The following is a 91683-nucleotide window of genomic DNA, read 5'->3' as shown; positions in this document are numbered from 1 at the left end:
ACAGTAGTTAAGCTCGTTTACGGTGACAATACTTGGCTGGCGACGGCCCGGGAAGATAACTCAACGCCTACATCTAAGCAGCAACGAAAGTTGCTGCTTTTTCTATACTACTGAGAGGAAAACGCCGATGTATCAGTATATTTTATTTGATTTAGACGGTACGCTCACTGATTCCCGCGAGGGTATCACCAAATCGGTGCAGTATGCGCTGGATAAAATGGGCATCCACGAGCCGGAGCTCAAGCCGCTGGAGCGCTTTATCGGTCCGCCACTGTACGACGAATTCCGCCGCAGCTACGGCTTCGATGACGCCGAGGCAAAGCAGGCAATCGAGTTCTACCGTGAGCGATTCGGTGTGATCGGCTGGAAGGAGAACATGCTCTACAATGGAATTCCGGAGTTGCTGAAGACCCTGACGGACGCCGGAAAGACTCTGTCTACCGCATCGTCCAAACCGGCGTTTTTCATTGATAAAATCGTCAAATACTTTGATATTGCGCAGTATTTCACCGTGGTTTCCGGTGCAACGCTGGATGGCACGATCGGCACAAAGGCACAGGTCACACAGCAGGCGCTCGACCGTTTGCAGGTGCAGGATCTGTCACAGGCTGTACTGGTCGGTGACCGCCTGCACGATGTGGAAGGTGCGAAGCAATGCGGTATTGACTGCATCGGCGTGACGTTCGGCTTTGGCGGCCGAGAGGAGCTGGAGGACGCAGGCGCGAAGCATGTAGTCGACCGCACGGAGGAACTGCTGCCGCTGCTGCTCTGAATTTCCATAAAAAGCTGTCTTTTGAGACAGCTTTTTTGCGTTTTCGGGCAGAGAAAACCGCGCAAAAATCTGCAAATTATGCAGGTTTTCTCTCCTATTATGGGGCACATTGTGCTATAATATAAACTGAATAAAAGTGCATTGAAAGGAGTTCTCTCCGTGGCAGATATTACCGTACAAAACCTGACCAAATATTATGGCGATCGCCTGATCCTGAAGGACATTTCCTTCGACATTCAGCCGGGCGAAAAGGTTGCTATTTTAGGCGCAAACGGCGCTGGAAAGACCACTTTACTCAATATTTTGACCGGTCGGCTGTCGTATGACGGCGGCCATGTTGCATTCGGACAGGGACGAACTGCTGGTGTCATCGACCAGATGCCGGACTTCCCGCCGGAATCCACCGTGGAGGACATCCTCCGGCTGGCATTCAAGGAATCCGATGAGGTCGCGGCGGCGATGGATGCGCTAACCGACAAAATGACCCGCAAGCCGGACGATGCCTCGCTGCTCAAACGCTACGCGCAGCTGGAAACCCGGCTGGAGATTCTCGGCGGCTACAACCGCGATTACGAGATCGACCGCGTGTGCAACGGCCTTGAGATCGCACAGGAGATGCGTTCGCAGCGGTTTGAGCTGCTCTCCGGCGGCGAAAAAACGCGCATCAACCTCGCGCGCATTATTCTGGAGCAGACCGATGTGCTGCTGCTGGATGAGCCGACCAACCACCTTGACATGGATGCGGTGGACTGGCTGGGCAATTACCTCGAGAATTACCGCGGTACGGTGCTCATTATCTCGCATGACCGCTGGTTCATCGACCAGTGCTGCGACCGCGTGATCGAGATTCACGACTGCACCTGCGATTTTTACAACGGCAATTACTCGTACTACGCGGTCGAGCGCGAACGCCGCCGTGAGGAACAGCTCAAGCACCACGAGCACGAGCTGGCTGAGAAAAAACGTCTGGAGGCGACCGCGCGCTCCATGCACGAGCACGGCACCGAGCATCTGGCGAAGCGTGCCGCTTCCATCGAGAAGCGCATTGCGCGCATGAAAGTCACTGACCGGCCCAAGACCGACAAGAAAATGACGGTCACGTTTGGCGACCCGAACTACGAAACCGAAGAAGTGCTCAAGGTCCGAGATATTACGAAAAGTTATGACAGCCGGGAGATATTACACAACGTATCGTTCAACATCCGCAACCGCGAGCGTGTCGCGCTGCTGGGCGCGAACGGCGCGGGCAAGACGACCATGCTCAAGATTCTGCTGGGCGAGGAAGTGCCGGACAGCGGCGTGATCCGCAAGGGTGTGGGCCTCAAACCGGCCTATCTGCCGCAGCAGGTGCATTTCGCCAACCCGCACCGCAACCTGATCGACACGCTCATCTATGACAAGAACGTGTCCATGCAGGTGGCGCGAAATCGCCTCGGTTCGTTCCAGTTTACCGGTGAAACCCAGCTGAAAACCGTGGATATGCTGTCCGGCGGTGAGAAAAGCCGCCTGCGGCTGTGTGAGCTGATGTACGATCCGCTCAATCTGCTCATCCTCGACGAGCCGACCAACCACCTTGACCTTGCCTCGCGCGAATGGATTGAGGAGGCGGTTGAGGCGTTCGACGGCACGCTGCTGTTTGTTTCGCATGACCGCTACTTCGTCGAGCGCTTTGCAACCCGCGTGCTCTACCTCGAAAACGGTTACCTGACCGACTTTATCGGCTCGTACAGTGCGTTCCTCGACTGGCGCGCCAAGGGCGGCGGCGCACTGCCGGAAGCGGCGCCCGCACCGGCGCCCAAAAAGAAAAAGGCCGCCGTCCCGACACTGGACGACGTACCCAAGCCGCCCGAAAAGCCCAAGCGCACCGGCGGCACAAAGAATCTGCAAAAGCTGCTGAACACGCTTGAGCGCGAGATTTCACAGCTGGAAACGCAGTCGTCCGACCTCGAACAGCAGATGGTGGACGCGGCATCGGATTCCGGCAAGCTGCTCGAACTGATGACCGAAAAGGAAGACTGTGACGAAAAACTCGCCGCAAAAATGGACGAATGGGAAGCCGTCGCGGCCGAACTGGAGGAACTGCAATGAAAGAAAAAAGGGTATGGATAGGGCTTGCGACGCTGTTTGCCATCATCGGCGCGCCGCAGCTGTTCTGGAAGCCGTCGCGGTTCGGCGGTATTTTCCTGTTAGCGCTTGCCATCGGCTGTATGGGGGAATGGCTGATGCTTTGCGGACGCGAAAAGCATAAGGCGTGCCGCATTTTGTCGCGCGTGGGACGCGTACTGTTTGCATTGTTCGTGCTGTCGTTTGCGGCGGTGCAGGTGTTTGTGATCGGCATAGCATTCGACGAGGATGACCCGTCAGCTGCGCCGCAGGCGGATTGCTATCTGGTGCTGGGTGCGCTCGTCAATCCGAACGGACAGCCGTCGGCGGCTCTGGCGGCACGATGCGATACGGCAATCGCGGTGCTGAACGTCAATCCGGGCAGCCAGGCCATCCTGTGCGGCGGTCAGGGCGGCGATGAGCCGTGTACCGAAGCTGCAGCCATGCGGGATTACATGATCTCGCACGGCGCAGACGCAGAACGGCTGATCCTGGAGGACAAGTCGAGCACGACCATCCAGAATATCGCCAACGCAAAAAAGCTGCTGCCCGAGGGCGCAGCTGTTGCCGTAATTACAAATGATTATCATCTTGCCCGTGCACGCCGCCTGCTGGCGCATGCCGGTCTGGGCGACGCAGGCGTTCCCGCGAAAACGCCGTATCCGGGGCAGTGGATGGCGGTAAGGTGCCGCGAATACTGCTCCATCATGGGCTTGATGTTCACCGGACGCTGGTAAACGCAATTTTGATGAATTTTCCGTGCTTCACACGATTTGGAGATAGAATATGTTTGAAAAACTGAAAGTCTTAGCGGCGCGGCTGGACGAGCTGGAAATGCGGCTTTCCGCGCCGGATTTATACGACGACCCCGACCGGGCGGCCAAGCTGCTGCGCGAGCGCAACGAGCTCGAGCCGATCGTCACCGCGTTCCGCGAATACGAGCAGGCACAGCGCACGCTCGCGGACGCGACCGAAATGCTGTCCGACCCGGACATGAAGGAGCTGGCGCAGGAGGAGCTGCAGCAGGCGAAAAGCGACATTGCCCGTATGGAGGACGAACTGAAAATCCTGCTGCTGCCCAAGGACCCGAACGACGAGAAGAATATCTACGTTGAGATTCGCGGCGGTGCAGGCGGCGAGGAAAGCGCGCTGTTTGCCGCTGACCTCTACCGCATGTATACGATGTACGCCGACAAGCGCGGCTGGCAGACCGAGGTCATGAACAAATCCGAGACCGAACTCGGCGGCTATAAGGAAATCGTGTTCCGCGTGGCAGGCGACAAGGTGTACTCGCGGCTCAAGTTCGAGAGCGGCGTACACCGCGTGCAGCGTGTGCCCGAGACCGAAAGTCAGGGCCGCGTTCACACCTCGACAACCACCGTGGCTGTCCTTCCCGAAGCGGAAGAACTCGACTTCTACATCGACCCGAAGGATTTACGCATCGACACGTTCCGCGCATCCGGTGCGGGCGGTCAGCACATCAATAAGACCTCATCGGCTATCCGTGTCACCCATATTCCGACAAATACGGTCGTAGAGTGCCAGGATGAGCGCAGCCAGCACAAAAACAAGGACAAGGCGCTGTCCGTTCTGCGTTCGCGGCTGTACGAGGCCGAGGTGGAAAAGCAGCGTGCGGCCATCGCCGCCGACCGAAAAAGCCAGGTCGGCACCGGCGACCGTTCGGAGCGCATCCGCACCTACAATTTCCCGGAGAATCGCGTGTCCGATCACCGCATCAAGCTGACCATCTACAAGCTGGATCAGTTCCTGAACGGCGATATGGACGAGATTTTAGACGCACTCATCGCGGCTGACACAGCGGAAAAGCTGAAAGAGCAGAGCGAAATGTAGCCTTAGAACTGGATTTCGTCATCCTCATTGTCCCAATCGTCCCACTTGTCCTCGGTCTGGCTCTCCAACTCAGCATTCAGATCGGACATATCGCCGAACTCTACGCGGCATATAATTTTCGTGCAGGTGGTGAACAGCACGCGGACGTAAAACCGCTTGGGCACGCGCTCGTAAATGCGCGATGCGCTTTCCGTGCCGCCGGCCTTGGTCTGCGGGCTGTTGGCAATGTAGCCGACCTTGCCGATGTACGGCAGAAACGCGCGGATGGCATCACTGTCATACGGGTTGCTCGGCTCCTTGATGCATCGGATAAGATTGCCGATCTTGAACGGTTCGAGGCCGTAATAGTGATTAAAGCCTGTTATCGTGACGAAAATGTTCTTGTTCTTTGCCATGCGAAGCACTCCTTTCTTTTATAATTGGAGTATAGCATGGTGAATGTACGATAAACCTCTCTTTGGTGGGAAACAAGGGTCACAGACCCTTATAATAAAAGGAGGATTTTCATGTTAAGAAGTGGTGTAATTTTACTTGTTCTGGGCATCGCCGTATTTCTTGCGGCGAGTGTGCAGCTGTTTCGCGGCGGGACGAAGAAAGTCCACTGGTGTATTTCGTGCGTGCTGGCAATCCTGCTCGTGGGGAGCGGGATTTGGAACGCAAACCGTTATTTTGACCTCGGTATCGGCGTGCCAAAGACGTTTTCTGCGGAAAACTGGGCGAAAACCGCACCGAGCCAGCGGCATTTCATGGTCAGCGACCTGCAGGACAGCATCGAACTTGTCGGCATGAGCGCAGACGAGGTGCGTGAGCTGCTCGGCACGCCGGACTATACAGACACCGATACCTGCCTTTCGTACCTCATTGCACAGCCGTTTGATGAGGTAACGCTCGACCTGACGCTGGAAAACGGCATCGTCACCAAAGTGGAAGAAAAAGACCATTGATATCATAAATGGAAGTGTAAACTGATGAAAACAACTCTTTTGACACCGGAAACCGACGAAAACGCGGTAAAAACCGCCGCAGAACTGATTCGAGCGGGCGAGGTCGTCGGCATGCCGACCGAAACCGTATACGGCCTTGCGGCGAATGCGCTGAACGGCGAGGCGGTAAAGAAAATTTTCCTTGCGAAAGGCCGTCCGCAGGATAACCCGCTGATCGTCCACATCGCGGATTTCGAGCAGATTTACGACCTGTGTCCGGCGGTTCCGCCGCAGGCAAAGCAGCTTGCCGAGGCGTTCTGGCCGGGTCCGCTGACCATGATCGTGCCCAAGGGCGACTGCATTCCGGACGAGGTTTCGTGCGGACTGGACACCGTGGGCATCCGCCTGCCGTCGCACCCGATGGCGCGTGCGCTGATTCGGGAGAGCGGCGTACCGCTGGCGGCTCCGTCCGCGAATACGTCCGGCAGACCGTCCACGACCACGGCGGCGCACGTCATGCATGATATGGACGGCAAGATTGCGGCTGTATTGGACGGCGGCGCGTGCGGCGTCGGCGTGGAGAGCACGGTAATCACACTCGCGCTCGAGCGTCCGCGTCTGCTGCGTCCGGGCGGCATCACGCTCGAACAGCTGCGCTCGGTGCTCGGCGAGGTGGATGTTGACCGCGCGCTGTACGAGAAGATCGGGGATGACGTGAAGGTGTCGGCGCCCGGCATGAAATACCGGCATTATGCGCCGAAAGCGCCCGTAACGGTCGTGCGCGGCGATCCGCAGGACACGGCAAAGTACATTGCAGCGCATATCGGGGACTCCACCGGCGTACTGTGCTTTGATGAGTACAAGAATATGTTCCCGAACTGCATCGTGGAGTGCTTCGGCTCGAGGGACGATCTCGGTGCACAGGCGCGCGAGGTATTCGACCGCCTGCGGGCGTTCGATGATACCAGCGTAACGCAGATTTGGGCGCAGTGCCCCTCAGATGAAGGTCTCGGTCTTGCAGTGGCGAACCGTATCAAGAAAGCGGCGGGGTTTTCGGTGGTGGAGGTTTAACATGGCTATTCCGAAATATGATGAAATGTATGCGGATTTTTTGCGTGTATTAGCAGATAATCGAATACATAGCCTATCTGATATACAGGATGCGATTGCTAAAAAACGTCATCTGACAGAGGATGAATTGGCGGAGAGGGCACCTAACAAACCGGGAACTGTGTTCAGCAATAGAGTAGCTTGGACAAAGGCATATCTGATGAAAGCAGAGTTGATTTGTTCTGCGAAGCGTGGTTATTGCCGAATCACAACAGATGGGCAAAAACTCCTTTCCAAACGCTTGAAAAAGATAGATAATACGGTTTTAAGCCGCTATAAAGGATTTACAGAATATCTGAATTCTGAAAAAGTTCAAGATGAAAATGTTGAATTACGTTGTGAAAGTCCCCAAAGCGACGTACAACCTTTGATAGATGAAGCACCGGATGAACTGATTACAAAAGCAGTTGATACACTAAACAAATCGCTGGCTGATGAATTGCTTCAAGAGATTATGGAACAAACGCCGGCATTTTTTGAATGGTTGGTGCCATACTTGTTGGGTAAAATGGGATATGGCGTTTCAGAACGAGATCTCAGCAAAATAAGCCATCAATCGCGTGATGGTGGCATAGATGGCGTGATTCGGCAAGATAAATTGGGCTTTAGTAAAATCTATATTCAAGCGAAAAGATGGGACCCGCAAGTGGTAGTAGGCCGCCCGGAACTGCAAAAATTTTATGGTGCCTTACCGAGCGGGACTGCACACGGATTGTTTATCACAACAGCACGGTTTTCGGATGATGCGAAAAAATATGCTGAAAATAGAGGAAACATTGTTTTGGTGGATGGGATACGCTTGGTCAATCTGATGATTGAACATAATGTTGGCGTTTCGGTTGAGACACAATATGTGATAAAAAAGATAGATTCGGACTTCTTTAAGGGAGAATAATCAGGAAGTGAAACTAATGAAAATCATCGGCTTGACCGGCGGCAGCGGCACCGGCAAAGGCACGGTTGCCGCGCGTATGCGCGCTCTCGGGGCAGGCTGGGTGGACGCGGATGCCGTCTACCGCACGCTCTGCGCGGAGAACCGCGAAATGCTGTCCGCGCTCGATACCGCCTTCGGCGGCGTAACCGACGCGAACGGCGTACTTGACCGTCCGAAACTCGCGAAAATCGTGTTTTCCGACCTTGCAAAGCTGCAGCAGCTCAACGAAATCACCACACCGTATATTCGCACGGCTTCGCTCGAGGCCATCCGCGCGCAGAGCGCGTGTCCAATCGTGCTGTACGATGCGCCGACCCTGTTTGAAGCCGGTGCGGATGACTTCTGCGACAAAATCATCGCTGTGCTCGCGCCGCACGACACGCGCGTTGCCCGTATCATCGAGCGGGACGGTCTGTCCGATGAAGCCGCACGCGCCCGCATCGATGCGCAGCCGAACGACGCGTTTTACCGCGAAAAATGCGATTTTATCATCGAAAACAACGGCGATCTCGATGCACTCTATCGGGACACCGATGCTTTATACAGTCAACTCATTAAGTGATTCGGATTAAAAAAGGAGAATGCAACATGACTTCCGAACAGCTTTTTTACGACAAAAAGACCGGCTTTGACCGTCTGACCGACGAGGACAAGCAGGGCATTCAGACCTACGCCGAGGGTTACAAAAAATTCCTCGACGAGAGCAAAACCGAGCGTGACGCTGTGCTGGAAATCGCCCGCATGGCTGAGAGCAAGGGCTTCCGTGCCTGGACGCGTGACGACACGCTTCGTCCGGGCGACAAGATCTACCGCATCAACCGCCACAAGGGCATCATGCTGGCTGTTATTGGTGAAAAGAGCCTCGCCGAGGGTGTGCGCCTGACCGCCGCGCACCTCGATGCACCGCGCGTTGACATCCGCACCGTGCCGCTGTACGAGGACAACGGCATGGCGTTCTTCAAGACCCACTACTACGGCGGCATCAAGAAGTACCAGTGGACGGCCATTCCGCTCGAGCTGCGCGGCGTTGTCTGCGTGTGCGAGAACGGCGAGGTCAAGCGCGTGCAGGTGCGCGTAGGCGACAAGCCGACCGACCCGAAGTTCGTTATCACCGACCTGCTCCCGCACCTTGCAACCGAGCAGATGACCCGCAAGGCGACTGAGGTCATCAAGGGCGAGGGTCTGAACATCCTCATCGGCTCGGTTCCGAGCGAAACCGTGGACGAAAAGTGCAGCGAGAAGATCAAACTCGCCATCATGGAGCACCTCAACCGCGAGTACGGCATGACCGAAGCGGATTTCCTGTCTGCAGAGCTGTGCTGCGTTCCGGCGTTTGACGCCTGCGACATCGGCTTTGACCGCTCGTTTGTCGGCGCGTACGGCCACGACGACCGCGTTTGCTCCTACCCGGCGGCAACCTCTCTGTTCGACCTGACCGAGACTCCGGCACATACCGGCGTCTGCCTGCTGGTGGACAAGGAGGAGATCGGCTCGGACGGCGTAACCGGCATGCAGTCCCGCGCGTTCGACACCTTTATGGCCGACCTCTGCCGCGCCCAGGACGTGCTGCTCGACGAGTGCTTTGAGAACTCGGTCTGCCTGTCTGCCGACGTTTGCAACGCCTTTGACCCCAACTATCCGGAGGTCTCCGAGAAGCGCAACGATGCGCGCGCAAACTGCGGCTTCGCGCTCGTCAAGTACACGGGCGCACGCGGCAAGTCCGGCACCTCGGATGCAACCGCTGAGCTGATGGCGCGCATCCGCTGCATCTTTGACAAGGCGGGCGTTATCTGGCAGACCGGTCAGCTTGGCAAGGTTGATCAGGGCGGCGGCGGCACGGTTGCCATGTACCTCGCAAACCGCAACATTGACACCGTAGACGCAGGCGTTCCGGTGCTCTCCATGCACGCACCGTTCGAGTGCATTGCCAAGCTGGATCTGTATATGGCATACAAGGGCTTTGGTGCGTTCTACCGCGATTAAACGAGATAAAACGGAGGTTTTACCATGCTGTTGATTCAAAACGGACGGGTTCTCGACCCGTATACGCAGATGGATGCGCTGTGTGATGTGCTGATCGGTGACGACGGCGTTATCGCGCAGGTGGCAGAGCACATCGACGCGCCCGCGGGCTGCACGGTGTATGACGCGAGCGGGCTGACGGTATCTCCCGGCTTTGTGGACGGCCATGTGCACTTCCGCGATCCGGGTCAGACCCAGAAAGAGGACGTGCTGACCGGTGCAGCGGCGGCAGCCGCGGGCGGCTATGCCACGGTAATCTGCATGGCGAACACCGTGCCGACCTGTGACACACCCGAGATCATCCGCTACGTTACCGACAAGGCGAAGGACTGTCCGGTGCAGGTTTTGCAGGCAGGCTCGGTCACCAAGGGCCTGAAAGGGCAGGAGCTGACCGACTTTGACGCACTGCTCGAAGCGGGCGCGCCGTGCCTGACCGATGACGGCATCAATCTGACGAGTGCGGCGCTGTGCCGCACCGCCATGGCGGAAGCCGCCAAGCGCGGCACGCTGCTCTCCTTCCACGAGGAGGAGCCGTCGCTCGTGCCGTCCCCGGGTGTGAACTACGGCTCGGCGGCCGCCAAGCATTTCGGCGTACCGGGCGCAATGGCGAGCGCGGAATCTGCAATGATCGGCCGTGACATTGCGCTGGCGCTCGATACCGGCGCACGGGTGCTGTTCCAGCACGTTTCGTCCGCGCAGTCTGTCGCGCTCATTCGGGCGGGCAAGGCGATGGGCGCGAAGATTTACGCCGAGGTCACGCCGCATCATCTGTCGCTGACCGAGGATGATGTGCCGGCACACGGCACTTATGCGCGCATGAATCCGCCGCTCCGCAAGGAGGCTGACCGTCAGGCGCTGATTGCGGCTCTGGCGGACGGCACCATCGACATGGTGGCAACCGACCATGCGCCGCACACCGCGGAGGAGAAGGCCCGCGAGTTCGCAAAGGCGCCGTCCGGCATCACCGGCCTGGAAACCGCATTCTCGGTGTGCAATACTTACCTCGTTCAGACCGGCAAGCTCACGCCGATGCAGCTTGTTGACCGCATGAGCAAGGCTCCTGCCGAGATTTACGGTCTGACCGACCGTGCTGTGCAGGCAGGCAATTTCGCCCGTCTGGTGCTGCTGGACTGGGATACCGAGAAGGTATACGAAACGTATAAATCCAAGGGAATCAACACGCCGTATACCGGTAAAAAACTCACCGGTTCGCCGAAGGCGATCGTTACCGGCACGAAAGTTACCGAATAAAGCCTGAAAAGGGACCCGAGAGGGTCCCTCGAGGCTGTCAAAAAACTATCGTTTTTCGAACAGCCTTTCGCTCGAAACCACGCTTTCGAGCGAATACTGAAGAAAAACCGCGCCCTGCGGGCACATTTTTTCTTCCCTTGTATAAATTCCGAGATACATGCTCCCGGAATTTATGAATTTGCTTCGCAAATTCTATTTTATGCGTGCTACCGCACGAAACGTAAAAATTAAAATAATACTTTTTTGACAGACTGAAGGGACCCGAGAGGGTCCCTCTTTGACATTCTGCGCGGAAGCAAAAAACTTGCGAAAAAATTTTGCAAAACCTATTGACAAATAAGCTGTATCCGCGCTATAATATACAAGCTGATTGCGATAAACCATCCAAACAGCGTGTGCCAGCATTTTATATTCCTCAATAGCTCAGTTGGTAGAGCATGCGGCTGTTAACCGCAGGGTCGTTGGTTCGAGTCCAACTTGAGGAGCCACTTTATAGGGGTATAGCTCAGCTGGTAGAGCATCGGTCTCCAAAACCGAGTGCCGTGGGTTCGATCCCTACTGCCCCTGCCAATGCTGCTATAGCTCAGTCGGTAGAGTGCATCCTTGGTAAGGATGAGGTCACCAGTTCAAATCTGGTTAGCAGCTCCATGAAGAACCGCTTTTAGGCGGTTCTTTTTTTATGAAATTTTTCAAATAAGGGAGAAAACAGGTATGAAGCTGCGAAACTCTTTGCTCCTGCTGTTGACGGCCACCATCTGGGGTGTGGCGTTCGTGGCGCAGAGCGTCGGCATGCAGTATGTCGGCCCGTTCACCTTTGTGTTCGCGCGCAACGTCATCGGCGGACTGGTCCTGCTGCCGGTCATCGCGGTGTTGGGCAAAAGCGGCGGCCCGCATCCGAAGCAAGCGCCCGAGGAGCACCGCAAAGCCCGCAAAACGCTCGTTATCGGCGGTATGTGCTGCGGCACGGCGCTGTGCGCGGGCAGCATCACCCAGCAGTTCGCGCTGCTGTATACGCCAGTCGGCAAGGCCGGATTCCTCACCGCGTGCTACATCCTGATCGTGCCGCTGCTCGGCCTGCTGTTCGGCCGCAGATGCGGTGTGAAGCATTGGTGCGGCGTTGCGCTGGCAATGGCCGGGCTGTACTTCCTGTGCATGACGGGCGGCAGCTTCGGCTTCGCGATGGGCGACCTCATCGGTCTGTCGTGTGCGCTGCTGTTCTCCATCCATATCACAGTCATCGACCATTTTTCACCGATGGTGGACGGCGTGAAGATGTCCTGCATCCAGTTTTTCTTCTGTGCGATCTTATCGGGCATCGGTATGCTGATCTTCGAGCAGCCGAGCTTCGCGAACATCCTTGCCGCGTGGAAGCCGATTCTGTACGCAGGCGCGATGTCGTCCGGCGTGGGCTATACCCTGCAGATTGTCGGTCAAAAGGGCATGAACCCGGCGGTAGCATCGCTTATCATGAGTCTGGAGTCGGTTATCTCGGTTATCGCAGGCTGGCTTATTCTCGGTCAGGCGCTGTCCGGCCGAGAGATTTTCGGCTGTGTGCTGATGTTTGGCGCTATCGTGCTGGCACAGCTGCCGGAACGGAAAAAACAGAGCGTATAATGCAAAAGACAGACGGAGAGACGGTTATTTACCGTCTCTGAGGCTGTCGAAAAACTAACGTTTTCCGAGCAGCCTCTCGCTCGAAACCACGCTTTCGAGCGAAACCGAAGAAAAACCGCGCCCTGACGGGCACATTTTTTCTTCCCTTGTATAAATTCCGAGATACACAAGGTGAATTGCCGCATAGCGGCAAGAGAGGGTGGCCTGGGCCATGCTCCCGGAATTTATGAATTTGCTTCGCAAATTCTATTTTATGCGTGCTGCCGCACGAAACGCAAAACGCCAATCTGACTTTTTGACAGACTGAGAGACGGTTATTTACCGTCTCTTTTTTGCATTTTCTGCTCGCCAATCATCGTATAGAGCGCTTCCAGCGCATCCGAAAGCGTGCCGACCTCATCAATCAGTCCGAGTGCGGCGGCCTGATTGCCGGAGATCACAGTGCCGACATCGGCGGTCAGCTGACCGGTTTCGCGCATAAGCTGCTGCAGACGCTCGGCGGTGATATGTGAGTGCGAAGTGATGAAATCCACGATGCGCTCCTGAATTTTCGCCAGATACTCGAACGCCTGCGGCACAGCAATGATCGTGCCGTTCATCCGCACCGGATGAATGGTCATGGCGGCGGAAACGGCGATAAAGCTCTTTTTGGCGGCAACGGCCAGCGGTACGCCGATCGAATGCCCGCCGCCGAGCACGAGTGACACGGTCGGCTTTTTCATGCCCGCAATCAGCTCAGCGATGGCAAGTCCGGCTTCCACATCGCCGCCTACCGTGTTGAGCAGCACGAGCAGACCGTCGATTTCGTCGGCCTGCTCCACTGCCGCAATCTGCGGGATGAGGTGCTCGTACTTGGTGGTTTTGTTCTGTGCGGGCAGTTCCATGTGGCCCTCGATCTGGCCGACAATGGTGATGCAGTGTATCGTTCCGCGCGCTGTTTTTGCCGTAATCGAGCCGGTTTCCGCGATGGCATTCTGCTCCGGCGCGGCAATGGACGGGGTTTCTTCGGACATAGATGATCCCTCCTGAAGTGGTGAATTTGCCCTGATCACAAGTTTTCCACAAGGTGCGGTGGATTATGCAGCGGAGGTTTTTCCACAGCCGATATTACAATGCGTAGTCGAAAAACCGAGATATACGGCGGCTTGCGAGGGTGTATACAAAAAGTTATCCACTTTATGCACAAGGTTATCCCCAGATACCCTGTGGAAAGTCCTGTGGATAAAGTGGATTACCAGTTTTTGTGACAGGTTTTTACAGCGGTATCCTGCGGAGCGGTCGCCGCTCTCTGATTTGCGCCAGACTATCTAACAAGGAAAAGATGGGCGTTCAAAAAGGAAGGGCATTCATCTAATCCGCGCACGGCGCGGAAACAAGGTTTAGCAGCCTACGGGCAAACCGCAGGTGTCCCTTCCTTTTTGTCCCCGCCGCGGACATGGCAATTCCCTGCTGAATTTCAGCGAAAAACACCATGCCTGGACAGGGTGAACCGCCTGCACGGTTCAAGTGCCCCGGTTGCTCAGCGCAAAATAATGGACAGCTGCCGCTGTTCGACAAACACCACTTGCCGTTCTACTCCAAATTTGTTACAATAGAAATACATATATGTACAGCTCGGCTGTGCATATGCTGCAAAATGACCAAAATTATGGAGTTGATATCAATGAGCAATCCTATCGTTACGATTGAAATGGAAAATGGCGGCGTAATCCGCGCAGAGCTGTACCCGAAAGTTGCACCGAACACGGTTCGCAACTTTGTTTCTCTGGTGCAGAAGGGCTTTTATGACGGCACGATCTTCCATCGTGTCATCCCGGGCTTTATGATTCAGGGCGGTGACCCGGAAGGCACCGGCATGGGCGGCCCGGGTTATGAGATCCGCGGCGAGTTTACCGCAAACGGCTTCCAGAATGACCTGAACCACACCCGCGGTGTTCTGTCTATGGCGCGTACCGCTGCACCGGACTCCGCAGGCAGCCAGTTCTTTATTATGACCGAGGACGCACCGCATCTGGACGGTCAGTATGCTTCCTTCGGCATGGTTATCGACGGCATGGACATTGTTGACGCCATCGTCAACACCAAGCGCGACTGGCACGACCGTCCGCGCGAGGAGCAGAAGATGAAGTCCGTTACCGTGGATACGCAGGGCGTAGAGTACGAGGCTCCGGAGACCCTGTAACAGAGGGAGAGGATCGGTATTGTACTATACCAATAAGGAGACTTTTGTCCTGTCTGCGGACGGCTGTATGGATACCGAACGCGGCGGACTGGAATCCATTCTGGCCGGCAACGACGAGGGCGCAAAAGGCTGCTGTTTTTCGGTTGCCATGTCATCGGACGGTATTGCTGTGCTTTCGTCGGACGGCTGTGTTGCCGCGCCCGACGGCACGAGGCTGCCCGTCCGCGATTACAGCTACGCGGAGCTGCATCAGGCGGCGCCGCAGCTGACGCCGGTTAGTCAGGCGATCGAGCTGGCACGCACCTGTCAGGGCAAGATTGCCATCACCGTGCACGATCAGACCATGCTGCGGCAGCTGCGTATGACGCTGCGGTATGCGGATTGTCTGGATGACACGATCATCATCGGTCTGGGGCTGGTGGAAGCGGCTCGTGTTGCGTCTGCCAACCCGGATTTACATATCATGGGTGAGCTGCCCAATCTGCCGAGCGAGGTTGACGCGCTGGTCAATGCCGCGCAGACAACCGGCCTGTTCGGTCTGCGGGCCGAGCCGAAGGATTTGTCCGAGCGGCTGGTTTCGGCGTGCCGACAGGCGGGGCTGTTCACCATGAGCCGGTGCACGGACGATCCCAATACGCTTGCGGAACTCATCCGCAAAGGCGTAAACTTTATCGAAACACGCCGGCCGGACATCACGGCGGCGCTGCTGCCTGCCGGTGAGGCTGAACCGCGCGGTATTCCGCTGAGATACTGATGAAATCCCGTAAAAGGACGCACATAGTGCGTCCTTTTAAAGTTAATTCGCGCGATAGCGCACATCAAATAGAATTTGCTGTGCAAATTCTAAAAATCCGGGGATATGTGCCACGCAGCGCGGTCGAGAAACCGCGCAAGGATAGCGTTCGGATTTTTGACTTATAGAGCGAGAAAATTTCGGCCGACAAGAGGAACGGTCTACGGTCCGTTCCTCTTGTCGGCAAAGCTGTAGTTTCGCGACAGCCTGAGGGCGGACCTTTGGTCCGTCCTTTTTCTATCCCTTTCTGCTTGAAATCCTGCAAAATTTGCGTAAATTTCAGTACCACACGCTGCTTGAATGTGCTATACTTAATATGTATAGGTGCCTGCACCTGTTAACCAATATTTGTATCATTTTAGGTAGGAGAGCTCCATGAGATCACTGCGAATTTTACCGGCGCTGCTGTTCCTTTTGCTGCTGGGCGGCTGTGTGTTTCCATCGGGCGATGAGCTGTTGTCCGCGCCCAAACCATCCAGCAATTACCAAAGTCTGCAGACTGAGCTGGAAAAGCAGCTGGCACAGGGCGTATCCTACGCCTCGCCGAGCGAGGGCGAAAACCGTTCGTCTATTCAGCTTGCCGATCTGGACAACGACGGCGTAGAGGAGGCCATCACGTTTTTCCGCGGCGCCACCTCGGCGACGAGCAACAAATTTACGGTAGCCGTTTACCGCAAGCAGGATGACAGCTACGTCTGCACCGGCACGATCGACGGCCGCGGAACGGCATTGCGTTCGGTCGAATTTCCGGTACTTGAGCCGAGCGGCAAGCGCGGCATGGTCCTCACCTGGCGCCTGCCGGGAGACGGAACAGGTGCGCTTACCATGTGCGATTTTGACGAAAACTGCACGCCGGATATCATTCTTGAAACCGAATATACCGCTATGGAGCTGACCGATCTGACCGGCAATGGCGCAAAGGATCTGCTGCTGATTACGAGCGACACCTCCGGCAAGCGCGTGGCACGCCTGTATCAGTATGACAACGGCTCCATGCTGCCGGCCGGTGAGACGGCGACCAGTCAGGGGACAGCTGCGGTTGAGCGCATGCAGTCCGGCCGTGTGCAGGACAGCAAGACCGCCGTGTTCGCTGAGGAAAAGGTGGCGAATGGCGCCGGTCTGACGACGGATATTTTCGTCTACTCGAACGACACGCTGCGCAATCTGGCACTGGACGGCGAGGATACCGCCAGCCACAGCACCTACCGTCCGGTGGCGGTCTACGCGAGCGACGTCAACGGCGACGGCATCACCGAGCTGCCGCGTGCAGTGCTGATGGCGGGCTATAAGGACACATCCTCGTCCGATGCGGTGTATATGCTCGACTGGTATGCCTACGGCATCGGCAAGGTTCCGACCAAGGTTGCAACCACTTATCAGAACATTTCGGATGCGTGGAGCCTGCTGATCGACCAGAAATGGCATGACCGCATCACCGCAATCAAGGCAAACGACGGCGGACTCAGCTATGTGGAATTTTTTGAGTACCGCAAGAACAAAATGTCCATCCCGCTGTTTAACATTTACTGCGCGACCGGCTCCAACCGTGAATACTACGCCGAGCGCACCGATTTGATCCAGCTGGGACAGACCACGCAGGCCATCTACTTTGCCAAGCTGACAAATGAAGGCGAGCAGAGCGAGCTGGCGCTGACCGGAGACGAGATCAAAGCCCGATTCTCGTTGGTCAACCAGGCGTGGAACAATTAAGAATCATCAAACGCCGCAGAAACGCGGCAGTTACCAATAAGCGCTAAAAGTACAGGAGGATATTACAATGAAGCGCAAAATTCTGGTTCTGGAAGATGAAGAAAATATCCGCTCCTTTCTGGTTCTCAACCTGAAACGCAGCGGTTACGAGGTAATAGAGGCCGAAACCGGCGAAATAGCACTGGAAAAGTACCATGAAAATCAGGATATCGCGGTTGCGGTGCTGGATGTTATGCTGCCCGGCATCGACGGCTACGAGGTCTGCCGCGCCATGCGCGGCGCGGGCTATCAGGCGGGCGTTATCATGCTGACCGCCCGCACGCAGGAAGCGGACAAGGTAACCGGCCTGATGAACGGTGCGGACGATTATGTCACCAAGCCGTTTTCGGTTATTGAACTGGCGGCTCGTGTGGACGCGCTGTACCGCCGCGTATCCGGTTCGCCGTTCTCCGAGGACGATGTGATCAAATCCGGTCCGTTCAAGCTGAATCTGCGTGCCCGCGAGGTGCTCAAGAACGGTGTGAAGATCGAGCTGACGCAGATCGAATACGGTCTGCTCAAGGCGTTCATGCAGAACATCGGCAAGGCGCTTTCGCGCGATGAGCTGCTTGAAATGGTCTGGGGACACCACTATGTGGGCGAGCTGAAGATTGTGGATGTGAATATCCGCCGTCTGCGGATTAAAATTGAGGATTCGCCGGCGGACCCGACCCATATTGTAACGGTCCGCGGCTACGGTTATATGTGGGAGGGCTGATATAGCCAATCGCCGCACCCGCGGCGAGGGGAACGGCGGCGGTTTCGCCGCGGAAACCCAAAGGGCAGACACCTGCGGTTTCTACCCTCTTGGGACTCCCGTTTCCCTTTGTTTCCTAATCTGGTGCAGACCAGAGACCGGCGACCGCTCCGAAATAGGGGAACGGCAGTCGGGTTACCGTTGCGTGTCTTTCGCAACCTTTTCGCAGTTCACAGACAGCATACTGCAACACAGGCGGTTAAATCAACGCAGGCGCGACACAAGGTGAATTGCCCGAAGGGCAAGAGAAGGTCCCCTGGGGGATAACAGTGTCGCGCAATTCGTTAGCACGTTATTATAGATAGCACCTGCGGAAGATGAACAGTACGCCCGTTCCCCTATAGTCTCAGTTATGAATTATCGCCGTGCCCTCTAAGGGAAAGAGGAAGATTCACAAGAAGGAGGAAACCGCAGGTTGTCTACCCTCTTATGCGTCCGCGCGGTGTCAGTGCACATTCTGTCGCTTGGTAAGCGGCATCAGAAAGGTCATTTTCTATGACAAATCGCAAGCAAAAACGCAAACCGGAACCGCCTCCGAAGTCGGAGACACCAAAGGTGCAGCACTCGCCGGGCGGCATCAAGGGCCGCTGGCTGGTGAACTCTTTGTCCTTCGTGCTCGTCATTCTGGCTGTTGTGGTCATTTTGATCTCTGTCGGCGTTTCAGGGTATTACTATGCTACCGTGCGCGACAACCTCGCGTCACGCGCGGCCACAACGTCGGACACGTTCCGCAAATACTTCACCGACACCTACGATCAGTTTTACACGCAGGCGGAGGCAACCGTCACCACATTTCAGGATCAGGACAAGTTTGAACAGCAGTTTTTGGACGCAAACGGCCGTATTCTGCTGTCCACCTCGGGCTTATCCGGCGGCGGCGTTGCTTCGACCGAGGATGCCTCGCAGGCGCTTTCCGGTCAGAAAACCGCAGTTTTCACCGGCAGAGACCCGCTTTCCGGCGAGCGCGTGATGAGTGTCACAGCGCCGCTGCTGAGTGCACGCGGCGATCTGGTCGGCGGCGTGCGGTATATCACCTCACTGCGTATCGTCGAACGGCAGATCTGGATAATCGTCGGCTGCTCTCTGCTGGCATGCCTGCTGTTCCTCATGCTGGTTGTGGCATCGAACAGTTATTTTATCCGGTCGATCGTCGATCCGGTGCTCAAAATCAACACCATCGCCAAGGAGATCGCGGCCGGACGCTACGGCGTGCGCCTGCAGAAGACTTACGATGACGAGATCGGTGAGCTGTGCGATACCATCAATTACATGTCGGACGAGATCAGCCGCGCCGAACGCATGAAAAACGATTTCATTTCTTCGGTTTCACACGAGCTGCGTACACCGCTGACCGCCATTGGCGGCTGGAGTGAGACGTTGCTGGCCGGCGGCGGCGAGGACCCGGAGGAGGTTATGCAGGGCCTGACGATCATCCAGAAGGAGGCGGGCCGCCTGACCCGCATGGTCGAGGAGCTGCTGGACTTTGCGCGCATCGAATCCGGCCGCATGAAGCTGGAAATCGAGACGTTTGATATGTCCATCGAGCTGTATGAAGCGGTTTATATGTATGAAAACCTGCTCAAAAAGAGCGGAATCCGCTTGCTGTACGACGAAGATGTGGATGCAAACTACTACATCAACGGCGATCGCCACCGCATGAAGCAGGTGTTTCTGAATATTCTGGACAACGCCGCGAAATACGGCGGCGACGGCAAGCAGATTGATATTGACCTTAAACGTGACGGCGGCAACATCGTCGCGTCTGTGCGCGACTACGGTCAGGGTATTCCCGAAGCGGAGCTGCCGTTCGTCAAGGAGAAATTCTACAAGGGGTCATCCAAGCAGCGAGGCAGCGGCATCGGCCTTGCCGTGACAGAGGAAATCGTTTCCATGCACGGCGGCACGCTGGATATTGCGTCCGAGGTCGGCAAGGGAACGACGGTTACCGTCACCATGCCGTCTGCCAAGTCCGAGGAGGCGCTCGGCATTACCGGTGCCATTCCGAAGGCATCTGAAACCCCGTTTACCGAAGGAGAGCATTCATGACAACGCAAAAGAAAACCACCATCGGTGGTCAGGCAATCATCGAGGGTATTGTAATGAAGGGACCTAAGAAGTCCTGCACGGTCGTGCGCAGGGCGAACGGCGAGCTTGTCAGCAAGACCGAACCGACGCCGAGCCGTGCCCCGATTTGGGAAAAGCCGATTTTCCGCGGCGCGTATACGCTGTTCACCGCTATGAAGGAGGGCATGCAGGCCATCAACTACTCCGCGTCCTTCTTTGAGGACGAGGAAGCCGATGTGCCGCCGTCCAGATTTGAACTCTGGCTGGAAAAGAAATTCGGCTCGGAGGGTCTGAACAAGGTTATCCTGAGCATTTCGACTGTCATCGGCATTGCCCTGCCGATCGGCCTGTTCATCCTGCTGCCGAGCTTTCTCGGCGGTTTTGTGCCGAAAACCTGGGGTGTGCTCGCGCGCAATGTACTCGAGGGCTGCGTGCGCGTCATTCTGTTCCTGCTGTTCATGTGGTCAGTGTCGCATATGAAGGACATCCGCCGCACGTTCGAGTACCACGGCGCAGAGCACAAGACCATTTTCTGTTACGAAGCAGGCGAAGAACTGACCGTTGAAAATGTCCGAAAACAGGGCAAATATCACCCGAGATGCGGTACCAGCTTCATGTTTGTGCTGATTATCATTGCGACCATCGTTTCATCGATCGTCTTTTCCATCATCGACATTACCAATCCGTTCGTGCGTATGCTCGCGCATTTGCTCCTGCTGCCGCTCGTTGTTGGCATAAGCTACGAGTTTAACCGCTATGCCGGCCGCTCGGAGAGCCTGCTCTCGCGTGCGCTGCGCTGGCCGGGACTGATGGTGCAGCACCTGACTGTATTCGAGCCGGACGATTCCATGATCGAGGTTGCGATCACTGCGATGAAGGCGGTCATTCCGGATGACGGCTCGGACGAGTGGTAAGCGCCATGCACTATTATTTTGCGCCGATGGAAGGCGTGACCGGTGCGGTCTATCGCCGGACGCACCACGAATTTTTCTCAGGTGTGGACAAGTATTTCATGCCGTTTATCACACCGACCACGAATGAAAAGCTGACGCCGCGGCAAAAGCGCGATGTCCTGCCGGAGTACAACGAGGGCGTGCCTGCGGTTCCGCAGCTGCTCACCAAGTCCGCCGCGGACTGCATCTGGGCGGTGAATGCACTGCATGACCTCGGGTATCCCGAGGTCAATCTCAACCTTGGCTGTCCGTCCGGCACGGTGACGGCCAAGGGAAAAGGAGCCGGTTTTCTCGCACATCCGGACGAGCTGGACCGGTTTTTTGACGAAGTTTTCGCAAAATGCGAGGGTATTTCGGTAAAAACGCGTCTCGGCGTGCATGAGGCAAGCGAGTTTGACAAGCTGCTCGAGATTTACAACCGCTATCCTATCACCGAGCTGACCATCCATCCGCGCGTACGGCAGGATTTCTACAAGGGAAAGGTGCGCGAGGAGGATTTCGCGGCGGCGCTGCCGCGCTGCAGCATGCCCGTATGCTACAACGGCGATCTCATCACCGAGCGGGACGTAAGCGCCGTCAGCGAACGCTATCCCGATTTACCGGCGGTGATGATCGGCCGTGCGCTGATCGCCGATCCGTCTCTCGTGGCGCGCATGACCGGCGGCAAGGCCGCAGACGCAAAAACGCTCGAGACCTTCCACGATACATTGTTCATGCGCTACTGCGAAGCCTTCAGCGACAGCCGGATTGCCATGCTGCGCATGAAGGAAATCTGGTTTTACCATCTGAATCTGTTTGAAAACAGCGAAAAACCGGGCAAAGCGATTAAAAAAGCCAAAAATGCCGCAGAATTTCAGTCGGCGGCCGCAGCCGTGTTCCGTAATTGCAGGGTGCGGGCGAACGCCGTGCCGCTGTGGTTCAAACCCGCGTAAATTTTAGGAGTTGACCCTGTGTGACCAAGACTATCAACGATGTTTACATGCAGCTTTTCCGCCGTTTGAAAGAGGGCGGCGACCCGATGCCGCAGCTGACCGCGCGGGAGATTACCGCCTACGCCTGCAAAGCAGACAAAAAGCAGACGGCCGGCTGGTCCCATTTCTACGTTGAGGATGCGACCGTGGATTACGCCGGTCTGCTGTGCGACCGCTGTCTGGACGGCGAACCGCTGGCGTACATTATCGGCGAATGGGATTTTTACGGCCTGACCTTCAAGGTGGATCGTTCGGTGCTCATTCCGCGCTCGGATACCGAGCGCCTGTGCGAGCTGGTCATTGAGCAGGCCAAAGAGCGGGTTTCACCTCGTATTCTCGATTTGTGTTGCGGCTCGGGCTGCATCGGCATTGCGGCGGCGCACACGGTCGAGGATGCCCGCGTGACCGCGATCGACCTGTCGGACGATGCGCTGCACATTACCCGCGAGAACGCCCGTGATCTGGGCGTGAGCAGCCGTTTGCTGACCATGAAAGCCGATGTTATGCACGCGCCTCCGCGCGGACTTGGGCAGTTTGATATTATCGTTTCCAATCCGCCGTACGTTACCGAGGACGAAATGCAGATGCTCGACCGCAGTGTAGCCGATTTTGAGCCGCATGAGGCGCTTTACGGCGGCGAGGACGGTCTGGATTTCTATCACGCCATCTGCGACAGCTGGGGTGAACTGCTGGTGCCGAACGGCAGGCTGCTGTTCGAGTGCGGCTGGCAGCAAGCCGATGACGTGGCCGGCATCATGCAGCGGCACGGCTACAAGGATGTCACTATCACTGAGGATTACAGCGGCGTGCCGCGCATCGTGTACGGCACGAATAACCGTCCGGATGTGGATTTGACGAGGGATGCGTAAATCGGGATTTGCGGGAGTGTCGCCGTTATGGTTAGAGAATTGCGGAAAGAAGATATAAATAAGGTTGCAGATATATGGTTGGACACCAATATAAAGGCACATTCCTTCATCCCTGCGCAATATTGGAAAAGTAATTTTGAATCGCGCGTTGTAAAATGAAGTTGCGCATTTAGTCAAATAAAAGGTCCACAGCGAGGGCCTCTGTGTTAGAATCAAATTCAACACAGAGGCCCTCGCTATGGACTATCCCAATCATATGTAAAGGAAAGTAGTAGATTAGCTATCAGCTGCGGGAGAACTTACGGAAGAATTCTTCCCAAATGCGGAACGACATTTCCGGCATAGTAGCATGCGGCATGTAGTCCACCTGCGTGAACTGCACGGGAGCCGTGCCCTCACGGTCGAAGTAATGATCTTTGAAGCGACCATTGACCGTGTTGGCGCACTGTGCCCAATCAGCAGGGATCATATCTGCCTTACCATTGCGTTTCAGCCACAGCTCGACGGTCAGACCGGTTTCGTTCTCGTGGGCGGGTTCACTCGGAATGAGCCATTCCTCATTCATGCCCCAGAACATCCAGATTGGAAGCTGTACGCCGTTTTCGGCGGCATACGGCAGGGAAGTCATTTTCTCATACGCACCGCCGAAGAATGCACCCGAGCAGGGGGCGACAGCGGCAAAGCGCTCGGTCAGTCCCAACGCCAGCATTTCGGTCATCAGCGAGCCCCACGAGTGACCGGTTGCGAACACGCGGTGCTCGTCCACCGGATACTCGGCAATCATCTTGTCCAGCAGGAACGAGAAGAATTTCAGTTCATCCGGGCGGTCGTCCTCAAGGAACACGTTCCATGCGTTGAGCGGCGCCCAGTCTGACATGAGACCCTGCTCAGGCATGTCAACCTTGGCATGCAGTGCGGACGGAAACACAACAATGAAACCATGTTTGTCCGCCACATCATACCAACCGCTGTTGCCGGCGTAGATTTCACCGGTACAGGTGTAGCCATGCATCGCGAGCACGAGCGGCACCTTCTTTTCGGGATTTTGCCGTACCGACTGCGGAATGTAAACATACCATTCGCGCATCCAGCCGTCAAATTCCTCGTAGTGGTACTCCATGCCGAGGTCGCGGACCGGATCCTTTGTCACGCGCAGTTCACCGCCGGGACTGCTCATCCAGCGGCGCTGACGATAGAGAAAGTCCTTCCAGATACGGCGCTGCAGGCGTTTGGCATACTGCTCGGATGCACCGGGAATACTGCTGTGGCAGACACGGTACGCTTCCTTCTCCTGATTAGGCGCGTAAGGTGTTTCCTTCACGCGGTAATACTCGTACTGATCGGGAGACAGCTGACGGCCTTCTTCGGCTTCACATGCATTGCGCCAGTAGGTGAGGATAGCGTCGCCGGTACCGGTAGATACGGTCGGATCGTCGATAATCCACGCGGGCATCGGGATATCCTGCTTGTGAATGTCCTTGCGATGTTCCGGATCCTCAAAGCCGTCCAGATTGAGGGCATACGCCTGTCCGCAGTCGGTCAGATACTGCTCGGAAACTGCCGAGCCGCCGACCGAAGCCACACCTGCGAAGAACGCCGGATCGTAAGCCGCCGCCATATTGGCGAGCACGCCGCCTTCCTTACAGCCAACCAGATAGAACTTGGATTCGTGGACACAGAACAGCTTGCGGTCTGCGGCGGCAAGGGCTGCTGCGTTGATATACGCAACATCGCCATCCGGTGTGCCGTAGGCTTCGTTCGTGTTCCATGTGCCGTTTTCCGGCTCAAGGAAGAACACGATCAGACGTTCCTTGCACTCCTCGGTGTCCGCGATCTCACACCAGCCGCTGTGCTCGAGCAGATCATCGGCGGTCTGGCCGTTTTCTCCCAGCACAAGAATACCGGCGGTGGATTCGCGGATATCATGCGGCACATAGGCCAGCATGCGGCGCTTTTTGCCCGCGTACTCTACCGGCAGCTCAAATGTGCCGGAGAACTTGGGGGCGTAGGGATTTTTCGGGTCGCATATGTCTAAAATTTTATGGGTATACATGTTGTTCACGCTTTCTGTTACGCCGTACGGCCGGTGAGATCCTTCATAATGCCGTCGTATTCCTTATCCAGATGGTAAACCAGCATAAGGATGATAACCAAGGCCCATGCGATCATGTTGCCGTAAATGTAAAGGTTCTTGACCATGCTTATTGCGGAGGGAATCTCCATTTCCAGACCGGTAAAGCCGGAAACCTCCATCAGCTGACCAACAAGCCAGCCTGCAACGCCGCCGCCGAACTTCTGGCCGACAGTGAATGCGGAGAAGATGAGGGCCTGTACACGGATACCGGTCTTCCAGTGACCGTACTCGATAACATCAGCCAGCATGGTGAAGATGCAGCCGTAGAACGGGGCTTCGCCGATACCGCGCATAACAGCAGCGGCCATAACCATGGTCATATTCTGCGGTGCAAACAGGACAACGACCTGACCGAGCACGCAGAGCACTGCGCCGAACAGAACCAGATTGCGCTTGCCGAACTTCTTGATGAACGGGGCAAGACAGATGATAGCAATAATCTTCGGAATGTTCTCGAAACTCTGCATAACGCCCATGACTTCGACGTTACCCAGCATATACTGTGCGTAGTAAGTAGCAACGGTGCCGTTTACGTTCTGGTACAGAGCAACGGCTATCATCGTGAGTGTAAGTACGATGAAATACTTGTTCTTCAGGGTAGCCTTCAGGCGCTGTGCGAACGGCATAGCCTCGGCTTCCTTGGCTGCATCAGTGTGGAAACGCTCCTGACAGCCCTTGTAGCAGAACAGCAGCATGAAGAAAGCAACGATGGAGTAAATCGCGCAGACCGTGATCCATGCCTTCTGACCGCCGCCGAGCATGTTGATGAACGGCAGGGTGAGTGCGGTAACGATCAGGTTACCGATCGGGGACATGGCCATGCGGAACAGATTGAGTTTAGCAAGGTCATCGTCATTGCGAGTCATCATCGGTGCCAGATTGGAATACGGCAGGTTGAGTGCGGTATATACGCCGGTGGTGCACAGGTTATAGGTGATGAATACATAGATCGCCTGCACCATCGTGCTTGAATGTGGCGGCACGCAGAACATCAGCACGGAGGCAATACCGTAAGGTGCGGCCATCCAGAGTATCCACGCACGAGCCTTGCCCTTCGGGGAGTTTACCTTGTCTACAATCTGGGCGATCAGCAGGTCGCTGATGCCGTCAAATACACGAGATGCTAACAGAATCGTTCCGACAAGTGCCGCAGACATGCCGATTACGTTCGTGTAGAAGTATACGATCAGACTGGAGGTGATTGCAAATACGACGTTGCAGGCGGTGTCGCCCATGCCGTATGCGATTTTTTCCATCAGACTGGTTTTGAATGAGGTGTCATTCATTGAAAGCTGTTTTTTCGTCATTTTCCTTACCACCTTTTTGTTCAGAATCGGCTGCGCAGCGTTTCTGTTTGGGATTTGACTATAGTATAGTACGAAAAGAACGAAGAAAATACGGGATATTCATTTTAGACATAGCAATATATTTTGTATTTACTCGGAGGAGAAACCGTGCTTTTGTCGCATAATATGAAATGACAGATAGAAAAAGGTCAAAAAACAGATATTTTAGAAAAGGTTTATGTAAAATTCATCTTTCTGATGCGGAAGAGCCGTGCCTCAAGCGGCTGCAGTGTTGTCTCGAGCCGCAGAGCGGTATCCACCTGTTCGGTGGTCAGTGTGCGGTGTGCGGAAGCGTGCTCGGCCAGATATTGCAGGAAGGCTCGGTCAGGGGACGGCGGTGCACCGGCGGCAAGCCACAGGTCGAACGAGGAACCCGAGGTGCGGGTGATTTCCTGCTGCTCAATCTGGTACAGACCGCGTCTGAGAGCGGGAAATGTGACCTGAAACCGCACGATCTTGCCGCTCTCGAATACCGAATAGGCGTCTTCCGGATGCTCTAGACGGCGGTAGCGATAGCGGTAAATGTTGTCGTAATGGGTGTAATTATATAGAATCAGCTGCCATTCCCGTTCGCTTTGGGTGAAATACCAGCCGTCACCGGAAGCAATGCAGCAGTTGCCGAGCTGTCCGAGCAGGCGCAGTGCCTCATAGCCGCTCTTCGGCACGCCGTTATAGGTGAACAGACCGTAGCCGCCGTGGTACATGGAATCGAAGTTCGCACGCTCGTCCATCAGATCGGAGATTGTCCAGTAGCCGAAGGCGGATACGGCATCCATATTTTCGCAGATGTTTTTGGTCAGCCAGACGGATTTGTAGCAGGTGTCGCTCGAAAGGTCGCGCTGCCATAGCGTGGAGTTCCATTCCTCGATGAAAATGTCCATGTCGGGCAATTCAAATTCGCGGCATATACCGTTCAGGTCATAGAGGAAGGTTTTAACGAAATTTGTATCCTTGGATAATACGGATGGGATAGACTGCTGACTGAGCGTATAGCTCATAAAATTTGCATCGGCGGACGAAGATTCATGCGGATAGCTTTGCACGGTCAGGAAATCCGGCAGACAGTCGTGGGCGGTGGCATACTGCAGAAAGACACGCATACCGCGCGGGTCCCATACCACACTGGACATGGCGCCCGGGCCGCCGAATTGCAGCCGTGTATCGACAGCTTTGACCGCATGGTACACGCAGTCATACAGTTCGAGATATTCATCCATGGTCATGCAGTCGAAGAACACATAGTTAATCTGAAAGGTAGAGAACTTCCACTGGGATACCTCGTCCCAGCCGTATCGGCAGATTGCATGCCGCAGAATAGCTTCAACCAGTGCGCCGAATGCTGTGCAGTCCGCACATGCAGCGGTGATCGAGCCGGTCTCGAAGATGCTGGTCTGTGCTTTCGCCAGTTCCCGGGGAATAAAGCTGAATTCCAGGAACGGGCGCAGCCCCTGCTCGAGCAGGAAGTCGATGACCATATCGAAGTAGGTGAAGCAGCACTTCACTTGGCCGTTTTCCATACCCTGATAGATGTGAAGCTCCTGATCGAGCATGCCGTGGAACCGCAGATAGCGGAAGCCGATCTCCTGCTGGATTTTGATAATCTGCTGTTGAATAGCGGCGGTCAGCAGATGCTTGGCGTATCCGGCGTTGAGCAGGGTTTTCCACGTATGACGAAGCCTGCGCGGCTGTACATTCTCATCAACCGTGATGTACCGCGTTTCGTGCGGCAGCTCGCGCTGCGGATCGGGCGGAACGGCAAACTGCAGCAGATAGGTAACGCCGTCCTGCAGTAAAGTTTCCTCGCCGGATGGGTCAGCGGCGGCTTTCTGGGTGGCATGCTGGCGGTATTGCCGCGGTGTCAGGCCGTGTTTCTGACGAAAATGTTCGATGAAAGCACTGGCGTTGTGAAATCCGCAGTCGTAGGCGATCTGAGTAATGGAGTGATCCGTGCTGCGCAGCTGCTTTTCGGCGTGTTCCAGACGCAGCCCCATGACATACTGGGAGTAGGTCATATCCAGATTCTGCTTGAGGAATCGGGACAGATAGCCTTCGGACAGAAACTCGCGTGCAGCAAGCTCGCGCAGGGAAATATCCTCATTCCAGTTGGAATGAATATGATCCATGATGCGCTTCATACGGCGCATGGTCTCCTCGCGCTTGGTATTGCTTTTTGGCACATCGGAAATGAGAAAATGCGCTGTCAGCAGATCAACGAGCTTGAGTACATTGGTGACAATACCGGAGGCGTTCTGCTCCGGGTTCTGAAAGAAATCCTGAAAAATCGTTGCAAATAATACGCGGATGGTCTGGTACTCCTGCTTTTCATTCTGGCTGGAGGCGTAGCAGAAGCAGACATTCTGTCTGCTCCAGTTGGCAAGCTGCAGCAGATTTTCGGGGATCTGCATGGCGATCATCTCGGCATTTTCCGAGCAGTTCACCTGATATAATTCAAACGGGTTGACAACCAGCAGCGCGCCTGCGGGCATGGAGTACTCGGCGGACTGGTATCGGATTGAGCTGTTTCCGTGCAGTCCGAAAAACAGCGTCAAACCGCTGCTGAACTCTGATCGGCAGATCTGGTCATGAAATGCCTGAAAGATAATCTGTTCCCGTTTGGTGCGCATGGCTGTTCCTGCTTTCTGTCGAATGTAGTGGTTTTATTGTAGCATACGGCTTCGGAAAAGTACAAGTGCGGCCTCGCGCGGAGCATAGAGACGGCACAAGTCTATTATAAAAAGCTGCCAATGAGGCAGCTGTCTATAAAGCAGGTTTTGAGAAACAAATACTATGGCAATTGCCGGACAAGGGTTGCTGACAAAAGGGATATGTACCGTAAGATATACTATCTAACAGATGGGGTGATTTTATATGCGAAAAGGAGCAGTATATAACTGCTCCTTTGAGGCTGTCGAAAAACCGCGTCCTCCGGACACATTTTTTCTTCCCTTGTATAAAAACCGAGGTACACAAGGTGAATTGCCGCATAGCGGCAAGAGAGGGTGGTCTGGACCACGCCCCCGGTTTTTATGAATTTGCTGCGCAAATTCTATTTTATGCGTGCTGTCGCACGAAGCACAAAATAGAAATCTGACTTTTTCGACAAGCTGAAAGGAGCAGTATATAACTGCTCCTTTTTCATGCCATCCGGCGTATTTGGTTTTACTTTTGAACGATTTTCTCGCACCAGCGCTGCATGATTGCGGCGATCTCGGCACGAGTTGCGGTGCCGGTCGGGGCAAGAAGGTTGCCGCTCTTGCCATTCAGCACGCCTGCGCCGACAGCCCACTGCAATGCGGGAATTGCGTACTCGCTTGCCTGCAGGATATCCGCGTAGCTGAGAATGTTGGTGTCCTCGCCTGCGCTTACGTCAATGCCCTTGCTCTGTGCGTAGCGGTACAGAATCGCTGCTGCCTGCTCGCGGGTGACGGCTGCATTCGGTCGGAACGTGCCGTCTGCGTAGCCGGTTACGACCTTGTTTGCCGCTGCCCAGCCGATCGCCTTGGCGTACCATGCGTCCGCCTTAACGTCGGAGAAGCTTGCCGAAGCGCTCTGCGGCTTGCCCTCCAGATTGAACAGAATCTGCACAAGCATACCGCGTGTCAGATTGCTGTTCGGTGCAAAGGAAGTGCCGGAAACGCCGTTCATTATGCTGTGCGTCAGCACATAGTCGATGGATACATGATACCACTTACCGGTGTCAACGTCCTTAAACGGTGCCGACGGACAATCCTTGCCGCCGTCACACGGCTTGGTTTCGCCGGACGCGGCAAACGCCACATTGACCTTGGAGGACGGCATCTTGAAAGCGTATTTGCCGCTGCCGAGGTCGGTCAACGCAACAGACTTGCCGTTCGCGTCCGTGACGGTCAGCGTACCCTCGCCGGACACCGTAAGCGTTACGGTGTCGCCTGCCGCCGCCTTAGTCTTATCCGCCTTGACGATGTTCGCCAGTGCAGATGGGATAACGATATCGTAGGTGGTCGGTGCAACGGCTCCGCCGCCGCCACCGGTGCCACCGCCGCCGCCGGAGGTACCGCCGGTGCTCTTAAAGCTTGCGCTGACGGAAACCGCTGCCGCATCGACCTTGTAAGTGCCGCCCGGCTGCTTGGTCGCGCCGGAAACGGTCAGCTTATCGAGCGTGTAGCCGGTTGCCGGATCTGCGGCAATGGTGAGTATATCGCCTGCCGCCAGCTTTGCGCCGTCTGTCAGAACGGTGTCGCCCAGCTTGACCGTCAGTGTGCCGTTTTGCGGTGCGGTAATGGTCAGAGGAACCATCGAATAGATGTCGGCCTTAAACGTAATAGTGCCGACAACCTTTTCCATGCGGATGCTCCAACTGCCGTCTGTCTGCAATGCGCAGCGCGTTACCGTAGCGCCTTGGAAATCCAGATTGCGGATCAGGTATCCCTCTGCGGGGCGCATTGCAAATTCGATCGTGCCGCCTTTGCGAATCTGACGTTCCGTGCCGTAATCATTGGGTGTTTTGGAACTCGTGCGGAAGGTATACTCTGTGTTGTCGGCAGGCAGATCAAACAACGTTACATTTTCAAAATCCACCTGCACCTTGCTGTTTTCGGTTGGAGTGAGCGTGAAAGTGTTGGAGAGCTCGTCTGCTGCCGTGTCGTTTACCGTCCACGCCTGAACCATCTTACCGGAATCCGGTGCGGCGGTCAGCGTCAGCGGAGCGCCCTTGGGTACCTGAATGCCGCCGGAGGCGTCAATGGTCGTGCCATCCGCGCGTTTAACGGTCAGCTTGCCGCCGTCACCGCAGACGGTCGTAAGCGTTACCATCTGGCTGACGCCGAATGCTGCGTCAATGGTGTGGTCCTTCGTCACGTTGTTCAGGTTGAATGTCAGTGCGTTGCCTTCTGCCTCGCCGTCCAGCATCCAGCCGGTCAGATACGCGCCGCTGCTCGGCTGCGCGGTGAGAACAACCGCCGCATGGTGCGGAACGGTCAGCGTGCCGCCGGTGATAGCAGCGTTTTCACCGTTTACCTTGGCGGAAACCGCGCCACTGCCGCTGATCTTGACGGTGACGGTGTGTGTCGGAATCGGAACAAAGCGGACATAAACCGAGGTGTTGCCGGTCAGCGGGTCAATGACATAGGTTGTGCTTTCCTCCGTACCGATGGCAGTGATGCCTGCTGCGTCTGCGTACCAGTTTTCGACCATATAGCCCGTATCGGGCACTGCCGTAAACGCAACGCGTGTGCCGGATTTTGCCTTGCCGTCTGCGTCCGGACCGGAAACCGTCAGCGTGCCGTTATCCGCGCCGCTGGTCGGGAGTACACCGTAGGTTACGGTGTACTCCGCATCCGCGATTTCGTAGCACGCCATGATTTCGGTGTCCTCGGTGACGGTCAGGGTGTAGTCCTTTGCATCGGTTTTGTGCATCGTGCCGTTTACCTTCCAGCCGATGAAAGTGTAGCCGCTTGCCGGTGCGGATGCGGTGAACTTGATTTCCGTATCACCCTTGACGGTGCTGCCGCTCGTCAGCGATTTATCATTCGTAATGCCGCCGCCGGTCTGCGCCGAGAAGGTCACTTCGTAGGATTTGCGCTCAAGCTTTACGCGGATATCCGCGCCTTGTGTTGCCGAAACGTCACAAGCGAGGCTGTTGCTGGTATACGGCTTGCCGTTTTGCTCGTAAACGGCGCCGTTCAGCGTCCAGCCTGCGATTTTGTAGCCGTCATCCAGATTTTTGACCGTTACGGTCAGCTTGCCCTCGGCGGTGACGTTGTTGCCGCTGGCAATGGCATTGGGTTGACTCATGCCGGCACGCAGGAAGGCGGCGGACAGGCTTGCACCATGACCGGTGTCGCTGTCTTCGGCAATGCCGAAGGTAACAGCACTGCTGATCTCGGTGAACTGTACCTTGACCTCGTGCGCGTTATCGCTATCCGTGATGTTGAGCGTCGGCGCGCCTGCCTGCTCCTTGCTGTCCAGATACCATCTCTGTACCTTGTAGCCCACAGCGGGAGATGCGGTAAAGGCAACAGTCGAGCCGCTGAGAACTTCATCTCCGCTCCGGAGCGCGGTATTCGCTTCGTAGCGGGTTGCAACTGCGGAAAGCGTACCGTTTTCGCCGGAATTGTCGTCCTCCGGTGTGGTATCCACAACCGAGAAGGTGATTTCTGCGGTCGGGATCTTCTCAAACGCAACGGAAACAGTCACATCCTCGGTGATTCCGTCGGCGTTCGGTGTATAGGTGTACGTCTGGTTATCCGAGTTTACAACCGCCGAACCGGAAACCGTGCTGCCGTTTACCATCCAGCTTGCAACGCGATAGCCGCTCTTCGGCTGCGCGGTGAAGGTCAGCGCGTCCTTGCTGCCACAGGGCAGATAGAAGCTGCTGTCGGTATGCGAGCCGCAGGTCAGCGTGCCGTTTTTACCTGCCGAAAGCATGATTTTCGGCTGCTGACGGAAGGTTACGACCAGAGCAGCGTTGCCGTTCAGCGAGGGGATTTGATAGGTACCGCTTGCAGTCGGCGTAACGGCGTTGCCGTTCAGCTTCCAGTCGGCAATCTCATAGCCGGTGTTCGCCTGGGCGGTGAACTGAATGGTCGAGCCTTGAAGCTGGCTTTCGCCGCTCGTCAGCGCACCTGCGCCCAGCTTGACCGCCGATACCGTACCTGCCGCACCGGTGATTGCGGAGCCGTCCGCCATCTTGCCCTGAAAGGCTACGGTATAGCGGTTGAGTGCGGTGCATTTTACAACGAAGGTGGTGTTCTGGCGCAGATCATGCAGCGCCATGACGCGGTTATCGGTGCTGAGCGTGCCTGCTGTGTCAGGTGTTGCCGTCCACGAATCCACCAGCAGACCGTCCGGCGGCGTTACGGTGATGACCGGATTTTCACCGGTGTGTGCCGTATAGGTGAATACACCGTTCATGCCGGTCAGCTCGGTGCCGCCGACCGAGACTTTTGCGCCGGTCAGCGGCTTGCCGTCATTGTCCACCGGCTTAATGGTCACAACCGGATGGCTGTTTTCGACAAAATATACGGTTACTGTCACATTCTCGGTGAATTTATCGAATGTATAAGTGCTGCCGGTGTAATTGTGCGTGCCGTCTGCGGTTTTGAGCGTTTCGCCGTTGACCTCCCAGCGATCGACCGCATAGCCGTCCTTGGGCTGCGCCGACACGCGGATAGTCTGACTGTAATTGACGTTTCCGCCCGAGGTAAACGCTCCGCCGAGTGCGCCGTCCGTCAGGTAGTTAGCAGAAACTGTACCCATGGTATCGTCATTCGATTGATAGGTAAACGTGCTGGCTCCGGCGGTAAATTCTACGGAAACATCGGTATCTGCGCTCAAATTGTTAATAGTATAGCTGATATTGTTGTAATATGTGCTGCCGCTGTCTGCAACGTAATCCGTGCCAACCTTCCATCGGCTGACGGTGTAGCCTGCCTTGGGCTGTGCGGTGAAGGTCACCTTGCTGCCTTTGGGCAGTCGGCTGCCGCTGGAAACCGGAAGCACTGCGCTCGCGGCATCCGCCTGATAGGTGATGGAAATCGTGCCGTTGGTATCGCTCTTGGCGTTTACGGTGTGGCTTTCGCCGGAAAGCGTGTAAACCGCGTTTTTCAGCAGGATATTGTACTTCTCCTGCAAGGATTGAATCTTCTGCGAATCCTTTAGCGCGATATAGATGGGGTATTTACCCGGAAGGGCTGCGGTGGTGCCTTCGGAGGTCAGCGTGTAGTCCGTACCCGCCGTTAGGGTGTCGTTGTCCCATGCCGCCAGACCGGAAACCTTTGCGGCGGCAGGCGTGCGGGTGTCGTTCAGCGCCTTGCTCGTGTCGGCAGCGGACAGCGTGAGCGTGCCCTTGCTTACGATAATAACCTTGGAATCGGTAAGATTCTGACGGGTTGCGGTAATGCGGTAGTTCGTCACCAGTTTGGGCGTAAATACGCCGTTTTCGAGGGTATAGTCTGTGGCGGATCCTGCCGAAACGTACTGGCCGCTTACCAGCTTTTCCACCGTATAGGTAGCTGCGACATTCTGCGAAGTGCCATTTTGACTGGTCAGCGTTGCGGCGAGATTTGCGCTCTCGCCGTAGATGACGTTCGCGGGTGCGGTCAGCGACAGCACCGAGCGGTTTTGCTTGTTCAGCACGAAATAGACATTCACGGACGCGATGCTCGGCGCGTAGACGTCATCGCCGGAGTACATGGCGGTGATGGTTGCCGCGCCTTCACCCTTGGGGGCAAATTTATCGAGAAGTGCGGTGAACTTGTCCTGGCTTTCGCTGACAGGTACGGTAAGGGTCTGTCCCTCAATGCCCGCACCGGAAATGATAAAGGTGACGGTGCCGGTCATGCCGGTCGGCTTGCTGCCGTTTTCCCATACCGAGGCGGTCAGCGGATATTGCTTACCGGTGATATTTTCGGTTTTCGTGTTCGTGCCGGTGGTTTCGGTCGCCTGATAGACCGGTGCCAGCGTGTTGACGTCCGTTCTGCCGACAAGAGTGCTCGCATAGCGCAGCGTAAACGGCAGGTAGGTCGTGCCGCTGTCCTTGGTGTACAGATATGCGATTTCGCCGTTTCCGTTCGCCTCGTAGAAGGTGTAGCCGGAATACGCGCTGTCGGTCGGCTGGAATTTGTGTACAGCGGTGTACGATACGCCATTATAGGGAATAGAGGTGCTGTCACTGACCGGATTGCCGAGCGCCAGCGTTTTCGTATCGGTTTTGCCGTCTGCGTCCGTTTCGGTGAGGATCGCCTGCGGTCCTTCGGATTGAATATCCAAAGCGCTGCCGATTTTGTCGGCGGAAAGCGCCGTGTCCTTATCCAGCAGACCATTGCTCAGCGTCGGCGCGGGACCTTTATAGGCGTAATACGCCGCACCGTCAAACCAGAAAAATTGGTTGCCGCCAGAGAGCAGGGAATAGGTCTTATCACCGCTCGTCAGCGTTACCGCCTTCTGACCGGTGACAGTGGTTCCCGCACTGGTCGTCAGCGTGCCGCCGGACAGCCAAACGGTGCCGTTCTTCGGTGTGATTTGAATGCTGGTCGGCACGCGAGAAACGTCCAGTGCTGCAGATTTGGTGTACAGCGAACGGTTTTTCACATACACGCGGCAGCGGTATGCATAGCCGTTCATCTCCTCTGCAGCGGTGATGGTGAGCGACGGGCCGTTCGCGCCGGAAACACCGGTGCTGTTTTTCAGTTCGCGCCACTGCGACTTGCTGTCGGTCGTTTTCACCTGCCACTGATAGCTGATCGGCTTGGCGCCGCTGTCATCGGTGTAGGTCGCGGCGGTGGTGAAGGTCGCAGTTTTACCTGCGGCGGTCGAGGCGTCCTTCGGGTGGGTGGTGATCTCAAAATTCGCCGTACCGTTCAGCGTAGTAGCGTAGGCGATTGGGCTGTCGATACTGCTGCCCTTGGTTGGACTGACCGCGCGTACGCTGAACCGGTAATCGGTGTTGGCATCGAGGTCGGTCACCTGATACTGTGTTACCGTATAGGGGACTGTTGCGATCTTGTTGTATTCGCCATGCTGGTCAATCATGCTGATCTCGTAATATGCTGCGCCGCCGCTGGATTCCCATTCCAAATCCACCGTGCTGGTGCTGACCTCGGTAACGGTCAGATTCTGGGGCATTCTGGGTGGCTGCGTGACGTTTATGACCTCGTAGCCGACGATCCAGACCGGTGTTCCGTCAAGCTGCGCATTGTTGACGATCAGCCTCCATTCGAAGCCGTACTGCGTTGCCTCAGCAGGCAGGGAATCGACCGTGCCGGAGAACGCCGTTCCTTCCGCGCTGGACTTGCTCCAGCCGCCGCCGGCACCGGTGCTGCCGGTCACGCCGACATAGCCCTTGTTGCCGAACAGTGCGCCGCCGCCGCCAACCTTGTAGTTCAGCTCCAGATTAAAGGCGTGGCTGTGTTCTTGGCCGGTCGTCTTGGTGATCTCCTGCGTGGTATCGGCAGTGGTGCTGCTTGCGCCCGTGTGCGCATAGGCACCGTTAAAGGTAAACTCGCGCGTACCGGCGGGTTGATTAGCATAGGTTTCCGGTTCACCGGGCGTGGAGTAAAGCAGATTGCCGGAAATCGGCTCCAGCCCCTTGGTTTCCGCGGCGATCTCGTCATAGCTTTCCACATCGAGCACCGCAACGGTTGGATCGAGCGCTGCGGGCAGGATGGTAGTGCTCCACTGCTTACTGTCCGGGTCGTACATCTCATAAATATAGTACTGATACGGTATGGTGTACACAACGGCCATATCGCCGCCGCCTGCCTGCGCGTTGTAGGTGACGGAGTGCTCGATTTCGGTCGATTCTGCGTAGTCATAGCTGTAGCTTGCGGACAGCTCAACCTCGTATTCGCCGCCGGCGAGCGCCTGTACCTCGAGCGAGTGATATACGCCGAGCGCCTGCGAAACGCTTGCGGTTTTGGTGTCGCCGGTGGATTTGCTTGTGCCGTAGGCGGTGCCGCCGTTGCCGATGTAGTCATACGTTTCGTTGAGGTCGGCAAAGTACGGGGAGGCCTGAAGCACGGCGTATACCTCGGGATTGGTGTATACCGTATAGTCGGCAACGTAGCGCATGGTGATCGAGTCGTTGCCGAAATCCGGCAGTGCCAGACTGACGAACGTGCCCGTATTGTCATTGCGGCGGCTGGATTCCGCGATAACGCCCTCCTGCGTGCTGTAGAATATGTGGTTTTTGGTGTCGTTGGACGCGCCGCTCTTTTCGCCGGTCAGATATGCCGCACCGAGGTCCATCCAGTAGTAATCATCGCTGCCGTTGACCGGCTCCTCGCGGTGTACGCCGGCAACATAAACGAAGGATTCGCGCCATTTGTTGTCCTGATTTACCGCACTTTTGCCGGATGGGTTACTATCCACTACGCCCGCCTGCACATCGCTGATCCAGACCTGTTCCTTGGCCTTGTTCTTGCCGTTGATGTTGACCTGCGAGGTGCACACGCTGACGGACGAAAGCTGGGTCGTGATACCGCCGGTGGTGTCAAAATCGTAGATTTCTCCGCCGAGCAGTACCTCATCGTTGCTGTTGTTTGCACCGATGCCCTCCATATCCGCGCAGCCGAGTGCGATAGGCGCATGGACCGGACGGTAATAGTCCTCATCCGGGTCATCAATGTAGCTTTGCGCGATTTTTTTGCCGCTGTCACCGAGTGCCTGTGTGCGGTACTCGGACAGCTTAAACTTTTTCGACTGCGGATCGTAGTAGGCAAAGCGGTACGCAGCGGTCGTATACGCGCCGGAGTCATGCGCGGAAGAGGCGTTATTGCTCTGATAACCCGCTGCGATGAGCACCGTACCGGTGATGCCGGTATCCGGCAGGGAGAACGTGCCGAACGCGCAGTTTGCGGATACCATCGCCTGCTCGCCATCGGCAAGCGATACGGTATCCAGACTGCTGACCGGCGTGAGCGTGCCGGATTCCTCGGTGAATACGGTCAGGTGCGCCGCCGAGGCCACATTGCTGTTGTCGGTCGGTGCGGATGCGGTAACGGCAATTTCCTCCTTGCCGTCGCGGTCGAGGTCGCCGCCGGCAAGCGTCACGACCGGGATTTTCTCGATCTGCCACTGCCACTGCGTTGCCTGCTGATACGAGGATGATTTACCGGCATTGATTTTTAACTCGTCAATGCGTTTCATGGAAGATTTCATGGAAGCGGTGTCGAATACGTCCACATAGGCGTAGCGCGTGCCGTTTTCGTCTTTCCAGCGTCCGGCGTAGACGAACAGCTCGTCCTTGCCGTCGCCGTTCACATCTGCTGCGGCAACGTCCATGATGGCGTCCATTTCCTGCACATAACGGCGGGTAAAGTACGCCATGCCGTCGCCGTAGGTCATTTCTGCGGTAGCGATCGGGGATAGCGTACCGGCAGGGGAACGCTTGCCGTTATCGTTTACCTTAAACAGCGCGAGTTCGAATTTACCGTCGTACTTTTTGCTGCCGATGGTGGTTTTTTCGCCGCGACCGTAAGCACGAAGCTCGGCAACGTAATTATCCTTGCCGTCGCCCTTGTTGAACGCGGTGCTGGTGGCATAAATGCCGGAAAAGCCGTTTGTGTTGTAATCGGTCACATTTGCGGAATTAGAGCTGAGCTTGCTGGCATAGGTGTTGCCCTTGTCAGAGGGCAGACCGTAGCCGTTGACGGCATAGCGGATATACGCGCCGGCCAGATTGCCCTTGACATCGCTTCCGCCGATTGCGGAATCGCGGTTGTTGGTCTCCATGCGGTCGAAGCCGTCCCGGATGAGGTAGCGGTTCGCCTGCGAACCGCTCGCCGCAACATAGACCTCGCTGGCGGTGAACGCCTGCGAAACGTGCTCCTTGCTGTACGGTGCTGTCAGAGACGCGCCCTTGTCCTCGGCATTGAGCGACAGACCGAGCGCCGCATAGGTGCTGCTGTCGATCTCGCGCTCCGGTATATTGGCTGCCGCTGCCTTTGGCAGTACGATCTGCGGCAGCATTGACAGCAGCAGCGCCGCTGTCAATGTCAAGCTGATCCCTCTTTTGTATTTCATTCTGATATGCCTCCTTTATTGTATTCCGGCTGCTGCCGCAGCAGGCGGATGAGCTCCTGTGTGATTTGATCGGGTGGGACGGTATCGGGCGGTCCCACGGGATAGAAGTGTACGCCGAGCCGCCGCGCTTCTGTGGAAAACTCGGGCCGGCGGCACAGCCACAGTATGCGCTCTCCGGGCAGACGGCTGCACAGAAAATCGCACGCGGTCAGTCCCGCCGCGCCTTGATAGCCGACTACCGCCAGCCGGATCGGCACGCCGTCCCGCAGGGCATAGGCAAGCCGAACGTCGCCGCGCCGGTCGGGTGCATCGGCAAAATACAGCACCGGACAGCCGCACGCCTGTTCTGCTGCGCGGAACTGCTCGCGGTTGATGCCGCAGCAGGCAATATTCATGCAGATTCCCTCCTTATGGTGTTGATCGCGCTGCGTAATGCCGCGGTGGAAGCATCGCGCAGCAGGAATGCCGTCACGCGATAGCGGAACGCGAACACCGCGTATTCCATCTCATCTGCGATCCAGAGGATCGGCAGCAGCGGCGCCCGCTGGCGCAACTCGCGTACCGCTGTCAGACCGTCCGGACCATCCAGTGCTACAACTGCCGCATCGTAGGCGGCGGCGCAGCCGGAGAGCGCGGAAAGCGCGTTGAATTCATCAACCGGCAAAGGCTCTTCGGGAATAGCAGCGCACAGCCGCGCCTCCCACAAGTCACCGTCCAGATATCGTGCCAGCAGTGCCAGATGCATATGTTCTCCTCCTCATCAGTACGCAAAATTTACTCACAAATCGCTCTTGTTCAATTATGCGGGATTGCCATAAAAAGACAGACTCCGTATCGAGTCTGGCTGATTATAGTAAACTACGCTGTCCAGCCCGCGGCAAGCGGTTTTACCGAATGGCTGCTTTTAGCGACCAAACGGTTGCTCGACCGCGTTGTTTTTGTGCTATAATGAAAATGGAATAGTTTATTCAGGAGGCGTTGTATGCTGCGTATCGCAATTATAGATGATCTGTCCGCCGACCGCGCGGTTCTGCGGGAGGCGCTCGAGCGGGAGCTTGCACCGCGCGGCGCTGCGTTCACCATCGAGGAGTTTGCCTCCGGCGAGGAATTTACCGCCGCGTTCGTGCCCAGACGGTATGACGCCGCATTTATTGATATTTACATGGGCGAGGTCAGCGGCATGGAGGTCGCGCGGCTGCTGTATCACCGCGACCCGGCTTGCCGGATCATTTTCCTTACCACCAGCCAGGAGTTTATGTTGGAAAGCTATGCGGTGCGCGCCACCTACTATTTGGTTAAGCCCTTTGCCGAGGAGCGCCTGCGGCAGGCGTTGGATTTCTGCTTTCCTGCGCCCGATCCGTCCGATCTTTTGACTGTACCCACCAAAAGCGGCGTGCAGATGCTTTCCCGGCGGGAGATTGTGTGCATCGAGTCGATCGCACGGCATGGCGTGGTGCGCCTGTGTGAGTACAGTATTGAGAGTGCAGCGACCTTTGCCGAACTGACCGCGCCGCTGGAGACGGACAACCGTTTTCTCGGCATCGGGCGCGGTATTTTAATCCAACTCGGGCATATAGCCGCGCAGGAGGGCAGTGATTTTATTATGGATAACGGACTTCGTCTGCCGATTGCGCGGCGCTGCCGCAGCGAGGTGCTGCGCAGCTTTCAGGCGTTTGCCCTGCGGGAAATGGAGAGGGGATTATGAGAGCATATGCGAAGCTGATTTTGCCGCTGCTGTGCGCGGCAGCGTGTACCGGCGCGGCATTGGCGTACGAACTGCCGGACCTGCCGGAGCACGGCGCGGAGCAGCCGCCTGCTGTTGCGGAAAATCAGCCTGCCGATACGGAAACCATCGAGGAAACGCTGGAAGTATCGGACGAAAATGAGGAAAACGGCGCGATTCAGCCGTCAGAACCCGATATGGACAGCGGCTTTTTGATCGAGCCGGAACCCGAACCGCCCGAATCCACGCCCGAACCGGAACCGAAAACCATCGTGCTGACGCGCTTCGACACACAGGTGAATGTTGACGTAGCCGCGATTGCCTGCGGAGATGCGAACGCGCTGCACGCCTTTTTCTGTGATGCGAGAGACGGCTTGTGCGGCTATGATGCGGATGGCACACCCTACGACTTTTTCACCGGAGCGTGGGAGCTGTCGGCGGTCGATTGGAATACGCCCGGCGTGTATGATGCTGTGGCGCCGCTGCTTTTGGTCGATGGGGAGGACAGAGCGTGCTTTTCGCTTGCCGAGGGCGTGGAAGCGCCGATGATTCGCTGTCGCGTGAGCGTACAGCAGACCGGAAAGCCGGAGATCGGTGAGTTTATCACGGCACGCGGTCAGATGATTTTTCCGTGGGTGCTGACCGAGGAGCAAAAGGCGCAGCGCGACCGGTTCACGGTATGGCTTAAGCGGGAAAACGGTGCATGGGAGGCGCTGACGCGCGGGATTTCGGTCGGGACGGACGCGCTGAAACTCTATCCGCAGACCTGCGGACTGATATCGGGAACGACCTGTGCATTGCAGGTGGAATATCCCGGAGGGCAGACCGGCATTCTGACCTTTACATACGACGTCGCTCCGCTCAAGCACGGCTACAGTGCGGGCAGCCGCGACGGCGGCGGTGAGGATACCTATCTGCCGGATATTATTCAGCCATCGCCCGGCGGCTCACATTCGGGCGGCTCGCACCATCGACCGAGTACCTCCGAACCGGCAGCGGACGAGCCGGAAACGCCGTCCGAAGATGCCGCTCAAGCACCCGAGCCTGACCTGCCTGCAGACGATGAATCGGAGACGCCCGCAGCACCGGAGAAGCCGGAAACGGCAGTCCCCACCGTTCCTTTCATTGCTGCGCCGTCAAGGCTTGAGGACGAGGCAACGATACCGACGCCGCCGGTGCTGCGCGGTCAGACCGAGAGCCGACAGCCGGTGCAGCGGCAACCCGCTGGCGCGCCGTCCGGCGAAGTCAAGCAGTCGGTTGCGGCGGAGCCGGCCGCGACTGTCCTTGAGCAGGACACCGCAGACGGTGCGGTGCTTTCCGGTACGCGCCTGCTGGCGCTGATCGAGCTGGACGAGCCGTTGACGCTGAATAAAAACGGTATTGCCTTTTCGCTTCCGGTCGATACGCTGCGGGCGCTGGAGCTGACCGATGCAGATACTCTTGCGGTTACGCTCACTCGATCGGCAGAGGGCAGAGCACAGGTGGAACTGCGGCTGAACGGAGAGAAGATCGACCTGCCGGACGGTATGACGCTGACGACCGATGAGGCAGAAGCACCTGCCGAACCGGAACAGAAGCTGCCGTTTGCGGCTGCAGGCGCGGCCGTGCTGGCGGCAGTTTTCGGTCTGATGTGGTGGAGGAAACACCTGTGAGCCGGTTCTTTCGCCGTTTGCTGACGGCTTTGCTGGTATTTGCGGCGGCATCTGCGTTCTGCCTGCTGTTGTACCACTATGACAACAAATATACGCAGTCTGCGCCGCAGGCAATCGCCGGAACGCTGTTCGTTTCTGAGGACGATTTGGCGGCGTATCCGGTGCGCAGCCTGTGGAACGGCTGGAATTTCTATCCCGATGTGCTGCTTTCCCCGAAAACCTGCGAAAACCGCGATAAAAGCACTGTTCGTTCAGTGCAGATTGGCGCATACAGCAATTTTGCTTTCGGCAGCACGGAACGGACGCCGCATGGCTGCGGCACCTATATGCTGACGCTGCTGCTGCCCGAAACGCCGCGGCGGTATTTGATCGAGCTGCCTGAGATCTTTTCCGCTTACCGGTTTTATATTGATGACGAGCTGGTGCTCTCCGCGGGCGAGACGAACGCCGAGCAGTACCGCTCGCGGCTGCAAAACCGTGCGGTCAGCTTTAAGGGCAGCGGCACGGTGCGCTTGCTGCTGGCGGTGCGAGATGAAAGCTGGATATACAGCGGTATGACCTATCCGCCGGCGTTCGGTACAGCGCTGGGCGTGAATACCCAGCGTGCGGTGCGCGTGTGCATCTCCGCCGCTATGCTGACACTTATGCTGCTGTTTGCGTCCTTTGCGCTGTGGCTGTGTCTCGGCTCCATGCGGTGCCCGCCCAATTCACGGCTGTTTCTGCTGCTGAGTCTGAGCGCGGCAGTGCTGCTGTCCGGTCCGGTCGTTCATGCGCTGAAGGCGCTGCCGGTGCAGCCTTGGTACACCATCGAGCTGGTCAGCGGCTACCTGACCACGCTGCTGATCGTTCTGCTGCATGGACGTATTTGTGCGCTGCCGAATGCCGTGCGCAAGGCGGCGGTTCTGGTCTGCGCCGGCATATGTGGTGCGGCGCTGCTGTGTGGTGTGTGTGCCGCGCACCTGTCCGAATGGAGTATCCGAGCATTTTCTGATCTGACGGTGCTGTTTCGGCTGGCGGTGACAGTCTATCTGCTCGGCTCGGCCCTCTATGCGGCGCGCCGACGGGAATGGCACGCCGGAGCGCTGTTCTGCGCGGATATTTTCTACGGCACGCTGTTTTTGTGGGACTGCCTGCTGCCTGCCTACGAGCCGATTCTCGGAAAATGGTTTTATGAATGGGGCTGCCTGCTGCTGGTGTGCGTGCTGGGCGCGGTGTTCTGGCAGGATATCGCACAGGGCTACCGACGCAGCCTGACCTTTACGGAGGAGCAGCGGCAGATGGCGCGGCAGCTTGCCATGCAGAAGGCGCATTTTGCGCAGATTTCGGAGAAGATTGAGGAAAGCCGCCGCCAGCGGCACGATTTCCGACAGCATCTGCGCACGATTGCGGGTATGGCGGGCGATCCGGAGGCGCAGCTTACGTATATCAGCCGCATTACTGCGCTGTCCGAAGCAACCCGACCGGAAAGCTACTGCCACGATCCGGCGGTGGATGCGATGCTGTACTATTATGTCAGCTCTGCGCGGCGCACAGGAATTCGGGTGTCGGTTCGCGCCGAGCTGTCCGAGGATACCGCTGCGTTCAGCGTGCAGTTCTGCACCATACTGGGAAATCTGCTGGAAAATGCGCTGGAGGCGTGCTGGAGACTGCCCGAAAGCACGGAAAAGTCCATCTGCCTGCACATGAAGCAGCAGTTTCGGCGGCTGTATGTGGTGCTCGAAAACAGCTATGACGGCGAGGTGAACCGGCGCGGCAGTGCGTTCCTTTCGCGCAAGCATACGGGCAGCGGAATCGGAACCGCCTCGGTGCGCGAGCTGACCCACCGTCTTGGCGGAACGGTGGAGTTCGAGCCGCGGGAAAGCATATTCCGCGTGGTGCTCATCCTGCCGGAACGTGCGGATGAAGAAGAATAACGAGGAAAATACCTGCTTGGACGTAGCCCCATGTCCTATTTGTGAAACAGAACAAGAACCCGATACCGTGCTTTACACCGTATCGGGTTCTTGTCATCTTCGTTATTCGCTGCGGCTCTCGGACTTACTCCTCGTTTTTCGGCTTTTTCTTCTTCGAGGCAGTCTGCGTGCGCAGATATTGATATGCCCACTGGCTGAAATACGGCGTTGCATTGAACAGATAGGTCGAGTTCAAATATGTGTCTACCAGTTCTTCAATGGTGCCCGGCCGATAGCCGTACATTCCCTGTTCCATATGCAGGCTGTACCCATCGTGCTTCGCCTCCAGACGCATGAACTTCTTTGTGTCTCGGTTTACTTTAGCAAGGCGGTTCCAATAGTCTTTCGCCTTGTCGAACTGGTTCTGCTTGTAGTACAGAATGGCCAGCGGAAGCAGCATCTGCGTTTCCTCATATCCGCCGTACTTTTTGTGCAGCGCCAGCGCGTGCATTTCGTCCTCGGTATAGGCGTACAGATGCATCAGCTGATAACGAACGCCGAGGCTATCACCCTCGGACAGCTTCAGCAGGCGTTCTCCCTCGTTGATTGCGCAGCGCATCATGCCGCACTCGATCAATGTTTGAAAATAGGTATAGCAGACCCGCATATACGGTCTGGTTTCTATAGCTCGCCAGCTCCAGATAATCGGATGCGTCTTCCGGCTCGGTCTGTTTCGGCTGCAACCGGCTGTTGTGCTGCGACATAAAGGTTATCGCCAGACGATGCATGCTGTCCTCATCGGTGATTGCGTCCTCATGCTCGCGCAGGAACTGCTGAAGCTCTCTTATCGTCTTTTCTGTATCTCTGCTGCTCATAAGCTGCACCTCATCTTTTCATTTTGCCGTTGGGTTCACTGTTTCTGCATCGAAACGGTGAAAACAGGTTATCCGCATAGCGGCTTTCCACACTGCCGTGATGTATAAGCTCTACTCAGATGAGCGGTTTCTCACTCCGATGGAAATCTTCACTATAATTGAACAAGAGCGCTTTAATTGTGCGGTGTTTCCCAAGGTCTCTGCACAGGAAATGCACTGTGCAGGGACCTGCTGCTCTGCGTGCATTTGAATCGGTGTACACAAAAGATATTGTCAATCTGCACAATTTGAAATGCAGTGTTTTAAGCAAGGTGCCGTATTTGTAAAAAAACTAAAAATTATCACCCCTAATGTGAAGATTGTGTGTTTTCTAATTTCGGCGGCTTTGATAAAATTATCACAAAGAAATGACACATGAGGAGGGAAGAACAGCATGGAGTATGTACTGGAAATGAAAGATATCAGCAAGTCTTTCCCGGGCGTAAAGGCGCTTGATCATGTGCAGCTTCAAGTGAAGCCGGGCGAGGTTCACGCGCTGATGGGCGAGAACGGTGCCGGTAAATCCACCCTGATGAAAATTCTGATGGGCATTTACACCAAGGACGAGGGCGGCGAGATCATCTTCAACGGTCAGCCGTATCACGTTTCTAACCCGAAGGAAGCCATGGACCATGGTGTTGCCATGATCCATCAGGAGCTGAACCCGATTCTGGATATGTCCGTGTATGAAAATATCTTCGTCGGACGCGAGCTCCGCAAAAACGGTCTGGTCGATGCAAAGGCAGAGATCGCAGAAGCGGAAAAGCTCATCAAGGAGTGCGGTCTGCACGTTTCCCCGAAGGAAAAGCTGCGCAACCTCACCGTTGCACAGTGCCAACTGATCGAGATCATCAAGGCAATTTCCATCAACGCCAAGGTCATTGTCATGGACGAGCCGACCGCCGCTATCACCGACCGTGAGGTTGAGCTGCTGTTCGAGCATATCCGCAGCCTGACGGCAAAGGGTGTTGCGATTATCTACATTTCGCACCGCATGGACGAGATCTTCTCCATCTGCGACCGCGTCAGCGTTTACCGCGATGGTCAGTACATCGGCTCGGGCGATACTAAGGATCTGGACGAGTCGCAGCTCATCAAGATGATGGTCGGCCGCGAAATCACCGATGTATTCCCCAAGCTGGATGCGGAGATCGGCGATGTGATCTTTGAGGCAAAGAACATCGTTCGCGCCGACAACAAGGTAAAGGACGTCAGCCTTTCGGTTCGCCGCGGCGAGATTCTCGGCATCGGCGGTCTGGTAGGCGCAGGTCGAAGCGAACTGGTGGAAGGCATCTTCGGTATGCACGAGCTGTCGCAGGGTGAGATTTTTGTCAAGGGCAAAAAGATCAAGGTCCACTCTCCGAAGGATATCATCAAGGAGGGCGTAGCGCTCATCACCGAGGACCGTAAGGTCACCGGTCTGAACCTCAGCGGTTCGGTAAACGACAATATCGCCATGGTAGCCATCAAAAAGCTGCTCAGCCATGGCCTTTATAACAAGGGCAAGGCACGCGCCGCTTCCATGGAGTACATCAAAAAGCTGAATATCAAAACTCCTTCCGGCGACCAGATCGCGGGCAACCTGTCCGGCGGCAACCAGCAGAAGATTGTTATCGCCAAGTGGCTGCTGAACGATCCGGACGTCATCATTCTCGATGAGCCGACCCGAGGCATTGACGTCGGCGCTAAGCGCGATATTTATCTGCTGCTCGGCAAGCTGGTGCAGCAGGGCAAGGCGGTTATCATGATTTCGTCCGAGATCCCCGAACTGATGGGTGTCTGCGACCGCATCATGGTAATGTGCGAAGGCAATCTCTCCGGCGAGGTGAAGCGCAACGAGTTCTCGCAGGAACGCATCATGACGCTGGCATCCGCGCTTGAAGTATAAAGGAAGGGGAACAACATGAAACAGAAAAATCTTAAAGGACTGATCAGTGAATACTTCATCTTCCTGATCTTTATCGTACTGGTCGTTGCGCTGACCATTCTGAAGCCCAGCTTCATCAGCCCGAACAACCTCGTCAACATCCTCAAGCAGGCTTCCATCAACGGCATTCTGGCGTTCGGCATGATGTTCGTCATTATTGCGGGCGGATTTGATATGTCGGTCGGCTCTACCGTAGCGTTCACCGGCATTTTAGCAGCGTTGCTCGGCAAGGGCGACCTGCCGCTGATCGTGCCGCTGGTCGTTGCGATGCTGGCCGGTCTGGCAGTCGGCATGGTAAACGGCATCGGCGTTGCCATCGGCGATTTGCCCCCGTTTATTATGACACTCGGCTCGATGACAGCTGTGCGTGGTCTGGCGCTGCTGACCTCCAACGGCAAGCCGATCACCGGCATCAGCAAGGGCTACAAGGCGGTCGCTGCATCTTCTATCGCAGGCATTCCGATGCTGTCCATCTTTCTTGTAATCGTTATCATCATCTGTGCATTTGTTTTATCTAAAACGGTTTATGGACGACGTGTTTACGCTTGCGGCGGCAATCTGCAGGCAGCCCGCGTTTCCGGCATCAACACCACCGCCATCCGCATCTCCACATTTGCTATTGCAGGCCTGCTGGCTGGTCTGTGCGGCTTCCTGATGACCTCACGCGTTACCATCGGCCAGCCGACCGCAGCCGAGAGCTACGAGATGGACGCCATCACCGCGTGCGTAGTCGGCGGCGTATCCATGACTGGCGGCGTAGGCAAGCCGTGGGGCGTTGTCATCGGCTGTCTGCTGATCACCGTTATCGCAAACGGTCTGGATATTATGGGCGTATCGTCCCACTGGCAGAAGATCGTCAAGGGCGTTATCATCGTGGTAGCCGTTCTGATCGACGTAAAGGGCAAGACCAAGAAAAACTGATTTCCATTGTTGACTGTGAGGACCGCAGGAGCGTGCGAACGCTCCTCTCTCCTCCTATCATAACCACAACTTCTCTAAGGAGGAAAAAGAAAATGAAAAAGAGACTTCTCGCTATGCTGCTTACAGGTGCCATGACTCTGAGTCTGGCTGCCTGCGGTGGTACTTCCACCGGTTCTGATGCAGGCACCGATTCCGGTGCTGATTCCGGCAGCGATTCCTACAAGATCGCCCTCATCCAGCAGCACCAGACCAACGCATTCCAGATTGCCGTATCCGAGGCTGCTGAGGCCAAGGCTGACGAGCTGGGTGTTGACCTGACCATTCTGAGTGCCGATCAGGACGCCGCTACCCAGATCAGCCAGATTGAGCAGTGCGTATCCGAGGGCTATGATGCCATCCTGTTCGAGCCTGTTGATCCGGACGGCCTTGCCGATGCTGCAAAGTCCGCAGCTGATTCCGGCGTTGTTATGATCAACATCATCTCGGCCTGCACCGACTGGCAGAACAACGGCATCTCCGCTGTTTCCTACGGCAACAACGTAAAGGCCGGCGAAACCGAGATGGAGCAGGTTGCAAAGCTCCTCAACGGCAAGGGCAACATCGCTATCCTGACCGGCCCGTCCGGCGACGCAGGCGGTCTGCAGCGTATGGAAGGCTACGAGAACATTCTGAAGAACTACCCCGAGATCAAGCAGGTCGTTGCTCCGGCTGATTGCCAGTGGGATACCGCAAGCGCACAGTCCACTGTTGAGAGCTGGCTGTCCGCTTACGATCTGGATGCTATCGTTTGTGAGAACGACGGCATGGCAGTAGGCGCCGGCAACGCAGCAGGTGCAAACTCCGGCATCGTTATCGCAGGCGTTGACGGTACGCCGGACGGCTTTGAGGCTATTCAGGACGGCCGCATCAGCGGTACTGTTTCTCAGAATGGCGGTGCTATGGCTGCAAACGGCATCGAGGCCGCTGTTAAGCTGCTCAAGGGTGAAACCCTCGATACCACCGAGATCGTAACCGACAACACCTGGATCGACTCCAGCAACGTTAAGGATTACGAGTAATTTCTTGAAAATGCTTTGCAAATCCTTGCAAACAGTGTTATTATGAATAAGAAAAAGGGAAAACGGTTACGTTTTCCCTTTTTCCTATCAACAAGCAAAATCTGTTTTCCTAAAATTACCTTCAAAGGGGAATATGTATGTTAAGGGTCGTACTGGCAGATGATGAAAAAAAGGTCCTGCTGCTGATGCGCAAGCTGATTGACTGGGAAGGTCTTGGCTTTGAGATTGTCGGCATGGCGAGCGACGGTATAAGCGCACTCGATCAAGTGCGCGAAAAGAAGCCGCACTTGCTGGTGACCGATATCCGCATGCCCGGCTATGACGGCATTGACCTCATTCGGCAGGCAAAGCAGATTCAGCCGGGACTGCATTTTATCATCGTCAGCGGCTACCGCCAGTTTGAATATGCGCAGAATGCGCTCAAATACGGCGTAGAAGGCTATCTGCTTAAGCCGCTCAAGCAGGAGGAAATGGTCGATCTGCTGATCAGCCTCAAGGAGAAGATGGGCGAGGAAGCAGCGATAGAGTACCGCTTGAAAAAGAGCAGCGAGCGTGAGCAGGAGCGCATCATCGACACCCTGATGACTGAGGTGCGCGGCGGTGTACGCACCTCGAGCACCGTGCGCTCGTTTGATCTGGAGCGCGGTCTGCCCGAAGGCGGCAGCTACTTTGCGGCTGTTATCAAGCCGAATATTCCGTCCGCGGCAGAAAATCAGGACGGCTTCCGTGCCATGCAGAAGCACGCGCTCGAGATCGTCCGGCAGGAGCTGGGACAGATGGACTGCGGTTTTGTGGCATCGGCACGCCGCGAGGGTATCGTGGCGGCCGTGTATACGCCGGAGTATCAGCCGGTCGAGGTCAAGCGGTGCTTCACCAAGATACGCAAGGAGATCGAAAAGCAGCGCGACCTGTTCTGGGGCATTCGCGCCGCCGTCTGCCTTGGCAGTCGGCAGAGCACCACAGAAAAGCTGTCCGTTTCGCTGAAGGAGGCGATTTGGCTGTGCATCGACGGTTTGTGCCACACACCGAACTGGCGGGACGCCGAAGCCGAAACACCGGATTTTTCCCTGCATTATACGCTGGATGGCGCGCAGAAGCGTCGCTTTCAGGAGGCTGCCGCATGTCTGAACACCGAGCAGTACGCCGAGGAGCTGGAGGACAGCTACCGCGCAGTTATGTCTATGCAGCCGCTCTGGGGACAAATGCTGGAGGACTGGTTCCGGCAGATACTAACTGCGGTGCGCTACGGCTTGCAGCAGGACGGCAGCGCCGATGAGCAGTTCTATCAGCGCATGGAGGACGGACTGTGGCAGTGTACCAACGCACAGGAGCTGCTTCGGCTGCTGCAGGACGGCGTCAGCGGTGAGCTGAACCGTCTGCGCCGGGAGCGCTCTCAGCGCGAAGCGCGTCCCATTACGGACGCAAAGCACTTTATCCAGCAGCATTATCAGGAATCTCTGCGGCTCGAGGATGTCAGCAATGCGGTCGGCTTCAACGCGACCTACTTTTCCGCCATGTTCAAAAAGGAGACCGGACAGAATTTCATGGATTATCTGACCGAGCTGCGCATGAATAAGGCGAAGGAATTGCTGTGCGGCGATGAATGCTCGGTGCAGGACGTTGCCGAACAGGTTGGATACCGTGACCTGAAATATTTTTCCCGCCTGTTCAAGAAAACCACCGGAATCAGTCCGTCGGACTATAAAAAGCTGTACAGGTAGGTGAAGGGCATGTGGCTGAAAACACAATGGAAGCTGCGCCGGGCGCTGCGCCGCTATCGGCGGGACGGCAATCTGGACGCGGTGCTGCACGAGGATTGGAGCCGCTGCCGCGATATTTTTGCCTTTTTCCACGAGATCGAGGATCGTCTGCACGGCGAGGAGATCACCCGCCTGCGGCAGAAGCAGGCGGAGTATCTGGCGCTGCAAAACCAGATCAATCCGCATTTTCTGTACAATGCGCTTGAGGCGATCCGTTCGGATGCGCTCTTGGCGGATTGCGAGGACATCGCGGAGACGACCGAGGCACTGGCGACTTTTTTTCGCTACACCATCTCCAATGTGCAGGAATATGTCACCTTTTCGGACGAGTTGGACAACGCCGAGAACTATTTCACCATCCAGCGCTGTCGCTTCGGTGACAAGCTGGATATGGAACTGGAAATGGAAAACGAGGATTTGCTTGAGGCGCGTATGCCCAAGCTGATCCTGCAGCCGCTGGTGGAAAACGCCGTCGTGCATGGTCTGGAGAGCAAGATAGGGCAGGGAACCGTACATATTTCGGTGGAAAACAGCGAAAACACGCTGTTCCTGCGCGTCAAGGACGACGGAATCGGTATTTCCGAGGAGCAGGTGGAGCAGCTGAACGAGGAGTTTGCCCATGGCAGCGCGAACGCCGTCAGCCGCAAACGCGGCGGCATTGCGCTGCGCAATGTTAACAGCCGTATACGGCTGATGTTCGGAGAAAATTACGGTCTGCGGATATTCAGCGCGAAGGGAATCGGTACCGAATGCTGCGTTACACTGCCGCTGCTGCTGCAGGAGGAGTGATATGAAGGAAGAACTGATACGCATTGAGCATGGTGTATTCCGCAGCGATACCGGCGAATACCGGTTTGATATCTCGGTTTCCTGCGGCGAGTGCATCGGCGTATATGTGGATGAGTATTTGACCTCCGGTACTGCATATCTGGATCTTTTCAAGGGACGCCTTGCACTGACGGACGGACGCGCCTTCTGCTGCGGCAGCAAGACAGGCGCCGCAGTGATCGAGCACTGGATCCGGCAGAACACCATGCTGGTGGACAAATCCCGCTTTGCGGGCAGGGAGCTGACCATGCGCGATTTTGTGCTGGCGCTTGGCAGAACGACCTCATACCGGCAGAAGAACCGCAGTGCGGCACGGCTGAAATCGCTTGCCGCGACCGATATGCTGCGGCAACTTGGGCTGGAGCATTCGTGGGAGACGCGCCTTGCCGACCTTTCGGTGCTGGATTATTACCGGCTTTCGGTGTTCCGCGCATGGTTCACCGGCTGCCGGCTGCTCGTCCTCGATCGGCTGACAGAGGCACTGCGCCGGCAGGATCAGGACCGGCTGATGCAGTGCGTACAGCTTCTGCTCGGGCATGGCATGGCGGTGCTCCTTTTCGATATGGATGAGATGTTCATGTTCCGCTATGCCGGCCGCATTGATGTGATTAAGGAGCGCCGCACCTTTTTCCGGCTGTATCCTGAGGAATACGGCCCGCGCCTGTTTGAGCTGCTCGGTTGGGAGCGTGCCAGCCGTCCGGCATGGATGGAGCGCACAGCGCCCGCAAAGGGCAAGACGGTGCTTTCCGTATTTGAACTGTTCCTGCCGCCACTGCCGCCGCTGTCCTTCGAGATATGCGCCGGCGAGATCGCCTTTCTGCACGATGAGAATTACAGCACCGGACGCCGTCTGCACGACTGCTTTCTGGGGAATCAGGGCTGGCAGAACGGCATTTTCCGGCTGGACGGCAGAATTTACGACCACAGCGAGCTGAACCGTATCATCGGCACTGAGATCGGCATCCAGATTGAGCAGCCCGACCGACCGGGCGGCGTGCTGTTTGACAACATGACCGCGCTCGACAATCTGTGCACCTGTCTGATTCCTAAGGCAGACAAGTGGCTGATCCGCAAAAAGCTCGTCTCCAGTATTCTGGAGGAGGCGACTCGCTGGTTCCCGCGCGAAATGCTGCTGCGTCCGCTCAGCGCATGGTCACTGCCCGATCGTCTGCGGTTTTCGTATTATCGGTGGTATCTGCTCAATCCCAAGCTGCTGATCTGCTTTTTCCCGTTCGCGGGACAGGAATCGGCGCATCACAAGATGATCATTGATATGCTGGTGCTGTGCGCGCGGCGCGGCATGGCGGTCTGGATCATCTCGTCCGGCATTGACGCCATCTGCGAAAAAACCGATAACGAAGAGTTTCTGCGCCGTCTGCGCTACATCAAGGAATGATGTGTGCAGACGGCGTTTTTATGCGTCGGACAGCGGGAGCAGCTCAAAAAGCTTGATGACCCGTCCGAGCAGCAGTGCGGAGAGCACTGTGCCGACACCGATGCCGTAAAACGGGCAGTAATGGAACAGGCACAATCCAGCGCTGATGGCAACCATAGAGAGGTCAAACCCGTTCTTGACGGTGGAAAACCGCAGATGAAATACCCTCTACATATGCCGGAAACCCGGCTGCAGCCTAATGCGCAACCGGGTTTCCGGATAAACTGTTCATGATTCTTCGTTTCTTGCGGATTCAATATCCTGCAGAAGCTGTTTCTGCGTATCATCGAACAGCAGGCGCTTGTTATGCGCGAAATACGCATCGCACCCGAAGTTCTGGATAAACCACGAGGTAAACCAGTTCGCGGTCAGCTCGGTAGCGAACAGCACCAGCTCCTGCGAATCCGGAATGGCGGCATCGAGGAAGGCAAATGCGTTTGCCAGTGCGGCATCGGTCTTGTCTGCGGCGGCTGCGCGTGCGTCCACATCGGCGGAGAAAAGCGCCTTCAGGCGGTCAAACTGCTGCTCCTCGGGTACTTTTTCGAGTGTGAGCGCCTGCCGGTAGGCATCCAGACGCTCCACCTCACGGGAGGCGACATAGAGCGCGTCCTTGTCGGACGAGCCGCCGTTTCGCTTGTCTGCAAGCGCGGCACGTTTTTCATCCGGCAGGGAAGCGATGGCTTTTGCGCCTTCTCGGATGGCGAGCAGGTCGGCGTGAAGCGCATCGGTCAGCGCATCCAGACGGTACGCGTCACGGGCACCGTCCGCCAGCCGGCTCAGCAGCAGACCGAGTACGCCCAGCTTTTCGTCAAACGGCGCGTCCCGCAGTTCGGAAGCGCGAACCGGCTCCCAGGTGCCGGAAAGCAGCTCATCCACGCGGTAAACCTGCTTGTATTTGTCATAAAGCTGCAGATAATTCGCAAAATCACTTGCCACCTGCGGCAGCTGCAAATACTGCTCCACAACCTGACGATCAACCGGAATACCCAGCGACTCGTACACCTGCATCAGCTCGGACAAATCTTCCCAGCCGCGTGCGGTGACAAACTGCAGTCCGTCGGCGGTAGTCTCTACGCGGTAAAAATGCTCGCGCCGGATCTCAAGGTAGGACAGGATGGCACCATGGATGCCGCGTCGGTACGCGTACTCCTTCCACACACCGAAATCCTCTTCGATGTCGATTTTTTTAACGCGGTCGAGCGTTACCACGTCAAATTCCCGCACGGATTTGTTGTATTCCGGCGGATTTCCCGCTGCTACGACCACCCATCCGGCAGGCAGCTGCTGATTGCCGAAGGTCTTGCACTGCAGAAACTGCAGCATCATCGGCGTGAGCGTCTCGGAAATACAGTTGATTTCATCGAGGAACAGAATGCCTTCTTTTACGCCTGTGCGTTCCATTTCGCGGTACACCGAAGCGATAATCTCGCTCATTGTGTAGGCGGTTACTGTGCGTTCCTCGCCGCCGAGCATCACCTTGTCGATGAACGGCAGACCGAGCGCGGACTGGCGCGTGTGGTGTGTCAGCGTGTAGGAGACAAGACCGACGCCGGTCTCCTCGGCGATCTGCTGCATGATCTGCGTTTTGCCGATGCCCGGAGGTCCCATCAGCAGGATTGGCCGCTGCCGAATCGGCGGAATGCGATACGCGCCGAATTCATCGGTGGTGAGATACGCCTTGAGCGCGTTTTTGATTTCGTTTTTTGCACGTTTGATGTTCATAACTGCGCCTCGTTAGTCAAATTGATCCAGAAAATTATGTTTGCCGTTCGCATCGCGCCAGCCGAGCAGCTTGGCGGTATCGACGTTCTTGACCGCGTTGAAGATATTCGCTTCAATCTGCGGGTTGTTTGCCGCGAGAGACGCGATCAGCTGCTTGATTTCCGCGCGCTTGGTGTCGCTTTCCAGTTTTTTCGCCGGACAGTCGCACGGCAGGAAGGTCAGACTGCAATATTCCGCCCAGTCGAGGACACTCTGCTCGCGCGTGAAATACAGCGGACGGATCAGCTCCATGCCCTCGTAATTCTTGGCCTTGACGCGCGGCAGCATGGCCTGCACCTGACCGCCGTAGATCAGTCCCATCAGCACGGTGCCGATGGCATCATCATAGTGATGACCGAGCGCGATTTTATTGCAGCCGCGCTTGCGTGCTTCGGTGTACAGGTAGCCGCGCCGCATTTTTGCGCACAGAAAGCAGGGGTGCTCGGCAGAGTGTATCCCTGCCACGCGCAGTACGTCGGTGTCGAAAATTTCGAGCGGGATGTCCAGCCGTTTCGCGTTTTCCTCGAGGTGCTTGCGGCCCTCCGGCGCATAACCCGGGTCCATTGCAAGGAACACGAGGTCAAAATCCATCGTGTGCTGTAAATCCTGCAGCAGCAGTGCCAGCAGCATGGAATCCTTGCCGCCGGAGATGCAGACTGCAACCTTATCGCCCGGTTTTACCAGTTCATATGCCTTTACCGCGTCTACGAACGGCTTGCGCAGTGTACGCACAAATTCGCTTTGCAGCGTTCTTTTTATCTCTTTTGCAGTCATTTTGCGCCCTTCTTATGCTGGAAATGATAGGTGATACGGGCAAGAATGCTGTCCGGCGCGAAATGCCGCGCCAGTGTCATGGCCTTCATGGCTGCACCCGGAACGACAACCGCCTTGCCTGCAAACAGGCCGTCAACAGCTTCGCGCGCCACACGCTCTGCCGACAGACCGGAGAGCGAAAACCGCACGCCTGCGACTTTGTTGAACTCGGTGTCCACCGGTCCCGGACAGAGGGCGCACACACGCACCGGAGAGCCGGCGCGGCGCAGCTCCTCGCGCAAGGCTTCGGTCAGGCGCAGAACATAGTTTTTGGTGGCGTAATAGGTCGCCATCAGCGGTCCCGGCAAAAATCCCGCCGAGGACGACACGTTGAGAATATAGCCGCGTCCGCGCTGCACAAAATCCCGCACAGCCAGCTTGGTGAGAATGTGTACGGCACGCACGTTGGTGTCGATCATGCGCAGCTCCTCATCCAGATCGGCGGTGACAAACTCGCCGAACAGACCGAACCCCGCGTTGTTGATCACGACCTCCAGTTCCTCGCTCTGTACGGCCTCGTACAGCAGGCGGCATTCCTGCTCGTCCGACACGTCCGCCGCGATGATGCGGCACGGCACCGGCAGCTCTGCCGCCAGTTCGCGCAGGCGTTCCTCTCTGCGGGCGCACAGGATCAGCTCGTAGCCGCGTGCCGCCAGCAGGCGCGCCATTTCGCGTCCCAGTCCAGAGGACGCACCCGTGATGAGTGCTTTCATGCAAATTCCCTCCAAATCACTGTGATAACTTATTATATAGTACCATGCGGACTTGTCCGCGTCAATTCATGTTGTTCGTCACATTCTGTACAAATTTGCGGATGGTGATGGGTTTACTTGGTTTTGGCTTTTCAATAAGATTTGAGAATGGTATAATAACAATGAAATAGTGCATTGATTTTTCGCCAGAAGCCGAAGATAGGAGGGGCGAATATGAAAAATAAAGAAGCAGACACCGAATTGGAATCCAGACTGCTGGAAATTCTGGTGCACCCGTGCCGTATTGAGGACATCCGGCGCGAGCTGCCGAATGCAGGCAAAAACAATCTCAAAAACGCGCTGGACGTGCTCATTGCAGACGGCAGGGTGATGAAAAATAAGAAAAACCGCTTTGCGGTCTCCGCGCACTACGGCTGTGCGGCCGGAACCTATCTGGCTACCGAGCGGGCATTCGCGTTTGTCGCGCCGGATTATCCGGAGGGCGAAGCCAAGCCGGATGATCTGTTCATCCCGCCGAATGCGTCCGGCGGTGCGTGGCACGGCGACCGCGTGCTCGTCAAGGTGAGTGAGCGCAAGAACAACCGCGGCCGCAAGGAAGCAACCGTTATCCGCGTGCTGGGACGCGCCGGCAAGGAGCTGACCGGCGAACTCGTGCAGCGCGGCAAGGCATTTTTCGTGCAGCCGACCTCGAAAAAGTATCCGGAGATTGCGGTGGACAAGCATGACCTCGGCGAAGCCGCCGTTGGTGACTGTGTGGCTGTTTCGATCTCGCATTACGGCGATGAGCAGTTTATGCCGCAGGGCGTTGTCCGCGCGGATTTGGGCGAAAGCGGTACGATGGAGGCCGCTATCGCGGCTGTTCTGCACGAAAACGGCGTGTATGACGTATTTCCGAACGAGGTGCTCGAGCAGGCGCTCGCCATTCCGCAGGAGGTCGATATGGGCACCGCCGGCAAGCGGCTCGATCTGCGCGACAAGCTGATCTTTACCATCGACGGCGATGACGCGAAGGACTTTGACGATGCGGTATCGCTCGAAAAGCTGGAAAACGGACACTATCTGCTCGGCGTACACATCGCGGACGTGAGCCATTACGTTACGCCGGATTCGCCGCTTGACGCCGAGGCGTTCCGCCGCGGTACATCGGTTTATTTCCCGGGACACGTTGTGCCGATGCTGCCGTTCGCGCTGTCCAACGGCATCTGCTCGCTCAACCCGAAGGTGGACCGTCTGGCGTTCTCCGCGCTGATGGAGGTCGATAAGGACGGCCGCCGGTATGGTGCGAAATTTGCCAAGTCGGTCATCTGCTCCAAGGCCCGCATGACCTACAACAAGGTTAACAAAATCCTCGCGGGGGACAAGGGGCTGCGCGAGGAATACGCTTTTCTGGTCGAGACTGCCGAGACGATGAACAATTTGGCGCACGCGCTGTACAAGCGCCGCATTGAGCGCGGCGCACTCGAGCTGGACATTCCGGAGGCGGAAATCCGCGTGGACGAGAACGGCAAGCCGGTTGAAATTCGGTTCCGTGAGCGCGGCGAGAGTGAAAAGCTAATCGAGGAATTCATGCTGCAGGCCAACGAAGCGGTTGCCGAGTATATGTGCAAGCGCGAGCTGCCGACCGTCTACCGTGTGCACGAGAATCCCGATCCGGACAAGCTGCGCGTGTTTGCGTCGTTTGCGCGTCCGTTCGGCTACCGCATCGACCCGTCCAAGCCGGAGGATACGGCGCAGTTCCAGACCGTGCTGCGCGGCGCAAAGAACGACCCGAAGCAGCGCGTGCTGCCGACGCTTCTGCTGCGCTCGCTGGCGCGTGCCCGCTACGCGGATGAGTGTATTGGCCATTACGGTCTGAAGGCGAAGTTCTACCTGCACTTTACCTCGCCAATCCGCCGCTATCCCGATCTGGTGGCGCATCGCATGCTGCAGAAGGCGCTTCTCGGTGAAGAATTTACCGCGGCAGACGAAACAATGTGCGAGGAAGCCGCAGACCAGTCCACAAACCGCGAACAGGCTGCCGACAACTGCGAACGCGACATCGACAAGCTGTATATCGCGTCCTACATGCAGCAGTTTATCGGTGAGGAATTTGACGCGGAGGTTTCCGGTGTGCAGTCGTTCGGCGTGTTTGTTGCGCTGGAAAACGGCTGTGAGGGTCTGATTCGTGCAGAGCTGATGACCGGCGACTTCTACCAGTACGACGAGGAGCACATGGCGATGGTTGGCCGCCACACCGGCAAGCGGTTTACGATCGGCACGCCGATGCGTGTCAAGCTGCTTGCCGCAAGCGACACCACCGGTCAGATCGACTTTGCACCGGCAGACGGCTCGCTTCCGGTTTCGGAAAAGCTGGATCGTCCGCGCCGTGAGGACACCGACCGTGCTCCGAGAGGCAATCGCGCGGAGCGCCGCCGTCACAGCGGCAAGGGACGCGGCGGCAAGCCCGGCAAGGGCAAAAAGCCGCCCACGCGCAAGAGAAGATAAGGCAATACCGCATAATTGAACAAGAGTGATTTGCGAGTAAATTTTGCGTACTGACGAGGCACAGTTTTGCGGTAATACTTGATGTATTACCGTGAAACTGCAACAAAGTCAGGACACAAAATTTCCGCAAAGCACCGCAGTCTTAATTGTGCGGTGTTGCCATAAGTATAGGAGAGAATCTTTTATGTCCAATAAAGTAACCGTTGCTGCGATTCAGATGACCTACGGTCTGGAAGAAGCCTGCGAAAAGGTCCGCGAAGCGGCATCTCAGGGGGCGCAGATCATTCTGCTGCCCGAACTGTTTGAAAACTGGTATTTCTGTCAGGAAAAAAGCTACGAGAACTATCATTTAGCGACAACACTCGAGGAAAATCCGGCGGTCCGCGAGATGCAGACCATTGCCCGTGATTTCAAGGTCGTCATTCCGGTCAGCTACTACGAGCGGGTCGGCGAGACCACGTTCAACACGGTGGCTGTCATTGACGCGGACGGCACGATCATGGGTCAGTACCGCAAGACCCACATTCCGGATGACCATTTTTATCAGGAAAAGTTCTATTTTACGCCCGGAAATACCGGCTTCAAGGTCTGGGATACGGCTTATGCGAAAATCGGCGTCGGTATCTGCTGGGACCAGTGGTTCCCGGAGTCCGCGCGCTGCATGGCGCTGCAAGGCGCGGAACTGCTGTTCTACCCGACTGCCATCGGTTCCGAGCCGATTCTTGACTGCGATTCCATGCCGCACTGGCGGCGCTGCATGCAGGGCCACGCGGCGGCGAACATTATGCCGCTGATCGCGGCAAACCGCATCGGCACCGAGACCGTCAAGCCGACCGAGGATAACCAGCACCAGTCGTCCTCGCTGACGTTCTACGGCTCGTCCTTCATCGCGGATGAAACCGGCGCGCTTGTCGAGCAGGCTGACCGTGAAAACGCAGGCGTGCTGACGCATACGTTCGATCTGGATGAAATCCGTGAGATGCGCCGTTCGTGGGGTGTTTACCGCGACCGGAGACCGGAAATGTATGGTGCAATGCGCGGCTACGGTTTATAAAATGGAAAATTCCATTCACAAAAAACGCAGACTGAGAATATTCTCAGTCTGCGTTTTCTATATCATAGATATTATTTTGCGAGTTCCGCCAGGAATTCATCCATGTTGGTGTCTTCCGTCATGGTAATGCGGTGCATGCTGTACAGCGTCTGCGGCAAACCCTGTACGACCGCATTCACGCCCGGCTGGGTGGTGAACGTCAGCTCGATGCCCTGACTGCGCAGCGCATCCATCGTCAGCGTGCCGTATGCGCCTTCCGGATAGGACAGCGCGTTGACCTTCTCACCGGTGATCGGCTCGATGGCCTGCTGGCTCTGCTGGATGTCAGCCCTGACAGCGGCTTCGTAGTCCGCATCGCTTTCGCCGGGAAGCTGCGCGAGTGTTTCCCGAACACGGTCGTTGCCGTCCTCGAACGGCGGCCACTGGTGCATGTCATAGGTGTGGCTCTGGATGGAAATCAGGCCGGAATCCACCATTTCCTGCATCTCAGCCGCGCCGAAGTGCGGTGTCATGGCGTGGTCGGTATCCTTGTAGGTGTCCTTGCCGATGGAAACGCCGATGGCGAAAATGGTCGCCTTCATGTTGTATTCCTTGAGAACAGGGAATGCGTCCGCGTAGTTGCTCAGATAGCCGTCGTCAAACGTGAGAACGATGGGGTTCTCGGGCAGCGGTGTACCATTGTAGACGTAATCGCGCAGCTGCTCGAGCGAAATCGCGTTGCAGCCGGCATCGGAAAGCGCCTGAATCTGTTTGCGGAACGCCTCCGGCGAAATGGTAGCCGAGCCGCTGACCTCCTCGGTCAGCTGGTGCCACGTCAGAATCGGAACCTTAACGGCGGTATCGTTGTCCGTGCGCGGTGCAGGACGCTGCGTGAAATAGTCATGCGGCGTGTCAGAGGTCACATAAGTGCCGAAATCCGACGGAATTGCGGTGATAGCAGGCGTAAAGTCGGGATACTCCTTCTCGGCAATGCGGGTTGCCATCATCTCGCCAATGTTGTTGCGGAAGTGCGTGCTGTCGTAGAAGAAGCGCGGCTCGCTGCTGACAGACGAGGACGAAAAATTCCAGTAATCGGTCACTTTGGCAAGAGATTCGTAGAAATTCGTGATATCCTCGTCGTAAAAGTTCTTGTAATAGTCGGTGTACACCGGAGCGGTCAGCACAATCAGATTGACGCCGTTTTCCTCGCAAACCTTGCGGATTGCGGCCACCGACTGCATGCAGGCTTCGGTCTTGTACAGGTGCAGCGGCTCGTGGTTGGGATAATTGGTGAATACCGGATAGGCGTTCAGATAATCCGCGGTAGAGCCGATCGGCTCTACATCACGCACGCGCTTGTCATACGCACCGGTCTGCTCGTCGAATACGTCGAACGACTGCGGCATGAGCGTGTCTTTCTTCTTGTTCACCAGCTTCTGATAGCCATACCGCGGGTCCGCGAGGAGAAACCGCGAGTAATACGACAGCGCGGACATATCCGGGTCGGTTTTGTAGTGCAGGCTGTGGGTCAGCTTGTTGGACTCATCATCATAGGTCAGGCCATTGTCCAGATACACATTCAGCACCAGATTTTTGACCGTGTAGTTGTCGATCAGGTAGTTTGCAATCTTTTCGCAGTCCTTCATATCCGCGCCGTACATGATCATGTTGTAGAATCTGGCGTTCAGCATCTCGTTAAACGACTCGGTCGGCAGCGAGCTGGTGGACGAGCAGCCGAGAAAATACGAGTCGTACTCGTCATGGTGCTGCTCGAGATAGGAGATCTTCGCCGCACGCGGATTGTTGGTCTCGTCATACGAAAACCACTGCATAAACCGGTCGCCGAACGCGCCGAACGGGTCGGTGACGTAGTTGAATCCGGCCAGCAGTGCGGCTAGGATCAGCACGATAACGGGCAGAGAAAGCACCCATTTTTTTGCGTTCATGCTCTGCCTCCTTAAAATTGCTTGTAGATGAACTCGGACGAGATGTATCCGGCACGGAAAATGCCGAACAGCAGCAGGACCACGAGCGAAACGGTTAGCACGGTCAGCTGCACGAGCGCCGGGCGCTCGTTGAGCCACGCCTGCACATCGGTGCCGCGTTCCTCAAAGAACTCCACACCGTGGACGATGAGAATGCCGACAAAAATGATGATAAAGTCGGAAATACTCAATCCAAGCGTCGGCACAACCGACGAAAACTCACTGAAATGCGGATGCAGCACGGTTGTGCCGAGCAGCGCGAATACAGTTTTGAGACGCGGTGCGCGGGTGAAATAACGGCCGATAAACACCAGTCCGAACGTGCGGACCGTCATAAAAATGCGCCAGCCGGTCGATTTGTCGTTGATGTGCAGCTTTTCCTTCCACGAAAGGAAGCGGCGCTCCATCAGCAGGGAAGCGGTAATGAGGATACCGTTCCACAGGCCGAACGCAATGTAGCGGAAGTTGGCGCCGTGCCAGATGCCGATGATCAAATACACGATAAACGTAGCGGTTGAGGTGGCACAGATCTTGCCCATCATGCCCTTGAAATGCTTGCGCGCCCACTTGCCGAGCTTGCCGAACGGCTTGGAAAACGCCAGAGGATAGAACACATAGTCGCGCATCCACGCACCGAGCGTGATGTGCCAGCGCCGCCAGTAGTCGGTGAGTGAGGTGGAAAACAGCGGTCGGCGGAAGTTGACGGTCATATCAATGCCGAACATGCGCGCGACGCCGCGTGTGATGTCGATGCCGCCGGAAAAATCGCAGTACAACTGAATGCAGTAGAACAGAATACCGAGCGCAATGACAGCACCGCCGTACGGACAGTTCTCCATGATGACGTTGTTTACCAGAACAGCCGCGCGGTCAGCGATGACGATTTTTTTGAAGTACCCCCAGAGCGCCAGCTGAATGCCGATCTGCAGGTCGTCCCAGCACAGCTTGCGCTCTGCGGTAAGCTGCGGCGCCAGCTGATCGAAACGGCTGATCGGTCCCTGTACCATCTGCGGGAAGAACGATACGAACAGACCGTAGCGCAGCGGATTGCGCTCGGGCGCATATTTGCCGCGGTACACGTCAATAACGTAGCTCATGGACTGGAAAATGAAAAACGACAGACCGAGCGGCACGACAAAATCCCATCGGGGAATGTGATTGCCGAGCGCGGACGGCAGCAGCTCGAGCGTGAAATTCCAGTATTTCATCGCGTAGAGCAAGCCAAAACAGCAGACCGCGCAAATTACCGCGATCTGCCTCTTTTTGTGCTGTATTTGGGTCTTTTGCGCCTTGTCGGCAGGCTTGATGGCGTTATAGCACCCGAGAATGAGTCCGGTTACCCAGGTCATTCCGGCCACCAGAACCACCCACGCAAACGCCTTGACCGAGCCGGCCATGTAAAACGCCGCACTCGCCAGCAGCAGGATGCACCACTGTGCCTTTTTCGGCACGATGTAGTAGAGCAGCACGCTCGCAATGGTAAGTACGATAAATGAAGCGGAAGTAAAAGCCATTAGTCCTGCGCGTTCTCGATCAGTTCAACGATGGCGTCAACCGAGTTGAAGTTCTCCGGCGTCAGGTCGTTGACACCCAGCTGAACGTCAAACTCCTCCATCAGCTCGGAAATAACGGCTACGATGTCGAGGGAATCGATGATGCCGTCGTCGATGATGGCAGTTTCGTTCTCAAAGTCGTTGCCCGGGCAGATCTCATTCAGAATTTCGATAATTTTTTCTCTCATGGTCGATTTCTCCTTTAATTATATTGCAGCACGGCGGAAGTCCATCCGTCGGGCCGATAGCCGTGTTGTTCGTAAAAATGCTCGGCAGGAGCATTGCCGGTCCGCGCCCATACCTGACTTTTTGCGCCGTCCGTTGCCGTAAGATACGCAGTGAGCAGCTCGCCGGCAAGACCTTTTCCGCGGCAGTCCGCACGCACGGCAAGGTGCCGAATTTCGGTCGAGACGCGGGAAACTGCAAAATGCAGCACGCCGGAAACGCCCTGTTCGTCCCGGGTGATAACGGTGTGGCCGGTTGCGAGGTTTTCGCGCAGATCGTCCGCAGTCGGCAGACAGCCGGTGAGAGCGGAGAAGTGCTCACTTAAAAAGCGGGAAATATCCTCGAAATCCTCCGGCTTTGCAGGAACTGCGGTTGTTTCCACCGGAAATGCTTCCGGTTTGCGGGTGCGCCGCGTGCGGCGCAGCACCTGACGAAAACCGAGGACACAGAATTGCTCGGCGGCATTAGCCATGACCTCCGCGTCTTTCGCGCGGCAGGACAGCTCGGTCACAACCGGCCTGTCCGTCTCCGGCAGGGAGAGCACCGCGCCCGGATGCAGGTAGAACGTCATCACAAGGTGGTCTCCGCGTTCGCGGAACAGCAGCAGTGCGCCGTCTGCCTCGTGGATGTACAGTCCGTTCGCGATTTCGCGCGTGTAGTCATCACCGCGCAGAAAGTTGTTGGTAATGACGCCTTTCTTGAGCTGTGCGTTCAGCAGATCGGAAATCTGTGCGAAATTCTCAATCTTCCGCATGGATAAATTGCTCCTTCAGCTTGACGCGGTCGATCTTGCCGTTGGCATTCATCGGCAGTGCGTCCAGCTTTTCATAGATGTTGGGCAGCATATACTTGGGTACCAGTCTGCGCATGGCACGCGCGAGTGCCGCGGCATCCGGTTCGCCCTCGTAGATGCAGAGGATGCGGTCGCGGCTGCGGTCAAACAGGCAGGCTGCGGCGGCGATGCCGTCCACGCTGTGCAGCGCGGTCTCGATCTCGCCAAGCTCGATGCGGTAGCCCATGTGCTTGATCTGGCCGTCCTGCCGCGACAGGAAATACAGCAGACCGTCGTCCTTCTTGACGGCGATATCACCCGTGCGGTACAGAATATCGCGGAAATACGGGTTTGTCGGGTTCTGGATGAAGCATTCGTTCGTCTTTTCCCAGTTACCGAAGTAGCCGCTGGCCAGTCCGCTGCCGCGCACGCAGATCTCGCCGGCCTCGCCGTCCGGAACAGGCTTGCCGTCCTTGTCGAGCAGCACAATCTGCATGTTGCGGCAGGCTTTGCCGATCGGAATGGCTTCATCGTCGCGGTAGTCGCGGGTGAGATGGAATGCGGCACAGTCCACGGTGGTCTCGGTCGGTCCGTACATATTGACAACCTCAAGACCTGGAATCGCGGCCTTCCACGCGTTCACATAGCGCGCCTGCAGCGCTTCACCGCCGAGAGCGGCTTTGCGCAGCGTGGGCGGCGCGCACTTGCTCAGTGCACCCGAGCTTGCCACAAAGTGGAACGCGCTGGTCGCCCAGTTGATGGCGGTCACGCCGACACGCTCCATCTCCTTGAGCAGCAGCATCGGGAAGGTAAACAGCTTTTTCGAGAAAATATGGCAGGTTGCACCGAGCGAAAGGGTCTGGTACAGGTCCTTGCACGAAAGATCAAAGTAAAACGGCGCCTGATTGCCGAAAATATCATGCTCGGTGTAGCCGCAGAACTCGCTCATCCAGTCGGTGAAGTCGATGACCGCACGGTGCGGAATGACGATTCCCTTCGGCGCACCGGTCGAACCCGAGGTGAACAGCAGGTAAACCGGGTCAATATCCAGCACGTTCTCACGGATGGACTGCAGCAGATCTGCGTCAGCCGGTGCTGCAAAGCCCTCGTCCATCGAGATGAGCGGCGCACAGTCGGCAAGCGGCTCAGCCTGCCTGCGGTTGCCCTCGGCGTAGACGATAGCGGCCGGATGAACCTGCTCGAAAATGCGGCGGATACGCGCTTCCGGCATGTGGTCGTCGATCGGAACGTAGCAGCCGCCCGCATACAGCACACCCTGCATCGCGGCAACGCTTTCGGCCGTGCGGCCGATCAAAACCGCGACCGGCTTGTGCAGTGTATCGACGGTTTTGGCAAGGTGCGTGCCCAGACCCTGTGCGGCCTTCAGCAGCTCGCCGAAGGTGAACACGCGGTTCTCATCGCAGAACGCAGGCTTGTCCGCGTGCATTCGGGCAGAGGATTCCAAATATTCGAGTACATTTTTTCTCATAGACATACTTCCTCATTATGATAGTCTATTTTATCATAGAGGGCGGAAAAAGTAAACGGAAAACGGCGGTCACGCCGGAGAATCCATCCAGTGTGCGGTTTCATCCATAATATCGTGCAGAATAAAAATATCGTGCAAGGTATCGCCGGTTTCCATTGAGTGGTTGGCGTTTTCGGTCAGATAGAGCAGAATGCCGATCTTCCGGCAGCCGTTTATGATCATCTCGGTGTCCGCCCACGGATCGGCGGTGCCGTGAAAGGCGATGCCGGTCGGGTCGAGATAGGGCAGGGCCTGTTCAATCGGCGTGTAGTATACCTGCCGCGGATGAATGTTGTGCTGAACAGCATACCGTGCGGCAATCGCAGTGCCAATGCTCTTCGAGAGGAAGAAAACGCGGTCGTAAGCGGTCCAGTCGATGGCGGTAAGCTGTTCCTCTGCGGCAGAAAGCGCGGTCTGCACAGCTTGTTCGATTTTTTCGGTGTGACCTCTTAAACCGGTCGGCAGAGCGGGATACTGCACCGCGAGCAGGTCGCAGCCGCGTGCGCGTGCAAGTTTGGCGCTGTAATACAGCAGCGGTTTGTCGATATGGTAGCCGATGCCGGGGAACAGCACGGCAAGCTGGTTGCTCATAGGTAAGGCTCCTTTGGGGAAAATGCAGGATTACTCCGCCAGCTCCCGCACGGCGGCAATTGCGGTATCGACCTCAGTTTCCGTGTTAAAATACGAAAAGCTGAAGCGAACCGCGCCCTGCTGCACGGTGCCGAGCGCCTCGTGCATGCGCGGCGCACAGTGTGCACCGGCGCGTGTGGCGATGTCATAATCGGCAAACAGCGCGTCCGCGACCTCGGCGGAGTCATAATCGCGGATGTTAAGTGCCACGACAGCCGCGCGTTCCGGTCGGGAGAAATCGCCGTAGACGGTCACGCCGTCAATGTCCTTCACACCGTCGTAAAACCGCCGCATGAGTGCGCGTTCGTGTGCTCCGATGGTCTGCACGGTCTGTTTTTCAATAAATTTCAGCGCGGCATGCAGTCCGGCGATGCCGTGCGTATTGAGCGTGCCCGCCTCGAGCCGTGCGGGATACGCCTGCGGCTGCTCGCGGTCGTAGGAGTGAATGCCGGTGCCGCCGCGGAGCAGCGGCCGAAGCTCTACACCCGGCCGGATGCACAGGCCGCCGGTTCCCTGCGGACCCATTAGGCCCTTGTGGCCGGTGAAGCAGAGCACGTCAATGTTCATGCGCTGCATGTCGATTGGCACCGCGCCTGCCGTCTGCGATGCATCGACAACCAGAAGGGCACCGTGTTCGTGCGCCATTGCACCGATTTTGGCGATATCGAGCAGGTTTCCGGTCAGATTGGATGCATGCGTGCAGACAACGGCCTTGGTTTCCGGCCGGAACAGGTGTTCCATATCCTCGCAGCGGATGCTGCCCCTGCGGTCTGCCGGTACAAAATCCACCGATACGCCGCGCGTCTGCAGATCATACAGCGGACGGAGCACGGAATTGTGCTCCAGATCGGTCGAAATGACGTGATCGCCGGACGAAAACAGACCGTAGAGTGCAATATTCAGCGCCTCGGTGGAGTTCGCGGTGAATACAACATGGTCCGCACGCGGACAGCCGAACAGCTTCGCCAGCTGACTCCGCGTTTCGAACACCATGCGCGACGCGGAAAGCGACACGCCGTGTGCGCCGCGCGACGCATTTCCTGCGGTAAGAATGGCGTTTTTGACCGCCTCTGCGACTTCAGGCGGCTTGTGCAGCGTGGTCGCTGCGTTATCCAGATAAATCATGATTTCCTCCGTCAGTCGAACAGTTCGACGAGAGCATGCGTCTCGAATCCAATGTCGGTTTCGCGCAGAGCGTCGAGGAGCACCTGTTCCTCGTTTGTTTCGGCCTTCCATGCCAGTCCGCAGCCTGCGCTCACCTGAGAGGGAATCGGAATTATGCGTCCGGGCAGACCGCGCTGCGTGAACATGGCTTCTGCCGCGAGCGCCTGCTCGGTGGACGCAAACGCGATGACCGCAAACGGCCGTTTGCGCCGCATCACGGGCGCAGAATGAGGTCGGCCTGCATCTGCTTCTCGGTGATGACGTACATGTTGGTCACGTCACCGACTGCCAGCTTGTCGGTCAGGCCGTAGTGGTTGAGACAGGTACCGCAGGTCAGAATCTCCACACCGAGCGATGCCAGGTTTTTCAGATCCTCGAGCGATGCCGAGTCTTCGCAGGTCAGGCGTGCGCCGCCGTTGTAGAACAGAATCGTGCTCGGCAGGTGATCCTGCTGGGTGAGCGCAAAAATAAAGCCCTTGATGAGAATGCGGCCCAGCTCCTCATCGCCCTCGCCCATGTGGTCGGCGGAAATGACAACGACCGTCTTTTTCTGCGCCGCCGGTACCGTGCAGGCAATCTGCTCATCGGCTTCTGCCTTGCCGATGGTGTTTTCGGTCGTGATCGTCACGCAGAATTCCTTGTCCGAGCGTTTTTCGGTTGTGATCGAGCAGCCCTTGCTCTCCGCAAGGCGGGTCAGGTTCTGCACTGCAATTTCATTATCTACCAGCGTCTGAACCGTGCCCGCACCTTTCAAATCCTGCAGCGCGTGCAGCGTTTTGATGACCGGAATCGGACATGCGTCACCGATCGCATTCACTTGTACCATAATAAAGTTCCTCCTTTTGGGGATGTTCTGTGGATAGTATAGCACAATAAATCGCTGAAGACCATAATTTATCCATAGGATTGCGGAATACTGGGAGGAGAGGACGGTTTTTCTTGACGGTGTTCTCTTAGAAAGGGTAAAATTATAATGTATTTTACAAAAGTACGCAAAATTTGTTCGCAAATCGCTTTTGTTCAATTATGCGGTATTGCCTTAAATGATAATTATCTATCCGTAACCTTATATAGAACACATTTACAGATATTACTTGCTTATTTGAACTGTGTTACCGGAAAATTATCTATTGATAACCCGAATATCCAATATCTGATACAAAATCGTTATCTGATTGACTGACACGCCGAAAGGGGGCATAACCATGCGATCCCGCACCTACCTTGCCATCGACCTGAAATCCTTTTATGCCTCCGTGGAGTGCCGGGAGCGTGACCTCGATCCGCTTGACACGCACCTTGTTGTCGCGGATGAGACCCGCACGGACAAGACCATCTGTCTGGCAGTCACGCCGTCGCTGAAGAGCTACGGCATTTCCGGCCGCGGACGGCTGTTTGAGGTACGTCAGCGCGTTAAGCAGGTCAATGCCGAGCGGCAGCGCCGTGCGCCCGGGCATACATTCACCGGCGCGTCTTACTCTGCTGCGGAACTGCGGGAAAACCCGTCTCTTGCGATGGATTTCATCATCGCACCGCCGCATATGGCGCATTATATGGCGTACAGCAGCCGGATTTATGCCATTTACATGAAATATGTCGCGCCGGAGGATATGGTTGTGTACTCCATTGACGAGGTGTTCATGGACGTGACCGGCTACCTTGAGACCTACGGCCTGACCGCGCGTGAGCTGGCGCGGAAAATCATTCTCGATGTGCTGAACACCACCGGCATCACGGCCACGGCGGGCATCGGCACCAACCTGTTTCTGTGCAAGGTGGCGATGGATATTGTCGCCAAGCACGTTCCCGCCGACCGCGACGGCGTGCGTATCGCCGAACTGGACGAGCGCAGATTCCGGCACGAGCTGTGGTCATATCAGCCGCTCACCGATTTCTGGCGCGTGGGACGAGGCACCGCGAAAAAACTCGAGCAGTACGGCATGTGCACCATGGGCGATATCGCGCTGTGCTCGGAGAAAAACGAGGATCTGCTGTATAAGCTGTTCGGCAAAAACGCGGAGCTGCTCATCGACCATGCGTGGGGATGGGAGCCGTGCACGGTCGCGGATATCAAAGCCTACAAGCCGAGCACCAACAGCATCAGCACCGGGCAGGTGCTTGCGTGTCCGTATACAGCGGACAAGGCACGTCTGGTTGTCCGCGAAATGGCAGATCAGCTGGTACTCGATCTGGTGAGCAAGGGCTTTGTCACCGACCGGCTTGTGCTGACCGTCGGATACGATATTGATAACCTGAACGATCCGGCACGGCGGATTAACTACCACGGCAAGACCGAGACCGATCGCTACGGGCGCACGCTTCCAAAATCTGCACACGGCACGCAGAGTCTCGGAGAACTGACCTCGTCTACGCGAAAGCTCATGGACGCAGCGACCACGCTGTTCGACCGTATTATCGACCCGAATCTGCTCATCCGGCGCATGTATCTGGTGGCAGATCACATCCTTCCGGAATCTGACGCGTCCCAGCCGGCTCGGTGTGAGCAGCTTGACCTGTTTACCGACTATGCTGCCGAGCAGGAGCGCCGGAGGGCAGAGCAGGCCGCACTCGAGCGGGAACGAAAGCTGCAGCAGGCGGCGCTTGCCATCAAGAGCAAATACGGCAAAAACGCGCTGCTCAAGGGCATGAACCTTGAGGAAGGTGCGACTGCCATTGAGCGAAACGGAAAAATCGGCGGGCATAACGCATAATCGGAAAAACATGCTAAGGCAATGTAAATGAATTGCCTGATTCTGCCTCTCCACTGACGTTCTATGTCGAAAATTCGACATTTCAGGCAGTCACCCTTGTATATGGCAATCAAAGGAAATATAATATATTCACAATAATATGAGAAATATATCTTTTCTGGAAGGATTGCGAAGCCGCAAGGCAGCTGCATACGGAGAAGCTAATGAAAATTATCTGCGAAAAAGGCTATCACGCCGGAAATGTCCTGCGTCTGGTAGCGGAATATTTGGAAAAACGATATCCGGATGATATGATTCTGGATGAAAATATGGAAATCACGCTTTCACTCAAGAACGGTGAGAACGGTCAGCCCATCGTGCTCGGTGCAGAGGAACTGCAGCTGTCGCACCATACAGCCGACCATTCCGAGGACTACTATAATCATGATGTGCTGACCCATTTGTACACGCGCTGCAAGTACGAGCACGATCTCAAGGTCTTTCAGCTGGCGAATTATGCGCGGCTGACCTGCATTTACATGGATGCCGTCGGCCTGCATGAGATCAACAACCACTTGGGACATGAGGCCGGCGACCACATGCTGCGCTCGATTGCGGACGGGATTCGGAAGTATTTCCCGGACGACTGCGCATACCGCATCGGCGGTGATGAGTTTGTCCTGCTGTGTCCGGCGCGTCAGCCGGAGGAGCTTGCAGAAAGCCTTGCGGCGTTCCGTCACACAATCCGTGAGATGGGTTATGAGGTCTCGGTCGGCGTGTCTGAAAGCACGGACAGACAGACGCTGAACGAGACGGTCAATCGGGCTGAAACGGCCATGCGGCATGATAAGATGGAGTTTTACCGCAATAACGGCGGTATCCGTCAAATGCGCATCATAGATGACAAGCTGGAGCAGCCGCTCATCAAAAAGCAGGATGTTACCCGTTTTCTGCAGGCCATCGCACCGCTTTACAGGGGAGTGTACATGGTCAATGCCAAGCAGGATACCTGTCGGTATATCTATGTTCCGCCGTATTTTAAGACCATACTGGAGAATAATCATCATGCGTTTATGTCTTCCGTGCGTGAGTACTGCCGCGAACTGGTTCATCCGGAGTATTATGACGAATTTGCAAAGCTGCTGGATTACAGCTATATAGAGGAGCAGATTGCGGCGCATGGTTCGCTGAAGATGACCTATCAGATACGGGACGGCAGCCGGATACATCTCAAAATCACCATGGCCGACCGGAGTTACGCAGAGGCCCATGAGCTGCTGTGGATTTTTCTGGACGAAACGCAGTAGAAGAAAGCAGGTGAAGCATGTCCGCAATCGACAATCGAAAATACGCCGGGATTATGAATCTGCCGCATCATGTCTCCCCAACCCGTCCGCAGATGCCCATGAGCGACCGTGCGGCACAGTTTTCGCCGTTTGCGGCGCTGACCGGGTATGCCGGTGTTATCCGTGAGACAGCGCGGCTGACCGACCGCAAAATCGAGCTGGACGAGACCATGCTGACCGCACTTAACGAGCGGTATCGGCTGCTGCTTTCCGTGCTCGATGCAGAACCCGAGGTGGAGATCACCTATTTTGTGCCGGATGAACGCAAATCCGGCGGTGCATACCGCACAGTTTCCGGTGTGGTCAAAAAGGCGGATGAGTTCACGCGGCGGCTGACCCTGACAGACGGCACGGTGATTCCGATGGAGGATGTGCTGATGTTGGATGGGGCAATATTTGGACAGAATGAATGAGAAAATCCACGCTTTTCACAAAGAAAAGCGTGGATTTTTGTACATTCAGTGCAGAGCATCCAGTTCCTCCTGCAGATACCGGAAGAACAAACCGGCGTGGTATCCATCTGCCACCGCATGTGCAATGGTGATATTGACCGGCATATTGACCTTTTCGCCGCATTTTTCGTATCTGCCCATGACAACGATGGGAAAGTACGCCGGCTGTCCGTCCGCGACGCGGCTGCCGCAGCCGGTAAACGCCGTCCACGGCGTACAGGATATGCAGTAGAAATTCGCAGGCTGATTCGGCTTGGTCTTGATGCCCTTGACATCCTTGTAGGTCTGCATATCTGCGGTAATGGCGTTGTAAAACGTGGGGAAATCCTCGGAAAAGTCCGTCCAACAGTCGGAAAACGTGCAGTCATCCGGATGAAAGAACGTGAAATTCGGCACGATTTTATCCCAGACACAGAGTTCGTTGTCCGCGTTTTTGAACATGCGGAAGTTCTCGATGCGGCTCAGCGCCTTGGTGACGCAGTAAATCGCCGCTGCGTAGAATTTACAGCCGTGTGCATGACAGAAACGGAGCAGGTTTTGCACATCCACCGGCGCCGTCATATTGAATTCAACCTTGAGAGCCTCGGTATAGTAGCGGTAGTGCTCACGGCGAGGCCAGCTTTCCATATCGACTTTTTTGAAGGCTTGCATAGCGTTCCATCCTTTCCGAACCCTGCAGATACACGCCCTGACTTTTTTGGCATTTGCAAAGCAAATGCTATTCATGCGCACTAACGCGCGAAATTCAAAATATTGATGATACGACTTGTTCAATAATCTTGCTGCTGTCAAATCTGCTGCTCCGCAGCGAACTGTGCCGCGCCTGCGGCAGCTTCCTCACGGCCATCGGACAGCGTGAGCGGACAGCCGAAGGCAGTCTCAAAGCGCTGCTGCAGATACCGGTTCTGCCGCAGACCGTTGCCCGAGCCGATCAGCCTTTTCGGTGTACCGCCGGCCTGCCGATATGCGGTGTACATGCGGTGCAGCTCTTCGGCCATGCCGTCCATCACGCCGTAAATCAGGTGTAAAGGCGTGAAATTATGCGTTGTAAGACCGGAAATACTGCCGGTCAGGCTGCTGTCCGTGCGCGTGCCTTCAAACAGGGTGCAGACGGCAGGCACATCATCCGGACGCGGATTTTCATTTAGCAGACGCGCCATTGCGTCGTAGCAGCTGTGCACTTCCGTGCCGAGCATGGACGCGGTGGAGCGGAAAAACTGCTCGAGCAGCGCGTAAGCGCGTCCGCCGCACAGCGAAGCACCGGCCAGAAGATAGCCGCCGCCCGGCATGGGGCGGGTCTCTAAGCCGTGTGCCTGCAGATAGTGCGGCGTGAACACGGAAAACTGACTGCCGGTGCCGACATTCACGAGCATTTCGGCGGTTTTGTCGCGCACCGAGCGCAGAAAGCTGGCTTGATTGTCACCGATGGCGGCACAGACAGCCGCATTCCGGAAGTGCCCGATTACCGGTTCAGCGGCAAGCTGCGGGACAAAGTTCGAGTCGATACTGGCTTTTTGTAGAGCGTTTTGGTCGAAAGCACGGCGTTCTGCGTCGAAAAAGCCGATGCTTGCGGCATTGCTGGCATCCATGCGCGGCGCAGCCAATCCGCACAGCCGCATGGCAAGGTAGTCACCGATGGTGCAGCAGGTGACGGCGGCGGGCGGCACAAGTCCGGCGGCAAGGTTGTATGCGTGCGTTGCCAGACCGAAACCGACTGCGGCAAGGCATCCGGTCTCGCGCGTGAGATATTGCACCCAGCTTTCGGCTTTGCTGTGCGGCAGGCTGCCGCGTGCGTCCTGCCAGGTGTACAGCGGACTGACGGCATTACCGTCCGCATCCACATACAGAATGCCGTGCATTTGCCCAGTCACGCCGATGGAATGAATATCCGGATAGCGTTCAAACAGCATTTGCACGACAGATAGTGCGGTTTGCGTGATCTTTTCCACGTCCTGCTCGCGTGCGCACGCCAGCGCAGACGGAATAAAGGCACCGTTGGACCGCGTTTCGCTGGCGAGGAACTGCTCGTCCTCGAGCACAGCCGCGCTGATTGTTGTGGTGCCGATGTCAATGCCTAATGTTTTCATGCTGGGTCCCTCGGTTCGCCTGATGGTTCTGTCAGCAGTATAGCACAGCGGAGCGTGTATGAAAAGGAATTGCGCACAAATTTGTCCACAAGTTTGTGGATAATTTACCGACTTGAAAAACGAGTTGCACATGCTATAATAAAGTCGCAGAACAGAGAAAAGGGGAGCGAACAACATGGACCGAAATTTTCTCAAGCAGAGCATTCGGCGTGAGCTGGACTATTACAAGGACGGCCTGTTCAACGAGGATGAGGATGAATACTGGGAGCGTGCATGGGCGGCGCCGGACGATGACGACAGCATGGCGGAAAACGGCTTTCTCAATGTAGCGATGGCGCATCTGCAGGGCGATGAATGCGACGAAATCGTGCTGCTCGGCACGGAATACGGCTATCATGAGCCGGATTACGACAGTTATATCGACATCGGACACGCCTTTGTCAACGATATGGACACCGGCTTTCTGCAGACCGAGGGCACCGAGGATGACTGGGAACAGCTGGTTGACGATATTGCGGAAATTCTGGCTGGAAAGATGGAGTAGCTTTCCACCGAGTTATCCACATTGCTGTGGATAAAAAATAAAACGCTCGAGTAATCTCGAGCGTTTTTATCGTCATGGGAGGGGGTATTTTACAGCACCTGCGACATCAAAATCGCGCAGATCATAATCGGAATATTAAACGCGATAAACGTTGGGATACAGGTATCGCGGATATGGTCGTGCTGACCGTCAGCGTTGAGACCGGAGGTTGGGCCGAGCGTGGTATCGGATGCGGGCGAACCTGCATCGCCAAGGGCAGCGGCGGCCGAAATGAGCAGGATGGTAGCCGGAGTGGAGAACCCAAGCGAGCTGCACATCGGCACGAACAGCACAGCGAGCACGGGCACAGTGCCGAACGAGGTGCCGATGCCCATCGTCACCAGCAGGCCGATGAGCGTAATGACAATCGCAGCGACAACCTTGCTGCCGCCTACGGCGGAAATACCGGCGTTTACGAGCGCGTCAATGCCGCCGGTGGCCTTGATGACCGAGGCGTAGCCGCCTGCCACCAGCATAATGATGGCAATCTGACCCATCAGACGGATACCGCCCTCGATCTGCTCGTCAATGTCACTCCATTTGATAGCGCGGAACACGATGATGATGATCAGGCCGCACAGCGCGGAAAGCGCCAGATCCTGACTGATAACCTGCACGACTGCGACAACAATCGCGGCGGCAAGCATGACATAATGGCGGTACTCGAGTTTTTCCGAAATTACCTCGGCAGCGGAGGTGTCCGCTTCAATGTCGTGGTAGTCCCGCGGCTTGCGGTACAGGACAAATACGGCGATGAACAGACCAATCAGCATGGCAACGCCAATACTCCAGTTGGCGGCGGTAACGTCCTTGACCGTTACAGAAAGACCGTTTTCACTCAGATTATCCGCGATAACACGCTGAAAAATCAATCCGAAACCAAACGGAATGGTGATATACGGCGCTTTATGGCCGAACGCCAGCGCACACGCAACGGCACGCCGGTCAATCTGCATACGGTTCATCATGCGGAGCAGCGGCGGCACGAGAATCGGGATGTATGCGATATGCACCGGAATGAGGTTCTGTGACAGGCAGGCAACGAGTGTCAGCACACCGATGAGCGCCAGCTTGTGTCCGCCGAGCAGGCGTGACAGTTTTTTCGACAGAATATCGGCCAGACCGGTCGTGGCGATGCAGGTGGCAAACGTGCCGAGCAGGATGTACGCCAGCGCAGTCGTAGCGTTGCTGGCAAAGCCGCCGGTCAGCAGCTGCATGACGGTCTGCGTGCCCTCGGGCGCGTTCAGCAGCGGGATACCGCCGGCCACGCCGCCGATGATGCACGCGATGAGCATGGACAGCAGCACATTCAAACCGGTCAGGCACAGAACACAGAGCACCAGTACGGATATCGTGACCGGGTTTGTGAGCAGGCTGAAAAGAATAGACATGGATGGTTCTCCTTAGAAACAAAAACCGCATGCAGCGGGACTTGCACACGGTAAAGTATTGAAGTTTTTCTTATTGTAGCAGAAAAAAGCCAAATCGTCAAGAAATGTTTCTTATCGAAAGAAGTTATTGGAAAAGCAAACGGCACCTGCGGGGAACAGGTGCCGAAAGATACTATATAAATAGGTAAAACGGAAATTACTGGCGGCGCTTAAAATCCAGATAGCCCTGCAGGATAAGCGTTGCTGCAACGGCATCGACGCTCTGGCGGTGCTTTTTTTCCTTTTTGCCGCTGCGGTGCAGGATTTCGTGTGCGGCGACCGTCGTGCGGCGCTCGTCCCACAGCACAACGTGCAGTCCGGTGCGCTCCTCCAGTTCCTTCGCCAGAGTCTCGCACTTTTCGGCGCGAGGGCCAACCGTGCCGTCCATGTTCTTCGGGTGGCCGAGGACGATTTCCTCAATCTTGTTTTCCTGAATGAACGCCGCCAGCTTGTCCACCAGCTTGGCGTAATTCCACTCGTGGATCACGCTTGGCGAGCCGGCCAGAAAGCCGGAAGGATCGGAGATCGAAAGGCCGGTGCGGGCGTCTCCGTAATCAATGCCCAAAATACGCATAGTCATACTCCTGTTTCTTGGGCAGTTTTTCAAATCGGTGTTTTCTGCCCGTGTGATTACCCTGAGTATACCATAAAAAACGAAAATAATCAGCACTTTTTCAGAAAAAATGCTTGACCGCAAATCCCTCACATGCTATACTAAAAACACCTATGCAGGTTCTTTTTTTGCGCCTATTTTTCGTGTGTCTGAAAAGTTGACGTCGGAACGCTGACAGAGGGAGGCAATTAGCTTCAAGCCGTGTCACAGGGATACGGAAACGAAGCGAGATATTAAAAGGAGGTGCCGTTATCTATGCGCGTAAAGATCACGCTGGCCTGCACCGAGTGCAAGCAGAGAAACTATGACACAATGAAGAACAAGAAGAATGATCCGGATCGTCTGGAAATGAACAAGTACTGCCGTTTCTGCCGGAAGCACACGCTTCACCGCGAAACGAAGTAAGGGAAAGGAAGTAGCTTAATGGCTGAAGAAACCAAAGCGAAAAAGCCCGGTCTCTTTGCTCGTATCGGCAAGTGGTTCCGCGAATTGAAGAGCGAATGCCGTAAGATCGTCTGGCCCACCCGTGAGCAGACGACGAACAACACGCTGGTCGTTATCGCCTGCGTAGTCATCATCGGTATTTTCATCTGGGTGCTTGACATCGTATTCGGTCTTGGTGTCCAGACGCTGCTTAAACATTTCGCCGCCTAACTTAAAAGGAGGCAACAATGTCAGACGCTGCAAAATGGTACGTTGTTCATACGTACTCCGGCTACGAAAACAAGGTAGCCTCTTCGATCGAAAAAGCGGTCGAAAACCGCAAGCTGCATGACCTGATCCAAGCCGTCAACATCCCGACCGAGAAGGTCGTTGAGGTAAAGGACGGCAAAAGCCGCGAGGTAGAGCGCAAGCTGTACCCGGGCTACGTGCTCGTTAAGATGATCATGACCGATGAAACCTGGTATCTGGTTCGCAATACGCGCGGCTGCACCGGTTTTCTGGGTCAGGACAAGTCCGGCGGCTCCAAGCCGATTCCGCTGACTGAGGAAGAGATCATCGCAATGGGCGTGGAAAAGCGCGAGATCGAGGTAAACTACGCCGCAGGCGACAGTGTTCGCGTTATCGACGGCGCGCTGGCAGGCTTTATCGGCGTTGTATCGTCGGTTGAGCCGGATAAGAATAAGGTAAACGTAACCGTTTCCATGTTCGGCCGCGAAACCCCTGTCGAGCTTGAGCTCGATCAGGTTGAAACTCTCGACGAGTGACAATGAGCGGAAGATAGATTTCCGCATTTACGGCAAGTGGGAGAGTTCCGTGCCAATTAGGAACTCGCCAGCCACCACATTTTTTGAAGGAGGAACCTTTCAACATGGCACAGAAAGTAGTAGGTTATATTAAGCTCCAGATTCCCGCAGGCAAGGCAACCCCGGCTCCCCCGGTAGGTCCGGCTCTCGGCCAGCACGGTGTAAACATCATGTCTTTCACCAAGGAATTCAACGAGCGCACCAAGAACGATGCCGGCATGATCATTCCGGTTATCATTACGGTTTATGCTGACCGTTCGTTCAGCTTCGTTACCAAGACGCCTCCGGCGCCGGTTCTGATCAAGAAGGCTTGCGGCATCGAGTCCGGTTCTGCTGTACCGAACAAGACCAAGGTTGCAAAGCTGTCCAAGGCTGACTGCCAGAAGATCGCAGAGACCAAGATGCCCGACCTGAACGCTGCTTCCCTGGAAGCTGCTATGAGCATGATCGCGGGCACCGCCCGTTCGATGGGTATCACCGTCGAGGAGTAATCTCCGGTTTTTATTTGTTGTACGAAGCTGCGGCTATCTGCCGCATACAGTGGGAGGGTTATTCAAGTTCCCGCTTAACCACTTAAGGAGGATTTATTGTGCATAAAGGTAAAAAGTATGTAGACAGCGCAAAGACGATCGACCGCACCAAGCAGTACGATCCGGCTGAAGCGCTTTCCACCGTTGTTTCCACCGCGAAGGCTAAGTTCGATGAGACCATCGAGCTGCACGTAAAGCTGGGCGTTGACTCCCGTCACGCTGACCAGCAGGTTCGCGGCGCTATCGTTCTGCCCCACGGCACCGGCAAGCAGGTTCGCGTTGCTGTATTCGCTAAGGGCGCAAAGGCTGACGAGGCTCTGGCTGCAGGCGCAGACATCGTTGGTGCAGAGGACCTGATGGAGCGCATCCAGAAGGAGAACTTCTTTGAGTTCGACGTAGTTATCGCTACCCCGGACATGATGGGCGTTGTAGGCCGTCTGGGCCGCGTGCTTGGTCCTAAGGGCCTGATGCCGAACCCGAAGGCTGGTACCGTATCTATGGACGTTACCAAGGCTGTTCAGGAGTCCAAGGCTGGTAAGATCGAGTACCGTCTCGACAAGACCAACATCATCCACTGCCCGATCGGCAAGGCTTCCTTCGGCGCTGAGAAGCTGCAGGACAACTTCGACGCTCTGATGGGTGCTATCATCAAGGCTAAGCCGGCTGCTGCAAAGGGTCAGTACGTTCGTTCCTGCGTTGTTGCTTCTACCATGGGCCCCGGCATCAAGGTAAGCACCGCAAAGATGATCGGCTAATTCAATAGCATTTTACTCGGCGGTTTTCCGCTGAGCGTCAGAAAGACAGACCGATGATTTCGATTGTTGGTCTGTCTTTTTGTAAATAGCGTAGATTTTTACTGCACCAGACAGCGTGTGCCGAAAAATACGAAAACTCTCTCGATTTCAGAAAAATAGTAAGAAAGGCAGGTTAATTATGCCCGGTTTAGTCTTAGAAGGCGGAACCTTCCGCCCGGTATTCTCCTGCGGCGTGATGGACGCGCTGCTCGACAACGGCATCATGTTCGATTACGTCATCGGCGTGTCCGCCGGCATCACCTATGCGGCGTCGTATCTCTCACGGCAGCGTGAGCGCAACATTAACATACTGCGGCAGTATCGTGGCGACAAGCGCTATTTCGGCGCGCGCAACCTGCTGCACGACCACTCCATTTTCGGCACAGATTTCGTGTTCGATACTATCCCGAACCAGCTCATGCCGTTTGACTGGGACACATTTCATAAATATCAGGGAAAATATCTGGTCGGTGTCACCAATGCAAAGACAGGCAAAGCCGAATACCTCAACGGCATGCGCATGGACCGTCCATGCACGATGCTGCGAGCGACCTGCGCCATCCCGATCTACTTTCCGCCGGTGCAGATGGACGGCGAGACCTATTACGACGGCGGTCTGGCCGACCCAATCCCGATTCTGCGCAGCCTGCATGACGGCAACGAGCGCAATCTGATCGTGCTCACGCAGCCGGAAAGCTATCGCAAGACGCTGACGCGCGGCGTGGAGCTGACCGCAAAGTGGCTGAAGCGCAAATATCCGGCAATGCCCAAGGTGCTGCTTGAGCGTGCCAAGCACTACAACGAGACAGTTTGCTTCTGTCACCGCCTTGCGGAGAACAAACCGCAGGATACCGTACTCCTTCAGCCCGAAAAATCGCTGAACAGCTTTGAAAAAGACGTGAAAAAGCTGGAATGGGGATATGAAATGGGGTATAATATGACGTGTGCCCGGATGGAGCAGATCAAGAATCTGTTCCGCTGACGGGTTTTGGAAAAAGAGAAATATTTTAGGGGGAATGAAAAAACGATGCAAAGCAACAGAATCATTCAGGTAGAGGAAAAGGTGCCGCCGCGCCTGCTCGTGCCGCTGTCCATTCAGCATATGTTTGCGATGTTCGGCGCGTCCGTGCTCGTGCCGTTCATCTTCCATATGAACCCGGCGATCGTGCTGTTTATGAACGGTATCGGCACGCTGCTGTTCATCCTCATCACCAAGGGCAAGGCGCCCGCATACCTCGGCTCGTCGTTCGCATTTATCGCTCCGGCGACCATCGTTATCCAGAACTGGGGCTATCAGTACGCGCTCGGCGGCTTTGTTGTCGTAGGTGCGTGCGGCTGTGTGCTCGCGTTCATTATCTATAAGTGCGGCACGGACTGGATCAACGTCGTTTTGCCGCCTGCTGCCATGGGGCCAGTTGTTGCCCTGATCGGCTTGGAGCTGGCAGGCTCTGCGGCTTCTACCGGCTGCATTGTCGGTGACAGCGTCACCACCGGAACGGTTGTCACCTTCCTTGTAACGCTGGCCGTTGCGGTATTCGGCAGCGTGCTGTTCCGCGGCTTCTTCTCGACTATCCCGATTCTGATCGCCATTATCTGCGGCTATATTGCGGGTGTGTTCACCGGTGTTATCAAAACCCAGACCATCATGGATGCGCTGCACACCAGCTTTATCTCCATTCCGAATTTCCAGACCCCGAAGTTTGACATCAACGCGATCCTGATCATTCTTCCGGTCATTCTGGTTATCGCGAACGAGCATATCGGCCATCAGCTCGTCACCGGCAAGGTCATCGGCCGCGACCTGCTGAAAGATCCCGGTCTGCACCGTTCGCTGTTTGCGGATAACTTCTCGACCATGATCTCCGGCTTTATCGGCTCGGTGCCGACCACCACCTACGGCGAGAACATCGGCGTTATGGCCATTACCAAGGTGTACTCCGTGCGCGTGATCGGCGGCGCGGCTGTGCTGAGTATCATCTGTTCGTTCGTTGGCCCGCTGGCAGCCCTGATCCAGACCATTCCGGGCCCGGTCATCGGCGGCATTTCGTTCCTGCTGTACGGCATGATCGGCACCTCCGGTCTGCGTATCCTGGTTGACAACCATGTGGATTACAGCAAGAACCGCAATATGATCCTGACCTCGGTTATCTTTGTTACCGGCCTGTCCGGCGTTACGCTGGCGCTGGGCGATGTATCGCTCTCCGGCATGACACTCGCCGCTATCGTCGGCATGATCATGAGCCTTGTGTTCTATGCGTTCGATAAGTTCCATCTGTCGAATGATGCGTAAGTGAATATGGAAAAAGCGTCTGCGTGAGCAGACGCTTTTTTATTATGACAATCATGAAACAGGTGCGGAATTGGACGAATCAGCTTGTGCAATCGCTTCCAGATGGAGCAGGGTTTGATTTAACATATTCAGCTGCGCCGGTCCGATCGACGTCAGAGCGAATGGAAGCGATGGAATAGCGGAGGAACGCTTCTGAATTTTGATATCGGTATCGCAGCCTGCATAGGAAATGCTGAATTTAGTCTCGGTTTCAAAGATATTTCCTAATATACTGGAGGTCTGAAGGCTTTTCCATAGTTCAGATACCGCGGTATGATTAGAAAAGTCTAATTCTATATATGGATGATAGGGATTCTTGCTTTGAATAACGATTGCTAATTTGTCATAGACCGTTTGCCCGGCGGCATGCTGTTCGGCGGCATCTTGAGAAATGCCGCCTTTCGTTTTCATTTGCGTATAGGCGTGCTTTGAAGTAATAAGCTGTGCCTGGAGAATATCGGAGTAGGGAAGAGAGAAACACTCAAATGCTTCTAACGGATGGGCGTTTGTGCATTGAAGGGCATGTAATTCCGGCAAATCCTTTGTTTTATAATAGAGTAATTGCTGATTGGCACTGTCCAGAATAATACCTTGCGAACCGGAAAAATTGATACGGCATCGATCAATAACAGCATGGGAGGGGCATGTAATTTCTACGCTCCAGTCACATTTGCTGCCCTGTGTCTGCAAATGTTGGTATAAGGCGGTATAAGCTGCTTCTAACCATTTAGGTAAGTCTCGATTAAACAGATGTACAACATCCTGTCGTGCCTCGTCATGAAGCCACTTGTTGGATAGTATGGAACGAAGGGCAGCATAGATTCCCCGGAGTATGAGAGCTATGATCAGACATACTAAGAGCGTTAGTAAGATTACCATGTACAGTCCTCCTATTATCTTCTTTAGTATAGCTGGAAGAAATATGTATGTCAATTATAAATATCATAATGATATCGTAATATCATCGTGATTAGCATACCCTATAATAAGGTGATAGCATGCTGATTATAGGGGAACGAATTAAAATGCTGCGGGAGAGCCACAACATCTCCCAGGCCGCGCTGGCAAAGCGGCTGGGCATCACACGGTCGAGCGTAAATGCGTGGGAATTAGGCCTGAATGTACCGAGTACACAGTATATTATCGAATTATCCGAGATTTTCAAGGTTTCGACGGACTATCTGCTGTGTGTTGCAAAAACGCAGACGCTGGATTTAACAGGTCTGGACGAGGAGGATATCGCCGTTCTGTATGCGCTGTCGACCCATCTGCGTAGAAAGAACCGGGAAATGAAATTATAAAAATAATTTGAAAGGTGTCTGCTCATGCAGATGCTTTTTATTATCCCATTGTTGAAAACCGGAAATCCTTACTATATAATTGTAAATATCCTGACAGATAACGGAGAAAACACAATGCAGAACGAAAAAACATCCGTTTTGGTGCTCGCGCAGTGCGATTTGACCATGCGCGAGACGTTAAATACCCGATTCGGCACGCAGTGCGCGTTCACGTTCGCGGAGAACGGCGAACACCCGACCGCAGAGCAGCTTCGCGCGGCTGCGGTTATTTTCGGCGAACCGAGTGAAGTCCAGCTGGCGCAGACCGAAAACCTGCGTCTGCTGCAGCTGACCTGGGCGGGCGCGGACAAGTACACGCGCATGGAAAACCTGCCGCGGAGCGCGGTGCTGGCGAATGCGTCCGGTGCGTTCGGCACGATCATCGCGGAGTACGCGATTGGCAGTCTGGTGGCGCTGTACCGCTCGTTTGGACGGTACTGGAGCAATAAACAGGCGCATATCTGGCAAAAATACGACCATGCGGAGACGATTTCCGGCAAGACCGCACTTGTACTCGGCATGGGCGACATCGGTGCGAATGTGGCCCGCCGATTGAAAGTCTTTGGCGCAGCTGTGCTTGGCGTGAAGCGCACAGCGGTTTCGGCTGTACCGGCAGACTTCGACGAAGCGCATACACTCGATGCGTTAGACGCTCTGCTCCCGCGGGCGGACATCGTCATTGGCTGCCTTCCGAACACGCGCGAGACCGCGGGTCTGCTGACGGCCGAGCGCCTGCACGCGATGAAAGCAGGCACGGTGCTGATCAATGTCGGACGCGGCAGTCTGGCGGGGACGGACGATCTGGTGTCGGCTCTGCAGGACGGCCACCTCGGCGGCGCCGCACTCGATGTGTTCGAGACTGAACCGCTTCCGGCGGACTGTCCGCTGTGGGACATGGAGAACGTGCTGCTCACGCCGCATATCGCAGGCCCGAGCTTCGGCGGCAGCGCGGACGTGCAGAACACGATCTGGCATATCTGCATGGACAATCTGGAGCGGTATTTGACCGGAAACCCGCTGAAAAATGTTGTAAACCGGTCAGAGGGATACTGATACGCGTTTCCCGCAGGTATAGCAACAAAGAGAAAACGAGCCGAAAGCCATGCTGTCGGCTCGTTTTTTGGTGCTCAGCAGTTTTTGAAAAACCAGATGATAAAGTTGATAACCTCTATGCCGAGGAAAATCAGGGCAACCACGCAGATGATAGCCGTTGCCGCCATAAACTGGATGGACGGTTCGCCCAGGCTTTCAATAATCACGCAGGTCAGCGCAATAAACAAGCTGATCATGCACGCCGTATGCAGCGGATGCTGCAGGATCCACTTGCTGATCTGACCGGATTCGTCGGATTTCGGTGCAGGCTCGGTTGTTTTCTGCTCTGCGGAGACAGGCCGGCGGCCGCCGGACGCATTCGGTGCATTGCGCGCCGCTTCCTGCATGCCCTGCCGGTAGTGCACATAGCCGTCAAGCCCCTTGCCGTAGAAGCCGTAATCGTCGTTTTTCATATGCCATGCCTCCCTTTCATGCTTTGAGTATCGCATATCGGGTGTCCGATAAAACGGACTCAGAAGCGGTTGAACACAAATTTTCCAAATTACTGCTTTTACCATAGCATAACCGGGCGCAAAACACAAGCGGTGAAAATATGTATAAATGCTGGCAATTCCAATTGTGCAAAAGTAATGAAAAAGTTATAAATACACAAAACCGACACCAAATCGACAAAATTTTGTGATAAATATCATTGCAAAAAATGTAAAACAGTGGTATGATGTAGGCAAATAAAGTGGCACAAGGGTACCCTTGTGTCTGAGGTACTCGCCCTCAGACACAAAACCTTCCTAAGTACAAATTTTGCGAAGGAAAGGCGAAACGGCACCGCTTTTGCCGGAAAAATAATTTTGAGGAGGATAAACATGAAAAGAAGATTGTTATCGGCTTTTCTCGCTGTGATGATGGTGCTGACCATGGCGCCGGTGGCATTTGCGGCGGGTGATACCGCAGCAACATCGGAATCTGTTGCCGAGATTAGCGGAACTGGTTATGCGACGTTACAGGCGGCGGTTGATGCGGCAGTAAGCGGTAGCGATATCATTACGCTGAATGCAGATGTTATCGAGGACATTACTATTCCGCAGGATAAGATTGTAACGCTTGATTTGAATGGTCATAAGATCACCAATAGTACGAATCATACCATTACCAATAAGGGCATGCTTGCAATCAATGGCACAGGCACGATCGATAATGTAACGCACAAGAAGGCTGCTGTGTACAATGTGGCAGGTGCGGTCTGCAATCTGAATGGCAACATCTTATACTGCCGCAGCGCAGAGGCATCTACCAGTGCAGGTGACAGTGGTAATAACTCGTACTATGTTATTGATAACTATGGTACGATGAATATTTATAAAGGCACGTTTAAGTTTTCGGATACCAATGTTGGTGCATTTTCCAGCTTGATCCATAATGGCTGGTATAATGGCAGTGAGAATACTTCTGGTAAAAATGCAGTTATGACCATTTGGGATGGCGATTTTACACAGGGCACTGGCGGTAAGATCACCGTCAAGAATGATGATTATGGCGAGCTGGAGATCGACGGCGGTGTATTTACGCAGCCGATGGACAACTACTATTGCGTATTCAATTATAATATGGCTACCATCAGCGGTGGTACAATCAACGGTCATGTTGGCAATGAATATATTAACGATACATCCGATAAGGGCTATCTGGATATCAAGGGCAATGCAAAAATCACCGGTGACATTGATAATACAACTGGAAGTGATAAAGCAACCACCGAAGACAAGAATCTGATTAAGATTTCCGGTGATGTGCGAATCAGTGGTGCGTTGAGTAGCAATAATCAGAATAATATTTCTGTAACCGGCGGTACATTCTCCTCTGACGTTTCTGCGTATTGTGACGCAAATTATGCTACCGCGAAGAATGCGGACAATACCTACACGGTTAAGCCGCTGAAGGACGTTGCAGTAGCTAAGATTGACGATACCTATTATAAGACGCTGGCAGACGCTGTTGCGGCAGCACAGGACGGCGCAACCATTACGCTGTTGAAAGACACGATTGGCAGTGGTATCGGCACATATGAGAATCCTGGAAAGGATTTGCAGGGCAACGATCAGATTGCGGCGAAAGGCTTTACTATCGACTTTAATCAGCACACCTATTCTGTTGATAAACCGGCTGTTGGTTCTAAAGGCTATGAAACGCAGGGCTTCCATCTCGAATGGAAGGGTGCTGTTGAAACTACCCCGGATATCACGCTGAAAAACGGCACGCTTAATGTTGCTCAGGAGCATGATCCTAACTTAAAGCTTCTGGTTCAGAACTATTGCAATCTGACACTGGATAACATGACGGTTGATGGCACGAATCTGACAAAGGGTTGGGGATCGTACACTTATGTTACAAGCAACTGCAATGGTACAGTAACGATTAAGGATAGTGTTATTATTTCTGAAAATCCGAATGCTGACGTAGCATTCGATGTTGACGGTGCAAAACCAATTACCAGTGGATTCTATGGACCGGTAAAGCTCACCATTGAGGGTAACAGCAAAATCAGTGGTAAGTTTGAAGTCTCTAATAAGGACGGAAATTCTCTGACGATCACCGGCGGCTACTTCACCACCAACCCGACCGACTACGTTGCAAGCGGCTACGTTGCCGGAACCAGTGATGTATCCGGTTACAGCTACAAGGTAGTTGCAAAGACCAACACCGGCAATGTTGAGGTCAAGCCTGCTGTTGCCAAGCCGGAAGTTAAGGTAGACAAGATTCCGCAGGCAGATAAGGAAAAGGTTGCAGCAGCAGCTAAGACAGTTTCCGCACCGACCCTTGGCGCGGCTGCGGGTGATATCGTCAAGGATATCGACGAAGCCAAGGCAACCGATCTGGTTAACAGTGCAACCGAGGTAACCGGCGACAAGAAGCTGTACGTTCAGTCCTCCTTGAAGGTTGAGCCGACCGCGTATGATGCGGCAAACAAAACGCTGGCGCTGGAGATCACTCCGCAGTACCGTATTGTAGCTTCTACTGCTGCTTCGGCTGATGACATTGAACTGGGCGTCAATGGTAAAAATGCAGAGGTCGTTCAGGACTATAAGCCGATGAACATCACCAAGGCAACTGTGGTAACTATGGAGTTGCCGACTGGCTTTGCAGTTGCTGACGGCGATAAGCTGAGCATTCAGCACACCAAGAATGGCACGGTTGAGTATTACACCGGCACTGTGACTGAGCAGAGCGGCAAGCATTTGCTGACTTTCACCACTAACGGCTTCAGCCCGTTCGTTATTTCTGTTCCGGCGGCGTCTATCGGTGAAAATGTATACCCGACTCTGCAGGCGGCTGTTGACAGCGTAAAGTCCGGCAAGACGATCAAGTTGGAGCAGAATGTTGCAGTAAACACCAAGGCAACGGTTGCAAAGACCATCAAATTTGAGGTTGCTACCAACGAAAAGACCTTTGCGAAGGAGAACATTGTAGCAGGTGCAAACACTACGGTTAAGGTAACCGGCGATGCAAGTCCGTACACCTACGAGTTCACCTACACCAAGCCGTCCTCCGGCGGCTCCTCCGGCGGCAGCTCCTCCGGCAAGACGACCTACAAGGTAACCACCTCGGCGGTCAACAACGGCGGCGTAAACGCTTCTCCGTCCTCCGCAGAAAAGGGCGCGACCATCACCATTACCCTGTCCCCGGACAAGGGCTACAAGCTGGACAAGCTGACCGTTACCGACGGCTCCGGCAAGACGGTCTCCACCGTTAAGAAGAGCGACACGGTTTACACCTTCACCATGCCTGCTTCCGCAGTGAAGGTTGGCGTAAGCTATGTTAAGGCCACCGAAACCCCGTCCGAGACCAAGTTTAACGACGTTTCCGCGAACGACTGGTTCGCTTCCGCGGTTGATTATGTAACCGGCAAGGGCATGATGAACGGCACCGCAGCGAATACCTTCTCTCCGAAGGCTAATACCACCCGCGGCATGCTGATGACGGTTCTGGCACGCCATGCCGGCGAGGACACCACCGGCGGCTCTGTCTGGTACGAAAAGGGCATGAACTGGGCTAAGGCGAACGGCGTATCCGACGGCACCAACCCGCAGGTGAACATCACCCGCGAGCAGCTGGCAGCTATGCTGTACCGTTACGCACAGAACAAGAAGTATGACGTTTCCGGCGCGAAGAGCCTCGACGGCTATACGGACGCGCAGAGCGTAAGCAGCTATGCTGTTCCGGCGCTCCAGTGGGCGAATGCGGCTGGCGTTGTTACCGGCAAGTCCGGCAGCAAGCTGGACCCGAAGGGCTACGCGACCCGCGCGGAAGTAGCGGCAATGCTCATGCGTTTCTGCGAAAACGTGGAAAAGTAAGCGAAAATGCAACAAAAACCGCACAGCTTCGGCTGTGCGGTTTTTTTGCTTGCCAAAGACGCTTTTCTACGGTAAAATAAAAAATGGAGGAGAAGGGGAAAGAGAAAGAAGGAAATCCTATGCCAATCGGAGTAATTGTCAACTGTATCTCGGTGCTGGCCGGCGGCGTGATCGGTTCCGCATTGGGACACGTCCTGCCGAACAGCCTGAAAGAGCACCTGCCGACGCTGTTCGGCATGTGTTCGATCGCTATCGGTATCAATTCCATCATCAAGGCGGTCAGCATGACAGCGGTCGTGCTGGCGATTCTGGTGGGGTTTACCATCGGGCACCTGCTGCACCTTGAGGATTGGACAAGCCGGTTTTTTCATCGACTGGTCAAAACCATGCACCTCGGCGGGGATAATATTGATATGGAGTTCTACATCACGGCGGTTGCGCTGTTCTGCTGCTCGGGCTTCGGCTGGTACAGCACGCTGACTGAGGGCATCGCGGGCGATCCGAATCTGCTGTTTGCAAAGTCCGTGCTGGACTTGTTCACTGCGATGATCTTCGCGTCCACGCTCGGCAAGGCCATCTGCGCTATCCCGCTGCCGCAGTGCGTGATTCTCCTGTGCGTGTTTATCGCAGGGCGACTGCTGTCCGGTGTGCTCACACCGGAAATGTTCGCGGATTTGTCCGCGTGCGGCGGCGTGCTGACTATGTCGGCCGGTTTTCGTGTCTCCAAGATCAAATCCGTGCTGCTGGTCGATCTCATGCCCGCGCTGATACTCGTCATGCCGTTCAGCGCACTCTGGACCATGCTGATGGGATAAATTTGAAGCAGACTCTTTTACGGGTCTGCTTTTCTTTTACTTGACAATAGTCCTAAATCATACTATAATGGCGTGGTACGATTTAGGACTATTGGGGTGGATTATGGATTTTCGCAGACAAATGAACGACTTGTGCGCATGTATTTTTCGACAGGATGAGCTGTACGATATCTGGGCGAAGCACAGCGGCATGAAACCCAGTACAGTAACGGTGCTGTATATGTTAGATCAGTTTTCGGAGATGACACAAGGAGGAATCGCGCAGATGTGCCTGCTGCCCAAGCAGACAATTCATACGGTGGTGCAGGAGTTGGAGCAGGCCGGTTATCTGGAAAAGGTGAGCGTATCCGGCCGCAAGGAAAAGCCGCTGTGCCTGACCGAATCCGGCAAACGCTACACAGCGGATAAGCTGGGCGGTCTGTATCGCGCAGAGGAACGCGCCGCCGCTGCCATGGGCGCTGAGCAGTTCGCCATGATGGTGGAAATGACCCGAAAATTTACCGATTCTTTTGAAAAGGAGATTCGCAATGGGGCATAATAACGCACTTGCGCGCAAATTCAACGCCGCATCGCTGCTCCGATTCGCACTGCCGAACATTGCAATGATGATGCTGCTCTCGATGTACACCATCGTGGACGGTATGTTTATTTCGCGGTTTGCCGGAACAACCGCGCTTTCCGCAATCAATATGTCGTTTCCGCTCAACTGCCTGCAGATGGCTACCGGCATTATGCTCGGCACGGGCGGCAGCGCTATTATCGCCCGCCGGCAGGGGGAGGGACGCACAGACGAGGCGCGCCGCAACTTCACCATGCTGATTGCGGTTGCGTTGGGCATCGGCCTGATTTTCGCCGTGTTTGGCAATCTGTTTCTGAACCCTATCCTGCGTCTGCTCGGTACGAGCGAGCTGCAGTGGGCAGACTGCCGTATTTACACACGCATTCAGCTGGTGTTTGCACCCATGCTGTTTCTGCAGACTGCCTTCCAGATATTGTTCGTCACCGCAGGCAAGCCGGGCTTGGGTCTGCTGACCTCGGTGGGCGGCGGCATCACAAATGTGGTGCTTGACTGGCTGTTCATGGGCCCGATGAACATGGGCGTTGCCGGTGCGGCGATTGCCACCTGCCTCGGCTACTGCGTGCCGTCCATCGTTGGTCTGGTGTATTTCACCAAAAACCGCGCCGGAAGTTTGTACTTTGTGCCCTTCAAATTTGACGGCGCAACACTGGCCGCTGCGTGCGGCAACGGCTCATCTGAGATGGTCAGCAACATTGCGAACGCCATCACCACGTTCGTGTTCAATACGCTGTTCATGCGCTACCGCGGCGAGGACGGTGTAGCCGCCATCACGATTGCAATGTACTTCCAGTTCGTGTTTACGGCGGTGTATTTCGGCTTCTCAATGGGCGTTGCACCGGTTATCAGCTACAAATTCGGCGAGAAAAATATCCCGCAGCTGAGGCATATCTTCCGCATCTGCATGACGTTCGTGCTGGCGTGCTCGCTCGGCACATATGTGCTCTCGTGGCTGACGCTCGAGCCGGCGCTGACTCTGTTTACGCCGCGCGGCAGCAGTGTGTACGAGATTGCCATGCACGGCTTTCCGATTTATGCGGTCAGCTTCCTGCTCATGGGCACGAGTATTTTCGCGTCCTCGCTGTTTACCGCGCTCTCGGATGGTCTCGTGTCTGCGATCATCTCGTTTTCGCGCACGCTTGTGTTTCTCGTGGCGATGCTGCTGCTCCTGCCGCTGATTTTGCAGGAAACCGGCATCTGGCTGGCTGTTCCGGTAGCAGAGGCGCTCGGCGTGATGGTTTCGGTGTTTTTTCTCGTCAAGGGACGGAAAAAGTATCAGTATTAAGGGAAAGAGTGCTGTTGAGGGAACAGCACTCTTTTGTTATATATAGATGAGATATAACGAATTGTATATAGGATGAAGGTGGAGAGTAAAGGAAAAGCGAAAGGGCCTGCCGCCTGTAATTCACAGGCAGCAAGCCCTTTCGGTCGCTTGAACAATTTTTGTCTGACTTTTAGGGGTCACTTCAAAAAATGCCTTGCTGTTGTATTTGAGGGAATGAAAAGCATTTGGAGCTGCTTTTCTAATTTAGAATAGAGAGAGGAGAAAGAATTTCTAAGAAGAATTACTCGCCGACCTTGACGAACACGCCGCCAGCCTGGCAGGACTCGGTAGCAGCCTTAGCCATCAGAACCGGACGCAGGCCGTCAACAGCGCCGACAGCAACCGGCTTGTCGTTGTTGATTGCATCAACGAAGGAGATAACCTGGTTGATGAATGCCTGGTTGTAACGCTCGAGGAAGAACCACAGCGGCTTCTCGGAGTGAGCGCCGTCCTT

The 91683-nt window shown here is 55.7% G+C and carries 77 protein-coding genes and 3 tRNA genes; 50 read left to right on the top strand and 30 right to left on the bottom strand.

Features of this window, described 5'->3' with window-relative positions:
• Positions 1-127: 127 nt before the first annotated feature.
• From IEY11_RS12480 to prfA, 4 genes are all read left to right on the top strand, one after another.
• Positions 128-772 carry an HAD family hydrolase gene (locus IEY11_RS12480; RefSeq protein WP_188886715.1) on the top strand — a complete coding sequence of 215 codons (645 nt, stop codon included), beginning with the start codon at positions 128-130 and terminating at the stop codon, positions 770-772.
• A 159-nt stretch (positions 773-931) separates the two neighbouring features.
• The gene (abc-f, locus tag IEY11_RS12475) at positions 932-2860 is read left to right on the top strand and encodes a ribosomal protection-like ABC-F family protein (RefSeq protein WP_188886714.1); all 1929 of its coding nucleotides are present in this window, start codon (positions 932-934) and stop codon (positions 2858-2860) included.
• Positions 2857-3612: a YdcF family protein gene (locus IEY11_RS12470; RefSeq protein ID WP_188886713.1), complete on the top strand. Its 756-nt coding sequence runs from the start codon at positions 2857-2859 to the stop codon at positions 3610-3612. Before abc-f ends, IEY11_RS12470 begins: the two co-directional genes overlap by 4 nt.
• 49 nt (positions 3613-3661) lie before the next feature.
• Positions 3662-4726, top strand: a complete 1065-nt coding sequence (gene prfA / locus IEY11_RS12465; RefSeq protein ID WP_118729990.1) for a peptide chain release factor 1 — start codon at positions 3662-3664, stop codon at positions 4724-4726.
• A 2-nt stretch (positions 4727-4728) separates the two neighbouring features.
• Here the strand turns inward: prfA and IEY11_RS12460 are convergent, their stop codons facing one another.
• Positions 4729-5121 (bottom strand): HIRAN domain-containing protein, encoded by a 393-nt coding sequence (locus IEY11_RS12460; protein ID WP_188886712.1) that lies wholly within the window; start codon positions 5119-5121, stop codon positions 4729-4731.
• Between the two features lie 111 nt (positions 5122-5232).
• On the opposite strand from IEY11_RS12460, the gene IEY11_RS12455 reads away from it, so the two are divergent.
• From IEY11_RS12455 to IEY11_RS12410, 10 genes are all read left to right on the top strand, one after another.
• A complete protein-coding gene (locus IEY11_RS12455; protein WP_117492616.1) occupies positions 5233-5670 on the top strand; it encodes a hypothetical protein in 438 nt (145 codons plus the stop codon).
• A 24-nt stretch (positions 5671-5694) separates the two neighbouring features.
• Positions 5695-6720, top strand: coding sequence for an L-threonylcarbamoyladenylate synthase (locus tag IEY11_RS12450; protein WP_118729989.1), 1026 nt, complete (start codon positions 5695-5697; stop codon positions 6718-6720).
• A gap of 1 nt (position 6721) precedes the next feature.
• Complete coding sequence (locus IEY11_RS12445) at positions 6722-7654, top strand: restriction endonuclease (RefSeq protein WP_118564557.1); 933 nt, start codon at positions 6722-6724, stop codon at positions 7652-7654.
• Positions 7655-7670: 16 nt separating this feature from the next.
• A complete protein-coding gene (gene coaE, locus IEY11_RS12440) occupies positions 7671-8255 on the top strand; it encodes a dephospho-CoA kinase (protein WP_118729987.1) in 585 nt (194 codons plus the stop codon).
• Between the two features lie 26 nt (positions 8256-8281).
• Complete coding sequence (locus tag IEY11_RS12435) at positions 8282-9676, top strand: aminopeptidase (RefSeq protein WP_118729986.1); 1395 nt, start codon at positions 8282-8284, stop codon at positions 9674-9676.
• 24 nt (positions 9677-9700) lie between these two features.
• Positions 9701-10966 carry a dihydroorotase gene (locus tag IEY11_RS12430; RefSeq protein ID WP_118729985.1) on the top strand — a complete coding sequence of 422 codons (1266 nt, stop codon included), beginning with the start codon at positions 9701-9703 and terminating at the stop codon, positions 10964-10966.
• 412 nt (positions 10967-11378) lie between these two features.
• Positions 11379-11454: transfer RNA gene (locus tag IEY11_RS12425), tRNA-Asn, on the top strand.
• Between the two features lie 6 nt (positions 11455-11460).
• Positions 11461-11536: transfer RNA gene (locus tag IEY11_RS12420), tRNA-Trp, on the top strand.
• Between the two features lie 2 nt (positions 11537-11538).
• Positions 11539-11614, top strand: a tRNA-Thr gene (locus IEY11_RS12415).
• Positions 11615-11677: 63 nt separating this feature from the next.
• On the top strand, positions 11678-12580 hold the full coding sequence (locus tag IEY11_RS12410) for a DMT family transporter (RefSeq protein WP_188886711.1): 903 nt from the start codon (positions 11678-11680) through the stop codon (positions 12578-12580).
• A 314-nt stretch (positions 12581-12894) separates the two neighbouring features.
• Here IEY11_RS12410 and IEY11_RS12405 read toward each other — a convergent pair whose 3' ends face one another.
• Positions 12895-13593 carry a ClpP family protease gene (locus tag IEY11_RS12405; RefSeq protein ID WP_188886710.1) on the bottom strand — a complete coding sequence of 233 codons (699 nt, stop codon included), beginning with the start codon at positions 13591-13593 and terminating at the stop codon, positions 12895-12897.
• Between the two features lie 650 nt (positions 13594-14243).
• On the opposite strand from IEY11_RS12405, the gene IEY11_RS12400 reads away from it, so the two are divergent.
• From IEY11_RS12400 to prmC, 8 genes are all read left to right on the top strand, one after another.
• Entirely contained in the window at positions 14244-14762 is a 519-nt protein-coding gene (locus IEY11_RS12400) for a peptidylprolyl isomerase (RefSeq protein ID WP_188886709.1), read from the top strand.
• Positions 14763-14781: 19 nt separating this feature from the next.
• Positions 14782-15516, top strand: a complete 735-nt coding sequence (locus tag IEY11_RS12395; protein WP_188886708.1) for a hypothetical protein — start codon at positions 14782-14784, stop codon at positions 15514-15516.
• Positions 15517-15930: 414 nt separating this feature from the next.
• Positions 15931-17265, top strand: coding sequence for a hypothetical protein (locus IEY11_RS12390; protein WP_188886707.1), 1335 nt, complete (start codon positions 15931-15933; stop codon positions 17263-17265).
• 67 nt (positions 17266-17332) lie between these two features.
• Positions 17333-18022, top strand: a complete 690-nt coding sequence (locus tag IEY11_RS12385; protein WP_110435794.1) for a response regulator transcription factor — start codon at positions 17333-17335, stop codon at positions 18020-18022.
• Between the two features lie 534 nt (positions 18023-18556).
• Entirely contained in the window at positions 18557-20107 is a 1551-nt protein-coding gene (locus tag IEY11_RS12380) for an ATP-binding protein (RefSeq protein WP_188886706.1), read from the top strand.
• Positions 20104-21039, top strand: coding sequence for a DUF1385 domain-containing protein (locus tag IEY11_RS12375; RefSeq protein ID WP_188886705.1), 936 nt, complete (start codon positions 20104-20106; stop codon positions 21037-21039). The genes IEY11_RS12380 and IEY11_RS12375 overlap by 4 nt, the downstream gene beginning before the upstream one ends.
• A gap of 5 nt (positions 21040-21044) precedes the next feature.
• Complete coding sequence (locus IEY11_RS12370) at positions 21045-22010, top strand: tRNA dihydrouridine synthase (protein WP_188886704.1); 966 nt, start codon at positions 21045-21047, stop codon at positions 22008-22010.
• A 20-nt stretch (positions 22011-22030) separates the two neighbouring features.
• Positions 22031-22918 carry a peptide chain release factor N(5)-glutamine methyltransferase gene (gene prmC, locus IEY11_RS12365; RefSeq protein WP_188886703.1) on the top strand — a complete coding sequence of 296 codons (888 nt, stop codon included), beginning with the start codon at positions 22031-22033 and terminating at the stop codon, positions 22916-22918.
• A 283-nt stretch (positions 22919-23201) separates the two neighbouring features.
• Here the strand turns inward: prmC and IEY11_RS12360 are convergent, their stop codons facing one another.
• The 6 genes from IEY11_RS12360 to IEY11_RS12335 all read right to left on the bottom strand — a co-directional run bounded on the left by IEY11_RS12360 (position 23202) and on the right by IEY11_RS12335 (position 39644).
• A complete protein-coding gene (locus IEY11_RS12360; RefSeq protein WP_118729977.1) occupies positions 23202-24971 on the bottom strand; it encodes an alpha/beta hydrolase-fold protein in 1770 nt (589 codons plus the stop codon).
• A 17-nt stretch (positions 24972-24988) separates the two neighbouring features.
• On the bottom strand, positions 24989-26359 hold the full coding sequence (locus IEY11_RS12355) for an MFS transporter (RefSeq protein WP_188886702.1): 1371 nt from the start codon (positions 26357-26359) through the stop codon (positions 24989-24991).
• A 215-nt stretch (positions 26360-26574) separates the two neighbouring features.
• Positions 26575-29022 (bottom strand): GH39 family glycosyl hydrolase, encoded by a 2448-nt coding sequence (locus IEY11_RS12350; protein WP_188886701.1) that lies wholly within the window; start codon positions 29020-29022, stop codon positions 26575-26577.
• Between the two features lie 535 nt (positions 29023-29557).
• Complete coding sequence (locus IEY11_RS12345; RefSeq protein WP_188886700.1) at positions 29558-38899, bottom strand: InlB B-repeat-containing protein; 9342 nt, start codon at positions 38897-38899, stop codon at positions 29558-29560.
• On the bottom strand, positions 38896-39294 hold the full coding sequence (locus IEY11_RS12340; RefSeq protein ID WP_188886699.1) for a hypothetical protein: 399 nt from the start codon (positions 39292-39294) through the stop codon (positions 38896-38898). The genes IEY11_RS12345 and IEY11_RS12340 overlap by 4 nt, the downstream gene beginning before the upstream one ends.
• Complete coding sequence (locus IEY11_RS12335) at positions 39291-39644, bottom strand: response regulator (protein WP_118729971.1); 354 nt, start codon at positions 39642-39644, stop codon at positions 39291-39293. Before IEY11_RS12335 ends, IEY11_RS12340 begins: the two co-directional genes overlap by 4 nt.
• A 237-nt stretch (positions 39645-39881) precedes the next feature.
• On the opposite strand from IEY11_RS12335, the gene IEY11_RS12330 reads away from it, so the two are divergent.
• From IEY11_RS12330 to IEY11_RS12320, 3 genes are read left to right on the top strand one after another with little or no spacing between them, the layout of a single operon-like run.
• A complete protein-coding gene (locus IEY11_RS12330) occupies positions 39882-40604 on the top strand; it encodes a LytR/AlgR family response regulator transcription factor (protein WP_118729970.1) in 723 nt (240 codons plus the stop codon).
• Positions 40601-42274: a hypothetical protein gene (locus IEY11_RS12325; protein ID WP_188886698.1), complete on the top strand. Its 1674-nt coding sequence runs from the start codon at positions 40601-40603 to the stop codon at positions 42272-42274. Before IEY11_RS12330 ends, IEY11_RS12325 begins: the two co-directional genes overlap by 4 nt.
• Complete coding sequence (locus tag IEY11_RS12320) at positions 42271-44187, top strand: sensor histidine kinase (RefSeq protein ID WP_188886697.1); 1917 nt, start codon at positions 42271-42273, stop codon at positions 44185-44187. The genes IEY11_RS12325 and IEY11_RS12320 overlap by 4 nt, the downstream gene beginning before the upstream one ends.
• Positions 44188-44311: 124 nt before the next feature.
• Here IEY11_RS12320 and IEY11_RS12315 read toward each other — a convergent pair whose 3' ends face one another.
• On the bottom strand, positions 44312-44788 hold the full coding sequence (locus tag IEY11_RS12315; RefSeq protein ID WP_188886696.1) for a tetratricopeptide repeat protein: 477 nt from the start codon (positions 44786-44788) through the stop codon (positions 44312-44314).
• A complete protein-coding gene (locus IEY11_RS12310; protein WP_188886695.1) occupies positions 44733-45041 on the bottom strand; it encodes a hypothetical protein in 309 nt (102 codons plus the stop codon). Before IEY11_RS12310 ends, IEY11_RS12315 begins: the two co-directional genes overlap by 56 nt.
• Before the next feature lie 433 nt (positions 45042-45474).
• On the opposite strand from IEY11_RS12310, the gene IEY11_RS12305 reads away from it, so the two are divergent.
• From IEY11_RS12305 to IEY11_RS12280, 6 genes are all read left to right on the top strand, one after another.
• Positions 45475-46968, top strand: a complete 1494-nt coding sequence (locus IEY11_RS12305; RefSeq protein WP_118481027.1) for a sugar ABC transporter ATP-binding protein — start codon at positions 45475-45477, stop codon at positions 46966-46968.
• Positions 46969-46983: 15 nt separating this feature from the next.
• The gene (locus tag IEY11_RS12300; RefSeq protein WP_118360888.1) at positions 46984-47928 is read left to right on the top strand and encodes an ABC transporter permease; all 945 of its coding nucleotides are present in this window, start codon (positions 46984-46986) and stop codon (positions 47926-47928) included.
• 92 nt (positions 47929-48020) lie between these two features.
• Positions 48021-48986 carry a sugar ABC transporter substrate-binding protein gene (locus tag IEY11_RS12295; RefSeq protein ID WP_118564696.1) on the top strand — a complete coding sequence of 322 codons (966 nt, stop codon included), beginning with the start codon at positions 48021-48023 and terminating at the stop codon, positions 48984-48986.
• Between the two features lie 137 nt (positions 48987-49123).
• Complete coding sequence (locus IEY11_RS12290; RefSeq protein ID WP_188886694.1) at positions 49124-50707, top strand: response regulator transcription factor; 1584 nt, start codon at positions 49124-49126, stop codon at positions 50705-50707.
• 9 nt (positions 50708-50716) lie between these two features.
• Positions 50717-51535: a sensor histidine kinase gene (locus IEY11_RS12285; RefSeq protein WP_118360885.1), complete on the top strand. Its 819-nt coding sequence runs from the start codon at positions 50717-50719 to the stop codon at positions 51533-51535.
• A 1-nt stretch (position 51536) separates the two neighbouring features.
• Entirely contained in the window at positions 51537-52970 is a 1434-nt protein-coding gene (locus tag IEY11_RS12280; RefSeq protein WP_118729962.1) for an ABC transporter ATP-binding protein, read from the top strand.
• An 18-nt stretch (positions 52971-52988) separates the two neighbouring features.
• Here IEY11_RS12280 and IEY11_RS12275 read toward each other — a convergent pair whose 3' ends face one another.
• The 4 genes from IEY11_RS12275 to IEY11_RS12260 all read right to left on the bottom strand — a co-directional run bounded on the left by IEY11_RS12275 (position 52989) and on the right by IEY11_RS12260 (position 56296).
• Complete coding sequence (locus IEY11_RS12275) at positions 52989-53126, bottom strand: hypothetical protein (protein WP_158578355.1); 138 nt, start codon at positions 53124-53126, stop codon at positions 52989-52991.
• A 111-nt stretch (positions 53127-53237) separates the two neighbouring features.
• Positions 53238-54731, bottom strand: a complete 1494-nt coding sequence (locus IEY11_RS12270; protein WP_188886693.1) for an AAA family ATPase — start codon at positions 54729-54731, stop codon at positions 53238-53240.
• A 12-nt stretch (positions 54732-54743) separates the two neighbouring features.
• Positions 54744-55544 (bottom strand): tRNA lysidine(34) synthetase, encoded by an 801-nt coding sequence (locus tag IEY11_RS12265; RefSeq protein WP_188886692.1) that lies wholly within the window; start codon positions 55542-55544, stop codon positions 54744-54746.
• Positions 55541-56296, bottom strand: a complete 756-nt coding sequence (locus IEY11_RS12260; RefSeq protein ID WP_110435809.1) for an SDR family NAD(P)-dependent oxidoreductase — start codon at positions 56294-56296, stop codon at positions 55541-55543. Before IEY11_RS12260 ends, IEY11_RS12265 begins: the two co-directional genes overlap by 4 nt.
• 213 nt (positions 56297-56509) lie before the next feature.
• Between IEY11_RS12260 and rnr the strand changes: the two genes are divergently transcribed.
• On the top strand, positions 56510-58780 hold the full coding sequence (gene rnr / locus IEY11_RS12255) for a ribonuclease R (RefSeq protein ID WP_188886691.1): 2271 nt from the start codon (positions 56510-56512) through the stop codon (positions 58778-58780).
• A gap of 184 nt (positions 58781-58964) precedes the next feature.
• A complete protein-coding gene (gene aguB, locus IEY11_RS12250) occupies positions 58965-59834 on the top strand; it encodes an N-carbamoylputrescine amidase (RefSeq protein WP_110435811.1) in 870 nt (289 codons plus the stop codon).
• A 71-nt stretch (positions 59835-59905) separates the two neighbouring features.
• Here the strand turns inward: aguB and IEY11_RS12245 are convergent, their stop codons facing one another.
• The 9 genes from IEY11_RS12245 to yedF form a co-directional block, all read right to left on the bottom strand.
• The gene (locus tag IEY11_RS12245) at positions 59906-61759 is read right to left on the bottom strand and encodes a polysaccharide deacetylase family protein (RefSeq protein WP_188886690.1); all 1854 of its coding nucleotides are present in this window, start codon (positions 61757-61759) and stop codon (positions 59906-59908) included.
• 11 nt (positions 61760-61770) lie between these two features.
• Positions 61771-63312, bottom strand: a complete 1542-nt coding sequence (locus IEY11_RS12240) for an MBOAT family O-acyltransferase (protein WP_188886689.1) — start codon at positions 63310-63312, stop codon at positions 61771-61773.
• Positions 63312-63539, bottom strand: coding sequence for an acyl carrier protein (locus IEY11_RS12235; protein WP_110435814.1), 228 nt, complete (start codon positions 63537-63539; stop codon positions 63312-63314). The genes IEY11_RS12240 and IEY11_RS12235 overlap by 1 nt, the downstream gene beginning before the upstream one ends.
• Before the next feature lie 14 nt (positions 63540-63553).
• Positions 63554-64330, bottom strand: coding sequence for a GNAT family N-acetyltransferase (locus IEY11_RS12230; RefSeq protein ID WP_188886688.1), 777 nt, complete (start codon positions 64328-64330; stop codon positions 63554-63556).
• A complete protein-coding gene (locus IEY11_RS12225; RefSeq protein WP_188886687.1) occupies positions 64317-65837 on the bottom strand; it encodes an amino acid adenylation domain-containing protein in 1521 nt (506 codons plus the stop codon). Before IEY11_RS12225 ends, IEY11_RS12230 begins: the two co-directional genes overlap by 14 nt.
• A gap of 69 nt (positions 65838-65906) precedes the next feature.
• Positions 65907-66467: an alpha/beta fold hydrolase gene (locus IEY11_RS12220; protein WP_188886686.1), complete on the bottom strand. Its 561-nt coding sequence runs from the start codon at positions 66465-66467 to the stop codon at positions 65907-65909.
• Between the two features lie 30 nt (positions 66468-66497).
• A complete protein-coding gene (locus IEY11_RS12215) occupies positions 66498-67631 on the bottom strand; it encodes an aminotransferase class V-fold PLP-dependent enzyme (protein ID WP_188886685.1) in 1134 nt (377 codons plus the stop codon).
• Positions 67632-67642: 11 nt separating this feature from the next.
• Positions 67643-67885 carry a DUF3343 domain-containing protein gene (locus IEY11_RS12210; protein ID WP_188886718.1) on the bottom strand — a complete coding sequence of 81 codons (243 nt, stop codon included), beginning with the start codon at positions 67883-67885 and terminating at the stop codon, positions 67643-67645.
• The gene (gene yedF, locus IEY11_RS12205) at positions 67885-68496 is read right to left on the bottom strand and encodes a sulfurtransferase-like selenium metabolism protein YedF (RefSeq protein WP_188886684.1); all 612 of its coding nucleotides are present in this window, start codon (positions 68494-68496) and stop codon (positions 67885-67887) included. The genes IEY11_RS12210 and yedF overlap by 1 nt, the downstream gene beginning before the upstream one ends.
• 379 nt (positions 68497-68875) lie before the next feature.
• Between yedF and IEY11_RS12200 the strand changes: the two genes are divergently transcribed.
• The 3 genes from IEY11_RS12200 (at position 68876) to IEY11_RS12190 (ending at position 72119) form a co-directional block, all read left to right on the top strand.
• Positions 68876-70381 carry a Y-family DNA polymerase gene (locus IEY11_RS12200; protein WP_188886683.1) on the top strand — a complete coding sequence of 502 codons (1506 nt, stop codon included), beginning with the start codon at positions 68876-68878 and terminating at the stop codon, positions 70379-70381.
• Between the two features lie 203 nt (positions 70382-70584).
• Complete coding sequence (locus tag IEY11_RS12195) at positions 70585-71667, top strand: GGDEF domain-containing protein (protein ID WP_188886682.1); 1083 nt, start codon at positions 70585-70587, stop codon at positions 71665-71667.
• Positions 71668-71684: 17 nt separating this feature from the next.
• Positions 71685-72119: a hypothetical protein gene (locus IEY11_RS12190; RefSeq protein ID WP_188886681.1), complete on the top strand. Its 435-nt coding sequence runs from the start codon at positions 71685-71687 to the stop codon at positions 72117-72119.
• A gap of 45 nt (positions 72120-72164) precedes the next feature.
• Here the strand turns inward: IEY11_RS12190 and IEY11_RS12185 are convergent, their stop codons facing one another.
• Both IEY11_RS12185 and IEY11_RS12180 read right to left on the bottom strand, forming a co-directional pair.
• Complete coding sequence (locus tag IEY11_RS12185; protein WP_243184008.1) at positions 72165-72809, bottom strand: CatA-like O-acetyltransferase; 645 nt, start codon at positions 72807-72809, stop codon at positions 72165-72167.
• 137 nt (positions 72810-72946) lie between these two features.
• Positions 72947-74245 (bottom strand): sedoheptulokinase, encoded by a 1299-nt coding sequence (locus tag IEY11_RS12180; protein WP_188886679.1) that lies wholly within the window; start codon positions 74243-74245, stop codon positions 72947-72949.
• A gap of 175 nt (positions 74246-74420) precedes the next feature.
• On the opposite strand from IEY11_RS12180, the gene IEY11_RS12175 reads away from it, so the two are divergent.
• Positions 74421-74789, top strand: coding sequence for a hypothetical protein (locus IEY11_RS12175; RefSeq protein ID WP_188886678.1), 369 nt, complete (start codon positions 74421-74423; stop codon positions 74787-74789).
• An 89-nt stretch (positions 74790-74878) separates the two neighbouring features.
• Here IEY11_RS12175 and IEY11_RS12170 read toward each other — a convergent pair whose 3' ends face one another.
• Together IEY11_RS12170 and ruvX are read right to left on the bottom strand one after the other, a co-directional pair.
• Positions 74879-76219 (bottom strand): Na+/H+ antiporter family protein, encoded by a 1341-nt coding sequence (locus IEY11_RS12170; RefSeq protein WP_188886677.1) that lies wholly within the window; start codon positions 76217-76219, stop codon positions 74879-74881.
• A 196-nt stretch (positions 76220-76415) separates the two neighbouring features.
• A complete protein-coding gene (gene ruvX, locus IEY11_RS12165; RefSeq protein WP_188886717.1) occupies positions 76416-76832 on the bottom strand; it encodes a Holliday junction resolvase RuvX in 417 nt (138 codons plus the stop codon).
• Positions 76833-77126: 294 nt separating this feature from the next.
• Here ruvX and rpmG point away from each other — a divergent pair, with 294 nt between their 5' ends.
• From rpmG to uraA, 7 genes are all read left to right on the top strand, one after another.
• Positions 77127-77276: a 50S ribosomal protein L33 gene (gene rpmG / locus IEY11_RS12160; RefSeq protein WP_110435831.1), complete on the top strand. Its 150-nt coding sequence runs from the start codon at positions 77127-77129 to the stop codon at positions 77274-77276.
• 18 nt (positions 77277-77294) lie between these two features.
• Entirely contained in the window at positions 77295-77525 is a 231-nt protein-coding gene (secE, locus tag IEY11_RS12155) for a preprotein translocase subunit SecE (protein ID WP_110435832.1), read from the top strand.
• A 17-nt stretch (positions 77526-77542) separates the two neighbouring features.
• Complete coding sequence (nusG, locus tag IEY11_RS12150; protein ID WP_110435833.1) at positions 77543-78079, top strand: transcription termination/antitermination protein NusG; 537 nt, start codon at positions 77543-77545, stop codon at positions 78077-78079.
• Positions 78080-78183: 104 nt separating this feature from the next.
• Entirely contained in the window at positions 78184-78609 is a 426-nt protein-coding gene (gene rplK, locus IEY11_RS12145) for a 50S ribosomal protein L11 (protein WP_118481005.1), read from the top strand.
• 98 nt (positions 78610-78707) lie between these two features.
• A complete protein-coding gene (gene rplA, locus IEY11_RS12140; RefSeq protein ID WP_118360867.1) occupies positions 78708-79403 on the top strand; it encodes a 50S ribosomal protein L1 in 696 nt (231 codons plus the stop codon).
• Between the two features lie 178 nt (positions 79404-79581).
• A complete protein-coding gene (locus tag IEY11_RS12135) occupies positions 79582-80424 on the top strand; it encodes a patatin-like phospholipase family protein (protein WP_118564566.1) in 843 nt (280 codons plus the stop codon).
• Between the two features lie 45 nt (positions 80425-80469).
• The gene (gene uraA / locus IEY11_RS12130) at positions 80470-81732 is read left to right on the top strand and encodes a uracil permease (RefSeq protein ID WP_188886676.1); all 1263 of its coding nucleotides are present in this window, start codon (positions 80470-80472) and stop codon (positions 81730-81732) included.
• A 51-nt stretch (positions 81733-81783) separates the two neighbouring features.
• On the opposite strand, the gene IEY11_RS12125 is transcribed toward uraA, so the two are convergent.
• On the bottom strand, positions 81784-82650 hold the full coding sequence (locus IEY11_RS12125) for a hypothetical protein (RefSeq protein WP_188886675.1): 867 nt from the start codon (positions 82648-82650) through the stop codon (positions 81784-81786).
• A 119-nt stretch (positions 82651-82769) separates the two neighbouring features.
• Between IEY11_RS12125 and IEY11_RS12120 the strand changes: the two genes are divergently transcribed.
• On the top strand, positions 82770-83072 hold the full coding sequence (locus IEY11_RS12120) for a helix-turn-helix domain-containing protein (protein WP_308744334.1): 303 nt from the start codon (positions 82770-82772) through the stop codon (positions 83070-83072).
• 114 nt (positions 83073-83186) lie between these two features.
• A complete protein-coding gene (locus tag IEY11_RS12115; protein ID WP_188886674.1) occupies positions 83187-84164 on the top strand; it encodes a D-2-hydroxyacid dehydrogenase in 978 nt (325 codons plus the stop codon).
• 74 nt (positions 84165-84238) lie between these two features.
• On the opposite strand, the gene IEY11_RS12110 is transcribed toward IEY11_RS12115, so the two are convergent.
• Entirely contained in the window at positions 84239-84616 is a 378-nt protein-coding gene (locus tag IEY11_RS12110; RefSeq protein ID WP_188886673.1) for a hypothetical protein, read from the bottom strand.
• 411 nt (positions 84617-85027) lie between these two features.
• On the opposite strand from IEY11_RS12110, the gene IEY11_RS14955 reads away from it, so the two are divergent.
• The 4 genes from IEY11_RS14955 to IEY11_RS12090 all read left to right on the top strand — a co-directional run bounded on the left by IEY11_RS14955 (position 85028) and on the right by IEY11_RS12090 (position 91190).
• Positions 85028-88513, top strand: a complete 3486-nt coding sequence (locus tag IEY11_RS14955; protein WP_243184007.1) for an S-layer homology domain-containing protein — start codon at positions 85028-85030, stop codon at positions 88511-88513.
• Between the two features lie 119 nt (positions 88514-88632).
• The gene (locus tag IEY11_RS12100; protein WP_118480999.1) at positions 88633-89328 is read left to right on the top strand and encodes a DUF554 domain-containing protein; all 696 of its coding nucleotides are present in this window, start codon (positions 88633-88635) and stop codon (positions 89326-89328) included.
• 103 nt (positions 89329-89431) lie between these two features.
• Positions 89432-89866 carry a MarR family transcriptional regulator gene (locus IEY11_RS12095; RefSeq protein WP_188886672.1) on the top strand — a complete coding sequence of 145 codons (435 nt, stop codon included), beginning with the start codon at positions 89432-89434 and terminating at the stop codon, positions 89864-89866.
• On the top strand, positions 89856-91190 hold the full coding sequence (locus IEY11_RS12090; protein WP_188886671.1) for an MATE family efflux transporter: 1335 nt from the start codon (positions 89856-89858) through the stop codon (positions 91188-91190). Before IEY11_RS12095 ends, IEY11_RS12090 begins: the two co-directional genes overlap by 11 nt.
• Positions 91191-91470: 280 nt before the next feature.
• On the opposite strand, the gene IEY11_RS12085 is transcribed toward IEY11_RS12090, so the two are convergent.
• Positions 91471-91683 (bottom strand): Gfo/Idh/MocA family oxidoreductase (locus IEY11_RS12085; protein ID WP_330600811.1); only part of this gene is annotated, 213 nt, incomplete at its 5' end.

The organism is Butyricicoccus faecihominis (genome assembly GCF_014648015.1).
GTDB lineage: Bacteria > Bacillota > Clostridia > Oscillospirales > Butyricicoccaceae > Agathobaculum > Agathobaculum butyriciproducens.
This window is presented reverse-complemented; position numbering and strand designations above follow the sequence as displayed.

What these genes read in the sequence shown, in the direction of transcription:
- IEY11_RS12315 (WP_188886696.1), bottom strand. Translation starts at nt 44,788, where the DNA reads ATGATGCGCTGCGCAATCAACGAGGGAGAACGCCTGCTGAAGCTGTCC.
- IEY11_RS12270 (WP_188886693.1), bottom strand. Translation starts at nt 54,731, where the DNA reads ATGAACATCAAACGTGCAAAAAACGAAATCAAAAACGCGCTCAAGGCG.
- IEY11_RS12260 (WP_110435809.1), bottom strand. Translation starts at nt 56,296, where the DNA reads ATGAAAGCACTCATCACGGGTGCGTCCTCTGGACTGGGACGCGAAATG.
- IEY11_RS12470 (WP_188886713.1), top strand. Translation starts at nt 2,857, where the DNA reads ATGAAAGAAAAAAGGGTATGGATAGGGCTTGCGACGCTGTTTGCCATC.
- IEY11_RS12480 (WP_188886715.1), top strand. Translation starts at nt 128, where the DNA reads ATGTATCAGTATATTTTATTTGATTTAGACGGTACGCTCACTGATTCC.
- aguB (WP_110435811.1), top strand. Translation starts at nt 58,965, where the DNA reads ATGTCCAATAAAGTAACCGTTGCTGCGATTCAGATGACCTACGGTCTG.
- IEY11_RS12375 (WP_188886705.1), top strand. Translation starts at nt 20,104, where the DNA reads ATGACAACGCAAAAGAAAACCACCATCGGTGGTCAGGCAATCATCGAG.
- IEY11_RS12185 (WP_243184008.1), bottom strand. Translation starts at nt 72,809, where the DNA reads ATGCAAGCCTTCAAAAAAGTCGATATGGAAAGCTGGCCTCGCCGTGAG.
- IEY11_RS12200 (WP_188886683.1), top strand. Translation starts at nt 68,876, where the DNA reads ATGCGATCCCGCACCTACCTTGCCATCGACCTGAAATCCTTTTATGCC.
- IEY11_RS12445 (WP_118564557.1), top strand. Translation starts at nt 6,722, where the DNA reads ATGGCTATTCCGAAATATGATGAAATGTATGCGGATTTTTTGCGTGTA.
- IEY11_RS12195 (WP_188886682.1), top strand. Translation starts at nt 70,585, where the DNA reads ATGAAAATTATCTGCGAAAAAGGCTATCACGCCGGAAATGTCCTGCGT.
- IEY11_RS12120 (WP_308744334.1), top strand. Translation starts at nt 82,770, where the DNA reads ATGCTGATTATAGGGGAACGAATTAAAATGCTGCGGGAGAGCCACAAC.
- IEY11_RS12170 (WP_188886677.1), bottom strand. Translation starts at nt 76,219, where the DNA reads ATGTCTATTCTTTTCAGCCTGCTCACAAACCCGGTCACGATATCCGTA.
- IEY11_RS12370 (WP_188886704.1), top strand. Translation starts at nt 21,045, where the DNA reads ATGCACTATTATTTTGCGCCGATGGAAGGCGTGACCGGTGCGGTCTAT.
- IEY11_RS12355 (WP_188886702.1), bottom strand. Translation starts at nt 26,359, where the DNA reads ATGACGAAAAAACAGCTTTCAATGAATGACACCTCATTCAAAACCAGT.
- IEY11_RS12265 (WP_188886692.1), bottom strand. Translation starts at nt 55,544, where the DNA reads ATGACTGCAAAAGAGATAAAAAGAACGCTGCAAAGCGAATTTGTGCGT.
- IEY11_RS12280 (WP_118729962.1), top strand. Translation starts at nt 51,537, where the DNA reads ATGAAGGAAGAACTGATACGCATTGAGCATGGTGTATTCCGCAGCGAT.
- IEY11_RS12215 (WP_188886685.1), bottom strand. Translation starts at nt 67,631, where the DNA reads ATGATTTATCTGGATAACGCAGCGACCACGCTGCACAAGCCGCCTGAA.
- IEY11_RS12380 (WP_188886706.1), top strand. Translation starts at nt 18,557, where the DNA reads ATGACAAATCGCAAGCAAAAACGCAAACCGGAACCGCCTCCGAAGTCG.
- IEY11_RS12210 (WP_188886718.1), bottom strand. Translation starts at nt 67,885, where the DNA reads ATGCGGCGCAAACGGCCGTTTGCGGTCATCGCGTTTGCGTCCACCGAG.
- IEY11_RS12450 (WP_118729989.1), top strand. Translation starts at nt 5,695, where the DNA reads ATGAAAACAACTCTTTTGACACCGGAAACCGACGAAAACGCGGTAAAA.
- IEY11_RS12360 (WP_118729977.1), bottom strand. Translation starts at nt 24,971, where the DNA reads ATGTATACCCATAAAATTTTAGACATATGCGACCCGAAAAATCCCTAC.
- rpmG (WP_110435831.1), top strand. Translation starts at nt 77,127, where the DNA reads ATGCGCGTAAAGATCACGCTGGCCTGCACCGAGTGCAAGCAGAGAAAC.
- uraA (WP_188886676.1), top strand. Translation starts at nt 80,470, where the DNA reads ATGCAAAGCAACAGAATCATTCAGGTAGAGGAAAAGGTGCCGCCGCGC.
- IEY11_RS12285 (WP_118360885.1), top strand. Translation starts at nt 50,717, where the DNA reads ATGTGGCTGAAAACACAATGGAAGCTGCGCCGGGCGCTGCGCCGCTAT.
- IEY11_RS12325 (WP_188886698.1), top strand. Translation starts at nt 40,601, where the DNA reads ATGAGAGCATATGCGAAGCTGATTTTGCCGCTGCTGTGCGCGGCAGCG.
- IEY11_RS12135 (WP_118564566.1), top strand. Translation starts at nt 79,582, where the DNA reads ATGCCCGGTTTAGTCTTAGAAGGCGGAACCTTCCGCCCGGTATTCTCC.
- IEY11_RS12390 (WP_188886707.1), top strand. Translation starts at nt 15,931, where the DNA reads ATGAGATCACTGCGAATTTTACCGGCGCTGCTGTTCCTTTTGCTGCTG.
- rplK (WP_118481005.1), top strand. Translation starts at nt 78,184, where the DNA reads ATGGCACAGAAAGTAGTAGGTTATATTAAGCTCCAGATTCCCGCAGGC.
- IEY11_RS12230 (WP_188886688.1), bottom strand. Translation starts at nt 64,330, where the DNA reads ATGCGGAAGATTGAGAATTTCGCACAGATTTCCGATCTGCTGAACGCA.
- IEY11_RS12310 (WP_188886695.1), bottom strand. Translation starts at nt 45,041, where the DNA reads ATGAGCAGCAGAGATACAGAAAAGACGATAAGAGAGCTTCAGCAGTTC.
- IEY11_RS12125 (WP_188886675.1), bottom strand. Translation starts at nt 82,650, where the DNA reads ATGGTAATCTTACTAACGCTCTTAGTATGTCTGATCATAGCTCTCATA.
- IEY11_RS12100 (WP_118480999.1), top strand. Translation starts at nt 88,633, where the DNA reads ATGCCAATCGGAGTAATTGTCAACTGTATCTCGGTGCTGGCCGGCGGC.
- IEY11_RS12220 (WP_188886686.1), bottom strand. Translation starts at nt 66,467, where the DNA reads ATGAGCAACCAGCTTGCCGTGCTGTTCCCCGGCATCGGCTACCATATC.
- IEY11_RS12300 (WP_118360888.1), top strand. Translation starts at nt 46,984, where the DNA reads ATGAAACAGAAAAATCTTAAAGGACTGATCAGTGAATACTTCATCTTC.
- IEY11_RS14955 (WP_243184007.1), top strand. Translation starts at nt 85,028, where the DNA reads ATGAAAAGAAGATTGTTATCGGCTTTTCTCGCTGTGATGATGGTGCTG.
- IEY11_RS12115 (WP_188886674.1), top strand. Translation starts at nt 83,187, where the DNA reads ATGCAGAACGAAAAAACATCCGTTTTGGTGCTCGCGCAGTGCGATTTG.
- IEY11_RS12180 (WP_188886679.1), bottom strand. Translation starts at nt 74,245, where the DNA reads ATGAAAACATTAGGCATTGACATCGGCACCACAACAATCAGCGCGGCT.
- ruvX (WP_188886717.1), bottom strand. Translation starts at nt 76,832, where the DNA reads ATGCGTATTTTGGGCATTGATTACGGAGACGCCCGCACCGGCCTTTCG.
- IEY11_RS12330 (WP_118729970.1), top strand. Translation starts at nt 39,882, where the DNA reads ATGCTGCGTATCGCAATTATAGATGATCTGTCCGCCGACCGCGCGGTT.
- IEY11_RS12350 (WP_188886701.1), bottom strand. Translation starts at nt 29,022, where the DNA reads ATGCGCACCAAACGGGAACAGATTATCTTTCAGGCATTTCATGACCAG.
- IEY11_RS12095 (WP_188886672.1), top strand. Translation starts at nt 89,432, where the DNA reads ATGGATTTTCGCAGACAAATGAACGACTTGTGCGCATGTATTTTTCGA.
- IEY11_RS12235 (WP_110435814.1), bottom strand. Translation starts at nt 63,539, where the DNA reads ATGAGAGAAAAAATTATCGAAATTCTGAATGAGATCTGCCCGGGCAAC.
- IEY11_RS12090 (WP_188886671.1), top strand. Translation starts at nt 89,856, where the DNA reads ATGGGGCATAATAACGCACTTGCGCGCAAATTCAACGCCGCATCGCTG.
- IEY11_RS12305 (WP_118481027.1), top strand. Translation starts at nt 45,475, where the DNA reads ATGGAGTATGTACTGGAAATGAAAGATATCAGCAAGTCTTTCCCGGGC.
- IEY11_RS12110 (WP_188886673.1), bottom strand. Translation starts at nt 84,616, where the DNA reads ATGAAAAACGACGATTACGGCTTCTACGGCAAGGGGCTTGACGGCTAT.
- IEY11_RS12430 (WP_118729985.1), top strand. Translation starts at nt 9,701, where the DNA reads ATGCTGTTGATTCAAAACGGACGGGTTCTCGACCCGTATACGCAGATG.
- IEY11_RS12290 (WP_188886694.1), top strand. Translation starts at nt 49,124, where the DNA reads ATGTTAAGGGTCGTACTGGCAGATGATGAAAAAAAGGTCCTGCTGCTG.
- IEY11_RS12240 (WP_188886689.1), bottom strand. Translation starts at nt 63,312, where the DNA reads ATGGCTTTTACTTCCGCTTCATTTATCGTACTTACCATTGCGAGCGTG.
- IEY11_RS12295 (WP_118564696.1), top strand. Translation starts at nt 48,021, where the DNA reads ATGAAAAAGAGACTTCTCGCTATGCTGCTTACAGGTGCCATGACTCTG.
- IEY11_RS12405 (WP_188886710.1), bottom strand. Translation starts at nt 13,593, where the DNA reads ATGTCCGAAGAAACCCCGTCCATTGCCGCGCCGGAGCAGAATGCCATC.
- yedF (WP_188886684.1), bottom strand. Translation starts at nt 68,496, where the DNA reads ATGGTACAAGTGAATGCGATCGGTGACGCATGTCCGATTCCGGTCATC.
- IEY11_RS12340 (WP_188886699.1), bottom strand. Translation starts at nt 39,294, where the DNA reads ATGAATATTGCCTGCTGCGGCATCAACCGCGAGCAGTTCCGCGCAGCA.
- coaE (WP_118729987.1), top strand. Translation starts at nt 7,671, where the DNA reads ATGAAAATCATCGGCTTGACCGGCGGCAGCGGCACCGGCAAAGGCACG.
- IEY11_RS12385 (WP_110435794.1), top strand. Translation starts at nt 17,333, where the DNA reads ATGAAGCGCAAAATTCTGGTTCTGGAAGATGAAGAAAATATCCGCTCC.
- rnr (WP_188886691.1), top strand. Translation starts at nt 56,510, where the DNA reads ATGAAAAATAAAGAAGCAGACACCGAATTGGAATCCAGACTGCTGGAA.
- IEY11_RS12400 (WP_188886709.1), top strand. Translation starts at nt 14,244, where the DNA reads ATGAGCAATCCTATCGTTACGATTGAAATGGAAAATGGCGGCGTAATC.
- IEY11_RS12275 (WP_158578355.1), bottom strand. Translation starts at nt 53,126, where the DNA reads ATGGTTGCCATCAGCGCTGGATTGTGCCTGTTCCATTACTGCCCGTTT.
- IEY11_RS12435 (WP_118729986.1), top strand. Translation starts at nt 8,282, where the DNA reads ATGACTTCCGAACAGCTTTTTTACGACAAAAAGACCGGCTTTGACCGT.
- IEY11_RS12460 (WP_188886712.1), bottom strand. Translation starts at nt 5,121, where the DNA reads ATGGCAAAGAACAAGAACATTTTCGTCACGATAACAGGCTTTAATCAC.
- IEY11_RS12175 (WP_188886678.1), top strand. Translation starts at nt 74,421, where the DNA reads ATGGACCGAAATTTTCTCAAGCAGAGCATTCGGCGTGAGCTGGACTAT.
- IEY11_RS12345 (WP_188886700.1), bottom strand. Translation starts at nt 38,899, where the DNA reads ATGAAATACAAAAGAGGGATCAGCTTGACATTGACAGCGGCGCTGCTG.
- nusG (WP_110435833.1), top strand. Translation starts at nt 77,543, where the DNA reads ATGTCAGACGCTGCAAAATGGTACGTTGTTCATACGTACTCCGGCTAC.
- IEY11_RS12335 (WP_118729971.1), bottom strand. Translation starts at nt 39,644, where the DNA reads ATGCATCTGGCACTGCTGGCACGATATCTGGACGGTGACTTGTGGGAG.
- prfA (WP_118729990.1), top strand. Translation starts at nt 3,662, where the DNA reads ATGTTTGAAAAACTGAAAGTCTTAGCGGCGCGGCTGGACGAGCTGGAA.
- IEY11_RS12225 (WP_188886687.1), bottom strand. Translation starts at nt 65,837, where the DNA reads ATGAGAAAAAATGTACTCGAATATTTGGAATCCTCTGCCCGAATGCAC.
- IEY11_RS12190 (WP_188886681.1), top strand. Translation starts at nt 71,685, where the DNA reads ATGTCCGCAATCGACAATCGAAAATACGCCGGGATTATGAATCTGCCG.
- IEY11_RS12455 (WP_117492616.1), top strand. Translation starts at nt 5,233, where the DNA reads ATGTTAAGAAGTGGTGTAATTTTACTTGTTCTGGGCATCGCCGTATTT.
- secE (WP_110435832.1), top strand. Translation starts at nt 77,295, where the DNA reads ATGGCTGAAGAAACCAAAGCGAAAAAGCCCGGTCTCTTTGCTCGTATC.
- IEY11_RS12245 (WP_188886690.1), bottom strand. Translation starts at nt 61,759, where the DNA reads ATGAACGCAAAAAAATGGGTGCTTTCTCTGCCCGTTATCGTGCTGATC.
- IEY11_RS12410 (WP_188886711.1), top strand. Translation starts at nt 11,678, where the DNA reads ATGAAGCTGCGAAACTCTTTGCTCCTGCTGTTGACGGCCACCATCTGG.